Below are 113712 nucleotides of genomic sequence, written 5' to 3' on the forward strand. Positions count from 1 at the left end.
CCGGCGCTTCTACTCAGCCGCGGGCGGCAACCGGCAAGCGCCGGCAAGCGAAACCCTGCGCACGCCAGTCACTCGGCCGCGGGCCGGTGGGGGCCGCCCGCGCAGTTCCCCGCGCCCCTGACGGGGCACTCCGGCCGGCGCTTCTACTCAGCCGCGGGCGGCAACCGGCAAGCGCCGGCAAGCGAAACCCTGCGCACGCCAGTCACTCGGCCGCGGGCCGGTGGGGGCCGATCGCGCAGTTCCCCGCGCCCCTGACAGGGCGCTCCGGCCGGCGCTTCTACTCAGCCGCGGGCAGTCGTGCCGCTGGGGCGGCACGGGTGGGCGCGGGCGGCAACCGGCAAGCGCCGGTGAGTGAAACCCCCGCCGCCCGCTAGTCCGCCGTCAGCACGAAGGATGCCTGGGCCTTGGCGTACCCCGGGGCCGTCGCCTCCAGGAGGTACGTGCCTGTGCCGGCCGAGCCCGCCGCAGGCGTTGCGCACTGGGCGGCGCTCGGCTTGCGGTCCCACTTCAGGGTGTAGGTGATGCTGCTCCCCGACGGCACCCGGTACCACCGGCCGGCCGCGGACTTCGGGCAGTCCGCCGAGGACCAGTAGGTGTCGTCCGCACTGGCCTGCGTGATGGTCAGCACCGCGTTCTTCGGCCCGAGGTCGATCTTGCAGTCACTGGACGACGTGTTCTTCGCGGTGAGCTCGAAGGTCGGCGTCTGCTCCGGCGAGTACGAGTTGTGCAGGCTCCGCAGGGTCAACGACACCGACCCGGCGGTGCAGTTGGGCAGCGTGGAAGTCCCGGGCAGCGAGGCGACCGTACCGCCGGAACCCGACGTCACGTCGTCCCCCGAGCCGGACGAGGAACCCGACGAGCCCGAGGAACCGCCCGAACCGGTCGAGCCGCCCGACGTGTCGCCGCCCGTGGCGCCCGAACTCCCGTCGCCGGAACCGGAGCTCGAACCCGAACTCGAACCGGAACCGCCTCCCGAACCGCTCCCGCTCGCCCCGTCCCGGCCGCCGGGTGCCTGGCTGATCGCCGGCCCACTTCCGGACGGCCCCGGCGTGATCGTGGACACGGGATTCTTGCCGTCCGACCCGTCGGCGTTCTTCTTGCCGCCCCCGCCGTTCGACGTCACGATCCACGCGATCAGCAGTGCCAGGACGACGAGCGCCGACAGCATGAAGACCCTCCGTCGCCAGTAGATGGAGGAGGGAAGCGGCCCGACCGGATTGCGCAGAGATCCCACGGCCCAAACTGTACGAGAGATCCGTGCAGTTCCTCGCCCCACCCGCCGCCCAAACCTCAACTTTTCCGGATCATCATTCCGGCAACTCCCGTCGGCACGGCCGCTCTTCGCCGCGAGCGGCGTCAACCGCGACCACGCCCCGCCCCCGCCGCGGACCACGTCCACCCCACCCGTCCCCGGACGTGGCAGGATCGGAAGGGCCATGACTGAGAAGCTTCACACCCCTGTGATCGCCTGGTTCGACACCCACGCCCGTGACCTCCCCTGGCGCCGCCCGGAGGCGGGCCCGTGGGGTGTGATGGTCAGCGAGTTCATGCTGCAGCAGACGCCGGTCAGCCGCGTGCTGCCCGTGTACGAGCAGTGGCTGGCCCGCTGGCCGCGCCCCGCCGACCTCGCCGCCGAGGCGCCCGGCGAGGCGGTCCGCGCCTGGGGCCGGCTCGGCTACCCGCGCCGGGCCCTGCGGCTGCACGGCGCCGCCGTCGCCATAACGGAACGGCACGACGGGGACGTACCGACGGATCACGCGCAGCTGCTCGCGCTGCCGGGCATCGGCGAGTACACCGCCGCGGCCGTGGCGTCGTTCGCGTACGGGCAGCGGCACGCCGTGCTCGACACCAATGTGCGGCGGGTGTTCGCACGGGCGGTGACCGGTGTGCAGTACCCGCCGAACGCCACCACCGCCGCCGAGCGCAAGCTCGCCCGCGAGCTGCTGCCCCCGGACGACAGGACCGCCGCCCGCTGGGCCGCCGCCTCGATGGAGCTGGGCGCGCTGGTCTGCACGGCGAAGAACGAGACGTGCCAGCGGTGTCCGATCGCCGGGGAGTGCGCCTGGCGGCTGGCCGGCAAGCCGGAGCACGAGGGGCCGCCCCGGCGCGGGCAGACGTACGCCGGCACCGACCGGCAGGTGCGCGGCAAGCTGCTCGCCGTCCTGCGGGAGGCGCACGCCCCGGTGCCGCAGACGGCGCTCGACCGGGTGTGGCACGAGCCGGTGCAGCGGGCCCGCGCACTGGACGGGCTGGTCTCGGACGGCCTGGTGGAGCCGCTCGCGGGCGGCCTGTACCGGCTTCCGCTGGGCTGACGTACAGCCACATCACAGGAGACGGGGCTCTGTTACGACACCGACCCCGCGGCAAATCAGCACATAGCCGGGCATAAACCTGTGCCCGCTTACCCCGTACCTACTTCCGTTACACAACCGACGGACAGCCGATTGCTACCCGCAGGCTGCTCCGCACAGCCCCGTGACAACGGGTCCGTAGCTTCGTTTCTGTGCCCGCCAGGACCGCGGGACGGCAGGGACTCAGGCACAGGGCCGGGGAAAACGGGGATCGGGAGGCGGTTGATCATGGCGCAGGGCGAGGTGCTCGAATTCGAGGAGTACGTCCGCACTCGGCAGGACGCGCTGCTGCGCAGCGCCCGCCGGCTGGTCCCGGACCCGACGGACGCCCAGGACCTGCTGCAGACCGCGCTGGTCCGGACGTACGGCCGCTGGGAGACCATCGAGGACAAGAAGCTCGCCGACGCCTACCTGCGCCGGGTCATGATCAACACGCGGACCGAGTGGTGGCGGGCCCGGAAGCTGGAGGAGGTCCCGACCGAGCAGCTGCCCGACGCGCGCGTGGAGGACTCCACCGAGCAGCACGCGGACCGCGCTCTCCTCATGGACATCATGAAGGTGCTGGCTCCGAAGCAGCGCAGTGTCGTGGTGCTGCGACACTGGGAGCAGATGTCCACGGAGGAGACGGCCGCCGCCCTCGGCATGTCGGCCGGAACGGTCAAGAGCACGCTGCACCGGGCGCTCGCCCGGCTCCGCGAGGAGCTGGAGTCACGCGACCTCGACGCACGCGCGCTGGAGCGTGAGGAGCGGGAGCGTTGCGCGGCCTGACCGGCACGGGGTCCAGCAGAGGCCCGGCGAGTGCACAGGCGGTGATCACGGCGGCGGCCGTGCTCGCCGCCCTCGCCCTTTTCGCCGCGGCCTGCGGCACCGGCGGCACCGGAGCCCGTGACGAGGGACCGGCGCACGCCGGCTCGGTCGCGCCCGCCCCGGCGGCCAAGGCCCCCTCGCCCAACCCGTCGCAGACGTACGAGAAGGTCGACGCGGTCGCCCTGGTGAAGGCCGACCCGGCTGTCTCGGCCACGGTGAAGCGGGACCTGAAACCGTGCTCGGGCGACGAGTACCCCGTCGACGTGACGTACGGCGAGCTGACCGGCGGCCCGGTCGAGGACATTGTCGTCAATGTCCTGACCTGCGGGGACGCGGTCGGGGTCGGGGCGTACGTGTACCGCAGGGAGAGCGGCGCGTACAAGAACGTCTTCAAGGCCGAGGAGTCCCCGGTCTACGCGGAGATAGACCGCGGCGACCTGAGCGTGACCAAGCAGGTGTACGAGAAGGGCGACCCGGTGTCGAGCCCTTCCGGCGAGAACGTGATCACCTACAGCTGGTCCGCGGGACGCTTCGTCCAGGAGGACTTCCACCACACCGACTACGGGAACGCGGCCGGCAGCGGCGACGACGGCGCCACGCCGGTGCCCTCCCCAGCCAACTGAACCCACTACCGAGAGAACCGGGATGGCAGACCAGACCCACGTCCTCTTCGTCGAGGACGACGACGTCATCCGCGAGGCCACCCAGCTCGCCCTGGAGCGGGACGGCTTCGCGGTCACCGCCATGCCCGACGGCCTGTCGGGACTGGAGGCCTTCCGCGCCGACCGGCCCGACATCGCCCTGCTGGACGTGATGGTCCCGGGCCTGGACGGGGTGAGCCTGTGCCGGCGCATCCGCGACGAGTCGACCGTCCCGGTGATCATGCTGTCGGCGCGGGCCGACTCGATCGACGTGGTGCTGGGCCTGGAGGCGGGCGCCGACGACTACGTCACCAAGCCGTTCGACGGGGCCGTCCTGGTCGCCCGGATCCGGGCGGTGCTGCGCCGCTTCGGGCACGCGAGCGGCGGCGAGAAGCCGCACGAGGACGCGGCGGAGGTGACGGGTGGCATGCTCACCTTCGGCGACCTGGAGATCGACACCGAGGGCATGGAGGTGCGCCGGGCCGGGCAGCCGGTCGCGCTGACGCCCACCGAGATGCGGCTGCTCCTGGAGTTCTCCTCGGCGCCGGGGACCGTGCTCTCCCGCGACAAGCTGCTCGAACGCGTCTGGGACTACGGCTGGGGCGGGGACACCCGCGTCGTCGACGTCCATGTGCAGCGGCTGCGGACCAAGATCGGCCAGGACCGCATCGAGACGGTCCGCGGTTTCGGCTACAAGTTGAAGGCCTGAGCGAGGCGGTCATGCGGGGGTTCTCCAACCGGTACCGGGGTCCGGGACTGCGCACCGGACTCAGATGGAAGCTGAGCGCGGCGATCGCCCTGGTCGGCGCGCTGGTCGCGATCGCGCTGAGCCTGGTGGTGCACAACGCCGCCCGGGTCTCGATGCTGGACAACGCGCGCGAGCTGGCCAACGAGCGGCTGCAGATCGGCCAGCGAAACTACGAGCTGTACGGGAGGGCGAACTTCCCGGACGTGAAGGTCGACGACCCCCGGCTGCCGCCGGCCCTGCGCGAGCGGGTCGACGCGGGCCGCCGGGCGACCGACGTCATCGACCACGGCAGCGGCGCGCCCGACATCTGGGCCGCGGTGCAGGCCAAGGACGGGCGGGTGCTGTCCCTGCACAGCACCTTCGCGAACCGCAGCAGCAATGTGCTGAAGGACCTCGACCAGGCCCTGGTCATCGGCTCCATCGCGGTCGTCCTCGGCGGCAGCGCGCTCGGCGTGCTGATCGGCGGGCAGCTCTCGGTCCGGCTGCGCAAGGCGGCGGCCGCGGCCAACCAGGTCGCCCAGGGCGAGCCGGACGTACGGGTACGGGAGGCGATCGGCGGGGTCGTACGGGACGAGACCGACGACCTGGCGCGGGCCGTGGACGCCATGGCGGACGCGCTGCAGCAGCGCCTGGAGGCCGAGCGGCGGGTGACGGCCGACATCGCGCACGAGCTGCGTACACCGGTGACCGGGCTGCTCACGGCGGCCGAGCTGCTGCCGCCCGGCCGTCCGACCGAGCTGGTCCTGGACCGGGCGAAGGCGATGCGCACCCTCGTCGAGGACGTGCTGGAGGTGGCCCGCCTCGACAGCGCCTCCGAGCGGGCCGAGTTGCAGGACATCATGCTGGGCGAGTTCGTCACCCGGCGGGTGGCCGCGAAGGACCCGGCGATCGAGGTGCGGGTGGTGCACGAGTCGGAGGTCACCACCGATCCGCGCCGCCTGGAACGGGTGCTGTTCAACCTGCTCGCCAACGCGGCCCGGCACGGCAAGCCGCCCGTCGAGGTGACCGTCGAGGGCCGGGTCATCCGGGTCCGCGACCACGGCCCCGGCTTCCCCGAGAAGCTCCTCGCCGAGGGGCCGAGCCGCTTCCGCACCGGCAGCGAGGACCGGGCCGGCGAGGGCCACGGGCTGGGCCTGACCATCGCGGCGGGCCAGGCGCGCGTCCTGGGCGCCCGCCTGACCTTCCGCAACATCCGCCCCGCGGGCGCGCCCGAGCACATCCCGGCGGAGGGCGCGGTGGCCGTCCTGTGGCTCCCGGAACACGCCCCGACGGCCACCGGCAGCTACCCGATGCTGCCGGGCCCGACCCAGGCGGGAAACCGGTGAGCCGGTGAGCCGGTGAGCCGGTGAGCCGGTGAGCCGGTGAGCCGGTGAGCCGCGCAGGCTGATGGATGCCCCTGACGGGGCACTCCAGGGTGTGGCGCCTTCAGGTGTGTTCAGGTGCGGGCCACGAGGAGTTCCTCGCCGCGGGAGGGGCGCAGGCCGTCGGTGCGGCCGGTGAAGTAGCGGTCGGCGAGTTCCTCCGCCGGGACATGCCGGGTCTCCCGGAAGCCGGCCTCGCGGGCCAGGGCCGCCAGCCGCTCAGGTGCGTAGAAGCTCAGGAAGGGCGTGCCGGATGCCCGCGCGCCCCGCTGCGCCACCCGCAGCTGCTCCTGCTGGTCCGGCTCGACGTCCTCGATCGGCCGCAGGAACGTCGTGACCAGCGTCGACCCTGGGGCGAGCCGCGCGATGTGCCGGAAGGTGGCGGCGACGGCGTCCTCCGTGAGGTACATCGTGACCCCGGCGGACGCGACCACGGCCGGCCGGCGCGGATCGAAGCCGGCGGCCACCAGCTGCCCCCACCAGTCGCCCTCGAAGTCCACCGGCACCAGCGTCAGCCAGTCCGGCACCCCGTACCCGAGCTCGGTCAGCCGCCGCCGCTTCCAGGCCACGGCCCCGGCCCGGTCCGCCTCGAACACCCGCAGCCCGGCGGCCACCGCGTCGGCGGCCCGGCGCTGCGCGAAGGTGTCGAGCCCGGCACCGAGAACGAGGTACTGGTCCACCCCGCGCCCGGCCTGGGCCACCACCAGGTCCTCGACGAACCGGGCCCGGGCCACGATGGACGCCCGGGTCCGCCGGGTGGCCTCGACGTCCATGTCCGGCCGGGCCCGCCAGCCGTCCGCGGTGTCCGCGGCGCCCGCGTCCGGTTCGGCGAGCCGCAGCCCGACCTCGTCCTCGATGACGTACGGCGGCGCGTCGGCGCGCAGGTGCAGCGCCCGCCACAGGGCGGTGCGGACGGCGGTGTGGTCGGGCCCGGTCTCCGTCGGCACGCTCAGAACTCCTTGGTGAAGTCGAGCTCTTCGCTGCGCTCGGTCAGCGAGTACCAGTTGCCGTTGTCGTCGCGGAAGATCGCCTCGGTGCCGTACGGCCGTTCTTTGGGCTCCTGGACGAACTCGACGCCCCGCGCGCTGAAGGTCTCGTAGTCGCCGCGGCAGTCGTTCGTACGGAACGCGCCGGCCCCCATGACCCCCTTGGCGACCAGCTTGCGCAGCGCCTCGGCGGACTCCGGGTCGAGGCCCGGTCCGTCCAGGCGCATCAGGGCGAGTTCGACACCGGGCTGGTCCTTGGCGCCGACGGTGATCCACCGCATGTCGCCCATCGCGATGTCGTCGCGCACCTCGAAGCCGAGCTTCTCGGTGAAGAAGGCCTTGGTGCGCTCCTGGTCGAAGGTCCACACGGTGGTGATGGCCAGGCCCTGGATCATGGGACCGCTCTCCTGCCTGCCCGGCTTCGGCCGCCGGACGGTCGTTGTTCCTGTCCGTCACCGTAGGCAGCCGGGTCCGGGCCGCGCTTCTCGGAAGTTGCGCTTCTGCCCGGGAACCCGCCGGCCCAGAGCATGGCGTAGCAGCCGGGGATGAGGGAGGCACCGCGGCCGACGTGCTCGGTCCGGTACTCGGTGGGGCTGAGCCCGGTGCGGGCCTTGAACCTCGCCGAGAAGGTGCCGAGGCTGCTGAAGCCGACCAGGTGGCAGATCTCGGTGACGGTGAGGTCCGCGCTGCGGAGCATCTCCTCGGCCCGCTCGATCCTGCGGTGCGTCAGGTACTGGCCGGGGGTCTCGCCGTACGCCGCCTTGAAGGCGCGCAGGAAGTGGTACCGCGAGTACCCGGCGTGCGCGGCGACCGCATCGAGGTCCAGGGCCGGGTCGGCCCAGTCCCGGTCCATCGCGTCCTTGGCGAGGCGTAGCTGCCGCAACTTGTCCACGGGGCCAATGCTAGGAAACCAGCCCGTCCGGGGGTGCCCCCTCTGGGGGAGATCGAGGACGAGGCCGGAGGCCGATGATGCGGGGGCCTGGGGGCGGCAGCCCCCAGAACCACCCGCATCCAGTCTCAGACGGCCTCGACCACCGGCATCGGCGCCGCCTCGTCCGCTGTCTGCGGCCCGCCCCGCAGCGGGACCTCCTTCACGAAGACCGCGGCCACCAGCACCAGGACGGCGATGACGGCACCGAGCAGGAAGGCCGAGTGGGTACCGGCCGACACCGCGTGCTGGTACGCCTCGCGCGCCGCCGCCGGCAGCTTGGCCAGGCTCTTCGCGTCCAGCTGCGCCGACTGCTCGGTGATCTTGGAGCCGAGCGAGCCGGCCCGCTCGGCCATGACGTCCTTGACCCGGTCGTTGAAGATCGCGCCCATGATGGCGACGCCGAAGGACGAGCCGAGCGTACGGAACAGGGTGGTGGACGAGGACGCGACGCCCATGTCCTTCATCTCCACGCTGTTCTGCGCGACCAGCATGGTGATCTGCATCAGGCAGCCCATGCCGAGGCCGACGACGGCCATGTACACGCCGGAGATGAACCGGGTGGTGTCCGTGTCCATGGTGGACAGCAGGTACAGGCCGATGGCGAGCAGCACTCCGCCCGCGAGGGGGAAGATCTTGTAGCGGCCGGTGCTGGTGGTGACCCGGCCGGCGACCATCGAGGTCACCAGCATCGCGCCGAGCATCGGGAGCAGCAGCAGACCGGAGTTGGTCGCGGACGCGCCCTGCACGGACTGCTGGTACAGCGGCAGGAACAGCGTGGCGCCGAACATCACGAAGCCGACGATGAAGCCGATGATCGACATCAGGGTGAAGTTGCGGCTGCGGAAGATGTGCAGCGGCAGGACCGGCTCGGCGGCCTTGCTCTGCCAGAAGACGAACCCGACCAGCGCGACGACGCCGATGGCGATCAGTTCCATGATCCGCGCGGACGTCCAGGCGTACTGGGAGCCGCCCCAGGTGGTGACCAGCACGATCGAGGTGATGCCGAGGGTCAGCAGAGCGGCGCCGAGATAGTCGATGCGCGTCTTGTTCCGCTTCTTCGGCAGGTGCAGTACGGCGCTGATGGCGGCCAGCGCGACCACGCCGAGCGGCAGGTTGATGTAGAAGGCCCAGCGCCAGCCCCAGTTGTCGGTGATGGTGCCGCCGACCAGCGGGCCGCCGATCATGGCGAGCGCCATGACGCCGGCCATCATGCCCTGGTACTTGCCCCGCTCGCGGGGCGGCACGAGGTCGCCGATGATCGCCATGACGCCGACCATCAGGCCGCCGGCGCCGAGGCCCTGGACGGCCCGGAACCCGATCAGCTGGCCCATGTCCTGGGCCATGCCGCTGAGCGCGGAGCCGATCAGGAAGATGACTATGGAGGTCATGAAGGCGCCCTTGCGCCCGTACATGTCACCGAGCTTGCCCCAGAGCGGGGTGGCCGCGGCGGTGGCGAGGGTGTAGGCGGTCACGACCCACGACAGGTGCTCGAGACCGCCCAGTTCGCCCACGATCGTCGGCATCGCCGTGCCCACGATCATGTTGTCGAGCATCGCGAGCATCATCGCGACCATGAGCGCGAGCATCACGACCCGTACGCTCTTCGGCTCTTTCTCCGGTGGCGCGACCGCTTCCGGTGCCCCCGGTATCTGCTGGCCGGTCTCGGCCGCCTGGGTGTCCGCCATCTCTCCCACTCCCCCTGGCGACAGCTACTTACTTGTCGCCCGGCTAGTTCAGTACACTCGGAAGTTAGACCCGTTGCTAGCCGGGCGTCAAGTAAGTTTACTAGCCGGGCGGCAAGCAAGTTTTCGCGGGAGTGCGAGGAGTAAGAGGATGAGCGTCACCATGGACGGCACCAAGCAGCAGCGCCGCGGGAACACCCGCCAGCGCATCCAGGACGTGGCGCTCGAACTCTTCGCCGAGCAGGGGTACGAGAAGACCTCTCTGCGGGAGATCGCCGAGCACCTCGACGTGACCAAGGCGGCCCTGTACTACCACTTCAAGACCAAGGAAGAGATCCTGGTCAGCGTCTTCGAGGACCTGACGCGGCCGATCGAGGACCTGATCGACTGGGGCAAGGGCCAGCCGCACACCCTGGAGACGAAGCAGGAGATCATACGGCGCTACCACCGGGCGCTGAGCGACGCCGAGCCGCTGTTCCGGTTCATGCAGGAGAACCAGGCGACGGTCCGGGAGCTGCGGATCGGCGACACCTTCAAGGACCGGATGCGCGGCCTGCGGAACATCATCATCGACCCGGACGCGGCCCTGACCGACCAGGTCCGCTGCATCAGCGCGCTCTTCACGTTGCACGCCGGCATGTTCGTGATGCAGGACGTCGAGGGCGACCCCCGGAAGAAGCGCGAGGCCGTCCTGGAGGTCGCCGTGGACCTGGTGACCCAGGCCCACCGGGGTTCACACCCGTCCTGACGAGTCCGGCGGGTCAGACGATGAGGCCCTTGGCGCGCAGGAAGGCGACGGGGTCGACCGCGGAGCCGTAGTTCGGGGTCGTACGGATCTCGAAGTGCAGGTGCGGCCCGGAGGAGTTGCCGGTGTTTCCGGAGCGGGCTATGTGCTGACCGGTCTTGACGATCTGGCCGACCCTGACGTCGATCCGGGACAGGTGCGCGTACTGCGAGTACTGGCCGTTGCCGTGCTTGACGACGATGGCGTTGCCGTACGCGGGACCGTCACCGGCGCCGTTGCCGCCGGCCTTGACGACGGTGCCGCCGTGCGCCGCGACGACCTCGGTGCCGCTCGGCACCGCGAAGTCCTGCCCGCTGTGCCGAGCGGTCCACATGCCGCCGGCCTGGTTGAAGGTCGCGGAGAGCGTGTACTTCTTCACCGGGTCGACCCAGGCGGCGGCACTGGAGGTGGCGGCCGCCGCGACCCCCGAGCCCACCACGGCCGTGACCCCGACACCGGCAGCCAGAACGGCGGCCCGCTTGCGGAGCGAGGACGTACGGGGGGAACGGAGAGCGGCGCGCAGGGACATCGGAACCTCGTGGAGTAGACGACAGGGACCCCTTCCGGGCGCCAGCCCACAGGGGCGGCCACCGGACGGGGCATCCCTTGGTAACCCGAAGCCCGAAAACCGCTCAAGCCGCCCTTCTACGACGCTTCCTAGTAACCCATCCCAAAATTGACCATTTCTTGACACGCGCCATGCCGACAGGGCAAACCCGCCCCGACGCGGGGCCCCGCCCGGAGCGCGGAAAAGAAGGCCTCTTTCGCCCCGGGGGAGCGAATCCACTATCTCCGCTAGTAACAGACATTTCACCCGTGCGGTATGTCACCCGCAGCCGCTCGAACGGCATGTACCGATGTGACGCACACCTCTAGCGCCCTACCGGCCAGTAACCCTACGGTTCCCCACGCGCCACCTGCCCCACTCATCATGCCCCTGACACCACTGGCCATGACGTGAGCCATGACGTGAGAGGACACCCCGCCCCGATGACCACAGGCACCTGGATCCGCCGCACATCCGTCACCGCCGTCTCCGTGGCCGCGCTCGCCGGGATGGCCGCGCCGGCCCAGGCCGCGACGGAGAGCAGCTCCGCCACGGTCGACTACGCCACCTGGCAGCAGGACTGCCAGTCCGTCATGGACCAGGCCCTGCCCTACCTGAAGCAGCGCATCGCCGCCGCCCAGCCGGGCGAGAAGCAGGCGATCGTCTTCGACATCGACAACACCACGCTGGAGACCGACTTCGGCTTCAGCTACCCCCAGCCGGCCAACAAGCCGGTCCTGAACGTCGCCAAGTACGCCCAGGAGCACGGCGTCTCGCTGTTCTTCGTCACGGCCCGCCCCGGCATCATCTACCTGCCGACCGAGTACAACCTCGAACACGACGGCTACCAGGTCTCCGGCCTCTACGTCCGCGGCTTCCTCGACCTCTTCAAGGACGTCGCCGCCTACAAGACCGCCCAGCGCGTCGACATCGAGAACAAGGGCTACGACATCATCGCGAACATCGGCAACAGCGCCACCGACCTCTCGGGCGGCCACGCCGACAAAACGTTCAAGCTGCCCGACTACAACGGCCAGTTGTCGTAGGTCGCCGATAGGCTCCATCCGCTGACGGGACTCACGGGGGTGGCGGATGGAGCCGACGGTACTGGGCGGGAAGCTGGCGTCGAGCCTGATGGGCCCGCTGCTGAAGAAGCTCTTCGTGGCGGACGGCCCGGGCGCGGGGCTGGTGGACAGGCCGGTGCGGCTGAAGAGCCTGGTGTCCTTCCGCGGCGAGAAGCGCGCCCTGGTCGAGAAGGACGTGCACAAGCTCGCCGAGCACCTGGTCCGGCAGGCGGTCGACTCACCCGGCGAGCCGCCCTTCGCGGCCAGGGAACAGATCGCGGTCGCCGACGCGCTGGCCCGCAGACTGCTCGCCCTCGGCGATCTCGACATGGACGACGTCCAGGCCGTACGGCTGGGCCACGTCGATCTGGCCGCGCGGCTGCAGTCCGCGGCGTCCGCGCCCGACGGCCTCTCCTCGGACGCCTGCTACTTCCTCGACTCCGCGACGGAGTGGGCCTGCCTCCAGATCCTGGAGTTCTTCACCCGCCGCTCCACCTTTGTCGCCCGCACCCTCGTGGAACAGACCCGCTCCCAGGCCGAACTGATCGCCAAGATCGACGAGCTGATCAGCCGCGTCCCGCGCCCCGACGCCCGCGACACCGCCTTCGAGCACCAGTACCGCTCCCATGTCGCCGAGCACCACAACCACATCACCATCTACGGCATCGACCTGCGCGACTCCCCGGACCGCTGGCCCCTTGAAGTGGCCTACCTGAGCCTGGAGGCGACGGCCGCCGAGAAGCCCGGCGACCGGCCGGAGGCCGACCACCTGACGCCCGTCACCCTCCAGCTGCCGGCCGAGGAGGCCATGCGCGGCCATGGCCGCGTGCTGCTGCGCGGTGATGCGGGTTCCGGCAAGACCACCCTGGTCCAGTGGCTCGCGGTGACCACCGCGCGCACCGGCGAGCGCATCCCGTACGTCCTCCCGCTGCGCACCCTGATCCGCGCGGGCGCACTGCCCGCCCCGGCCGCCTTCCTGACCGCCGTCAGCTGCCCGTTCACGCCCCCCGACGGCTGGACGGAACGCGTCCTGACGGCCGGCCGGGCCCTGGTGCTGGTGACGGCCTGGACGAGATCCCGGCGGCCGAGCGCCACCGCACCCGCGACTGGCTGCTCTCCCTGATCCGCGCGTTCCCGGGCAACCGCTGGATGCTGACCTCCCGCCCCACCGCCGTACGCCCCGAGTGGCTCGCCGCCGAGGGCTTCCGCGAACTGACGCTGGCCCCCATGCGCCGCGCGGACGTGACGACCTTCCTGGAGCGCTGGCACACGGCGGCCCAGGCCCCGCAGTTCAAGGGCCCCCTCCTCGATTCCCTCCGCACCAAACGCGACCTGGCCCGCCTCGCCACCAACCCCCTGATGTGCGGCCTGATCTGCGCCCTGCACCGGGAGCGCCGCGGCTTTCTCCCCACCGGCCGCAAGGAGTTGTACGACGCCGCCCTCGCGATGCTGCTGGCCCGCCGGGACCGGGAGCGGGGCATGGGAGCGGTGGACGAGGTCGAGCTGAGCGAGGAGGTCCAGCTGGAGCTGCTGCAACGCCTGGCCTACGCGCTGGTGCTGAGCGGCCGCACCGAGATGGACGTCGAGACGGCCGAGGGGATCGTGGAGCGCTGCCTGCCGGCGCTCGCGCTCAGCTCGGACGCACCGACCGTCCTGCGCACCCTCCTGCTGCGCAGCGGCCTGGTCCGCCAACCGGCCGACGGGGTCATGGACTTCGTCCACCGCACCTTCCAGGACTACCTGGGCGCACGGTACGCGGTGGAGGAGGGCCATCTGGACGTCCTCGCGAGCCACGCGGCCGACACCCAGTGGGAGGACGTGATCCGCATGGCGGTGGCCCACGCCCGGCCCCGCGAACGAGCCTCGCTGCTTCGGCGTTTGCTGACCCACGACACCCCTCGGCTGGCCCTGCTGGCACTGGCCTGCCTGGAGCACGCCACGGCGTTGGATCCGGGGGTGCGGGCGGAGGTGGAGCAGCGGGCGGCGGCCCTGATTCCGCCGCGTACGAGCGAGGACGCGAAGCTGCTGGCGGAGGCGGGCCCGCTGGTGCTGGAGCTGCTGCCGGGGCCGGAAGGGCTGACCGACGCGGAGGCACTGGGGGTGACGGTGACGGCTTCGCTGCTGGGCGGGGAGGAACCGACGGGAGCCCTGGGGGTGCTGCGGAGGTTCCGCGAGCATCCTGACCTGGATGTGCGACGACAGCTGGTCGGCACCTGGGGACGCTTCGAGGCCTCGGAGTACGCGAAAGAGGTGCTGGATCACCTGGATCGCAAGCAGCTCGGCCTCACCTGCGAGTCCGCCGAACAGCGAGCGGAACTGGCGCGGATGCGGCCCTGGCCCTACCTGGACTTTCGCGGTGAGCAATCGGTCGAAGAGATCTACGCCGCCATACCCGCGCCCGAGACGGTGACCATCCTCGACGTGCAGGACAACTCCCTGCTCACCGATTTGAGTGCGCTTGTGCGGTTCAGTTCCCTCGCAAGCCTGAGGCTGACCGATTGCGAGGCCGCGCACGGCCTGGACGGGCTCGCCGAGCTTCGCCTCCTCCAGCTCAGCTGCAACGGCATCGCGGATCTCACAGGTCTCGGAGCGTTGCACTCGCTCAGATACGTCTACGTGGATCAGGAAATACCCGCCGAACGTCTCACGGACATCCTGCCCGTCGATGCTCCCCTGGAAGTCCTCTTCCTGGGAGCGAACTCCACGAACCGGAGCGGCCTTCGAGGGCTGCAGCAGTGGCCGACTCTCCGCCGACTCAGCTTCAGCCGACTCGGTGCCGGGCTGACGGCGGACGACTGGCGGGCCGTCGCGGAACTCCCCCGACTGACCGACCTCTACATCAACAGGTCGGTCCTCAGGAATTTCCCGGAATCCTTCGAGGCCATGCCCGAGTTGCCGGGCATCACCTCAATCAGAGTCTCCCCCCTGTCCGGCGGCGAGGACCTCTCCGTCCTGGCCTCCCGGTTGCCGGGACTTCGCCAGGTGGACCTGCGCGGCACCGCCAGCCATCTGACCGCGGACCACTACGCGGCCCTCTTCCCGAACGCCACCGTCACCATGGACCACGTCTGAGCAACGCGAAGGGGCCGGTGCTCCGAAAAGCACCGGCCCCTCACTCGGCGTACCCCCGAAGGGCTACGCCTCCTTGCTCAGGTTCGGTCCGGCGCCGCCGGCCGCCTGCTCGATCGGCGGGACGTCGGGCAGGGCCGACTTCTCCTCGCCGCGGAAGGTGAAGGTCTTGGTTTCGCCCTCGCCCTCCGTGTCGACGACCACGATGTGACCGGGGCGCAGCTCGCCGAAGAGGATCTTCTCCGAGAGCGTGTCCTCGATCTCGCGCTGGATCGTGCGACGCAGCGGACGCGCGCCCAGCACCGGGTCGTAGCCCTTCTTGGACAGCAGCTCCTTGGCGGACTGGGAGAGCTCGATGCCCATGTCCCGGTCCTTGAGGCGCTCGTCCACCTTGCCGACCATAAGGTCGACGATCCGCAGGATGTCCTCCTGCGTGAGCTGCGGGAAGACGACCACGTCGTCGACGCGGTTGAGGAACTCGGGCCGGAAGTGCTGCTTGAGCTCGTCCTGGACCTTGTTCTTCATGCGCTCGTAGTTGGTCTTCGTGTCACCCGAGGCCGCGAAGCCCAGGTTGAAGCCCTTGGAGATGTCCCGGGTGCCGAGGTTGGTCGTCATGATGATGACCGTGTTCTTGAAGTCCACGACCCGGCCCTGGGAGTCGGTCAGGCGACCGTCCTCCAGGATCTGCAGCAGGCTGTTGAAGATGTCCGGGTGGGCCTTCTCCACCTCGTCGAAGAGGACGACGGAGAACGGCTTGCGGCGGACCTTCTCGGTCAGCTGGCCGCCCTCTTCGTAGCCCACGTAGCCGGGGGGCGAACCGAAGAGACGCGACACCGTGTGCTTCTCGCTGAACTCCGACATGTCGAGGGAGATCAGCGCGTCCTCGTCACCGAAGAGGAACTCGGCGAGGGCCTTGGACAGCTCGGTCTTACCGACACCGGACGGGCCGGCGAAGATGAACGAGCCACCGGGGCGCTTCGGGTCCTTCAGACCGGCACGCGTACGGCGGATCGCCTTCGACAGCGCCTTGACGGCGTCGACCTGGCCGATGACCCGCTTGTGGAGCTCGTCCTCCATGCGCAGCAGACGCGAGGACTCCTCCTCGGTCAGCTTGAAGACCGGGATGCCGGTGGCCGTGGCGAGGACCTCGGCGATCAGCTCGCCGTCGACCTCGGCGACGACGTCCATGTCGCCGGCCTTCCACTCCTTCTCCCGCTTGGCCTTGGCGGCCAGGAGCTGCTTCTCCTTGTCGCGGAGGGAGGCGGCCTTCTCGAAGTCCTGCGAGTCGATCGCGGACTCCTTGTCCCGGCGGACGGCGGCGATCTTCTCGTCGAACTCGCGCAGGTCCGGCGGAGCGGTCATCCGGCGGATGCGCATCCGGGAGCCGGCCTCGTCGATCAGGTCGATCGCCTTGTCCGGCAGGAAGCGGTCCGAGATGTACCGGTCGGCCAGGGTGGCGGCCTGGACCAGCGCCTCGTCCGTGATGGAGACCCGGTGGTGGGCCTCGTACCGGTCACGCAGACCCTTGAGGATCTCGATCGTGTGCGGCAGGGACGGCTCGGCGACCTGGATGGGCTGGAAGCGGCGCTCCAGGGCCGCGTCCTTCTCCAGGTGCTTGCGGTACTCGTCCAGGGTGGTGGCACCGATGGTCTGCAGCTCACCGCGGGCCAGCATCGGCTTCAGGATCGAAGCCGCGTCGATGGCGCCCTCGGCGGCACCCGCACCGACCAGCGTGTGCAGCTCGTCGATGAACAGGATGATGTCGCCGCGGGTGCGGATCTCCTTGAGCACCTTCTTCAGGCGCTCCTCGAAGTCACCGCGGTAGCGGGAGCCGGCGACCAGGGCGCCGAGGTCCAGGGTGTAGAGGTGCTTGTCCTTGAGGGTCTCGGGCACCTCGCCCTTGACGATGGCCTGGGCGAGGCCCTCGACGACGGCGGTCTTGCCGACGCCGGGCTCACCGATCAGGACCGGGTTGTTCTTGGTACGGCGGGACAGCACCTGCATGACCCGCTCGATCTCCTTCTCGCGCCCGATGACCGGGTCGAGCTTGGACTCACGAGCGGCCTGGGTGAGGTTCCGGCCGAACTGGTCGAGGACCAGGGACGTCGAGGGGGTGCCCTCGGCAGGGCCGCCGGCGGTGGCGGTCTCCTTGCCCTGGTAGCCGGAGAGCAGCTGGATGACCTGCTGCCGCACCCGGTTGAGATCAGCGCCCAGCTTGACCAGGACCTGGGCGGCGACGCCCTCGCCCTCACGGATCAGGCCGAGCAGGATGTGCTCCGTGCCGATGTAGTTGTGACCCAGCTGAAGGGCCTCGCGGAGCGACAGCTCCAGGACCTTCTTGGCACGGGGGGTGAAGGGGATGTGCCCGGACGGGGCCTGCTGGCCCTGGCCGATGATCTCCTCCACCTGCTGGCGGACCGCCTCGAGCGAAATCCCGAGGCTCTCAAGGGCCTTGGCGGCGACACCCTCACCCTCGTGGATCAGGCCCAGGAGGATGTGCTCGGTGCCGATGTAGTTGTGGTTGAGCATCCGGGCTTCTTCCTGAGCCAGGACGACAACCCGCCGCGCGCGGTCGGTGAACCTCTCGAACATCGTTAATCGCTCCTCAGAGCGGTCAGGCAGTGGGGGGAACTTCCCCTCTCTGTCCTTCCGCAGCTTAGTCCCGCAAGCGGGGACCGCTCATTCCAACTGCCGACACCGTCGATGGCCTCCTGACCCCGAACGCCGACATCTGCTCCAACCCGATGGTGCGAGACGATGTTCCCGCAGGCCAGGCAGTTACCCTTTCCGCCAGTACGCCGATGGCGAACGTGAGACGCCCTCGCCTGCGTGTCGCCCCCTCCCACTAGGGATGTCTTACCCGCAGCTACTGACAGTCCATGCCGTGGACCCCCGGTCCCTCCGCTACGGGCGAACAACCTTGCGTCTCTCCGGACCCCCGCACGCCCCGTTTCCCGGAACTGTGCGCAGCCACACGCGCACCCAGCGTAACCCTGATGGTGTCGGGGCGGTTTCAGTCGGTATGGCTGGCACAGCACCTCTGGCCGCTTCAACGGTCCCTCACCCCCGTCGTCCGTTCGATTCCGCTTCCGGTTCCGAGTGCGGCGCCGGTTCCGGTCCGGGCGGCGTCCGGCACTGGTACGAGAACGATCTGGGGTGGGCAACGGTGCCCGGTGCGCCCGGAGAGCCGCCAAGGCTGGTCACGGGCGTGCGCTTCGACGTGCTGGAGGTGCCGGCGCGGGCGGGTGCACGGGCGCTCAGGCACCTGGTGCCGGGCTCTCCGGTGGCCCTTCAGGGCGACCGGATGCGGCTGCTGGTGGCAGCGGGCAGTGCGGAGGAGCTGCCGGGGCTGCTGGCCTGGCTGGAGTGGGGCGCACCGGCCCTCGATCTCGATCTGCGGGCGCTGGGCGCCGGGAGCGCGATGGACGCACCGGTACGGCCCGGGCCGGCGGTCACCGGGATCCGGCCGCCTTCCGGATCCGCCGGGGCCCCGGCCGGGCCCGTGCAGGGGGCCGCCGTCTGGCTGCGGCCCCCCGAGTCCGGGTGCGAGGTCGAGGCCTCGCTGCCGACGCTGTCGGCCATGGGGGGCGTCGGAGGCGCCCCCGATCTCGTACGACTGGTGGACACGGTGGCCACGGAGTGCCACCGCGTCCGGCTGCGGCGCGTGGGCCGCGGGCCGGAGGACAGTCAGGCGTTCGCGTCCTCGTAGGCCTGGCGAATCGTCGCCGGAACACGGCCGCGGTCGTTGACGTCGTAACCGTTCTCCTTGGCCCACGCGCGAATCTGCGCGGTGTCCTGGCTGCCGCCGGAAGCCGCACGGGCCTTTCCGCGTCCGCCCGAGGCACGGCCACCGGTACGTCGGCCACCCTTGACATAGGGGTCGAGAAGGCCGCGCAGCTTGTCCGCATTGGCGGTCGTGAGGTCGATCTCGTACGTCTTGCCGTCCAACGCGAACGTCACGGTCTCGTCCGCCTCGCCGCCGTCGAGGTCGTCGACAAGAAGGACCTGAACCTTCTGTGCCACCGGATTTCCTTTCATCGATAACTTCAGGGCCGGGGTCGCGGCGCCCGCCGTTTCGCCGCCCCCTGTTATATGCAGTACTGCAGTACGTCGGAAAGCAAACCGCTTTTGCGGGAAAAACACAAACCCCTGGGAGAGGCCGAGGGGCCCGCTCCCACCCGGAAACATGCGCGTTTCGGACATAGGGCACCGGGGCAAGGGGGGATGCCCGGAATAGCAGGCCGATCTCCGGCCGATCTCCGGCCGATCTCCGGCCATCTCTGCCTCGATGGCCCTTGTACGCCGCGATCCCCGTGGATCCCTCTCGATGCCTCTCGGCGATCACAGATGCAGAAGCATCCGACTGTTGCCCAAGGTGTTCGGTTTCACTCGTTCGAGTCCGAGGAACTCCGCGACACCCTCGTCATAGGAACGCAGCAGCTCCGCGTAGACATCGGTGTCCACGGGTGTCTCACCGATCTCCACGAAGCCGTGCTTCCCGAAGAACTCGACTTCGAAGGTCAGACAGAAAACGCGCCGAACACCAAGCCAACGTGCGGTCTCCAGCAACTTCTCCAGCAACTGATGACCGACACCGGCGCCCTTGAGGCCCCGGTTCACCGCGAGAGTGCGCACTTCCGCGAGGTCTTCCCACATCACGTGGAGTGCGCCGCAGCCGACCACCTCGGCGTTGTCGTCGCGTTCCGCGACCCAGAACTCCTGGATGTCCTCGTAAAGCGTCACCGTGGCTTTGTCGAGCAGGATGCGGTCGCGAACGTACACGTCGAGCAGGCGGCGCACGGCCGGGACATCGCTGGTCCGGGCCCGCCGGACGGTGATGGCTTTTGCGGTGACTTCGGGGCGCGTCGCTGACATGAGCGGACGCTATCGCCCGCCGGCGTCCGCCACCGAGCCGGGGTTCTCCTCTTGCGGAGCCGCCCGGTCTTCCCTCTCGCTATCCGGACCCTGCACGATGCGTACCGCGTCCCGCAGGGCCCGCCGCTGTTCGTCGCTCATCATCCCGAAGAAGGCGACGAGTGCGGCGGCCGGGTTGTCACTCTGCGACCAGGCGTCGTTCATCAGGGCGGCGGCGTAGGCGGCCCGGGTGGAGACGGCCTCATATCGATAGGCGCGCCCTTCGGCCTCCCGCCGGACCCAGCCCTTCTGATGGAGATTGTCCAGGACGGTCATCACCGTGGTGTATGCGATGGACCGTTCCCGCTGAAGGTCTTCCAGGACTTCTCGAACGGTCACCGGGCGGTTCCACTTCCACACCCGCGTCATGACCGCGTCTTCGAGTTCTCCCAATGGGCGAGGCACAGCTCAGAACAATAGTGGGAGATCTCACCAATGGCATGCCGGACGTGCACTTTCATCAACAAAGGCGAACAAAAAGGGCGTACGGCCCGGAAAGTGGGGCACGCCGCGGCGGGCGCGGCCCGGCCCTCAGACTCCGTCGGTCTTGGTGACGGCGGCCTGGCGGGCGTTCTCCGCGAAGGCCGCGTCGACGGCGGCGTCCTCCTTGGCCTTGGCGGCCCCGCCCTGGGTCTTCACGATCACCCGGACCAGACCGATGAAGAAGACGGCCATGACGACCGGAGGTACAAGCGCGGAGACGTAGTCCATGGGTCCAGGGTAGCCACGGAGTACCGTGCGAAAGGGGCGGGGTGGGCGAACCACTCCGCAACCCCCCGCCAGCTGCCGTTTTCTCAGCCCGCGGCGAGTTGCCGCGGGGGCCCGGCGGGCGGCGTGGCGGGCCGGCGCCGCGGAAAGACCTCGCCCGGCGTGGGAATGGGCCGCTTCGGCACGGCGGGCTCGGGCGGCGCGGGCCGCTCCGCGGGCTTCTCCTTGGGCTTCTTCTCCGGCTCCTTGGCCACTCCGCCCGGCAGGGCCGTCAGCCGGGCCCTGGAGACCGGAACGGCCGGTGCCGGTACCTTCCGGGCACCCTGGGCGAGCCGGGCCCGCACATCGCGCTCGGCGAGGTCCTGGCAGCGGCCGAGCAGAGCGGCGGCACCAGCGTTCCCCCGCAGCGCCCGCAGCGCGGCGAGGTCGTCCGGGGTGGGCCGGTGCCCGGCCCCCAGCGCCTCCTCCAGGAGGGCGAGATAACCGACGACGGTCCCCGGCAGGGCGGCGCGGTACCGGGCCAGATCGGCCACCAGGAAGGCCCGCAGCCGGGCCCCCTCGCCGATCGCCTCGTCGAGCGACTCGGCGAGCCGATGACAGTCCTTGACGTCCTCGGCGGAGACGGGACCGGGGTGAAGGGCGAGGGCGAGAGCACGGCGGAGCACACGCAGCTCCTCCGCACCGAACGCCATGCCGCCGCGGGATCCGTATGGCGTGGGCATGGACCGAAGATACGCGTAAATCAGACAAACTCGACATAGCGACCGGGTGTGGCGCGACAGGGCCACCCACCTGGACGGTGCTCATCCACATCTCAGCCCGCCCGGCGCTCATCTCAGCTCCGGCGCTTGTCTCAGCCCGTCCGGCGTTTGAGGACGACCACCAGCCCGCACCCCCACCAGCCCGTCCGGCGTTTGAGGACGAGGCCGTTCAGGCCGAAGCGGGGGTCCGGGGGGGGCGGCAGCCCCCGAAACCGGGCGGCCGCAACCGGGGGGCGAAGGGGACCCACCCCCTGAAGGGACGGGACGGGCAGGGGCGGCGGGGGCGAAAGACCCCACGCCGCCCCCACCGACCGCTCACATCCGCGACACGTTCCGCTCGTACACCAGCCGCAACCCCACCAGCGTCAGCCACGGCTCATGCTCGTCGATCACCGACGACTCCCCCAGCACCATCGGCGCCAGCCCACCCGTCGCGATCACCGTCACATCGTCCGGATCATCCGCCAGCTCCCGCGCCATCCGCCCGACCACCCCGTCGACCTGCCCGGCGAACCCGTACACGATGCCCGCCTGCATGGCCTCCACCGTGTTCTTCCCGATCACGCTCCGCGGCCGGGCCACCTCGATCTTCCGCAGCTGCGCCCCCTTGACGCCCAGCGCCTCCACGGAGATCTCGATACCGGGCGCGATCACACCCCCGACGTACTCGCCGCGCGCGGACACCGCGTCGAAGGTCGTCGCCGTCCCGAAGTCGACGACGATCGCCGGCCCACCGAACAGCTCGACGGCGGCGACCGCGTTGATGATCCGGTCCGCGCCGACCTCCTTGGGGTTGTCGGTGAGGATCGGCACCCCGGTCTTCACCCCGGGCTCCACCAGCACCGCCGGCACATCGCCGTAGTACCGCCGCGTGACCTCGCGCAGCTCGTGCAGCACGCTCGGCACGGTCGCGCAGATCGAGATCCCGTCGATGCCGTCGCCCAGCTCGTCGCCGAGCAGCGGGTGCATGCCCATCAGGCCCTGGAGGAGCACCGCCAGCTCGTCCGCGGTACGGCGCGCGTCCGTGGAGATGCGCCAGTGCTCGACGATGTCCTCGCCGTCGAAGAGCCCGAGGACGGTGTGTGTGTTGCCGACGTCGATCGTGAGGAGCATGGGGTCACTCCGCCTCGCGCAGGTCCAGGCCGATGTCCAGGATCGGCGAGGAGTGGGTGAGGGCGCCGACGGCCAGGAAGTCCACGCCCGTCTCGGCGTACGCGCGCGCGTTGTCCAGCGTGAGCCGCCCGGACGCCTCCAGGAGCGCGCGCCCGTCGACGATCGCGACGGCCTCCTCGCACTCCATCGGCGTGAAGTTGTCCAGCAGGATCAGGTCGGCGCCCGCGTCGACGACCTCGCGCAGCTGGTGCAGGGTGTCGACCTCGACCTCGATCGCCAGCTCCGGGAACGCCTCCCCCACCGCCTTGAAGGCCGGGCCGACGCCGCCGGCGGCGACCACGTGGTTGTCCTTGACCAGGGCCGCGTCGGAGAGCGACATGCGGTGGTTGACGCCGCCGCCGCTGCGCACCGCGAACTTCTCCAGCGACCGGAGCCCCGGTGTGGTCTTCCGGGTGTCACGCACGCGTGCCTGCGTGCCGTCCAGGGCGTCCGCCCACGCGCGCGTGACGGTCGCGATGCCGGACAGCCGGCACAGGATGTTCAGCGCGCTGCGCTCGGCGGTGAGCAGGTCGCGGGTGCGGGTGGTGATCGACAGCAGCGGCTGGCCGGCCTCGACCCGGTCGCCGTCCTCGACATGCCGCTCGACCTCGAACTCGTCGGTGCAGACCACGGAGACGACGGCCTCGGCCACCCTGAGGCCCGCCACGACACCGGCCTCGCGCGCGACGAAGTCGCCGGTCGCCACCGCCTCCTCGGGGATCGTCGCGACGGTCGTCACGTCCAGGCCGCCCGCCAGATCCTCCTGGATGGCGACGTTCGCGATGTCCTCGACCTCGATGGGGTCGAGCCCGGCGGCGGCCAGCAGTTCGGCGAGCGCGGGGTCGAGCCCGCACTCCAGGTACTCCTCGTCGCCCTCGGCGCCACAGGCACAGCCGTCGCCGCAGCCGCCGCCGTCGGCAAGGGGAAGGTCGTTGGTGCTCACGTCTGTCACTGCTCCTGGTGTGGCTGGTGCGGCCGGGTAGGGGGGAAGTCTGCGGTGTCGGTGGTGCCGACGGCCAGCGTCCGGTCCGGATTCAGCCGTACGACGATGTGGCGCCCCCATCGGGCGTCGTCGCGGTCGGCGTGGTCCTCGCGCCAGTGGCAGCCGCGGGTCTCCTCGCGGCGGCGGGCCGCCTCGACGAGCACGCGCGCGACGCACAGGAGGTTGGTGGCCTCCCAGGTGTCGACGCCGGGCTCGGCGGTCTTGCCGTTCTCGTCCAGGGCGTCACGGGCGTCCGTGTGCAGCCGCTGGAGCTGTGCGGCGGCCCTGGCCAGGGACTCCTCGGAGCGCAGCACGCCGGCGCCCTCGGTCATGATCCGCTGGATCGCGAAGCGGGCCTCGGGAGCGAGCAGCGGGTGCGCGGGCTTCTCGGGGTGCGGGACCGGTGCGGGCACGCGCGCGTGCAGGCCGTTGTCCGCGCGGGCCGCCGTGATGTCGGCGGCGATGCGCTCGGCGTAGACGAGGCCTTCGAGGAGGGAGTTGGAGGCGAGCCGGTTCGCGCCGTGCACGCCGGTGCACGCGACCTCGCCGCACGCGTAGAGCCCGGGAACGGTCGTGCGCCCCTGCGCGTCGGTTCGCACGCCCCCGGAGGCGTAGTGAGCGGCGGGCGCTATCGGAATGGGCTCGGTGACCGGGTCGATGCCGTTGGCCCGGCAGGCGGCCAGGATGGTCGGGAAGCGGTGCTCCCACATGTCGGCGCCGAAGTGCCGGGCGTCGAGGTACATGTGCTCGGCGCCCTTCGCCAGCATCCGGCGCAGGATGCCCTTGGCGACGATGTCCCGGGGTGCCAGTTCGGCGAGCTCGTGCTGCCCCACCATGAAGCGCACGCCGTCGGCGTCGACCAGGTGGGCGCCCTCGCCGCGCACCGCCTCGGAGACCAGCGGCTGCTGGCCCTCCGCTTCGGGGCCGAGGAAGAGCACGGTCGGGTGGAACTGCACGAATTCGAGGTCGCTGACCTCCGCGCCGGCCCGCAACGCCAGCGCCACGCCGTCGCCGGTCGACACCGACGGGTTGGTGGTCGCGGAGAACACCTGGCCCATGCCGCCGGTGGCGAGGACCACCGCGGGGGCGTGCACGGCGCCCACGCCGTCGTGCTGGCCCTCGCCCATGACGTGCAGGGTGACGCCGGCCGTACGGCCCTCGGCGTCGGTCAGCAGGTCGAGGACCAGGGCGTTCTCGAAGGTGCGCAGCCCACGCGCGCGTACCGCCTCCACCAGGGCCCGGGAGACCTCGGCGCCGGTGGCGTCGCCGCCCGCGTGCGCGATCCGGCGGCGGTGGTGGCCGCCCTCGCGGGTGAGGTCCAGGCCGCCCTCGGAGGACTCGTCGAAGATGGCGCCGGTGTCGATGAGCCGCCGTACCGCGTCCGGGCCCTCGGTGACGAGGAGCCGTACGGCGTCCTCGTCGCAGAGGCCGGCGCCGGCCACCAGGGTGTCCGCGAGGTGCTGTTCGGGGGTGTCGCCCTCGCCGAGGGCCGCTGCGATGCCGCCCTGCGCCCAGCGGGTGGAGCCGTCGTCCAGGCGGGCCTTGGTGACGACGACCGTGGTGAGGCCGGCGGCCTGGCAGCGCAGGGCCGCGGTCAGGCCGGCCACCCCGGACCCGACGACCACCACGTCCGCCGAGATGCTCCACCCGGGGGCGGGCGCGTGCAGTCGTATGCCGGTGCTGGTGCCTGTGCTGCTGGTGCCTGTGCTGGTCACGAGGCGGCTCCGAGGGTTCCGAAGGTGAGCGGAAGGTTGTCGATCAGCCGGGTCGTCCCGACCCGGGCGGCGACGGCGAGGACGGCCTCTCCGGTGAAGTCGTCGTCGATCTCGGTGAAGTCGGACGGATCGACCAGGGCGAGGTAGTCCAGTTCGAGCGGCGGGTCGTAGTGCACGGCCTCGTCCAGGACCTGGCGGGCGGCCGCGCGGACCGCCGCGGCGGCGTTCGGCACGGCCTTGGCGACGGCGTGCGCGTCGGCGGCCGCGCGGGACTCGCCTATGGCGCTGAGCGCCTCGGCACGCGCCCGCGTGGACGGCACCTCCAGCGCCCGCGCGCGCAGCGCCTCCTGTGCCGCGTGCCGGTCACGGCCGGCGAAGAGCGCGCGGGACAGCGTGAGCGCCGTGCGCCGGTCGTCGGCCGACAGGTAGCGGTTGCGGCTGGACAGCGCGAGCCCGTCGGCCTCGCGCACGGTCGGTACGCCGACGATCTCGATGCCGAAGTTCAGGTCGCGCACCATGCGCCGGATCACGGCCAGCTGCTGGGCGTCCTTCTGCCCGAACAGGGCCGCGTCGGGCCGGGTGAGGTGGAGCAGCTTGGCGACGACGGTGAGGACGCCGTCGAAGTGCCCGGGGCGGGAGGCGCCCTCCAGGCGCGTGCCCATGGGACCGGCGGTGACCCGCACCTGGGGCTGCCCGCCCGGGTAGACCTCGTCGACGGAGGGGGCGAACACCACGTCCGCTCCGGCCTGTTCGGCGATCTTCAGGTCGGCGTCCAGGGTGCGCGGGTAGCGGTCGAGGTCCTCGCCGGCACCGAACTGGAGCGGGTTGACGAAGACCGTGACGACGACCTCGCCGTCCGGGCCGGCGATCTCGCGCGCGGCCCGGATCAGGGTGGCGTGGCCCTCGTGCAGGGCGCCCATGGTCATCACGACGGCGCGGCGGCCGTGCCGCACGCGCGCGTGCAGTTCGTCGGCGGTGCGCAGCAGCGCGGTGCTCATCGGGGGTTCCCCTCGGTGCCGTCGGTACCGGTCGTGCCGTTGCCGCCGTCGGCGCCGTCGGCACTGTGGGCGAGGACGCCGAGCAGGTCCTCGGCGAGCTCGGGCTTCAGCAGGCCGTGCGCGAGCGCGCGGTCGGCCGTCGCGCGGGCCATCGCCAGGTAGCCGTCGACGGCCTGCGGGGCGTGCCTGCGCAACTCCGCGACGTGGGCGGCGACGGTGCCCGCGTCCCCGCGCGCGACCGGCCCGGTCAGCGCCGCGTCACCGGATCGCAGGGCGTTGTCCAGGGCCGCGCCGAGCAGCGGGCCGAGCATCCGGTCGGGGGCCTCCACGCCTGCGGTGCGCAGCAGCTCCATGGCCTGGGCGACCAGGGTGACCAGGTGGTTGGCGCCGAGGGCGAGGGCCGCGTGGTAGAGCGGGCGGTTCTCCTCGAAGATCCACTCCGGTTCGCCGCCCATCTCGATGACCAGGGCCTCGGCGGCCAGCCGCAGCTCCTCGGGCGCGGTCACCCCGAACGAGCAGCCCGCCAGCCGCTGCACGTCCACCGGCGTCCCGGTGAAGGTCATCGCCGGGTGCAGGGCCAGCGGCAGCGCGCCCGCGCGCAGGGCCGGGTCCAGGACCTTCGCGCCGTACCGCCCGGAGGTGTGCACGAGCAGCTGGCCGGGGCGTACGGCACCGGTCTCGGCGAGGCCGGACACCAGGCCGGGCAGGGCGTCGTCAGGGACGGTCAGCAGGACCAGTTCGGCGCGCTGGAGGACCTCGGCGGGGGGTACCAGCGGGACGTCGGGCAACATCGCCTCGGCACGCCGGCGGGAGGCGTCGGAGACCCCGGAGACGGCCACCGGGCGGTGCCCGGCGAGCTGCAGGGACGCGGCCAGCGCGGGGCCCACCCGGCCGGCGCCGACCACGCCGACGGTGAGCCGCGCGGGGCGGTCACTGGGGTCTGGCTGTTGGACTGTACTCACGCGAGGGTGGCCTTCCCGTTCCAGTCCGCTCTGGGTACCGGACGATTTCTCGTCATGTTAACGCTATCCGGTCCTGGGCCGATCGGTCGTCCACAGGCTGTGGGTGACGGGTCACACCGGCGGTACGGAAAAATGACAGGCCCCCGGTCGACGTGCCACGGCATCATCCACGGCATGAGTGATACGGCCACGGCCCAGGACGAGCAGCCGAAGGAACCCCTGTCGGCGGAGGACCGGATGCGGGAGCGGCGCTCCGCCGCCTACCGGGGGGCCACGCGCATCCTCGCGCGCATGGGCATGCGGGCTTCGCTCCGCGAACGGCTCGCGCGGCTCCAGGAGGCGGCCCCCGCGGTGTACGACCTGGACGAACCGTCGGACGTCTACGGCAACGGCGTCGTCGAGGCCCTGGAGCGGCGCGTGGCGACCGTGCTGGGCACGGAGGCCGCCGCGTTCTTCCCGACCGGCACGATGGCCCAGCAGGTCGCCCTGCGCTGCTGGGCGGCCCGCACCGGCAGTCCCACGGTCGCCGTGCACGCCCTCGCCCACCCCGAAGTGCACGAGCGCAACGCCTTCCGCGAGGTGGCCGGCCTGCGCACCGTGCGCGTCACCGGCGAGCCCCGGCTCCCCACCGCCCAGGAGATACGCGACTTCCCGGAGCCCTTCGGGGCGCTGATGCTGGAGCTGCCCCTCAGGGACGCCGGATTCGTCCTGCCTTCCTGGGAGGAGCTCACGGAGGTGGTGGAGGCGGCGCGCGAGCGCGACGCGGTGGTGCACTTCGATGGCGCGCGCCTGTGGGAGTCCACCGTCCACTTCGGGCGCCCCCTGCCCGAGATCGCGGACCTGGCGGACAGCGTCTACGTGTCGTTCTACAAGTCCCTCGAAGGTTTCGGCGGCGCCGCGCTGGCCGGCCCGAAGCCCCTGGTCGAGGAGGCGAAGACCTGGCGCCACCGCTACGGCGGGATGGTCTTCCAGCAGTTCCCGACCGCCCTGTCGGCCCTGGCCGGCCTGGACCGCGAGCTGCCCCGGCTCCCGGACTACGTCCGCCACGCGCGCGTGGTCGCCGCGGCCCTGCGGGACGGCTTCACCGAGGCGGGCGTCCCCTGGTCCCGCATCCACCCCGAGGAGCCGCACACCCACCAGTTCCAGGTCTGGCTGCCCTACGCCCCCGACGCGCTGGTGGAGGCGGCGGTACGCCAGGCCGAGGAGACCGGCACCTACCTCTTCTCCGGCTTCTGGGACCCGAAGGGCCCGGGCCTGTCGACGACCGAGGTCACGGTGACGGCCGAGGGCCTGAAGTGGACACCGGAGGACGTGAAGGCGGCGGTCGCGGACTTTGTGGGGCGGCTGCCTGGAACGCCGTGAGCTGAAGCGCCCCTTCGGGGGCGCTGCCCGGCCGGCGTCAGCCGTGTCCGCCGCCCGCCCGCACCAGCCCGGTCTCGTAGGCCAGCACGACCACCTGCACGCGGTCACGGAGCCCGAGCTTGGTCAGGATGCGGCCCACATGGGTCTTCACGGTCGCCTCGGACAGCACCAGCCGGCTCGCGATCTCGCCGTTCGACAGGCCCTGCGCGACCAGCACCATCACCTCGCGCTCGCGCTCGGTGAGCCGCTCCAGTTCCTGGTGCCGGGGCTCCTTGCCGACGGAGGGCAGCATCGGCGCGAAACGGTCGAGGAGGCGCCGGGTGGTGGAGGGCGCGACGACGGCGTCGCCACTGTGCACGGAACGGATGGCGGCCAGCAGCTCGCCCGGGGGCACGTCCTTGAGCATGAAGCCGGAGGCGCCCGCCTTCAGCCCCGAGAAGGCGTACTCGTCGAGGTCGAAGGTGGTCAGGATGAGCACCTTCGGCGCGTCGGGCTGCTCGCAGATGCGGCGGGTGGCCTCCACGCCGTCCAGCTTGGGCATGCGCACATCCATCAGGACGACGTCCACTGCGGTGGACTTCAGCACCTGGAGGGCCTCGACGCCGTCGCCCGCCTCCGCGACGACCTCCATGTCCGGCTGGGCCGCGAGCACCATCCGGAACCCGGTGCGCAGCAGCACCTGGTCGTCGACGAGCATCACGCGGATCGTCATCGGGTCCTCTTCCGTTTCTTGTTCGGCCGCTCGGCCTGGGGGCGTGACAGGTGTCAACCGGGGGCGTGCGTATGCGTCAATGCGCTGGTTTGAGCGGCAGCAGGGCGCTGATGCGGAATCCTCCGCCCGGGCGGGGGCCCGCGTCGAGGGTGCCGCCCACCATGCCGACGCGTTCGCGCATGCCGATCAGGCCGTGCCCCTGGCCGTCGACGCCGCCCTCCTCGTACATCTCGTGCGGAGCGCCCTTGCCGTCGTCCTCGACCAGCAGGCCGAGTCCGTCGTCGAAGTAGACCAGCCGCACGCTGGCGCCCGCGTTGGGGCCGCCGTGCTTGCGGGTGTTGGTGAGCGCCTCCTGCACGATCCGGTACGCCGTGAGCTCGACGCCGCTGGGCAGCGGGCGCGGGGTGCCCTCGACCTTGAAGTCGACGGGCAGGCCGGAGGTGCGGCACTGCTCGATGAGGTCGTCGATCTGCTCGACGTCGGGCTGCGGGACGTACTCGCCGACCTCCTTGTGCTCGCCGGTGCGCAGCACGCCCAGCAGGCGGCGCATCTCGGCGAGGGCCTGGCGGCCGGTGGAGGAGATCGTCTCCAGGGCCTTCTTCGCCTGGTCGGGGGCGGCGTCGAGGACGTAGGCGGCGCCGTCGGCCTGGACCACCATGACCGACACGTTGTGCGCGACCACGTCGTGCAGCTCGCGCGCGATCCGGGCGCGCTCGGCGGCGACTGCGACCTTGGCCTGCGCCTCGCGCTCCTTCTCCAGCCGGGCCGCGCGCTCCTCCAGCTGCGCGAAGTAGGCACGGCGGGTGCGCATGGAGTCGCCGAGCACCCAGGCGAGCACGAACGGCACCGTCTGGAACAGCACGATCGCGACGTGCCCCGGCAAGCTCGCCTCCCGCTGCGGCCACCGGATCTCCGCCAGGGGCGCGGCGCACAGCCCGGCGTAGAGGCCGAACCGGGACGCCCAGCGCGCGCCGACGGCGGCGTTCGTGCAGACGATCACCAGCATGGCGAAGTTGGCGACCGTCGTCTCCACGTCCAGCACCAGCTGGGCCAGGCCGGTGGCCGCGGCCAGCACCAGCATCGGCTCCGGGAAACGGCGGCGCAGCGCGAAGACGACGCACATCACGACGGACACGGCCAGCATGGCGGCCCTGGATCCATGGTGCTGCTGAGCCTCCCCGAGCTTCCAGGTGCTCGCGCCGGAGAGCCCGAGCAGGACGACGGCCCAGAAGCTGTCGACCCATGTCGGGTGCCTGCGGAGGAAGTCATAGAGGCGCTGCACGTAACCCAGAGTAGGGAAGCGTGATAGGTGCAGGGGTCAACCGGAGGGCCGATCCCTGTTCCGCACGTGTACTCCGCAAGGTGGAGAAGGTGATCACCTGTACGCCTAGTCTGGCCCGGTGACGGATGAGGCGACGCGAGAGACGGCCGACGACGCCCGGGGCTGGCGTGCGGCCACCGAGGCGGCCCTGTACGGCCCCGGCGGCTTCTACCGCCGCCCGGAGGGCCCGGCCGGGCACTTCCGTACGTCGGTGCACGCCTCGCCGCTGTTCGCCGAGGCCGTGGCCGAACTGCTGTGCCGGGTCGACGAGGCCCTGGGCCGCCCCGAGGCGCTGGACTTCGTGGACATGGGCGCCGGCCGGGGCGAACTGGTCACCGGCGTGCTCGCGGCCCTGCCCGCGGAGGTGGCGGCACGCACGCGTGCGTACGCCGTCGAACTCGCCGACCGCCCGTCGGGCCTGCCCGACCGGATCACCTGGCTGACCGAGCTCCCGCGCACGGTCCGGGGCCTGCTCTTCGCCAACGAATGGCTGGACAACGTGCCGGTCGAGGTGGCCGAGGTGGACCCGGCCGGGGTGCCCCGCCTGGTGCACGTCCGGCGGGACGGCACCGAACTGCTCGGCGAGCGGGTGTCGGGCGCGGACGCTCAGTGGCTCGCGCGGTGGTGGCCGCTGGGCGCCGAGCCGGGACTGCGCGCGGAGATCGGGCTGCCCCGGGACCGGGCGTGGGCGTCCGCCGTCACCAGCCTCCAGCGGGGGCTCGCGGTGGCCGTGGACTACGCGCACACCGTGGCCACGCGCCCCCCGTTCGGGACCCTCACCGGCTTCCGCGAGGGCCGTGCGACGGCACCCGTGCCGGACGGGGGGTGTGACATCACGGCGCATGTGGCGCTGGACGCGTGCACGGCGCTCGACCCGGCGCTCAGGCTGCCCGAGGCGCTCCTGTGCACGCAGCGCGACGCCCTGCGCGCCCTCGGCCTGGTCGGCGCACGCCCGCCGCTCACGCTCGCCTCCACGAACCCCGCCGGTTACGTGCGCGCCCTCGCGACCGCGGGCGAGGCCGCCGAGCTCACCGCTCCCGGCGGCCTCGGCGACTTCCTCTGGCTGCTCCAGCCGGTGGGCATCGAGGACGCGCTGCTCTGAGCGCTCCGCTGGAAGGGCCGCGACCTGCCGCGATCTGCCGTACGCCGACCGCGGCACCATCGTGGCTGGTCGCGCCCACGCGGCGGCAGCCGCATGTCCGACAAGGCCCCGCGCCCCTTACGGGGCGCTGTTTGCCCCTACTTGTCGATGTCCCCCACCACGAAGAACAGCGACCCCAGGATCGCGACCATGTCCGCCACCAGCGTGCCCGGCAGCAGTTCGGTCAGGGCCTGGATGTTGTTGTACGACGCCGAGCGCAACTTCAGCCGGTACGGGGTCTTCTCGCCCTTGCTGACGAGGTAGTAGCCGTTGATGCCGAGGGGGTTCTCGGTCCAGGCGTACGTGTGGCCCTCGGGCGCCTTGAGGACCTTGGGGAGCCGCTGGTTGATCGGTCCCGGCGGCAGGTCTGCGAGCCGGTCCAGGCAGGCGTCGGCCAGGTCCAGGGCGTTGTGCGTCTGCTCCAGGAGGCACTCGAAGCGGGCCAGGCAGTCGCCCTCGGTGCGGGTCACCACCGTGAGGGTGTCCTGGAGCTCGCCGTAGGCCAGGTAGGGCTCGTCGCGGCGCAGGTCGAAGTCGACGCCCGAGGCGCGCGCGATGGGCCCGCTCACGCCGTAGGCGTGCACGGCCTCCGCCGCGAGGACGCCCACGCCCCGGGTACGGCCGCGGAAGATCTCGTTGCCGAGGACCAGGTCGTCGAAGACGTCCGTGCGGGAGCGCACGGCGGCCACGGCCGCACGCGCGCGTGCGGTCCAGCCGGCCGGCAGGTCCTCCTTGAGGCCGCCGACGCGGTTGAACATGTAGTGCATGCGCCCGCCGGAGACCTCCTCCATGACGTTCTGGAGCTCCTCGCGCTCGCGGAACGCGTAGAAGACCGGGGTGATGCCGCCCAGCTCCAGCGGATAGGAGCCGAGGAACATCAGGTGGTTGAGGACCCGGTTCAGCTCGGCGAGCAGGGTGCGGGTCCACACCGCGCGGACGGGCACCTCCATGCCGAGCATGCGCTCGACGGCGAGGACCACGCCCAGCTCGTTGGAGAAGGCCGACAGCCAGTCGTGGCGGTTGGCGAGCATGATGATCTGCCGGTAGTCGCGGGCCTCGAAGAGCTTCTCCGCGCCCCGGTGCATGTAGCCGATCACCGGCTCCGCCGAGACGATCCGCTCGCCGTCCAGCACCAGCCGCAGCCGCAGCACGCCGTGCGTGGAGGGGTGCTGGGGGCCGATGTTGAGCACCATGTCGGTGCTCTCCGCGGCGCCGCCGATCCCGACCGTGGTCTCCGTCGTAGGCGTCATGGATCCAGTCTCCCCTACGTACGCTGGCCCCATGGAGACGGGGAGCGCCGCCGGCGCCGAGACCACGGGGACCGAGCCGGTGTGGACGGGGCTGCCGCCCGGCCTGCTGCGGATGCGCCGGCTGCTGCTGGTGGTGTGGCTGGGGCTGCTCGCCCTGGCCCTGGGACTGCTGCCGGGCCTGCTCGCGGGCCCGGTGTGGGCGGCCTTCGCGCTGCTGCCGCTGGCCGCGCTGGCCTGGGGCTGGGCGCTGCTGGGCCGCAACTGGCGCTCCTGGCGGTACGCCGAGCGCGCCGACGACCTGCTGATCACCCGCGGGGTGCTGTGGCGCGAGGAGACCGTGGTGCCGTACGGGCGGATGCAGCTGGTGGAGGTGACCTCGGGGCCCGTGGAGCGGCACTTCGGGCTCGCCACCGTGCAGCTGCACACCGCGGCCGCGGCCACCGACGCGACGATCCCCGGGCTCGACCCGGCCGAGGCGGAACGGCTGCGCGACCGGCTCACCGAGCTCGGCGAGGCCCGATCGGCGGGGCTGTGACGGCGCCGGGCGTCGAGGGCGCCATAGGCGCGGGCAGGACCGTGGGTGAGCGGCGGCTGCACCCGGTGACGCCGTTCCGGCGGGCGTGGGCGCCGGTCGCGGTGCTCACGGGCTGGGCGGTGCACGACCCCAACCAGGCGCAGGAACAGCTGACGAAGCTGACCACGACCATGGTCCTGGGCGGGCTCGCCGCCCTGGTCACGGCGGGTGCCCTGTACGGCTTCCTCACCTGGTGGTTCACCTACTTCTCGGTGACCGACAGCGAACTGCGCATACGCACCGGCCTGTTGTTCCGGCGCACCGCGCACATCCGGCTGGAGCGGATCCAGGCCGTGGACGTCACCCAGCCGCTCCTCGCGCGCGTGGCGGGCGTTGCCAAGCTGCGGATAGACGTCGTCGGCACCGACAAGAAGGACGAACTCGCCTTCCTCGGCCAGGGCGAGGCGCGTGCGCTGCGCGCGGAACTGCTCGCGCGCGCCGCCGGGTTCGCACCGGACACGGCGCACGAGGTCGGCGAGGCTCCGGCGCACGAGCTGATGCGGGTGCCCCCGGCGAAGCTCGCGCTCTCGATCGTGCTGACGGGCGCCACCTGGGGCTCCCTGGCCGCCGCCCTGGTGGCCCCGCCGTTCCTCTGGCTGGCCACCCACAGCGTGTGGACGGTGCTCGCGACCGCCGTGCCGCTGCTCGGCGCGGCGGCCACGACCAGCGTGGGGCGGTTCGTCGGGGAGTACGACTGGACGGTCGGGGAGTCCCCGGACGGGCTGCGCATCGACCACGGTCTCCTCGACCGCACCCACGAGACCGTGCCGCCGGGACGGGTGCAGACCGTGCGGATCGTGGAGCCGCTGATGTGGCGGCCGCTGCGCTGGGTGCGGGTCGAGCTGGACGTGGCGGGTTCGGCGAACTCGGTGCTGGTCCCGGTCGCACCGCGCGCGGTCGCCGAGTCGGTCGTCGCGCGCGTGCTGCCCGGTGTGACCGTGCCCGGTGAGCTGCCGCGGCCGCCGGGGCGGGCCCGGTGGTGCGTGCCGATGTGGTGGCGCGGGTACGGGCTCGCGGTCACGGACGCGGTGTTCGCGGCGCGCCACGGGCTGCTGCGCCGGAAGCTGTCGCTCGTCCCGCACGCCAAGGTCCAGAGCGTACGGCTGACCCAGGGGCCCTGGGAGCGGCTGTGGCGGCTCGCGGACGTTCATGTGGACACGGGGGCCGACAAGACCGTCACGGCCCGGCTGCGGGCGGCGGATGAGGCCGAGGTGCTGCTACGGGAACAGGCCGAGCGCTCCCGCACGGGACGCCGGGCGGCGCGCCCTGACCGCTGGATGACCTGACGGCCGGCTCGGCCGGTGGCCGGGTGCGGCGCCGTCGTGGCCGGTCGCGCAGTTCCCCGCGCCCCTGAAGGGGCGCTCACCGCGCCGACCTGCTTTTAGGGGCGCGGGGAACTGCGCGATCAGCCCCCACGCACCCGCACCCGGCCACCGGCCGTCCGTCCCCGGCTCGGAACCGCCGCGTGTTCAGGACGCGGCGCTGCGCAGGCCCCCGAGGTTGATCTGCTCCGTCTCGTCGTGCGCGGTCAGGTCGATGACCTGGCCGACGCCGCGCGCCTGCGCGTCCGCGGGCTTGAACTCGGCCTCGGACTCGGCCTTGTGGAGCGCGAGCGCCTCCTGGCCGACGACGTCCGCGAGGTCCTCGTTGTGCATGGCCTCCAGGCCGCCCGCCGGCGTGCCCTTCTGGGTGCCGAAGAAGTCGAAGCCGCCGGTGACCAGCGGGCGCGGGATCGGCGCGGCCGGCAGGACCGCCACCGCGGTGGGCACCGTGAAGTGGCCCGAGGGCTGCACGGAGCGGGCGGACGGTGCCGTCGCGGGGTGGGCGTCCTGGTCCGCCGGCGCCGGGGTGGTGTCCTCCGCCTCCGGGCCGGCCGTGGTGGCGGCGGCCGCGCGGGCGTGCCCGTCGGCCGCCTCGGGCTGCCCCTGCGCCTCGTCCTCCGGCGCGGTCTCGCCCGTCGGGGCGGCCTCGGGCTCGGCGGCCGTCTCCGTCGCTCCCGCCGCCTCGGTGCCCGCGTCGGTCTCGCCCTTCGGGGCGTCCTTCTCGTCGAACCGGGCCAATGCCACCTTGGCCCGCAGGAACAGCTTGGAACCCTCCGGCGAGAAGATCGCGGGAGCCGTCTCCTCGACCGTCAGCTCCTCGGCGACCGCCACGGACTCCTCCGCCTCTTCCGCGCTGCGGGCGGGCGGCAGCGCGTTCGACGGCGCGGTGGCCTCGATCTCCAGCAGGCGGCGGCCCTCCAGGGCGCTCGCGCGCTCGGTCTCGGCCGTGGCATAGCGGCGCAGCAGGGACGCGTGCTCGTTGCGCAGTCCCGCCAGCTCCGACCGCTTCGCGCGCAGCCGCTGCTCCAGCTTGGCGCGCAGCTCCCGCGACTCCTCCAGGTCGGTCTCCAGCTCGGCGATCCGCTCCTCGTGGCGCCACTCGTCGCTCGCACGCGCGCGTGACAGGTCGGCCACCTGCTTGCCCGCCTCGCTGTCCCAGCGCCGCATGACGGCGGCGCCGACGGCGGCGGTGGCCGCGGCTATCGCGGCCAGGGTGCGCAGCACCGTCGGTTGGGAGAACAACCAGGGGCCCAGGGCGCAGACGAGGGAGACACCGGCGATCGCCGAGGGAGGCAACAGCCTGTGCAAGGGCGGGGAATGACGGTGACGTCCACGTGGCATGGCCAGAAACTTACCGCGCGTAGGCGAATCGTGGTGCCCCGGGCCGTAAAAACACAGCGACAACGAAGCCTTCACGCAGTATCGGCGGGGCCGGGACTCAGCGGTCGCTCAATCTGCCGCTGATCCACTGGAGGGTCGCAGGGATCTCGCGGCGCCAGGTGTTGAAGTTGTGGCCGCCGCTGTCGAGGATGATCGACGAGATCCGGGTCAGCTTGGTGGCCTCCACGCTCCTGATGAATTTCAGTGTGGCCTTGTAGTTGGTTTCTCCGACTTTGCTGCTGGTGACCAGCAGGGAAGTGTCCGGGGCGGGCTCGTGCTTCAGGAACCACCAGAGGTCGGCGCGGTTCTCGAGGTTCCGGTCGCCCTGGAAGAGGTCGCCGGTCGTGGCGTCGAGGGGCGCCTTGTACGACGGGGAGAGCCCGGCACCGGCCCCGTACACGCCGGGGTGGTGCACCGCGAGCTTGAGTGCGCAGTACCCGCCCGTCGAGTCGCCGACGATGCCCCAGCCGCCCTGCTTCACGGCGACCCGGTAGTGCGCGCGCACGGCGTCGGGCAGGTCCCTGGCGAAGAAGGTCTCGGTCTGCGGGCCGTGCGGGACGTCCACGCACTCGGTGTCCCTGGGCGGTGCCACCGTGGGCCGCAGCATCACCAGGATCGTCGGCCGCATCTTCCCGTCCCGGACCAGGTGCTGCACCGTACGCGGGTAGTGCAACTTGTCGACCAGCGCCCGCGCGGTGCCGGGATAGCCGCTGAGGACGACCACCACCGGGAACGTCCGCGTGCGGTACCGCGGCTGGAAGTACTCCGGCGGCAGGTACACGTACGCGGGCGAGGTGATGTGGGTGGTCCGGCCGACTATGCCGACCTGCTGGATCTGACCGGCCGTCGTCGGCAGCGAGCCGCCCATGCCGTGCACCTCCGACGTGGACAACACCTGGACCGGCCCGGACGCGTGGTTGACGACGACGCCCTGGTCGGTTTCCGTGCCGAGCAGGTCGGCCCAGCTCGCGTAGAAACCGAAGGCCTGGTTGACCGCTATCCCGACGCACGCGAAGAGCGCCAACTGGGTGGCCAGCAGAAGACCGACGCGGCCGCTGACGGCCCGCCAGTTCCGGCGGCCCAGCCGGGGCCACAGCCACACCGTGCCTACGAACAGCAGTACGGCGAACAAGATCGCCAATGCCAGCAATTTATTGCTCGTGAGACCCATGAGGTGCTTCCTGCCTGCGCTTTCCCCCGTGACCACCGCCGCTTTCAGCGAGGCTTGCCCCGGGCTTTCCCTGGCCTTTGAACCGGCTTTCCGGTGGGGAGTGAACCTCTCCCCCCGAGACACCGTCCTAGAGGGCGCAATGTCGCCGGATGCCCGAATCGGGCCCGGATTCAAGGTCTCTCGCAGAACTACGGGATGCGATGTCTGTCAGGATAGATGGGGAAATGTCGGGCGAGGTTCCGAGCCGATCACGCCGGGCGCGGCGCATAGTCCGCGGCCCGCGCCCTGAGGCCGTCCCCGCTCTGGTGGGCAGGGCGTGCGCGGTCGTCGGCGTCCTGGACATTGCCGCGGGTGTGTTCCCGCGCTTCCGTCACAGCCGTATGCACGCCATGGCCGAGGTGCTGCCGGGCTCGCTCGGCCCGTTCGCCGCCGCGCTCTCGCTCAGCGTCGGCGTGCTGTTGCTGCTGCTCGCGCACGGGCTCAAGCGGCGCAAGCGACGGGCCTGGCGGGCCGCGGTCGCGCTGCTGCCGGCCGGTGCGGTCTCGCAGTTCGTGTACCGGCACTCGGTCATCGGCGTGCTGATCTCCCTGGCGCTGTTCGTGCCGCTCGTGATCCACCGCGACGAGTTCAAGGCGCTGCCCGACCCGCGCAGCAGGTGGCGCGCGCTCGCCAACTTCGTCCTGATGAGCGCCGGTTCGCTCGCGCTCGGCCTGGTCATCGTCAGCGCCCACCCCAAGCGCACGATCGGCGACCCCAGCCTGGCCGACCGCATCACCCACGTCCTGTACGGCCTGTTCGGTTTCGAGGGCCCCGTCGACTACGAGGGCTCCACCTCCTGGACGGTCGCCTTCTCCCTCGGCGCCCTCGGTCTGATCACCGCGGTCACCACCATCTACCTCGCCTTCCGCCCCGAACACCCCGCCGCACACCTCACCGAGGAGGACGAGACCCAGCTGCGCGCCCTCCTCGAGAAGCACGGCGCCCGCGACTCCCTCGGCCACTTCGCGCTCCGCCGTGACAAGGCGGTCGTCTTCTCGCCCAGCGGCAAGGCGGCGGTCACCTACCGCGTCGTCTCCGGCGTGATGCTCGCCAGCGGCGACCCCATCGGCGACGTCGAGGCCTGGCCCGGCGCCATCGAACGCTTCATGGACGAGGCCAAGGCCCACTCCTGGACCCCCGCCGTCATGGGCTGCTCGGAGACGGGCGGCGAGGTGTGGACCCGCGAGACCGGCCTGGACGCCCTCGAACTGGGCGACGAGGCGGTGGTGGACGTGGCGGATTTCTCGCTCGCCGGACGCGCGATGCGCAACGTGCGCCAGATGGTCAAGCGCATCGAGCGGGCCGGCTACGAAACCCGGGTACGGCGTGTCCGTGACGTCGGCGAGGCCGAACTCGACCGCATCCGCCGCGCGGCCGAGGACTGGCGCGGCACCGACACCGAGCGCGGTTTCTCGATGGCACTCGGCCGCATCGGCGACCCCGCCGACGGCGACTGCCTGATCGCCACCGCCCACAGAATCGAAGGGGCGGCGCGATGGGGGTCCCCCCAGGCTTTCGGCTCTGGGGGAGCCTCGGGTAGGGCGGCGGTGGGAGACGGGTGGGCCGACGAGACCCCCGGCCAGTACGGCGACCTCAAAGCGATCCTGCACTTCGTGCCCTGGGGCACCGACGGCGTCTCCCTCGACCTGATGCGCCGCGACCGCTCCGCCGACCCCGGGATGAACGAACTGCTCATCGTGGCCGCCCTCCAGGCGGCCCCGAAGCTGGGGATCACCAGGATCTCGCTGAACTTCGCGATGTTCCGTTCGGCGCTCGCCCGCGGCGAGAAGATCGGCGCCGGGCCGGTGCTGCGCGCCTGGCGCGGGCTGCTGGTGTTCCTCTCCCGCTGGTTCCAGATCGAGTCGCTGTACAGGTTCAACGCGAAGTTCCAGCCCCGCTGGGAGCCGCGCTTCGTGGTCTACCGGGCCTCCGGCGACCTCCCGCGCATCGGGCTCGCCGCCATGCAGGCCGAGGGCTTCGTCAGCCTCGCCCTGCCACTGCCGCGCTTCCTGCGCCGCCAGACCCCCGCCCCCCGCCCGTGCGCCCACAGCCTCGCCGAACAGGGCGTACGAGCGGCCTGACCCGATGACCGGCCCGAGCGAACGCCCCTCCCCCTCCGGGCCCGGGGGCGCCGCTCGGGCCACGGGGCTGCCCACGGGGCCCTGGGCCTACGCTGAACGTATGAGCAACCACAGCGGACGTGGCCAGGTGACAGGGCTTCCGGCATGGGACCGGTGCGCGGTCATGGGCGTCGTGAACGTCACCCCCGACTCCTTCTCCGACGGCGGCCGCTGGTTCGACACGACGGCCGCCGTCAAGCACGGCCTCGACCTCGGCGCCCAGGGCGCCGACCTGGTCGACGTCGGCGGCGAGTCCACCCGCCCGGGCGCCACCCGCGTCGACGAGGACGAGGAACTGCGCCGCGTCATCCCTGTCGTCCGCGGCCTCGCCTCCGAAGGCGTCGTCGTCTCCGTCGACACCGTGCGCGCCTCCGTCGCCCGGCAGGCCCTCGCCGCCGGCGCCGCCCTCGTCAACGACGTCAGCGGCGGCCTCGCCGACCCCGACATGATCCCCGTCGTCGCCGACTCCGGCGCCCCCTTCGTCGTCATGCACTGGCGCGGCTTCCTGGAGGGCGGCAACGTCAAGGGCGTGTACGCCGACGTCGTCGGCGAGGTCCTCGACGAACTGCACGCGCGCGTGGACGCCGTCCTGGCCGGCGGCATCTCCCCCGACCGGATCGTCGTCGACCCCGGCCTCGGATTCTCCAAGAACTCCGAGCACGACCTGACCCTGCTCGCCCACCTCGACCGGCTGCACGCCCTGGGCCGCCCGCTGCTCGTCGCCGCCTCCCGCAAGCGGTTCCTCGGCCGGGTCCTGGCCGGACCCGAAGGAGCGCCCCCGCCGGCCCGGGAACGCGACGCCGCGACGGCCGCCGTCTCCGCACTCGCCGCGCACGCCGGCGCATGGGCGGTGCGCGTGCACGAGGTACGCGCCACGGCGGACGCGGTACGGGTCGCACGCGCAATAGAAGGAGCGCGCACCGGAACGGACGCGCCGGGCGAAGGAGCCCGGTGAGCGCCCCCCATACCGACGTCGAGCAGGTCGAGGCCGCCAACACCGCCTTCTACGAGGCACTGGAGAACGGCGACTTCGAGACCGTCTCCTCCCTCTGGCTCACCCCCGCCGACCTGGGCGTCGACGAGGAATACCACGACCCCGCCGACAGCGGCGTGATCTCCTGCGTGCACCCGGGCTGGCCGGTACTGACCGGCCGCGGCGAGGTCCTGCGGTCGTACGCGCTGATCATGGCGAACACCGACTACATCCAGTTCTTCCTCACCGACGTGCACGTCTCCGTCACCGGCGACACCGCCCTGGCGACCTGCACGGAGAACATCCTCAGCGGCGGCCCGGCCCCCGAGGGCAGCCAGGAACTCGGCCCGCTGGTCGGACAGCTGGTCGTCGCCACGAACGTGTTCCGACGCACCCGGGACGGCTGGAAGCTCTGGTCCCACCACGCCTCCCCGGTGCTCTCCGAGACCGACGAGGACGAGGAGGACGAAACGCCCTCCTGAGCCCGGGACACCCCCTGGCGGCCCAAGAAGTGGCTGGAATCACGAACTCGCGAGTAGGTACTGCCACCGGCCCATGAGCCGCCGGGTTCTCCGGGGAAAACACCCGATGAACCCTGCCGCGCTCCGGCGAACCCCACGCCCCGCACCCCGGCTCTGTCGGTGCCCGCAGGTAGATTCGTGTGAGGCCGGTCCATCGCCCGCACGCGATGCCGCCCGACCGCCACACCGACGATTGCAGGAGTGATTCGCGTGGATCGTGTCGCGCTGCGCGGCCTCAGGGCCCGCGGGCACCACGGTGTCTTCCCCAAGGAGCGCGAGGAAGGCCAGACCTTCATCGTGGACCTCTCCCTTGGCCTGGACACCCGTCCGGCGGCGGCCGACGACGACCTGACGAAGACCGTGCACTACGGCATCGTGGCCGAGGAGGTCGTCGCCGTGGTCGAGGGGGAGCCGGTGAACCTGATCGAGACGCTCGCCGAGCGGATCGCCCAGGTCTGCCTCAAACACGAGGGGGTAAGAGAGGTCGAGGTCCAGGTCCACAAGCCGGACGCGCCCATCACCGTCCCCTTCGACGACGTCACCGTCACCATCACCCGGAGCCGAGTATGACCGCATCCTCCCTGCGGGGTCCGAGCGACCCGACCGTCCAGCCGGTGCCCGCCTCCGTCGTCGAGCAGGTCGACGCCGCCGACACCACCCTGTCCAACCCCAAACGAGCCGTGGTCGCCCTCGGCTCCAACCTCGGCAACCGCCTGGAGACCCTGCAGGGCGCCATCGACGCCCTGGAGGACACCCCGGGCGTCCGCATCAAGGCCGTGTCGCCGGTCTACGAGACGGAGCCGTGGGGCGTCGCGCCCGGCAGCCAGCCGACGTACTACAACGCGATCGTGGTGCTGAAGACCACCCTCCCGCCGTCCTCCCTGCTGGAGCGGGCACACGCGGTCGAGGAGGCCTTCAACCGGGTGCGGGACGAGCACTGGGGCCCGCGCACCCTCGACGTCGACATCGTCGCCTACGCCGACGTCGTCTCCGACGACCCGCAGCTCACCCTCCCCCACCCGCGCGCCCACGAGCGCGCCTTCGTGCTCGCGCCCTGGTACGACATCGACCCGGAGGCCCTGCTGCCCGGCCGCGGCACGGTCGCGGACCTCCTGGCGGCCGTCACCCGGCACGGTGTGGAAGCGCGGGGGGACCTGGAACTCCGACTGCCCGAGTAGTCGTTAAGGTCGAGACGACCACATCGCTGCGGGGGAGCTGAAGGAAAACAGTGAAAGAGCTGCGGATCAGGGTGCTGGCCGGCGTCTTCGTCGTGGCCGGAGTGCTGTCCTGGGCGGCCGCCCGCCTCTGGAACGCGGTGGGGACGCTGCCCAGCGTGCCGGTGGCCGCCCCGATCGTCCTCGCCCTGATCGCCGTGGTCCTGCTCTCCACCGCACTCTCGCTGCGCGCCCGCCTCAAGGCCCAGCGCGAGCGCCGCCCCGGCGCCAAGGGAGTCGACCCCCTGATGGCGGCCCGCGCGGTCGTCTTCGGCCAGGCGAGCGCCCTCGTCGCCGCCCTCGTCGCCGGCATGTACGGCGGCACCGGCGTCTTCCTCCTGGAACTCCTCGACCTCCCCACCCGCCGCGACCAGGCCCTCTACGCGGCCTTCTCGGTCGTCGCCGGCATCGGCGTGATAGCGGCGGCCATCTTCCTGGAACGGGTGTGCAAGCTCCCGGAGGACGACGACAACGACCACAGCGGGGCCGAGCCGGTGGCGTGACCCCGGGCGGGCGTCAGCGGGCCAGTATCAGGCTCATCGCCTCGGCGCGGGTCGTGGCGTCCCTGAGCTGACCGCGGACCGCCGACGTCGTCGTCTTGGCACCCGGCTTGCGGATTCCGCGCACCGACATGCACATGTGCTCTGCTTCGACGACGACGATCACACCCCGGGCCTCCAGAATCCGCATGAGGGAGTCCGCGATCTGCGTGGTGAGCCTCTCCTGCACCTGAAGACGGCGTGCGAACACCTCCACCAGGCGCGCCAGCTTCGACAGACCCGTGATCTTGCCGGTCTCCGCAGGGATGTAGCCGACATGGGCCACGCCGTGAAACGGCAGCATGTGGTGCTCGCACAGACTGACGATTTCGATGTCCTTCACCAGGACCATCTCGTCATGCCCGAGGTCGAACGTCGTCGTCAGGACCTCCTCGGGCGACTGCTGATTCCCCGCCAGAAGCTCGCGATACGCCCGCGCCACCCGCGCCGGAGTCTCCCGCAGGCCCTCGCGGTCCGGGTCCTCGCCGACCGCGATCAGAAGTTCGCGTACGGCGTTCTCGGCGCGCTTCTCGTCGAACTCGCCGATGGTGCCTTCGCCGTCCAGGGTCACGGGGTCGGTCATCTGGGATGCCTCGTTCCTCGGGGGTGGGCGCATGTGGATCACGCGCCTCATGTACAGGCATTACGGAAATGCCGCGCCCCCCAGGCTAGATCCTGGGGGGCGCGGCATCCATTCCGAGCCAGGTGAGGCCGGTGTGAGTCAGCTCTCGGGGCGGTCCTCGGGAGCCTTCTCGACCGCGGGGGCGGATTCGGCCGCCGTGGCCTTGGCGGTGCTGATCGCCGCGGTGGCGCCGTTGGTCCCGTTGGTCAGTGCGAGCTCCTTCGGGGAGAGCACCGGCGGGCGGGTGGACGGCGTACGGCGGGAGGATCCGGTCCAGGCGGGCCGGGCCGGGCGCTTGACGATGGCGGAGAAGATCTCGGCGATCTCCTCCTTGCCCAGGGTCTCCTTCTCCAGGAGCTGGAGAACGAGGTTGTCGAGGACGTCGCGGTTCTCGACCAGGATCTCCCAGGCCTCGTTATGAGCATTCTCGATGAGTTTCTTTACTTCCTCGTCCACCAGGGCGGCGACCTCTTCCGAGTAGTCGCGCTGGTGGGACATCTCACGGCCGAGGAAGGGCTCGGTGTTGTCGCCGCCGAACTTGATCGCGCCGAGACGCTCGGTCATGCCGTACTGCGTGACCATCGCGCGGGCGGTGGCCGTGGCCTTCTCGATGTCGTTCGCGGCGCCGGTGGTCGGGTCGTGGAAGACCAGTTCCTCGGCCGCGCGGCCGCCCAGCATGTAGGCGAGCTGGTCGAGCATCTCGTTGCGCGTGGTCGAGTACTTGTCCTCGTCCGGCAGGACCATCGTGTAGCCGAGGGCGCGGCCGCGGGACAGGATCGTGATCTTGTGGACCGGGTCGGAGTTCGGGGAGGCCGCCGCGACCAGGGCGTGGCCGCCCTCGTGGTACGCGGTGATCTTCTTCTCCTTGTCCGACATGATCCGGGTCCGCTTCTGCGGGCCCGCGACCACACGGTCGATCGCCTCGTCGAGCATCTGGTTGTCGATGAGCTTGCGGTCGCTGCGGGCCGTGAGCAGGGCCGCCTCGTTCAGCACGTTCGACAGGTCCGCGCCGGTGAAGCCCGGCGTGCGGCGGGCGACCGCCGCGAGGTCGACGTCCGGCGCGACCGGCTTGCCCTTCTGGTGGACCTTGAGGATCTCCAGACGGCCCTGCAGGTCCGGCGGGTCGACCGCGATCTGGCGGTCGAAGCGGCCGGGGCGCAGCAGCGCCGGGTCGAGGATGTCGGGCCGGTTCGTCGCGGCGATGAGGATCACGCCGCCCTTGACGTCGAAGCCGTCCATCTCGACGAGCAGCTGGTTCAGCGTCTGCTCGCGCTCGTCGTGACCGCCGCCGAGGCCGGCGCCGCGGTGGCGGCCGACCGCGTCGATCTCGTCGACGAAGACGATCGCCGGGGCGTTCGCCTTGGCCTGCTCGAAGAGGTCACGGACTCGGGAGGCACCGACACCGACGAACATCTCGACGAAGTCGGAACCGGAGATCGAGTAGAAGGGGACGCCCGCCTCGCCGGCGACGGCGCGCGCGAGCAGCGTCTTGCCGGTGCCGGGGCGGCCGTAGAGGAGCACGCCCTTGGGGATCTTGGCGCCGACGGCCTGGAACTTGGCCGGCTCCTGCAGGAACTCCTTGATCTCGTGGAGTTCCTCGACGGCCTCGTCGCAGCCCGCGACGTCCGCGAAGGTCGTCTTCGGGGTGTCCTTGGTGATGAGCTTCGCCTTGGACTTGCCGAAGTTCATGACCCGGGAGCCGCCGCCCTGCATCTGGTTCATCAGGAACAGGAAGACGACCACGATGAGGACGAAGGGCAGCAGGGAGAGCAGGACGCTGACGAAGGCGTTCTGCTTGGTCGGCGCGACGGTGTAGCCGTCGGTGATCTGCTTGTCCTGGTACTTGGTCTGCAGCGTGTTGGCGAGGGCCACGCCTTGGTCGCCGATGTAGCTCGCCTGGATCTTCGAGCTGCCGTCGACCTTCTCGCCGTTCTTGAGCGTGACCTTGATGGTCTGCTCGTCACCGGTGGTCAGCTTGGCCGATTCCACCTTGTTGTCATTGATCGCCGCCACGACCTGGCCGGTGTCCACCGTCTTGTAGCCGCCGGACGAGCCGACGACCTGCATCAACACGACCACGGCAAGGACGGCCAGCACGATCCACATGACCGGCCCACGGAAGTATCGCTTCACGTCCATCCATACGGAGCGGTGTCGCCCCGTCCCTCCTGCCATAGTGAGTTTGATAAGACAGTTCTTCTGACGGTACCCCAGCATTGTGGCCCGAAGCCGCACGAAGCTGCGCGGACCACTGGTGAAACCCGTCTCTGCATGCTCCAACGGCGCGAAACCCGCTGGGGTTCCCGATCGTCTTACGTAAGTGGACCCTGCGGCGTATCAGCCGGGGTTCAGCCGCCGTAGACGTGAGGCGCGAGCGTACCCACGAACGGGAGATTGCGGTACTTCTCCGCGTAGTCGAGGCCGTAGCCGACGACGAACTCGTTGGGGATGTCGAAGCCGACCCACTCGACGTCGATGGCGACCTTGGCCGCGTCCGGCTTGCGCAGCAGGGTGCAGATCTTCAGGGTCTCGGGCTCGCGGGAGCCGAGGTTGTTGATCAGCCAGGACAGGGTCAGGCCCGAGTCGATGATGTCCTCGACGATCAGGACGTGCCGGCCCTTGATGTCGGTGTCGAGGTCCTTGAGGATCCGCACCACACCGGAGGACTGGGTGCCCGCGCCGTACGAGGACACGGCCATCCAGTCCATCGTGACGGGGGTGGACAGCGCCCGGGCGAGGTCCGCCATGACCATCACGGCGCCCTTGAGGACGCCGACGATGAGCAGGTCCTTGCCCGCGTACTCCGCGTCGATCTTCGCGGCCAGCTCGGCCAGCTTCGCGTCGATCTCTTCCTTGGTGATGAGCACCTGCTGGAGGTCGGCACCCATGTCTTTCGCGTCCACCCGCATCACTTTCGGTCGGTCGTCCCACCGGCCTACCCGGCCTTTCGGAGGAGCGCCGAGGAGCTCTCCGTGAGGTCGGGATTCAGCCTTGCCGAATCACCAGTCTGCCACCCTGGCGCTGGGCGACGACCTTGCCGGGGAGATTGATGGCCCCCTGGCCTCGCCAGCCGGTGATGAGGCGGTCGACTTCCTCGATGTGCCGGGCGAACAGGGAGCCGGCCGGTGCGCCCGCCTGGATGGCCGCGCGGCGCAGGATCCGGCGGCGCACCGCGGGGGGCAGGGCGTAGAGCTTGGCGCACTCCAGCAGGCCCGCGGCGTCCCGTACGGAGGCCTCGGCCTGGCTGGCCCAGGTGTCGAGGGCGTCGGCGTCGTCCCGGGAGAGCTGGGCGGTGCGGGCGAGCGCCTCGACGACGCCCTTGCCGAGGGCCTTCTCCAGGGCGGGCAGGCCCTCGTGGCGGAGCCGGGAGCGGGTGTAGGCCGGGTCCGCGTTGTGAGGATCGTCCCAGACGGGCAGGGACTGGACCATGCAGGCCTTGCGGGCGGTCTGCCGGTCCAGCTGGAGGAACGGGCGGCGGTAACGGCCGCCGGCCCCCGAGACCGCGGCCATTCCGGACAGGGAGCGGATGCCGGAGCCGCGGGCGAGGCCGAGCAGGACGGTTTCGGCCTGGTCGTCCCTGGTGTGGCCGAGCAGGATCGCGGCGCCGCCGTGCCGTTCGAGCGCGGCGTCCAGGGCGGCGTAGCGGGCGTCCCGGGCGGCGGCTTCGGGTCCGCCGTCGCGGCCGACGGCCACAGTGATGGACTCGACCGGATCGAGGCCGAGTTCGCGCAGCCGCAGGACGACCTCCTCGGCGCGCAGGTCGGAGCCGGGCTGCAGGCCGTGGTCGACGGTGATGCCGCCCGCGCGGATGCCGAGCTTGGGGGCCTCGAAGGCGAGGGCGGAGGCGAGTGCCATGGAGTCGGCGCCGCCGGAGCACGCGACGAGGACGAGCGGGGAGGGGGGCCGCTCGTTCGGTGTCTGCTCCGGGATCTCCGGGGCCTCGGGGAGGCCGCCGGCATGGCGCGCGAGGCGCACGCCGATGCGCCCACCGGCGCGCTCGCCGGCGGTGCGGGCGTGGCGGCTGTCGTCGGTGAGGATGTCGTGGAGGACGCGGCGAACCGCCAGGCGTATCGCCGCGACCGCAGGATGGGGACCCATGTCCGGTTCCCTTCATGAAGTTGTCGGGGGGTGAACCCGAGATCGGTCACTCAGAGTGTGTAGATGGTGACAGAAACGGGCCGTTCCCCGAGCATCGCACGCCTACCCATCGCTCACGGTCCCTCGGACGGGTGATTGGAGGGGCGTTCGCCTGCCGTCGGCCGGTTTCCGTTCACCACACATCCGTCGGTTCACGACTCGGCCTTGCGGTGCACCCGCGCGACCCAGTCCGCCGGTTTGGCGATCTCCGCCTTGGTCGGCAGGGTGTTCGGGGAGGTCCACACCCGGTTGAAGCCGTCCATGCCGACCTGCTCGACGACGGCCCGCACGAACCGTTCGCCGTCCCGGTACTGACGGAGTTTGGCGTCCAGACCGAGCAGCTTGCGCAGGGTCATGTCGAGCCGGGAGGCGCCCTTGGCGCGCCGCTGCTGGAACTTCTCGCGGATCTCGGCGACGGTCGGCACCACCGCGGGTCCGACGCCGTCCATGACGAAGTCGGCGTGGCCCTCCAGGAGGGACATGACGGCGGTGAGCCGACCGAGGATCTCGCGCTGGGCCGGGGTCTGCACGAGTTCGACGAACGACCGTCCGCCGTCGTCCTCCTCGGCCTCGGGGCGGCTCCCGGCGAGGGACTGGGCGGCGTCCCGGATGCGTTCGAGGACGGTCATCGGGTCGACGTCCGTCTCCGACAGGAACGACTGGATCTCGCCCTCCAGATGGGCGCGCAGCCAGGGCACCGCCGTGAACTGGGTGCGGTGCGTCTCCTCGTGCAGGCACACCCACAGGCGGAAGTCGTGGGGCCGGACGTCGAGTTCGCGCTCCACGTGGACGATGTTCGGGGCGACGAGCAGCAGCCGGCCGCCGCCGTTCTCGTCCGCCGGGAGGTCCCGGGAGGAGGGGGCGAAGGTCTCGTACTGGCCGAGGACCCGGGACGACAGGAACGACAGCAGCATGCCGAGTTCCACGCCGGTGACCTTGCCGCCGACCGCGCCGAGGACCGAGCCGCCGGGAGTGCCCGCGCGCCGTTCCTGCATCTTCTCGAGCAGCGGCTTGAGGAGTTCACGGAAACCGGCGACGTTCGCCTTCACCCAGCCGGGCCTGTCCACCACCAGAACGGGGGTGTCGTGAATGTCGTCGGTCCCCATACGAGTGAAGCCCCGGACGTGTTCCTCCGAGGCCTTCGCGTGCCGCCGCAGTTCCGCGACGATGCCCCGGGCCTCGTCGCGGCTCACCTCGGGCCCCGGCCGCACGAGCCGGGTCGCGGTCGCCACCGCGAGATTCCAGTCGACCATCCCAGAAGAAGCAGCGCCACCGATGCTCGTCATGCGTCAACCGTACGTTAGCGCTACCGCTTGGGGCAGGCCGTGGCGGTTGGTGAGGTTGGCGTGACTTGTGTGGTGGGGTCGGGTTGGGGGCTTGCGTGGGCAGGGGGCGGTTGGTCACAGGCCCGCCAAGGCCGTTGCCGTCCTGTCCAGGGCCGCCTGGGCCGCCGGCGGGTTGGTCGTGTTCGAGGTGAGGAAGGCGAAGGCCAGGAGGCGGCCGTCCTTGTCGACGACCGTGCCCGCGAGGGTGTTGACCCCGGTGAGGGTGCCGGTCTTGGCGCGTACGACGCCGGCTGCGCCGTCCGTGTAGCGGCCGGCGAGGGTGCCCGTGAAGTGGGCGACGGGGAGGCCGGTGAGGACCGCGCGCAGGCCCGGCCGGTCCACGTCGGCGGCCTTGACGAGGAGGGCGGTGAGGAGGTTCGCCGTCACCCGGTCGTCTCGGTTCAGGCCGCTGCCGTCGTGGAAGGAGGCTCCCGCCATCGGCAGGCCCAGCTTGGTCAGCTGGGCGTCGATCGCGGCCGCTCCCCCGTCGAAACTGGCCACCTTGCCGCTCGCGAGCGCCGTCTGGCGGGCGAGTGCCTCGGCGATGTCGTTGTCGCTGTTGGTCAGCATGCGTTCGACGATCGAGGAGAGCGGCGGCGAGGAGACGGTGGCGAGGGTCTCGGCCCGGCTGCTCGCCTTGGAGGTGCCGGGCGACGAGGTCTTGATGCCGGCGTCCGCCAGGAAGCCCGCGAACTTCCGTGCCGCGTCGGCCGCCGGGTCGCCCACCCGGAGCGCGGGTCCCTCGGTGGAGTCGTTGGTGCGGCCCTCGTCGGCCGTCAGGGGGCTCACGCGCGCGAGGTTGTCGTTGACGCCGATGGAGTGCAGGTCGGGGCCGGAGTAGAGCGTGGTGTCGTACGACAGCGTGATCTGTCCGATGCCCCGCGCGGTCAGCGATTTCGCCGTCTCGGTGGCGAGGGTGCGCAGGCTGGCCCAGCCGGCCGCGTCCTTGCGGGCGGTCAGGGTGGGGTCGCCGCCGCCGATCAGGACGACCTCCCGGGTGCCGGGTTCGAGGGCCACGCGCGTGGTGATGCGGTGGTCGGGGCCGAGGGCGGAGAGGGCGGCGACGGCGGTGGCGATCTTCGTGGTGGAGGCGGGGGTCATGGCGGTGTCGGCGCCGGAGCCGTACAGGCGGCTGCCGGTGGCCACGTCGACGACGACGGCGGCACGGGTGCTGCCGAGCGCCGGGGCCTTCAGGAGGGGCCCCAGGAGGTTCGTGACGGCCGTTCCGAAGATGCCGACGGACTTTCCGGCGGGCGCCGACTTCACGGTGTTGGTGGCACCGTCCAGCCCCGTCAGGACGGGCCCGGCGCTGGGTGCGGGGCTGGGCCTGCCGTCGGCTGTGACGGAGTCCGCACCGGAGCCGTGATCTGTGCCACCCGTCCGCTCCAGGGCGGCGGCCCGGTCCCGCTCGGCCGTACGCTGGCCGTCGGCGTCCCAGGGGCCCGCCGCGGTCACCGCACCGGCGGCCAGCGCGAGCCCGGCCGTGGCGGCGCCCGCGGTGTACTGCCAGGTCCTGAGGGTCCGGGACCGAGGTCGAGGGGGGCGGACCAGGGTGGCCAGCCGGGGTCCCGTCGCGCGCGTGACGCGTGCGAGCCACGGTCCGACTGCCCGCCGCAACCGCGCGACCTGCGGTTTCGTGGCGTTCACCAGGTGCACCAGCCGCGGTCGTAGGGCGCCCACGAGCTTCCGCACACGCGGTTTCGCGGACTGCCAAGGCCTCAGCTCTGGCACGACCACCAGCCCCTTTCGCGATCACACACCTGCGTGGGGGACACTTAACCATCAGAACTATGTGTTGATCATGGAGGAGCCACCGGTGGAGTTCGACGTCACGATCGAGATCCCGAAGGGTTCGCGGAACAAGTACGAGGTGGACCACGAGACCGGTCGGATCCGCCTCGACCGTCGTCTCTTCACCTCGACCGCCTACCCGACCGACTACGGCTTCGTCGAGAACACCCTCGGCGAGGACGGCGACCCGCTGGACGCGCTGGTCATCCTGGACGAGCCGACCTTCCCGGGCTGCCTGATCAAGTGCCGCGCCATCGGCATGTTCCGGATGACGGACGAGGCCGGCGGCGACGACAAGCTGCTGTGCGTCCCGGCGACCGACCCGCGCGTGGAGCACCTGCGCGACATCCACCACGTGTCGGAGTTCGACCGCCTGGAGATCCAGCACTTCTTCGAGGTCTACAAGGACCTGGAGCCCGGCAAGTCCGTCGAGGGCGCCAACTGGGTCGGCCGCACCGACGCCGAGGCGGAGATCGAGCGGTCGTACAAGCGCTTCAAGGAGACCGGCGGTCACTGAGACCACCCCGGTGTGCCAGCACCGGGAAACGGGCCGCACGCACGCGTGCGGCCCGTTTTTCGTGTCTGCGTGATCTCCCTCACGGCTGGTTTTCGTGTCCGCTGTGTGGTCACGCGCATACTGAGGCTGTCGTGAAGGTGTCGTTCAGGGAGCGTTACGACGGTGACGGAGGCGGAGGACCGCAAGCCCAGGTCGGACGAGGCGCGGTACGACCCGGAACTCACGTCCGAGTTCGCCGTCCCCCGGGGCATCGAGGTCCCTGAGAGCGGTGGCGGTGAGCCGGAGACGACGTCCGAGTTCGCGGTGCCGGAGGGACTCGCGGCACCGCAGCCGGCGGGTGCCGGGCCGGAGGGGTCGGCGTTCAGCCCGCCGAGCACCTACAGCGCCCAGGACGCCCCGCCCGTCTTCACGCCCGCCTCCGGGTTCCCGGCCGTCAGCCTCGTCAAGGACGCGCCCTGGCAGGACCGGATGCGCACGATGCTGCGCATGCCGGTGGCGGAGCGGCCGGCCGTGGAGCCGGTGCAGAAGGCCGAGGAGGGCGCTCCCGCCGTCCCGCGCGTGCTCGACCTGACCCTGCGCATCGGGGAGTTGCTGCTGGCCGGCGGGGAGGGCGCGGAGGACGTGGAGGCCGCGATGTTCGCGGTCTGCCGGTCGTACGGGCTCGACCGGTGCGAGCCGGGCGTCACCTTCACGCTGCTGGCGATCTCGTACCAGCCCTCGCTCGTCGACGACCCCGTGACCGCCTCCCGGACGGTGCGGCGGCGCGGGACCGACTACACGCGCCTGTCCGCCGTCTTCCGCCTCGTGGACGACCTCACCGACCCCGAGACCCATGTCTCCCTGGAGGAGGCCTACCGGCGGCTCGCGGAGATCCGCCGCAACCGGCACCCGTACCCCGGCTGGGCGCTGACCGCCGCGAGCGGGCTGCTCGCCGGGGCCGCCTCCGTGCTGGTCGGCGGTGACCTGCTGGTGTTCGTGGCGGCGGCGATCGGCGCGATGCTCGGCGACCGGCTGGCGTGGCTGTGCGCGGGGCGGGGGCTGCCGGAGTTCTACCAGTTCATGATCGCCGCGATGCCGCCGGCCGCGATCGGGGTCGCCTTCTCGCTCGCCCACGTCGACGTCGCGGCGTCCGCCGTCGTCACCGGTGGACTCTTCGCGCTGCTGCCCGGGCGGGCCCTCGTGGCGGGCGTCCAGGACGGGCTCACCGGTTTCTACATCACCGCCTCCGCGCGGCTGCTGGAGGTCATGTACTTCTTCGTCGGCATCGTCATCGGGGTGCTGACGGTCCTGTACTTCGGCGTGAAGCTGGGCGGCCGGCTCAACCCCGACGCGGCGCTGATCACCTCGGAGCGGCCGCTGCTGCAGATCGCCGCCTCGATGGTGCTGTCGCTGACCTTCGCCGTCCTGCTCCAGCAGGAACGATCCACCGTGCTGGCCGTCACCCTCAACGGAGGTGTGGCGTGGTGCGTCTACGGTGCGATGCGCTACGCCGGGGGGATCTCGCCGGTCGCCTCCACGGCGGTGGCGGCCGGGCTGGTGGGGCTGTTCGGGCAGCTGCTGTCGCGGTACCGGTTCGCGTCCGCGCTGCCGTACACGACGGCGGCGATCGGGCCGCTGCTGCCGGGGTCGGCGACCTACTTCGGGCTGCTGTCGATGGCTCAGAACGAGGTCGACAAGGGGCTGGTGTCGCTGGCCAAGGCGGCGTCGCTCGCGATGGCCATCGCCATCGGGGTCAATCTGGGGTCGGAGATCTCCCGGCTGACCCTGCGGGTGGGGTCGGCCGGGAAGCGTCGGGCCGCGAAGCGGACCAGGGGGTTCTGAGCGCCCACCGGGGTGGGGGTTCAGGTGCGACGACGACTGCGGGTGCGTCGTGGCTGGTCGCGCAGTTCCTCCCCCAGCCTTCGGCCGGGGGTACCCCCAGCGCCCCTCAGGGGCGGTACTGCTGCTCCTCGTTGTACGGGTACTGCTGCTGGCCGTAGCCGCCCTGGTCGTAGTACGGCTGCTGCTGGCCGTATTGCTGCTGGGGCTGAGGCTGGGACGGCTGACCGTACTGCTGCTGGGGCTGAGGCTGGGACGGCTGACCGTACTGCTGCTGGGGCTGAGGCTGGGACGGCTGGCCGTACTGCTGCTGGGTGTACGTCGGCTCGATCCTGCGGAGCTGGGTCGTCGCGTCGTCCATCACCGGGGGTGCCGGGTGCTGCGGAACCGGCACCGGCTGCGGCTGCTGTGCCGCCGCCTTCTTGTCCTTCGCACGGGCCCGCAGGAACTCGATGATGATCGGGACGACCGAGATCAGGACGATCAGGATCAGGATCGCCTCGATGTTGTTCTTGACGACGTCGATCTTGCCGAGCCAGGAGCCGAGCAGGGTGACGCCGGCGCCCCACAGGACGCCGCCGATGACGTTGAAGGTGAGGAACGAGCGGTAGGCCATGCCGCTGACGCCGGCGATGATCGGCGTGAACGTGCGGATCACCGGCACGAAGCGGGCCAGGATCAGGGACTTCGGGCCGTGCTTCTCGAAGAACTCGTGCGCCTTCGCCACGTTCTCCTGCTTGAAGAGGCGGGAGTCCGGGCGGTTGAAGAGCGTCGGGCCGACCTTCTTGCCGAACATGTAGCCCGCCTGGTCGCCGAGGATCGCGGCGAGGCAGATCAGGCCTATGGCGCCCCACAGCGGGAAGTCCAGCTGGTTCGAGGTGATCAGCAGGCCGCAGGTGAAGAGGAGGGAGTCGCCCGGGAGGAAGAAGCCGATCAGGAGGCCGGACTCGGCGAAGACCACCAGGAGCAGGCCCCAGATGCCGAACGAGTCGAGAAGTTGGTTCGGATCCAGCCAGCTCGGGCCGAGGGCGAGCGTCATCACGGTTCCGGGCTCCTGAAGGGGGAAGGCACGTCGGGTTCCTTGTGCGGGCGCACAAAGCTATCAACGTAATGTGTCCGCCCCAGGTTCCACCGGTGGAACCTGGATGGACTGTGCCCGGCCTGGGGAATGGCTGTGGACATGGGTATCGAAGAGTACGGCGGCGGTCAGGGACCGCAGGCCGATGTGCTGGTCGTCACCACGAACGACATCCCCGGATACCGGGTGCGGGAGGTCGTCGGCGAGGTCTTCGGGCTGACCGTGCGCTCCCGGCACCTGGGCAGTCAGATCGGCGCGGGTCTGAAGTCGATGATCGGCGGCGAGCTGAAGGGGCTGACGAAAACGCTCGTCCAGACCCGCAACCAGGCCATGGAACGGCTGATCGAGCAGGCACGCGCGCGTGGGGCCAACGCAGTGCTGGCCTTCCGGTTCGACGTGACCGAGGCGGCGGACGCGGGGACCGAGGTCTGCGCGTACGGCACCGCCGTCGTCATCGACAGGGAGTAGGTCCGGATCGACAGGGAGCAGGTCCGGACCCGGGTCACGCGGTGTGCCGGGCCGCGTTCGCCTCGATCGCCTCCTTGAGGTGTTCGGCCAGGCCCGGGGCCATCGCGTCGTAGAAGGCCTTGAAGCGCTCGTCGGAGACGTACATCGCGGCGAGGCAGCGGTGCATCTCGTGCGGGCAGTCGTAGAACCAGGCCGAGATGTGCCGCCGGTGTTCCTCCGCCATGTCCATGGCCCGCTCGCCGGCCGGCGGCTCGGCGGCGGTCACCAGGGCGGCGTAACGCTCGCTCCAGTCGTCGACCTCGTCCTTCATGCGCTGCCAGTCTGCCTTGGTGTAGCGGGCCGCGCGGCGCTGGGACTCGGCGTAGGCCTCGGTGCCGCCCCAGCGCTGCTCGGCCTCCTCGGCGTACTGCTCGGGGTCCTTGTCGCCGAAGACCTCGAAGCGTTCCTCGGGGGTGAGGTTGATGCCCATCCTGCGTGCCTCCATGGCGTGCTCCACGGCCGCGGCCATCCTCTGCAGCTTCTCGATCCGGGCGGTCAGCAGTTCGTGCCGGCGGCGCAGGTGTGCGCGCGGGTCCGCGTCCGGGTCGTCGAGCAGGGCCGCGACCTCGTCGAGCGGGAAGCCGAGCTCCCGGTAGAACAGGATCTTCTGGAGCCGGTCGAGGTCGGCGTCGCCGTAACGCCGGTGCCCCGCGGTGCTGCGCTCGCCCGGCACCAGCAGGCCGATCTCGTCGTAGTGGTGCAGGGTGCGCACGGTGACGCCGGCGAACCCGGCGGCCTGTCCTACGGAGTAGTTCACTTCCGCTCCTTTCCGTGCTCCACCCTGGGGCCTCACGTCACGTGAGGTGCAAGCCCGTTCCGCACGGAGACCTTCGGACGCCTTTCGCCGCACAGTTCGGGATGTTGTGTCGGTTTTGCCCGCTTATCGTGAGCCCGTGGCCCAGGACACCGCGCAGCAGGCGCTCCCCATCCCGCCCTCGGCCCCCGCGCGCGCCCTGCTGCCGCTGATCCTGCCCGCCCTCGTCGTCGGGGTCGGCAGCAGCCTGCTGTTCCTGCTGGTGAGCTCGCTGGCCGAACGGCTGCAGCACGTGCTGTGGAACAACCTTCCGGACGCCCTGGGCGTCGGACGGTACTCGGTGCTGTGGATGCTGGTGATGCTGACGGCCACCGGGATCGCGGTGGGGCTGGTGGTGTGGAAGGTGCCCGGGCACGCGGGGCCCGATCCGGCCACCCTGGGCCTGGAGGCGGTGGCGCTGCCGCCCGTGGTGCTGCCGGGGCTGACGCTGGCGACCGTGCTGATGCTGGCGGGCGGCCCGAGCCTCGGCCCGGAGAGCCCCCTCATCGCCGTCAACGTCGGGCTCGCACTGTGGCTCGGGCGGCTCGCGATGCCCCGGCTGCCGGGCTCGCTGTGGCCCGCGCTGGCCGACGCGGCCACGCTCGGCGCGCTGTTCGGGACACCGGTGGCGGCGGCCCTCGTGATCTCCGAGGCGCTGGCCGGGAAGCCGCTGAAAGGGGCGCTGTGGGACAACCTCTTCGGGCCGCTGATGGCCGCGGGGGCGGGCGCGATGACGACCGCGCTGGTGGCCCACCCGACCCTGGACCTCGGACTGCCCGCACTCGGCCACCCGCGCTGGCCCGACCTGGTGGCGGCCCTGGTGATCGCCCCCGCGGCCGCACTGCTGGGCATGTGCGCCGTCTACGCCTTCCCGTACGTCCACGGCGCCTTCCGGCGCCTCGGACACCCCATGGTGGCCCTTCCGGTCGGCGGCCTGGTACTGGGCCTGCTGGGCGCGCTGGGCGGCCATCTGACGCTCTTCAAGGGGCTGGACGAGGTCGCGGAGCTCGCGAAGGATCCGGCGGGCTGGTCGGCGGGCCAGTACGCCGTGATGACGGTCGTCAAACTGGCCGCGCTGACGGTGGCCTCCGCCTGCGGTTTCCGCGGTGGCCGGATCTTTCCGTCGGTGTTCATCGGCGCGGCCTTCGGGCTGTGCGCCCACGCCCTGGTGCCCGCGGTCCAGCCCTCGGTGGGCGTGGCGGCGGGGGTACTGGGCATGCTGTTGGCGATCACCCGGCAGGGCTGGGTGAGCCTGTTCACGGCCGCGGTGCTCGTGGCGTCGACGAGCATCCTCGCGCTGCTGTGCATCGCGTCGCTGCCCGCGTGGCTGCTCGTGACCGGGCGGCCGAGAATGCAGTTGCGGGCGGACGGTACGGCCCTGCGCTGATCCTTGTGAATTCCCTCGCGTCGTCCACATCGCACACATCGCCTATATCGTTCGCGTCGCCCAGGAGGCACTCCTCATGCCGCTGCACAAAGGTCCCCAGAAGCACCAAGAGCGACCCATGTCCGTCAACCCGTTCTTCGGCGAGGCGAACCCGGTCGCCGGCATGGCCGAGGCCCCGCCCACGCACCGGCTGCCGGACGGCCCGCTGCCGCCCTCGACCGCCTACCAACTGGTGCACGACGAGCTGATGCTGGACGGCAACGCCCGGCTGAATCTGGCCACTTTCGTCACCACCTGGATGGAGCCCCAGGCCGGGATCCTGATGGCGGAGTGCGACGACAAGAACATGATCGACAAGGACGAGTACCCGCGCACCGCCGAGCTGGAGCGGCGCTGTGTGGCCATGCTCGCCGACCTGTGGAACGCGCCGGATCCGGCGAACACCATCGGCTGTTCGACGACCGGCTCCAGCGAGGCCTGCATGCTGGCCGGGATGGCGCTCAAGCGGCGCTGGATGAAGCGCAACACCGACCGCTATCCGGGCACCGCCCGCCCGAACCTGATCATGGGCATCAACGTCCAGGTCTGCTGGGAGAAGTTCTGCAACTTCTGGGAGGTCGAGCCCCGGTTCGTGCCCATGGACGGCGACCGCTACCACCTGGACCCGCAGGCCGCCGCCGACCTCTGCGACGAGAACACCATCGGGGTCGTCGCCATCCTCGGCTCCACCTTCGACGGGTCCTACGAGCCGGTCGCCGACCTCTGCGCGGCCCTGGACGCCCTCCAGGAGCGCACCGGGGTCGACGTCCCGGTCCACGTGGACGGCGCGTCCGGCGGAATGGTCGCGCCCTTCCTGGACGAGGACCTGGTGTGGGACTTCCGGCTCCCGCGTGTGGCCTCGATCAACACCTCGGGGCACAAGTACGGGCTGGTGTACCCGGGCGTCGGCTGGGCGCTGTGGCGGGACAGGGAGGCACTGCCCGAGGAACTGGTCTTCCGGGTCAACTACCTGGGCGGCGACATGCCCACCTTCGCCCTGAACTTCTCCCGCCCCGGCGCCCAGGTGGTCGCGCAGTACTACACGTTCCTGCGCCTGGGCCGGGACGGCTACCGCGCGGTGCAGCAGGCGTCCCGGGACGTGGCGACCGAGCTCGCCGAACGCATCGAGGCGCTCGGCGACTTCCGGCTCCTCACCCGGGGCGACGAGCTGCCCGTGTTCGCCTTCACCACCGCCGACCACGTGACCGCGTACGACGTCTTCGACGTGTCACGGCGGCTGCGTGAGAACGGCTGGCTGGTGCCCGCCTACACCTTCCCGGCGAACCGGGAGGACCTGTCGGTGCTGCGGGTGGTGTGCCGAAACGGCTTCTCGAAGGACCTGGCGGACCTGTTCGTCGAGGACCTGTCCCGGCTGCTGCCCGGACTGCGCCGGCAGCCGCATCCGCTGACCCACGACAAGGACGCGGCCACCAGCTTCCATCACTGAGCGCTCCGCTGGGAGCGCCGCGATGTGGCGCCTGCCGCCTGCCGTCTGCCCTCTGCAGCGCCGTCGTGGCCGGTCGCGCAGTTCCCCGCGCCCCTTTCGGGGCGCGGGGCGCTCAAGGAGCTAGGAGCCCTGTTCCAGCGCCACGAGTTCGAAGGCGGTCTTCCCGTCCAGCGACTCGCGGACGATGTCGGCGTGGCCCGCGTGCCGGGCGGTCTCGCGGATGAGGTGGAGGCAGACCCAACGCATGGAGACCCGGCCCTCCGGCGGGAACCAGGGCTGCGGCGGGAGCGGGAAGGTGTCGTCGAGGCTGGGGACGGAGCGGATGAACTTCTCCGTCTCGGCGGCGACCTGCTCCCAGTGGGCGAGCTGGGAGGCCACCGTCTCGTCCCTGACCAGCTGGAAGGTCTCGTGCCAGTTCGACTGGTCGCGCTGGATCGCCGGCGGCTCCTGCCTGGCCCGCGCGATCCAGCTCTGCTCGACCTCGGCGCAGTGCTTGAGCAGGCCCGCCAGGGACAGCTCGCTCGCGCTCGGCCTGCTCGCGGCCTGCTCGTCGGTCAGGCCGAGCAGGGCCCGGCGGATGCCGCCGCGCTGCTCCTCGATGAAGGAGAGCAGTGCTCCGCGCTCGTCGCCCTGTGCTTCCGCGGGAACGTGAGTGACCATGTCCGGCCGCCTTTCCTCGGTCTGTGCTGCCCTGACCTGACCGAAGCTACGGGCCCTCTAGGACAGCTCGCGTCCTAAAGGGCCCGGGTGGCCGAACTCCCTCGGCTAGAACGGGAAGCCGCTCCGGCCGTGCTGTACCGAGATCCACTTCAGGGTGGTGAAGGACTCCACGGTCGTCTCGCCGTTCAGGCGGCCGATCCCGGAGTGCTTCTCGCCGCCGAAGGGGACGACGGGCTCGTCGTGGACGGTGCCGTCGTTGACGTGGAACATCCCGGTGTCGATCTGCTTGGCGAAGGCCACGCCCCGCTCGACGTTCCCGGTGTGGACCGCGCCGCTGAGGCCGTAGGGGGTGTCGTTGACGAGGCGTACGGCCTCCTCCTCGCCGTCGAACGGGATGAGGAAGGCGACCGGGCCGAAGACCTCCTGGCGGAGCAGGTCGGAGTCGGCGGGGACGCCGGTGAGGACCGAGGGCTCGACCAGGTTGTCGGTGGTCGTGCCGCGCAGCAGGGCGGTGGCGCCCTCGGCGACGGCCTGCTCGACGGTGGACGAAATCGACTCCGCCTGCTGGGAGTTGATCAGCGGGCCGATCACGGTCTCCGGGTCGCTCGGGTCGCCGGCCTTGAGGGTCCGCACCTTGGCGACGAACTTCTCGGTGAACTCGTCCGCGATCGAGCGGTCGACCAGGACGCGGTTGGCGGCCATGCAGACCTGGCCCTGGTGGACGTACCGGCTGAAGACCGCGGCGTCGACCGCGTAGTCGATGTCGGCGTCGTCGAGGACCACGATCGCGCTGTTGCCGCCCAGTTCGAGCACCGAGCGCTTGAAGAGCGAGGCGCAGACGGTGGCCACGTGCCGGCCGACCTTGTCGGAGCCTGTGAAGGAGATGACCTTCGGGATCGGGTGCTCGATGAAGGCGTCGCCGATCTCCGCGATGTCGGTGACGACGACGTTGAGCAGGCCGCCGGGCAGGCCCGCGTCCTCGAAGATCTTCGCGACCAGGGTGCCGCCGACGATCGGGGTGTTCTGGTGCGGCTTGAGGACCACCCCGTTGCCGAGCGCGAGCGCCGGGGCGACCGACTTGATCGAGAGCAGGAAGGGGAAGTTGAAGGGGCTGATCACGCCCACCACACCGACCGGCACCCGGTAGAGGCGGTTCTCCTTGCCGTCCACCGGGGAGGGCAGGATTCTGCCCTCGGGGCGCAACGCCCACTGGATCGACTCGCGCAGGAACTCCTTGGCGAGGTGCAGCTCGAAGGCGGCCTTCAGATGCGTGCCGCCGAGCTCGGCGATGATCGCCTCGGTGATCTCCGCGTCGCGCTCCTCGATGAGGCGCAGGGCCTTCTCGAAGACGGCGCGGCGGGCATAGGGATTGGTGGCGGCCCACTGCTTCTGGGCGCGCGCGGCGGCCTGGTAGGCCTGATCTATCTCCTCGACCGCGGCTATGGTGATCGACGCGAGCTTCTCACCGTCGTACGGGTTGAAGTCGATGATGTCCCAGGAACCGGTCCCCGGGCGCCACTCACCGTCGATGTACTGCTGGGCCAGGTCGGTGAAATAGGACGACATGTGATCCCTCGATCCCCTGCTGCGACGGCAGTCGACGCGGACACCCGGTCCGCATCCACATCACGGTCTGATCACGCGTCATCGTACTTGCGTCACACGACAGTTGGGGCATCAGTTCGATGATCTAGGGGAATCCCCCGGGGCATCGACATGTCTACGACAGCTGGAGCAGCCCGCGCAGCAGGTCCCGGCTCTCGTCCGGTCCCGGGCTGTCCTGCTGGAGCTCCTTGAGCGCCTGCTCGTACTGGGCGACGTCCTCGCGCTTGTCGAGGTAGAGCGCGCTGGTGAGCTGCTCCAGGTACACCACGTCGGACAGGTCCGACTCGGGGAAGCTCAGGATGGTGAACGAACCGCCCTCCCCGGAGTGCCCGCCGAAGCTGAACGGCATGATCTGCAACCGTACGTTGGGCCGCTCGGAGATCTCGACGAGGTGCTGGAGCTGGCCGCGCATCACCTCGCGGTCGCCATAGGGACGGCGCAGGGCGGCCTCGTCCAGGACGATGTGGAAGTCGGGTGCGTTCTCGGCCACCAGGTACTTCTGCCGCTCCAGGCGCAGCGTGACGCGCCGTTCGATGTCGGCCTCGCCGGCCCCCTTCATGCCGCGCCGCACCACTGCGCGCGCGTACTCCTCGGTCTGCAGCAGGCCGTGGATGAACTGCACCTCGTAGGCGCGGATCAGGTGCGCCGCGCCCTCCAGACCGACATAGGTGGGGAACCAGGTCGGCAGGACGTCGGAGTAACTGTGCCACCAGCCGGCCACGTTGGCCTCCCGGGCGAGAGAGAGCAGCTGTTCACGCTCGGCCTCGTCGGTGATGCCGTACAGCGTCAGCAGGTCTTCCACGTCCCTGGTCTTGAAGCTCACCCGGCCCAGCTCCATGCGACTGATCTTCGACTCCGAGGCGCGGATCGAGTACCCCGCGGCCTCCCGCGTGATCCCCCGGGCCTCGCGCAGCCGCCTGAGTTGCGAGCCGAGCAGCATTCGCCGCACCACCGATCCGGGCTCTCCCGCGCTCACGTTCGCCAGCCTCCCCAACCGTCTTCAGGGCCCGCAGTCTGCCACTAAAACACTTCGAGCAGTACTCGTCCGGTTACGGAAACGGCAAGCGGCCAAAGTTTAAGCACAGGAACTTGCAAGCAGGTAGTAAGCCAAGGGCGGCAAGTTGGCGGAAAAAATGGCCAACAAGCGGTACGGGAGGGTCCAATTCGGTCGCGTGCACGTGCATCTGCCCTTGCATCTGCTCTGCGCATCCGAAACCATGGTCCCGCGCCACCGCTGCATCGCAACGACCGCGAATTCCCGGGAGTGCCTCGCATGGGGACGAATGGATCGACCATGCTCAAGCCATTACGGCAGGGCCTTCCGCCGCTTGATCCCGCGGCCGCGTCCAACGCCGCCTCCTGTGCCCTGCCCGCCCGCTACGAAGCGGTGCGCGAGGCCCGCCGGTTCACCCGGAGAACGCTCGGCCAGTGGGACGTCGGCGACCGCTTCGACGACATCTGCCTCGTCGTGTCGGAGCTCGTCACCAACGCCCTGCGGCACGCGGTGCCCGGTGAGACCGACTACCTCGTCGCACCCCAGGGGCCGGCGGTGCGGCTGCACCTGATGCGGTGGACCGGACGGCTGGTGTGCGCGGTGCGCGATCCCAGCCACGAGACGCCCGTCCCGCGCGACTCGGACGACTTCTCGGCGGAGTCGGGCCGCGGGCTGTTCCTGGTCGACTCGTTCAGCGACGGCTGGGGCTGGCACCCGCTGGCGGGCGCCCTCAGCGGCAAGGTCGTGTGGGCGCTGTTCCGGCTGCAGGCCGCCGAGTGACGGACCCGGCGTCTTCGGACGCCGGGTTTCTACGCGCGTTACCCGGGCGTTGTGCACCGAACGCACCGGGTTGCCCCGGATGCGGCCGCCGTCAGCTCGTGATCAGGTGGTCGAACTCGCCGTCCTTGACGCCGAGGAGCATCGCCTCGATCTCGGCCCGCGTGTAGACGAGCGCCGGCCCGTCCGGGAAGCGCGAGTTGCGGACCGCCACCTCGCCGCCCGGCAGCCGGGCGAACTCCACGCAGGAACCCTGCGAGTTGCTGTGCCTGCTCTTCTGCCAGGCCACTCCGTCCAGCTGCGTGGCAGCCATGCCGTTGTACACGTCAAACCCCCCGTACACGCCGTCAACGTCGAGGTCCACAGGTCGCTCCCCGGTGGTGCACTAACTGGCTGATGTGACCATTGATGCAGCGGTCAACTGACCCGGATCATAACCTTGTTCACGTGCAGATGCATGAGCAGATGCACGTGCACGCGGGGTGTTCCTGCGGTTACAGCTTTGACGTCCGCTTTACTCAACCCGTTCCAGCGTCTGCCCCAGACTCCGCAGGACATGCGACCGCCAGCCCCCGTCCATGATCACGCGCCGTGATCTGCGCGGGATCGCCCGGATCGAATCCTTCATGCACAAAGAAAAGACGCTTACTTCGGCCCTGGTGTTCCATCGCTCGTGTGACGGTCCGGTGAGCGAGATTGGCCGGATCCGGATCGCACCTCCGGAGGGACGGCATCCGCTGCCTGTCGTAGGCGAGAACCTGCAGGTCGACGACGCCGAGCGAGAACCGGCACGTACGGCTCCGGCTGAGCGCGCGCGCCGTGAAGACCGTCGGCACGGTCGGAGTGGAGGCGGCCGTGGCACGCATCGCGCGCGGGGCGTGAAGGTCTGACGGGGGCGAAGCACCGAAATGGCGAAGAAGAGCAAGATCGCGAAGAACGAGCGGCGGCAGGCGGTCGTCGCGCGGTACGCCGCCCGCAGGGCCGAGCTGAAGGAGATCCTCCCGGCCGTCCTCGACCGGGGCGGAGCGCCTGGCCGCCGGGCGTGAGCTGCGCGGGCAGCCGCGCGACGCGAGCGCCACGCGCGTGCGCAACCGCGACCGGGTGGACGGCCGCCCGCGCGATTGCTTCCGTACGTTCGGCCTGTCCCGGCTGAATCTGCGGGACCAGGCCCACAGCGGATACCTACCTGGCATGCGCCAGTCCTCCTGGTGAGTGCTGGTAGCTTGCGGCTGTCGTCCGGCGGCCGGGCGGCCGACCCCTAGAGCTCGGGAGCGTTGCGGTGACCACGGCTACGGCGAGTACGGCTACGACGCGTATGGAGACGGCGGCGGTTTCGGTCACGCCCACGGCTGTGGGGCACGGTGCATCGGCCGCGCGGAAGGCTCTGCGGGTCGTGGCCGCCGCCGCGGGGCTGGCGGGCGCGCTCGCGCTGACCGCGTGCAGCGGCGGCGGGTCCGGCAGCGGATCCTCGGCCACCCCGTCGGGCACGTCGTCCGCCGGCGCCGCCGCCACGGCCGGCTCGGAGGGCTCCACGGCCTCCTCCGACGCGCTGCAGGGCAGCTGGATCACCACGAGCGGCGGCAAGATCGTCGCCCTGGTCGTCACCGGCAAGCAGGCCGGGCTCTTCGAGACCGGTGGGGCCGTGTGCAGCGGGACCGCCGGCGAGGAGGCCGGGATGCGGATGATCCATCTCACCTGCACGGACGGCAGCAAGGACCGGGTCACCGGAATGGTGGACTCGGTCAGCAAGAGCGGCATGAAGGTCACCTGGTCCGGAAAATCGGGCGAGGAGACCTACACCAGGGCCGAGGGCGGCAAGCTGCCGTCGGGGCTGCCGACCGCGAGCCTTGGGCAGTAGGGCCGCGTCCGACCGCCGTGCGGCGTTCCCGACGGCCTGGGCGGGGCGGCGGGAACACGCCGTGCGACCTCCGGAAGCGGGGGCGGGCGCGCGGGGCCCGGGCCGGGGCGTGATGATGCTGGGACACCGTCACAACCTCGATGGGGATCTGCACATGCGCGCCATTCCGCTCACCGTCACCGCCGTCGCCGCGGCCCTCGCCCTGACCGCCTGCAATGACGGCGGCTCGGGCTCCAGCGGCAAGAACAGCTCGGCCTGCGAGATCGGCAAGGTCTCGGTCCAGGTCGGCTCCGCGAGCGTGGCGCCGGCCGCGGGGGACACCGGCGAGGTGCCGGTCTCCCTCACCAACCAGAGCGCGCCATGCACGCTGGACGGCTTCGCCGGCGTCACGCTGAAGGCGGGCGGTACGTCGGCGACGGTCGGCGCGCAGTCGGGTGCGAAGAGCCAGAAGCTCAAGCTCGCCAAGGGCGACTCCGCGACGTTCTCGATCAGCTATGTGCGCGGCAAGGACGGCGACCAGGCGAGCCTCGCGGCCACCTCGGTGACGGTGTCCCTGCCGGGGAGCGACGCGACGGAGAGCTTCCCGTGGAAGTACGGGGCGGTGGCGGGCAACGGGACGGCGGACAAGCCGAATGCCTCGGTGGGGGCGTTCCAGCAGGCGGGGGACTGATTCGGGGGCGGTGCGGTCGCCTTTCGGCCGACCCCCGGTGGGGGGTCTCGCGCAGTTCCCCGCGCCCCTGAGAGGGGCGGTTCAGCGCCGTGGATCCGTGCCGCACCGTGGGGGTTCTCGCGCAGTTCCCCGCGCCCCTGAGAGGGGCGGTTCAGCGCCGTGGATCCGTGCCGCACCGTGGGGGTTCTCGCGCAGTCTCCCGCGCCCCTGGCGGGGCCCACCGCGCCGTGGATACGGGCCGCGACGTTCGGGGTTCTCGCGCAGTTCCCCGCGCCCCTGGCGGGGCCGACCGCGCCGTGGATACGGGTCGCGGCGTCGGGGTTCTCGTGCAGTTCCGCGCGTCTCTGACAGGGTGTGTTGCGGTTCAGGGGAGTGGGGTGTGTGAGGTGACGTGGGCCTGGTCGGCTGCTTTTGTGCCCTCAGTCCAGCCTGCCTCGTCGGTCACTCCGCGCAGGCGGGTCGTCGTGGTCTCCGGGAACATCTGCTCCATGCGGTCGGTCACGGCCAGCTCTCTCGTGGCCAGGACCGGGAGCAGGTCCCGGGGCGACCCGGTCTCGGCCACGGCCGACCGGGCCGCAGCTCGGAGGCGGTCGCCGACCCGGTGGGCGTAGGCCGCCAGGAAGGACTGGCGGAAGGTCTTCGTGCGCTTGCGGCCGCCCGCCCGCTGCGCCGCCTCCGCCTTCGTCATCGCGTGCGTGGCCTGCACCAGCAGCGAGGTGTGGAGCAGGTCGACCACCTCCAGGTCCGCCTCGAAGCCGACGACCGTGGAGAAGGCCAGCGGCTCGTTCCACACCGCGCGGCAGTGGTTGGCCGTGGCGACTGCGTCCAGCAGCACCGCCTTGGCCTGTTCGTACGGCGGCTCGACACCGATCCGGCAGGCACCCGGCGCGTCCGGCGCGGGCGCCCCCGCGGCGAGCAGCGCCTCGTCCACGCTGTGCCGGGCCATCAGCTCCTGTGCCTTCGCGCTGAGCGCCTCCGCCTCCTCCGGAAAGCCGGTCGCCTCGGCCTTGGCGAGCAGCGCGCGGATCCGGCCGAGCATGCGGGCGGACTCCGGGCGGTGCGCGGTCGCGGCGGGCCGGGGCTCGTCGAGGGGCTCCAGGGCGGGCAGCCGCACCAGCAGGCGGTAGAGCTCCAGGACGGCGGTGGCGTGCGAGAAACGGTCGCCCATGCGTGCGTGGCCGTCCGCCTGCGGCAGCGCGTCGAGCTGCGCCCGCCAGCGGGGGCCCCGCGGCCGGTCGTCCGGCGCCTGCGCCCGGATCAGCCCGGCGGCGAGCCGGACGTGCGGGTCGTCCAGCTCGCGGCGCACCAGTCGTACGACGTCGGCGGGCTGCCAGCCGCGCCGCCAGGCCGCCGCGACGAACTCCCGGCCCCGGTGCGCGAGTTCCGCGTCGGCGCCGGAGTCGGCCGCGAGGAGGGACGCGCCCGTGTCGAGGCCGGAGTCGGTGTCGTCGTACAGGGCGCTCTGGAAAGCTCGGTCGACGGTGCTGGGCTGGCTGCTGGTCACGTGTCGATCGTGCCACGCGGCGCCGACAGCGGTCGCCGGCCGTCCACACCCTGTGGACAACGCCCCGGCCCCCGGCCACGGGACTCACCCGGCGGGCGAAGTGTCAACCAACGGTTGACAGGCATGGAGTGTCAACCTACGGTTGACACATGGCTACCGACCCGAACATCACGGCATCCGTACGCCTCGACGACCTCATCGCGGCGATCAAGAAGGTGCACCCCGAACCCCTCGACCAGCTCCAGGACGCGGTGATCGCCGCCGACCACCTGGGCGACGTGGCCGACCACCTGATCGGCCACTTCGTCGACCAGGCCCGACGCTCTGGCGCGTCCTGGACCGACATCGGCAAGAGCATGGGCGTGACCCGGCAGGCGGCCCAGAAGCGCTTCGTGCCGAAGGAGTCCGCCGCCCTCGACCCCGGCCAGGGCTTCGACCGCTACACCCCCCGCGCGCGGAACGTGGTGATGGCGGCCCACAACGAGGCACTCGCGGCCCGCAACCCCGAGGGCCGCCCCGAGCACCTGGTCCTCGGCCTGCTGGCCGAACCGGACGGCATCGCGGCGAAGGCGATCCTCGCGCAGGGCGTCCTGCTCGACACCGTGCGCCAGACGGCGACGGCCGCACTGCCGCCGGCCTCGGACGACGTCCCCGACCTCGTCCCCTACGGCCCGGAGGCCAAGAAGGCCCTCGAACTCACCTTCCGCGAGGCCCTCCGCCTCGGCCACAACTACATCGGCACCGAACACCTGCTGCTGGCCCTCCTGGAACACGAGAACGGCGCCGGCGTCCTCAGCGAACTGGGCATCACCAAGCCGGCGACCGAGGAGTACATCGCCAAGGCGCTCGGGCTGCTGCTGGAACAGAAGCAGGCCGCGGCGGACGAGCCGAAGGGGGGCGAGGCGGGCTGAACGCCTCTCCCAGCGCTGAAACCGCAGGTCAGGGCGATTGTCAGTGGCGGGTGCCACACTCGCAGCATGACCGACCGGTGGGCTCTCGCTCCGACCGAGGACGGTGGCGTGGACGTCGCCCCCCTCGGTCCGGACGGGCTGCCCGCCGGGCCGGTGCGGCGGGAGCCCGATCTCGCCGGGGCGGTCAGGGGCCGCCCGGAGGTAACGCGCTGGGTGTGGCGGTCGACCGCCGAGGTCTACCCGCGTCTGCTCGCCACGGGGGTGCGAGTGGAGCGGTGCTACGACATCGAGGACGCCGAGACACTTCTGCTGGGCCACGAGGGACGGTCCGGCGAGCCGCACTCGGCCGCCGCCGCCCTGGCCCGCCTCCGCGGCGGCCCCGTACCCCCCGACCCGCCGCAGCGCGCGGCCGAACCGGGCGCGCAGTCCCCGCTGTTCGAGCCACAGGGCACCACCCGCCTGACGCTCGACGAGCTCCTCGCGGTCTACGCCGAGCAGCAGCGCCGGCACGACCGGGCCGAACACCCGGACCGGATGCGGCTGCTGACCGCCGCCGAGTCGGCGGGGATGCTGATCGCCGCCGAGATGAACCGCGCGGGCGTGCCCTGGAGCGCCGAGGTCCACCGCGAGGTGCTGCGCGAACTGCTCGGCGAGCGGTACGCGGGCGGTGGCGAGCCGCGCCGGCTGGCCGAGCTGGCCGACGAGGTGTCGGCCGCGTTCGGCAGGCGGGTGCGCCCGGATCTGCCCGCCGATGTGATCAAGGCCTTCGCCCAGGCCGGGATCAAGGTGAGGTCCACCCGCCGCTGGGAGCTCTCGGGCATCGATCATCCGGCCGTGAAACCACTCCTCGAATACAAGAAGCTGTACCGGATCTGGGTGGCGCACGGCTGGACGTGGCTCCAGGACTGGGTGCGCGACGGCCGCTTCCGGCCCGAGTTCCACGCGGGCGGTACGGTCACCGGGCGCTGGGTGACCAACGGCGGGGGCGCCCTGCAGATCCCCAAGGTGATCCGGCGGGCCGCGGTCGCCGACCGCGGCTGGCGGCTGGTCGTGGCCGACGCCGACCAGATGGAACCGCGCGTGCTGGCGGCGATCTCCCGCGACCCCGGGCTGATGGAGGTCGCCGGGCGGGAGACCGACCTCTACCAGTCCGTCTCCGACCGCGCCTTCTCCGGCGACCGCGCGCAGGCCAAGCTGGCCGTCCTCGGCGCGGTCTACGGCCAGACCTCGGGCGACGGGCTGAAGAACCTGGCCGCGCTCAGACGCCGTTTCCCCAAGGCGGTGGCCTACGTCGACGAGGCGGCGCGGGCGGGTGAGGAGGGCCGGCTGGTGCGCACCTGGCTGGGCCGGACCTGCCCGCCGGCGAGCGGCGCGGGCGACGGCACCGAGGAGGCGGGGATGCCCCAGGAGGAGCCGGAGGAGCAGGCCGCCGAGGGCTGGGTGCCGGGCTACGCCTCCACCAACTCCCGGGCCAGAGGCCGCTTCGCGCGCAACTTCGTGGTCCAGGGCAGCGCCGCCGACTGGGCCCTGCTGATGCTCGCGGCGCTGCGCCGGACCTGCGCGGACCTGGCGGCCGAGCTGGTCTTCTTCCAGCACGACGAGGTGATCGTGCACTGCCCCGAGGAGGAGACCGAGACGGTCGTGGCGGCGATCCGGGACGCGGCCGACCTGGCCGGACGGCTGACGTTCGGGCAGACACCGGTGCGGTTCCCGTTCACGACGGCGGTGGTGGAGTGCTATGCCGACGCGAAGTGACCGGTCTGGTCAGCCGCCGGGCGCCAACAGGTCGCGCAGCTCCGCGAGGACGTCGGACTCGTCCGTGCCGTCCAGAGCGGTGAGGGCCGCGCGCCAGGCGTCGTACGCCTCGTCGGTGCGCCCCTGCCCGCGCAGGAGCAGACCGAGTTGGTGGCGGGCGAGACCGCCGCTGTAGCGGTCGGCGCGGGCGTCGGCGCGGCGCAGGAGTTCGGCGCACTCGTGATGGGCGCGGTCGGTCCGGCCGAGGGCGCGCAGCGCGCGGACCAGACCGAGCCGGGTCTGGGACTCGCCGTGCCAGTCGCCGTGGCCGCCGAGGATGCGCAGGCTCTCCCCGAAGTGCGCGGCGGCGGCCGCCGGTTCACCGAGGCGGAGCTGGGCGTAGCCGATGTTGCAGTGCGCCGAGTGCTGCAGGATCACGGCGCCGATCGCGTCCCCGATCGCGAGGGAGCGCCGGTGCTGCTCGATGGCGGCGCGCGGGTCGGTGTGCTCGTAGAGGTTGCCGAGATGGCTGTGGGTGACGGCCTCGCCGTAGGGGTCGTTCAGCTGCCGGGAGTAGTCCAGGCTCTGCCGCAGCGCCTCGCCCGACTCGTCGTACCGGCCGAGCCCCTCCAGCAGCAGCCCCCGGTTGTTCAGGCCGCGCCGGATCCAGGACACCATGCCCAGCCGTCGCCACAGGGCCAGTGCCCCGTCGGTCAGGGCGAGGGCCTCCCGCTGGCGGCCGGTGAGGAAGCGCAGGCCGGCGAGGTCGCCCAGGGCGTAGGCCTCGGCGGGCTCGTCACCGAGACGCCGGGCGACGGCCAGGGCGGCGGTGCCGAGCACCTCCATCTCGGCGACCCGGCCGCTGCGCAGGACGTAGGGGTAGAGCAGCCGGACGAGCGTGGAGAGACAGGCGCTGATCCGCGCGTCGGCACTGTCGGCGTACCGCTCCACCAGGGCGACGATGTTCTCCAGCTCCATGTCGCCCCAGGCGAAGGCGTGCTCGGCACACTCGAAGGGCGGCAGGGCGGCGGCGTACGGCTGGTGCTCGGGTGGCTGCGCGGTGGTGGGCCGGCGGCGGTCGGCCTGGTCGCGCCCTGGTTCGAGGATCGCGAGGAGGGCGTGATCGGCGACGGCGGCGAACCAGCGCAGGGCGGCGAGCGCGGCCTCGGTGCGGTCGGTACGGTCGGTGCCGTCGGCCCCCTCGGCCAGCTCGCGGGCGAAGTCCCGTACCAGGTCGTGCGGGGTGTAGCGGCCGTACGCGGTCTCCTCCAGCAGGGCGACGTCGACCAGGCGGTCCAGGGCGGCCTCGGCGCGGCGCTCGTCGGTGCCGGTGAGCCGGGCGATCAGAGGGGCGCCATAGGTGGGCAGGTCGAGGGCGCCGAGGTGGCGCAGGACGAGGGCGGCGTCGCGGTCGGGGGCGCGGTCGGAGCCGGCGAGGGCGTCATGGGCCACGGCGAGGGAGCGCCGGACGCTGAGGTCGTCGTATTCGAGGTGGTGCAACCTGTCCTCGGTGGCGGCCAGTTGACCGGCCAGCACCTCGGGGGTGAGCGCGCGGCGCGCGGCCAGCCGGGCGGCCACGACGCGCAGGGCGAGCGGGAGCCGTCCGGTGAGGCCGACGAGCGGGTGACCGGCGTCGATCTCCGCACGCCCGCTGACCGCACGCAGCAGCGCCGCGCTGTCCTCACCGGTCAGCGGCCCGAGCGGGAAGCGGCGGGCACCGTCGAGCGCGGCGAGCGGCGAACGGCTGGTGACGATCACCGCGCACCCGGGGCCGCCGGGGAGCAGCGGCCGCACCTGGGCGGCGTTCGCGGCGTCGTCGAGGAGCAGCAGGGTGCGGGTCGGCGCGAGCAGGGAGCGCAGCAACGCGGCGGCCGCGTCCGGGTGTTCGGGGATGTGCCGGGGGTCGGCGCCGAGGTCCCGCAGCAGCGCGGCGAGCGCCTGGCCGGGGGCGAGCGGGGGCATGCCGGGGGTGGCGCCGTGCAGGTTGACGTAGAGCTGGCCGTCGGGGAAACGTTCCCGCAGCTGATGCGCCACGTGCAGCGCGAGCGCGCTCTTGCCTACGCCCGCCATCCCGCTGAGGACGACGAGGGCGGGGGCGGCCGTGGCCTCGACTTCGCCTTCGGCCCTTACGTTCCCGTCGGCGGCTGCGGGCGGACAGGTGAGGGCGCGGGTCAGTTCTGCGCGGGTGGCGGTGCGCCCCGTGAAGTGGGCTGGAGGAGGGGGAAGTTGGGCGGGGCGGAGAAAGAGGGAGTCGTCGCGCCCAGAACCTGGGTCAAGGGGCTGGTCGGGATCAGCGCCCTCGGCTTTCTGCCGACGGTCGGGTGACGCGCCCCTCAGGGGCGCGGGGAACTGCGCGACCTGCCCCCACGCACCCGCATCCGCCCCACGACCCGAGGCACCCTCTCCCGGCACGCCCTCGTCCGACGCACCCTCGGGCGCGAGCGCCTCCCCCACCGCGCCGCTCCCCCGCAGCACCTCCACATGGGCGCGGCGCACCGCCGGGCCGGGCTCGACGCCGAGTTCCTCTCGCAGGCGGTTGCGCAGGTCACGGTGGACGGCGAGGGCCTCTGCCTGCCGGCCGCCGCGGTGGAGGGCGAGCATCAGCTGGCGGTGATAGGCCTCGCGGAGCGGGTACTCCGCGACGAGCGCGGCCAACTCCGGTACAACGCCGCCCAGCCGGGGTCCGCCGAGGGCGAGCTCCGCGTCGTAGCGCCACTCCAGGAGCAGCAGCCGGGCCTCCTCCAGGCGCTGCACGAATGCGAAGCCGCCGAGTTCGGCGGGGAGACCGCCGAGCGGGCTGCCACGCCAGAGCGCGAGCGCGTCGCCGCAGGCGCGCAGCACCGGCGCCCACTCCCGCCGCCCGTGCGCCGCGCGCGCCTGGGCCACCCGGGCGTCGAACACGTCGACGTCCAGCTCCCCTTCGTCGACACGGAGCAGGTACCCGGGCGGTACGGCCCGCAGCCGCTCCGGGGCGTCGAGGAGCCGGCGCAGCCGAGTGACGTGGTTGTGCAACGAGGCGCGCGCCGACACCGGGGGCGCCCCGCCCCACAGTGCCTCCGTCAGTGACTCGACGGAGACGACCCGCCCGGCCTCCAGGAGCAGCGCGGCGAGCAGTGCCCGCACCTTGGGGCTGCCGATGGGGCGCACGTCGGCAGCCTCGTAGAGAACCGGAGGTCCCAGCAGTCCGAACCGCAGCTCGTACCGCCGCATCACTCCACCCCTCGCCTCCCCGCACGGCGGAGGTGCCCGCCGGCCCTGGATCCTGGGTCCTGGCGGAATCGCATCCCGTAGGGGATGAGTTCCCGCCACCTTCTCGGTGCCGGTCGGAGCCGGAATCCGCTGGGTTTCCGGCCTGTTCCCGGAGTCGTACGACGGCTTCGCGCCAACCGGTTCGCGACCTCCAGGAGAACCGCTGGCCACATGTTAGCGATCCGTTGGCGAGCCCTGATGTGATCTTCGTATCGGACCGGGTCCGACGGCGCACGCGTGGATCGCGTGACTCGGGGGAGTGCCGCCGCAGGCCTGGGTCCGGGGACGCGAGAGGGTTCCGGTCGTCGGAGGTGAACGACCGGGGCCCTCGTCCCGTCTCCCGAGCGGATCACACGCTCCCCCGCCCCTCAGACGACGGGCGGACGCCCGAGCCGCGTGAGCCGCCAGACCGTGCGCCAGCGCATCGGGCGGCGCTCCCCGGCCGGCTCGCGAAACCCCTCGGCGAAGCCCGCGAACCAGGCCCGCAGGCCGCCCGTCGAACGGGTGCGCAGGAGCGTGATGAGTATCCAGACGCCGAGGTGGACCGGGATGAGCGGCAGGGGCAGCCGACGACGGGTCAGCCAGACGCGGTTGCGGGCGGTGACCCGGAAGTAGACGGCGTGCCGGGCGGGCGAGGTGCGGGGGTGCTGGAGCAGCAGTTCGGGCGCGTAGAGGATCCGCCAGCCGGCGTCGGCGGCCCGCCAGGCGAGGTCGGTCTCCTCGTGCGCGAAGAAGAACTCGGCGGGCCAGTCACCGGTCTCGGCGAGCATGGCCATCCGCAGGGCGTGCCCGCCACCGAGGAACCCGGTGACGTACCCCCCGCGCATGGGGTCGGCGTTGCCGACGCGCGGCACGTGCCGCCGCTGGGTCACGCCGCGCTCGTCCGCGATACGGAAGCCGACGATGCCGAGGCGGGGGTCGGCGGCGAACAGATCCCGTACCTGCCGGAACACCTCGACGTCGACGAGCAGGCCGTCGTCGTCCAGTTCGACGACGACGTCCACGTCGCCGAACGCGCGCAGGGCGGCCAGGGCGACGTTGCGGCCGCCGGGGCAGCCGAGGTTGTCCTCGAGGTCGACGGTGGTGACCTCGCCGGGCAGGTCGAGACGGCGGGCGAACTCGGGCAGCCGACAGCCGTTGCCGACGATCACGATCCGGGCGGGGGCGAGGTCCTGCTTGGCGACGGACCTGAGCAGGGCGTCGACCTCGTCGGGACGGTTCCCCATGGTCACCACGGCGACCCCCAGCCTCGGCTCCGCCACGCCCCTCACCCCATCCGGCCGACGGCGGTGCTCGCGTCCTGACCGAGCGACACTCGCCGTTCACCACGATGTTGCCTCAGGTGTGGCCGTAGTCCTGGCTTCGGTTTAGTTTGCAGGCCTTTTACGGTGTTTTTCCCTGGGCGGGACGAACCCCGGCTCCAGCGCCCCGCCGGGACGGCCCGTCACCGATGCGGCGAACGAACGCCCCGCGACCAGAGACGAACGAGAAAACCCCAGACCGGAGAAGTTCCGACCTGGGGTTCCGATGGAGCCGCTTTCGGGATTCGAACCCGAGACCTACGCATTACGAGAGCATGCATGATCGTCTCGGGTGGTGCTGGTCTATGCCATGGGCTCTCATTTCCCCTGTTCAGAAGCGTGTGGCCGAGATGTGCGTGCCACCCGGTCCATCCCGTGCCACCCCATCCGCTCACGCAGCGCTCACGCAGATCCTTGTGGCGCGCTGCAAGCTGAGGTGCCTGTGGTGGGACGGAGGCCCGTCCCACCACAGGGCATCTCTCATGCGGTGAACGTCACGTGGCGCCAGACGTCCGTCTGCTCGAAGGTGACATTGGTACCCAGGGCCTCGAAGTGTTTGCGCCCACACTTGATCTTTCCCAGCTCTTCCGGTCGGAGAAGGCTCTCCTGCTGGGTGCCCTTGGTCTCTATCACCAGGTAGAGGCGTTGCTCACCGTCGGGAAGGCGACGCACGATAGCCCAGTCCGGATTGTATGTGCCGAGCGGAGTGGGGACTTTGAACCAGGACGGGAGCTTGGCGTACACCTCGACGTCGCTCGCCGACTCCAGATCCTCGACGAACTTCCGCTCGGTCTCGGAGTCGTAGCGAACTTCCTCGTAGACACTCTTCGCCGCAGGGGTCAGGTTCTTGCCGAGATAGCCGTGCAGCTCCTCGGTAAGGAAGAGCTCCTGGGCGTAGACGTCGCTCTCCCCAAGCTTGACGTACTTGATCCCGTCGACAAGCGCCGCACGCCGAGCCTCCGTGATCTTCTCGGCGGCGAGGGACACAAACTCCTGCGGGTTGCGCTGGAAATCCCGGAAGCGGCCACTCTCAGAAAGGATCCGATGGATGGTGCGTCGGGTCAGCTTGGTCTGCTCAGCCAGTTCGCCGAGGATATCTGGCAGCGGGATGTCTCCCTGGTCGACCAGCTGCGGGGCCGAGGTCGCCGCAGCGCCGGTTTCGATGCCACGCTCGCTTATGGCCAAGGTCGTTGATGTCCACACCATGCGAGCAGGCAGAATCTGACGGGCCTCCTTTAGAGCCCCCGCTGCGTCCGCGATCAGCTTCTCCGTGTCGAAGTCCACCCGGTAGGTGGTCCTCTGCTTGATGCGGTTCCACAGTTCGTGGAACTGCGGGTTCTCGAAGACCTGCTTACGGACCTTGACCGTGCGTCGTTCATCCCGGTCGTTGATTGTGACGCCCTTGGCGCGCTGCTGGAGCCGTTCCACCACTGCAGTCTCCAGGCCGACGAACTCTTCAGGCAGCGTGAACGTGTCTTCTGCGAGAGCCTGTTGGAGCAGCTGCGCGTCGATCTTGCCGTTGCTCTGGATGTAGCCGGCCTCCTGCAAAGCAGCGAAGAGCCGCTGCGAGCCCTCGCTGCCCAGGCGCTTTCCTTCACCGTCGGGAAGGAGGAGGCTGGAGAACTGATGCGGCTCGATTCGACCGAAACTGACCTTGGCGTCCTGCTCGTACTCGGTCTGTAGAGAGGTGGCGAACTGCTCCAGGCTCTCAGTCGCAACGACCGTAAGGGTGTTTACGTCGAAGCCGTGGAGCCGCTGACCCTCCTGATTCACAGCGAGACGTAGACCACGACCGATGGTCTGCCGACGCTGCCGCTCGGTGCCCATCTCACGCAGGCTGCAAATCTGGAAGACGTTCGGATTGTCCCAGCCCTCTCGAAGTGCCGAGTGGGAAAAGATGAACTTCACCGGCTCGTCAAGGCTGAGCAGGCGCTCCTTGTCGCGCATGATCAGGTCATACGCGCGCTCGGCGTCCGCACCGTCCTGGGCCGCTCCCTCCTTGATGTCCTTGGGCTTGCCCTTGGCATCGCGAGCGAAATAGCCCTCGTGGACGGCGCTCGGCTCGGAGTCGAGATCCACCCCGCCGAAGAGGGTCGAGTAGCGGGGGTTGCGCTGGAGCCGCGCATACTCCTCTTCGAAGATCTTCGCGTACTCGCCCGGGACCGGAACGCCATCCGAATCCTCGGCGCGGTAGCGGTCCACCCGGTCGATGAAGAACAAGCTCAGCACCTTGATGTCCCTGGAGCGAAGCTCCAGTTCCCGATCAAGGTGCACCCGGATGGTCTTGTTGATCAGATGCCGTGCCCGCTCGAGCACCGGGATATCGCCGTAAGCCTCGCCTTCCCTGAGGTACTCGTCGATTCCGCCGCCATGGATCTGGATGAACCCCGGCTCACTCCTGCCACGGTTCTTCGTGACGTCGCCGACCAACAGGCCCTCGTAAACACGGTTGTCGGTGATCGCCCCAAGGTCACTTCCGGGGTTGACTCTCTGTGTCTGGCGCACGACGCGCCCGGACCTCATCACGTCGACTTCCACGGTCGCCGTGTAGTCGTCCTTGCGCGTACTGACCTTCTCAAGGCGGATGTAGGGTCGGCCGTGCGCGTGCTCCACGGTACCGCCGGCCACCTCGATCTGCTTGACCAATCCCGCCTGGTAGGCGTCAATGGCGTCCAACTTGTAGACCATGTTGAACACGTCGACATGCGTCGCCGAGTAGCGCAGGCTGAACAGCGGGGCCATCGTGCGCAGCGCCTGCCGACCCCGGCCCTGGGGACCGCCGTCCACGCTCTGCGGCTCGTCCACGATGAGGATCGGCCGCACCTGCTTGATCAGTTCGATCGGCGCCTCGCCACCGGTCCGCTCACTGGGCTGATAGATCTTCGCGGTCGCCTGCTTGTTGATCGCGGCGGCCGTCACGATCATCAGCTCGATGCTGGAGCTATAAGCGAAGTTCCTCACCTGGCCCAGCTGCGCCGAGTCGTAGGGGAAGTAGTGCAGTGGGGTGCCGTCGTAGAGGGCCTTGAAGTGGTCCTCCATGATCTGCAGCGACTTGTAGACGCCCTCCCTGATCGCCACGGACGGCACGACAACGATGAACTTCGTGAAGCCGTAACGCTTGTTCAGCTCGTAGACCGTGCGCAGGTAGACATACGTCTTGCCGGTGCCGGTCTCCATCTCGATCGTGAAGTTCAGGTCGCGCTCGTCCGCCAGATCAGACAGCGGGGAGAGCGGCAGACCGTTACGCTCCTGGACCTCGTTCAGGTTCGCGTGCACCTGATCAGGAAGAATTCGCAGCCGGTTCCCGACGCCGGCCGCGGGCGTGAACAGGTCGTCGTTGTCTCCGCTGACAGTGAACAGGCTGTGTCCGCTCTCCTGTCCGTGGAATAGATCGCACACCGCATCCACGGCCGCCTTCTGATGCGGCAGCTCGGAATCGAAATGAAGCTTGGGCCTTTTCATCTTGACGTCCCCTCGGCTCACAGGCTCTTCACGACGAAGGGGGACTCGTGCTGTTCGAGGATCGCCACGAGGTTCGCCTTGGCAATGTCGTCGTCGAAGGCTGCGTCCTTAAGGAAGACAGTCACGTCCGCCTCAGGTTGCAGCTCGTCACGCCAAGAAATGATGCCCTTGGCAATCTCCTCTGAATTACCTGTATTAATTGAACCGGCGGGGGGAAGGCAAGCGAAGAGCAGGCCCCCGCCAGTCGCGAATACCTGGGCGCCGGCAAACACGCGCGATTCCACGGACGAAGCGAGATCGAGTCCTTGACTCAGCAGCAGCTCGAAAAGCACGTCCCATTCCGCACGGTCTTCACGGATGTTATCGATCTGCTCGAACGCTTGCTGCTCAAAATCTTGCCGGGAGGTATCCCAACGAACAATATTTCCTGCACCCAGCGAGAATGACCGAAAACCGGTGTCCGCCGTACTCGAAGTGCTGGCGGCCGCTTGAGAGGACGACCGCAAACGAGCACGCGTGATATCCGCAATCGTGGGGAAGTCACCGAAACCCGTCGGCTCCGGAAGCTGGGCAAGAATAAAGCGGCGGTCTCCGGCACCCTCAGAGTTGGACTTCAGTACCGCCTCACCCGTCGATCCAGATCCCGCAAAGAAATCCATGACAATATCTCCGGGATTGCTACCGATGCGGATCAGTAGACGCAGGAGATCCACAGGCTTGGGCGTATCAAAGATGGACTTTCTCCCAAATAGCACCTCCAATTCTCGGGCAGCATGCTGATTAAATGGCATGTCCGGGAGGATCGAAGGGGTTGTCATGCCATCTTTAGCCTCAGAGCGATACAGTTTCCGCATAGGGGTGGTGGCTGTGCCATTAACACCCCAATAAAGTCGCCCATCAGCCTGCAGTCGCTCCATTTCTTCCTGCGAATGGCGCCAACAAGTGCCTTCGCGAGGGTAGACCACCTCTCCCGTATGCGGGTTAGTTAGGCCATAGTGGAGTGAAGCAACGTCGCGCCCCCCTTTGGCGTTAGCCGTCGTGTCAATTTTACGGAAGGCGCCTCGCGGATCCGGGCCACCCGGCTCACGAAAAACCTGGTACTGCGCATCTGCCTTGGCCGTGCGCGGCATGAGATTGAAACGCTCTTCGGCTAGTGTTCGTGTTGAATTAGGCGCCAACGCCTTCCCATACACCAGGATATGATCGTGCACGGAGCCAACAGTTCGATCGTTGGGGGCCCCATCACGCTTCCGCCAGATCAGGTCGATGACAAAGCAATCACCACCGAAGATCTCATCGCACATAAGGCGAAGGTTGGCCACCTCGGTGGAATCGATAAAGATGAAAATTGCGCCGTCTTCGCTTAGGAGCTGTCGAGCGAGGAAGAGGCGGGGATACATCATGTCCAGCCAGGCGCTGTGGTAACGCCCAGAGGTCTCGGAGTTGCTGCTCAGCCGTGTTCCATCTGCGCCAGTCTGGCCTGTGAGCTCAAGGTAGTTCTGGACGCTGTCCTGGAAGCTATCCGGGTAGATGAAATCCTTGCCGGTGTTGTATGGCGGGTCAATGACGATGAGCTTGACCTGGTTTGCATAGCTCTTTTGCAGGAGCTTCAGGACCTCAAGATTATCGCCCTCGATCATGACATTCTGGGTGCTGTCCCAGCTCAACGATTCATCCGGGCGCGGCAAGAGGGTCGCTGTGCTCGGCTTGAGGGCAATGCGGCGGGCATTGCGCTTGCCGAACCAGGTCAGCCCGAACTTCTCGTCGCCGTCATCGGCGGCGTCGCCAAGCAGCTCGCGCAGCGCTTCAAAGTCAACCTTGCCCTCTGTGAAGGCAGACGGGAAGATCTTCCGGAGCTGTTCGAGGTTCTCCGCCACGAGGTCCTTGGAGTGGGTCTCCGGGTCCCCCGGCTCAACCGTGTGCATCGTCACCCTGATCGTCCCCTGCTTCACTACGGCACCGTCCGGCTCACCCGGTGCCCTCTTCTTGACCGTGCTCTTCGTACCTGCTGCGTTACTACGCCAGACGCAACTTATCGTGCGCCGCTGACAAAGCGATCCTCTTCACCTTGATCTGATCCTGTAGCTCGATCCTGCGAGGGATCTGCTTCTCTTTCTTGATCTGGGCGACCAGCTTGTTGATCTCTGCCTCGAGTCGGCTGCTCTCCGTCAGGGCAGTCAGCTGGGTCTGTGACGCATCCAAGGTGCCCGCGAGCGCAAACTCTCCGATCGTCGCAGCGACACGCAAGGCAACCGTGGAGGCCAGCCAACCCTCGTAGACCGTGCTGAGGTCGCTGCGCGGTTGTCGGTCGAGCGGCAGCGCGCTCAGGAAAGCATCGCCCACCGGCGCGGGGACGTCTCCGACGGAAGCGGTCACAGGCGGACTGTCCAATGCGACCTCATCGTTCCGCGCGTGTGACATGCGCTTGAGGGCAACCGAGACACGGGGCCCGGACTCCTGTTCGCTAACGAGCAGGATCGGGTATGGCACGGCTCGATGGAGGAGTTCTTCCAGGCGAGTGAGCTTGGTTCCGGTCCGGGCCCGCAGAGTCATGACGTGGAGTTCGGGAATGCGCCGACTGCCGTCCGGGGCCGTGTAGGCAGGGATTCCCACGGCATCAGGGCGTATCGCGGCGGCCCAGCGCAGGGTGTCGATGCCATCCTGCAGCAACCGCCGATCAGCGGCGCTGAAGTCGGAGTGCGCCTGCAACTGAGTCTTGGGCACCCGGACATCCACGGCGCAGTCGGCAGGCAGCCGAAGCGCGTCGACCACGTCGTCCGGAGTCATCGCTGGGCTTCTTGGTCGTCGTGTGTAGCGCGTCCGACAGGTTCGGCGTCGACCTGGGGCAAAACGGCGAGAAAGGCGAGTACTTCGAAGTCATTGGTCCCGGCGAAGCCTCCTGCCGCGGCGGCCTGGGTGCCATCCAGGCTGAACAGGCTAGCGACCGCGCGCTCTTCCTCCTTGCCAGTGATGGAGCGTACAGCGGCGGCAAGGGCCTTGCGGGCTGCCCCCATGTCGGCGCCGCGCCGGGTCCGGGCGTCGAACAGCGCGGTGAGCCCCGGGTCAACCCGGCCCTGCTCGGCACTGACCCTGCGCACCCGGTCGAGGATGCGCTTGGTCTGGGTATGGCTGAGCTGCACCACCCCCTCCTCCCCGACGTGGATGAGGTAGTGAGGGGCAAGTGGGTCGCCGGCCTGCACGGCCCGATCGGCCGCCTGGCCTTCGGCACGTAGGCAGAAGATCAGTCCGGGTGGGACGTCGCCATCGGTGTCCGCGACCGCGTGAACTCCGAGTGGCTCCGCATCCAGCTCGCCGGGGTGTCGCTTGGCGTAATCGGCGAGGTCGATGCGCAGATCGGTGAGGGTGAGGTCAGCGATGGACACGCCGGTCGACAGGTCCTCAAGGTCGAGGACGGAGTCCTGGAGCTTGAGGAGTTGTGCGCGCCGGTATTCGAGATCGTTCATCGGGTCGCCGGCGCTGGTCTCGATGACGTTCTCTTCGCCGGTGGCGGAGATGTCGAGGAGCACCATGCGGCCCGTGACTCGCTGCTCGAGGCCGATGTATTCCTCCAGGTCCATCTGCGGCCAGAAGTTGACGAGCTGGATCCGAGTGCTGCGCGAACCGAGGCGGTCGATGCGGCCGAAGCGCTGAATGATGCGCACCGGGTTCCAGTGGATGTCGTAGTTCGCGAGCCAGTCGCAGTCCTGCAGGTTCTGGCCCTCGGAGATACAGTCCGTGGCAATGAGCAGGTCGAGCTCGCCTTCTCCAGCCAGGTCGTCCGGGCGTTGCTTCGAGCGTGGGGAGAACGCAGAAAGAATGGCGGGAAGATCGCGGCGCAGCTTGAGCGTGGTGCGGTTGTTCCCGGATCCTGTCACCAAGCCAGCCTCGACGCCGAGTTCGACCCGCGCCCATTCGGCGAGCTCTTCATACAGATAGGCGGCGGTGTCCGCGAAAGCAGTGAAGACGATGGCCTTGCGATTGCCCGGGTTGACGGGGTTGCGAACCTTATCCGCGATTAGCCGCTTAAGGTGGCTTAGTTTCGCGTCACGCTCCGGTATCACCTGCTTGGCCCGGTACAGCATCGCGGAGAGGCGCTCATGGTCCTCTAGGAGGTCCTGGCGCCAGCGGATCAGATCCATGTCCGCGATGAGAACCCTGATCTTGCCACCACCGATCGCCAGCTCGTCCGAGCGCAGGTCGTCGCGCTCCTCCTCGTCGAGAGAGTCGGGGCGGTAGTAGGTCTCGTGGCGGTCGATCGCACCCAGGTGCGCGTCGATGCGCTCCAGCTGCCGGCTCACCGTCAACCGGAAGGAGTGGACGGAACTCTCCAGCCGCTTGAGGATGTTCACCCTCATCAGGTTGACCAGGCTCTGCTCTCGGTCGGCCTGCTGGAAACTACCCTTGCCGCTCTTCAGGCGGGTGGCGTACTTGTCGGCGTACTCAGCCCGCTTGTCCGGTCGCAGGTAGTGCATGGGCGAGTAAGCGGCCAGATTGAGCTTGCGGATCTGGTCGTTGAGTTCTCCGATGGCGCCGAAGTCGCCCTGTGTGTCGATATCCGACTTCACGTTGAGCGGCGCGAGGCGCTGGGGGAAGGATCCAGTCTCGGCAGTGCCGTAGTACTTCTCGATGTGCTTGCGCGAGCGGGCGATGGTCAGCATGTCGAGCAGCGTGAAATAGTCGAAACCCAGCATGTCCACGAGCAGGGCTGGGGTACGCCCCTCTGGGCCAAGTTCCTGCCACCGATTGAACTGGCGCTGCGCGACGCGGACGGTCTCGGCGATGCTGGCGATACCGTACGGCGCCAAGGCCGTGTCGTCGTTCTCGGTAGCGAAGGCGATCTGGTTGCGCAGGTCCGCAAGCCGGTTGTTGACCGGGGTGGCCGAGAGCATCAGGATGCGGGTCTTCACGCCCTCCTGAATGATCTGGCGCATCAGGCGGTCATAGCGAGTCTCGCCGTTCTGCTTCGGAGAGTTGGCGTTGCGGAAGTTATGCGACTCATCGATGACCACTAGGTCGTAGTTACCCCAGTTGACGTGCCCGAGGTCGATGTCGCCCGATCTGCCGGACTCACGGGACAGATCGGTGTGGTTGAGCACGTCGTAGTTGAAGCGGTCTGCAGCGAGAATGTTTCGGCGGTCGTTCGCCGTGTACATCGTCCAGTTGTCTCGCAGCCGCTTCGGGCAGAGCACTAGTACCCGGTCATTGCGCAGCTCGTGGTACTTGATCACGGCGAGCGCCTCGAAGGTTTTCCCCAGGCCGACGCTGTCCGCGATGATGCAGCCGCCGTAGCGATTCAGCTTGTCGATCGCACCGATGACGCCGTCCCGCTGGAACTTGTACAGCTTTCCCCACACCACGGTGTCGTGGATGCCGGTCTTCGCATCGATGACCGTGTCCTCGTCCAGCTCCCCGCCAGCAGCGCTAAACAGATGGTGGAGCATGAGGTGGTAAATGCGCTCCGGGTCGCGATAGCGCCCGAGGGCACGCATCTGCTCCAGGAGCGGGCCTGCTTCAAGAGAAGCGGGCGTGCTCTCCCACATCGCCTCGAAGAGTGCAGGAGCGAGAGCGGCCGCCTCGCTCTCGTTGTCGGAGCGCAGGATCGACGTGTACGGATTACCAGGGGCCAGGCCGAGGCCGGCACGATCGAAGCCGAAAGAGCCCTGGGCTAGCGAAATCACTTCCCCCGAGGCCGCTCGGGCAACCAGAACACCCTGGGGAATAGCATGAAACGCCGCATGTCGCACCTCGGCCCGCCGAGCCAGCCACTCGGCGCACGACGCGGCAAGGTAGCGGCTCGACAGGCGGTTGCGGGCAGCGCGATCATGCTCGCCGCCCAGTAGGTGCAGATCGGCGCCTACACTCGGTAGCAGAAGTCGAGCCTGTTCCAGCTTGGCCAGCTCGTCGCGGAGCTCTTCGAACGCGTATACCGAGAAGGTCGACGAGGCGAGGTCCAATGCACCGCCCGGTTGCAGACTCGGCCGCACCGCATCGATCAATCGGTCGCCACCCCGGTTGCTCACGACCTTCAATGCATTCCCCCTCCGGGACACCGGTCCGACAAAACGAACTCGATGGCGCAAAGCCTAGTGCAGGCCGCTGACGCGGTGCCTGTTAAGCCTTGTGACGATCTCCGCGGCTGCCAGCTCCGTCGACATCGGCGCAACCGGCGGGATCTTCGTCCGACGTCGGCTGAGCGATGTGATCGCCATACGGGTGCGGTCGGAGGCCGAGGTGCAGAGCTTGATCCTCGCGCCTTAGGGTGCGGGATGTGCAGCACCCTCTGGTTCTCTTCGACCTCGACAACACCCTCGTGGACCGGCGGGGAACGCTCGCCGGCTGGGCCACAGAGTTCACTGCTCAGCACGGCCTGGAGGACGAAGATCAGGCGAACGTCCTAGACATGGTGGCCGAGCGAGCCTATCCGTCCACTTTTGAGACGATCCGCACCCGCTACCGACTGCCCGTGTCGACTGCGGAGTTGTGGCACACGTACTGCACCGACATCGCGGCCTCGGTGTCGTGCCAGGCCGGGGTCCTCGACGGCTTGGACGAGTTGCGTGCGGCTGGCTGGCGAGTGGGGGTGGCGACGAACGGTGCGGCGGACATCCAGCGCGCCAAGCTGCGGGCCACCGGTATCTCCGAACGCGTGGACGGCGTCTTCGTCTCCGAGGAGGCTGACGCGCGCAAGCCGCAGACCCGGCACTTCGCCCTGGCGGCGGCCCGCTGCGGCACCGTGCTGGGCGACGGTGGCTGGATGGTCGGGGACAACCCGGTCAACGACATCGGCGGCGGACGCTCCGCAGGACTGCGCACCATTTGGATCGGCAACGGCCGTTCCTGGCCGCCGGACGATCCCAGGCCGGACCACGTGGTGCCGCATGCACGCGCCGCCATCGACCTGCTGCTTTTGCACTCCCTCGACCACACAAGGACCGCGGCATGACGAGCACCATTGGGCTGTTGCACCCCGGCAGTATGGGATCCGCCTTCGGCGCCCAGCTGCGCGCGAGAGGCCACATCGTGCTGTGGTGCCCCGACGGACGCAGCGACACAACCCGCCGCCGGGCCGAGCGCGCGGGCCTCGAAGCTGCGGCGCTGCCCGAGCTTGTCTCCCGCTCCGATGTGCTGCTCTCTCTATGCCCTCCCGCCGCAGCGGAGGAGACCGCCGGCCAGGTAGCCGAGCTCGGCATGTCCGAAGCGGGCACGATCTATGTCGATGCGAACGCCGTCTCGCCGTCGCGCGTGGTGAACATCGCCGACCGCCTGGCCCCGATGCCGGTCATGGATGCCGCGGTGGTCGGATCGCCTCCGGTGGGCGGCAAGTCGCCGACCCTCTACCTTTCCGGCGCCGTCGAGCAGGCCGACCGGATCGCCGAACTTTTCGCCGGCACCGATGTGCGGACCCACATCCTGGGCGACATCATCGGTAAAGCCTCCGCACTCAAGCTCGCGTACTCCAGCTACCAGAAGGTCTCCCGGGTTCTGGCTGCCGTGGCCTACGGGGCGGCGGACACGTACGGGGTGGCGGACGAACTACTGGTGATCGCGGCCAAGCGCACCCGCAGCTACCTTGTGGAGACCGACTACATCCCCAAGACCGCCGCCCGCGCCTGGCGTTGGGGCCCAGAGCTTGAGGATGCGGCGGCCCTTCTCGCCGACGCCGGGCTGCCGGACTCCCTTATGCACGCGGCTGCCGCGACGCTTGCCCGGTGGGACGGGAACAGAGACGAGCGGCTGGATATCGCTGAGGCCCTGGAAGCTCTGCGTCTTGAGCGGGACCCGGACAACCCGAGTTGAGCAGGTCGCATCCGCTGGGGCGCTGACGTCCTGGCGTCAGGAGCGAGGTGGCGTGGTGCGGACGATGTCGTCGATCCTCTGTGCGGTTTCATGGGGTGCCGTGGCGTCCGTGTCCACGCGCAGTTCCCACTGGGCCCGTGGGTGAGCCGCAAGGTCGGCCTGAGTGGCGTCCCAAGCGGCCAGCCGGGCCGCCGTGTCGGTGTCCCCGCGCTGTGGTGAGCGTCGAGCGGTGGTCTCCTTGGAGCACCACAGCAGAACGCGCACCCAGCGCGCCGGGTAAAGAGCGGTTACCTGCTTTATCCCCGCCAGCTGGCCGAGGTGGACGACTGGGGTCTTGCCGCCCTCCATGGCCTGGTCGAGGCTGGGGCGGTCGACGACGTAGATGTTGCCGTACCGGTCGTTGCGGTAGATGACATCGCCGCGTGCCTCCAGGGCGGCCAACTGTTCCGGTGTGCCCATCCGGTAGCCCTGGGTCTTCCCTGTCCCGATCTTCAGCCGGGTGAACGGCACGTACCGCGCGTCGAGTTCGGTGAGCGCCGCCGTGATCGTGTCCTTGCCCGCCGCCGGCGGCCCGTACAGCAGGATGCCTTGCCTCACTGGAACACCGTCCCGAAGACCTGGCGCACCTGGTCCGTGAGCGATATCGCGGAGCCGAGCCGGTTGTCGACAACCAAGTGCGGCACGACGGGCCGCAGCTCAAGATCGATCCCGGCAGCGTACGTGTCCCAGTGCTGGAGTTTCCAGCTGTCGCGGGCGGCGGACCGGAAGCTGATGTACTCGTGCATCGTGTCGAGGTCGCACTGAATCCAGACGACAGCGACGGTGACGCCACGCGCTTCGCAGCGGTTGATCAGGCGCCGCATCCACCGAGGGTCTGTGGTCTCGGCGATGAAGGGCGCGGAGAGGACGGTGCTGATCGCGCAGTCGACGTTCGCGTACGCGGTCTCCAGCAGGCACTGGTACTCCAGCGGGCGGACCTTCTCCCGGTAGAGGTCGGTGTGCCGGTCGTTGGGCTCGCTGCCCATCTCGACGAGGAGGCGCTCGACGAGCGGGCGCGTGATCGGGTCCTTGTCGAGGACGGGCCATCCAGTGAGTTGCGATACGAAGCGGGCGAATTCCGACTTCCCGCTGCCCGCGTAGCCGCCGACCATCATCAGCGTCGGCCGGTTCGGATCACCGCCGGTGTGACGCCGCTTCCAAGCATCGAGGATCCGCTGTTGGACGCCCAGGCCGTCGGCGTCCTCCGCGCTCGGTGCCAGCTGGTGCAACGCCCGTTCCACGGCCAGGACATGGGCGCCGTTCTGCGGTTCGCTCGACGCGGTGAATTTGAGCTTCGTGGCCTCGTCGGGCAAAGCGTTGCGGAAGCCGAGCTCGGGCTCGGTCGCGCGGTACAGCAGGCAGTACGCGCGACGGTAGTGCGGTCCGGGATAGACCTCACCCTGCTCGTGCTGCCACAGAGTCTGAAAGTTGGCGGCTGGCACCGTGAGCCCCGCGGCCCGGGCCACCTCACGCACCTGTTCGCCCGCGCCTTCGAGCGTCAGGCCGTGAGCTTCGCGTTGTTGTCTCAGCTTGTCTGGGCGCCACCCCGGACGACTCTTACCCACCGCGCCTACCGCCTGCCCATGCCTGGTCATGATCCGGAGCCTAAGTCTGCCTGTCATGAACCCGTGTGTAAGCGGATGTTGAAAAGTCAGATCGCCCGGCCATGAGCTGCTGATGAGCAGCTTCAGGAACGGCTTGTGATACTCCGCACAGCTCCGAGCCGCTGTCATGGTCACACCGACGCGGTCGTCCCAGTACCCGCCTCGGTCTCCACTATTCGTCCGAGATCGAAGGGGGCTCCGCGGTGGCTGTCGATGTTGCTGTCCTGCTGCTCCTCGGCATCGTGATCGTCTTCTTGTGCCGCGGAGGTGGGCTCAAAGCGGGTCACGCCGTTGTGTGCTCGGTTTTCGGTCTGTATCTCGCCGGGACCCACACCGTCGGCCCGTTCGTGAAGGACGTCACGGCGTCGGTCGCCGGCTTGCTGTCAGGGCTACGGCTGTGAGCGCGTCGACGGCATCACCGGGCCCTGGCGACCCAGCGTGGCCTCGACCTGGTGACAGTCAAGTCCTCCTTCCTCATCTGTCGGACGCCCGAGAAGGCGTCATCTGGCCGCAGCCCAGCCAGCCGGAGAGTTCGGTTCTGCACGAGATCACCGATCTACCGATGGAGCCTCACCATGCGCTATCCGCCGACGAGCACCTCCATGTCGACGAGTCTGTCCGCGCCCGCCCCACATCCAGTGGGCGACGTACTGCTTGGCCCTTCACCGCAGCGGAGTTCTGCTGTTCCGGCTCCACACCCGACCGCAGTGATACTCGATCTATTCGGCACGCTCGTCGCAGCCCCGACTGTGGTCGAGCGGAGGGCTGCCGCAGCCCAGTTCGCTGCGATCCTGCGCGTATCCCCGGCGGTCGCCGAGTCGGTGCTGTCCGACAGTTGGCAGGCGAGGCACGACGGGCAGATGGCGTCCACCACCGAGGTGGCGGTTCACCTCGTCGCCCGCTGCGACGCCTCTGCGGCCTGTGTGGATGAGTTGGAAGCGCTCCTGGCCCGGCTCGCCCATGTCCGTCTCCAGGCCGATGCCTCTCTCCTCCGGGCGCTGGAGCAGCTTCGGCGCGGTGGCGCCAGACTGGCCGTCCTCAGCGACGCGTCCCCGGACATCGCCGAAGCGTGGAGCGCAAGCGACCTCGCGCCACACTTCGACGCTGTCGTGTTCAGCTGCCGGGCGGGTGCGGTGAAGCCCGACCGTCTGCTCTTCCGCGCGGTCCTCCGAGACCTCGGTGTTGCCCCGCAGCAGGCCCTCTACTGCGGCGATGGCGGCGGTGACGAGCTTGCCGGCGCAGAGCGGGCCGGCATGCGTGCCGTGCGCGTGGAGCGTCGAGGCGGGCCGAGTGGCCTCGCGTTCGGCGAGACCGCTTGGCCCGGCAGGGCGATACCCGACGTGGAAGCTCTCCCCACCTTGCTGGACAGATGGGGGAAGCGATGACCGGCCCGTACGCGTGGGCAGTTGAGAACGGAGTCCTCTGCCGACTCCCCGCTCCGGTCGCCATGTCCTCGGCACGCGACACGACGCTCGTCGAGACACGCTTCTCAGGATTGTGCGGAAGCGACGTCGCGAAGCTCAATCACCCTTGGCAAGGACAGTTGCCGGAACCGTGGTACCCCGGGCACGAGATCGTCGGTGTCGACACGGAGACGGGTGACTGGGTCGCAATCGACCCGCTGGTCTCCTGCCGCTCGTGCCACTACTGCGACCGCGGCCATGTCCACCTCTGCCCACGGCTCCAGCGCATCGGGTGGGATCTTCCCGGAGGTCTCGCCGGCTGCGTACGGGCGCCCCGCGACAACATCGTCCCGCTTCGCCACCTGCACGATGCCGCGCACGGAGTCCTCGCCGATCCGATGGCGGTGGCCCTGCACGGAGTCCGCTGCGGGCTACATGTGCCCATGGGGCGGCTCGGCATCATCGGGGGCGGCGTCCTTGCGGTGTGCACGGCCATCTGCGCGGCAGAGGCGGGGTGGGACGTGCACATGCTGGTCAGGGAGCCCTCACGGTCGCATCAACTGCGCTACGTTCTCGACCGGCACATCATTCTCCACTCTGCCGAGCTGCCGACGTGCGACGCCGTCGTGGACGCCGCGTCTGGTCACAGCGACGCCCCCATACGCCACGCGTTGAAGGCTATTCGTGACGGGGGAACGGTTCTCGTCCAGAACGCCTACGCGCCCCGCGTCGTTCTCTCGGTCCCCCTACGGGATGTCTTCCGTCGCTCGATCACCCTGCGCGGCTCCTTCTCGTACTGCCGCGCGGACGGCCACGACGACTTTCGAGACGCCATCGACGTGATCGCCAAGGGCGGCGACTGGGCCGCCCTCATGACCCGAGACCGATTTCCCCTCGGCGAACTGCCGCAGGGACTGGCGGCCCTGAACGACGAAGCCCGCCATCGCCCCTTCAAGGTCCTGCTCACATCCGACACGTGACGGAAGGAGCCCACGCCATGGCGGTCACAACGCCATTGCTGGCCCACAAGATCAACTCACCGGCCGACATTCCACCCCAGGACGTCCACGACGGGATCACGCGCATCCTCGCCTTACCGGAGGGCCACACGCGCGACGTGATGCTGGGAAGCGTCCTGACGGGACTGCTCCTGCGGGGGCCACGGCTGGAGGAGGTCGAGGCCGCTGTCCAGGCCGCGACCGCCCTGGACCGAAGCGGCTGGGACTTCCATCAGCCGCCGGAAGGCGTGCGGTTCGTCGGCTACACAGGCAGTGGGAAGAAGACCTTCAAGACGATCAACCTCAGTACTGCCGCCGCGCTGGTGGCGGCCACCGGGGGAGCACACGTCGCGAAGCTCGGATCGCGCAGTGCGTCGTCGAAGACCGGGTCCCGCGACTTCATCGACCTCGTGGGCGCGACGAGCGACACGGTGCCGCACCAGGAGATGGTCGACATCACGGCGGAGACCGGCTTCGGGTTCTTCTCCATCGAGAACCGCGTGCCCGAGTTCGACCGTCGCTACGGCGGCAGGTTCCAGGCCGTGCACGCCCTCAGTCTGGCGTTCCCCGCCCTCCTCAGCCCGGTCACCTGCCCCGCCTACGTGTACGGCCTCTCGCACCCCGCGGTCGGCGCTTCCGCCCGGCTGCTCTCCAGACTCGGCCTGCCCGACGTGACGGTCATCAACTCCAGCCTTGGCAAGGCGGTCCAGGTCGACGAACTGATCCCCGGAAGCACCGTGCGGGCCTGCCGCATCAACGCCGGCGACGAGGACCTGACCTTCAATGACGAGGTGCGCAAGGGCGCGTCCTCGATGCCGCAGGACCTGATGTCCGTCACCCAGCACGAGGACCCTCGGGAGAACGTCGCCGCCGCGATACGCGTACTGGCAGGCCATGACACCAGTCAGGCGCGGAACGCGGTCGCTCTCAACGCGGCTTTGCTCATGGTGATGTCCGAGGCGGTGCCCACCGTCCAATCCGGCATCGACAGGGCACTCACCATCATCGACGCCGGCGCGGGTCTGGACACGTTGCAGCAGTTCGTACGCCTCTCCGGCGGTGCCCCGGACAAGCTCCGCTCGCTCCTTCGGCCCGTCTCCCCGACAGCCCTCCTGGTCAGCCCTGGCAACAAGGAGAAGGCCCCATGCTGACGCACGACGAACTCGCGATCGTTCACCTGGTCCTCAACACCGACTGCAACGCCTGGGACCTGGCACCGACCAGCGCCTCACCGGGTGTGTGCCGGTTCTGCTACCGGGAGCGCAACAGGGTCAAGACTGACCCGGACACCGTCCGGAGGGTCATCGACCAGGTCCGCGCCGAGTCCGAAGCCCACCGGGTCGTGTTCACCGGTGGCGACCCCGTGATGCCCTACGACAACCACCTGGAGGTCGCCCTCCGGCACGCGCAGGAAGCCAGCTTCGAAACCAATCTCCACACCAACGGGCTGCTCCTGAGCGACCGTTACGCGGGGGTGCGCGACCACGTGACCCTCTACTCCCTGGCCATCGACGGTCCGGAGGCGGACTCGGCCGACTGGTTCCGCGGGCAGGGCTACTTCGAACGGTTCCGGTCCAACGTCGAGTTCCTCGTCTCCGACCGGCGCCGACTCGCCTTCAACACGTTCACCACGGCCGCGTCCGTGCGGGAGCTGCCGCGCCTCGCGGAGTTCGTCACCAGCATCGCTGACCGCACGGAGGTCGAATACTGGCTGATCTCCCAGTACAGGCCCATCGGCCGTGCCAGCGCGGGCAAGGCGGAGCTCTACGGCTTCGAGCGGGATGACTTCGTCCGGGCCGTGGACGGGGTGCGCGACGCCGTCGCCCCGGTGGAGATCTTCGCCCAGCCCACGCGGGCGCCCGAGGACCCGTACCCGTTCCGCGTCTGGGTCCTCGCCGACGGAACGGTCACCGCGGACCTCGGCAGCGTCGCCGCACCTCGCAACGCCGTGATCGGGGACCTGCTGGCCGACGGCTTCGAGCCGCTGGTCCGCCGGGCCTTCGCCCTACGAGAGCAGCCTCAGTTGGAGGGGATCGCATGAAGTTCGACACCGCGTACTACGAGAGCGTCATCGACCAGCACCAGTACGAGCACCTTGGCCTCGGCACCATCGACTTCGCCCTCGCGGGGATGAGCCCCGGCGACCTGCACACGAAGTGGGTGTGCCACACCGGTGCGCGGGAGTTCGCGGACGCCGTCTCTGGGGGTCGGCCGGCGATCGTCACCACTGGCGTCGGGCTCGGCGGCCCGCCGCACGCCGGCACCCTCTTCCAGCTGCTGCGCGCGGTCAAGCTCCAGCAGTGCGGACTCGACGTGCAGATCGTGCTCGGCGACCTCGACTCCTACAACGCGCGTCGCACACCGCTGGACGCGGTGCGCCGCTTGGCCGACCAGTACGAGGAGTTCGCGCTTGGGCTCGGCTTCGACCCGGGGCGCGGAGTACTGCGTCGGCAGGAGGGTGAGACCGATGTCATGGCCACCGCGTTCCTGCTCTCCCGCCATCTGGACGACGACGACTTCCACTGGGCCGAGGAGGACCTTGCCGGGCTCTACCGCAACCACGGCGTCTTCGACCACCTCAACTACGGCATGAAGCAGGCCACGTTGCTGATGGCCGCTGACTTCGTGCACTTGCTTCGCGAAGGACGGCACGTGCTGGTGTCCCTGGGCGTCGACGAGCACAAGTACGTCGCCCTCGCCCGGCGCGGGGCGGAACGCTGGGGTCTGCCCGCAGACCGGCTGGCCGGCATCTACACCAAGATGATCCCGGGCCTCGGGGGCCTGCCGAAGATGAGTAAGAGCATCCCCGGCTCCGGAATCGACGGCTCCATGCCCGCCGAGGACATCAGGGCCCTGCTGGCGGCGGACACCGACTCGGCACCCTCCGACGACGGGTCGGCCCTGCTCCAGATGTACGCGTGTCTGCCCGAGGTCGGCCAGGCGGAGTACGACCGCGCCTCCGCCGCGCGACGCGCCGGAGACCGGGAGTGGCGTGTGATCCGAGAGGCGCTCGTCGAACGGCTGATCACGCTGTTCTCCTGCTGGCCGAAGTAGCAGACGCCCCTCCGAGGGAGCGCCGAACCCGCGGCCGTAGCAGGCCGTGTGCCCTCTGCCGCACCACACACCCGAGCAAGCAAGGAGTCTGACTGTGCACGCGGACACCACGACCACATCACAGCCCCTGACCGGCCCCGACGCCCCGCAGCCCCCGGCCCTCTCCGAGTCCTCGCAGCCGATAGGCGGCCCCGAGACCTTCTTCATTCGCCGCGGCTATCGCAGCCGGAGCGAGGTCGAGTACTTCCTTGACGAGACGGACGACACCGTCACCTGGCAGCCCGACGTGTACCCCTACGCCGCCGAACGGGCCAAGGAGCTCGGCCGTGACGTCGTGATCGACATCGGCTGCGGGCAGGCGGGCAAGTTGGCCTCGCTCGCCGTCGCGCACCCCGACTGGACTTTCGTCGGCGTGGACTTCGGGGACAACCTGCGCTGGTGCCACGACAACCACCCTTTCGGACAGTGGGTGGAGGCGGACCTCGAATCAGCAGAGCGGCTGCCGCTCGACCCGGACCTCGTTCGCCGGTCGGTGGTGATCTGCTCCGACGTGATCGAGCACCTGGTGGACCCGGCCCCGGCCCTGTCCCTCATCCTGGCCCTGCTGCGGGAGGGCAGCGCCGCTGCCGTCCTGTCGACACCGGCCCGTGAGTGCCGCAGCGGCTACGACACCCCTGGACCGCCGCGCAACCCCAGCCATGTGCGGGAGTGGGCAAGCGACGAGTTCCAGGCGCTGCTGCGGGAATCCGGATTCGAGATCCACTACGCGGGCCTCACCCGAAGCGACGACGCCTCCAACGGTCTGTCCACCCAGCTGCTCCTCGTCGGTGTGGGAGCGACGGAGGTGGGAGAGCAGTGACGGCGGTTCCCCGGTCCAGGGGCCTGCGTGTCGTTCACCTGCCGGCTCGTACCCCGTACGCGTGGAAGCTCCAGAGCCCTGACTTCCACATCCTGAACGGGACGGAGATTCCCACGGGCGAGACTGTGCCAGAGGCGGTCAGCGCCGCATGGCTCCTCGAACACGGCCCTCTCACGTGGCTCGACGTCCTGCACCTGCACCACATCGACTTCGAGGACATCGCCACCCTGGAGCGCCTGCTGGACGCGTGCCTGGGCTACGGGGTCAACGTGGTCTTCACCGCCCATGACACCCGGCCCATGGTCGGCAACGCCGAAGGCTTCGTCGAGCGGCTGCGGCTGCTCCGATCTGCAGAGGTCAGCTGGGTCTGTCTCACTGAGGGATCCGTCACGAGGCTGACGGAGGTCCTCGGCGAGCGGGTCCCTGCAACGGTCATCCCCCACGGATACGTCGCTGCCCCGGAGTCGCTGGCTGACCTGGAGCGCGAGGCGAGGGGCCCGGGGACCAGGTACCTCATGTTCGGTGCCTCCCGGGCCAGCCGGGACCAGTTGTCCACCATGGCCAACTGGAGCCTGGGGATCACGGATCCCCGCAGCACGCTCCACGTCCTCCTGCGCGCGTTCAGCCCTGCGGACTTCGCTGACGCCGGCCGCGCCCCGCTGCTTCTGGAGACGGCCCGGCACGATCCGCGTATCCGCCTCACCATGCGCCCGTATCCCACGGACGACGAAGTGGTCAGAGCCGGGCTGGCTTCGGACTCCCTGCTGCTGCCGTACCTCTGGGGGAGTCACTCCGGGCAGCTGGAACTGGCCTTCGACCTGAACCTGCTTCCGGTCTGCTCCCTCACAGGGCACTTGCCCGAGCAGTACGAGCGGCACAAGGGATTCGTCGAGGAACCCGAATGGTTCGATTGGTCGCAGGGGCATCCCAACCTCTTCGGAGAGAAGTTCCTGACCGCGCTGGAGAACGCGGCAGCACGGCTCGGCTCCAGGCCCCGCCGCCTCGACCGCGAGTTCCTCGACTACAGGACCCAGGAACACAGGACGATCCTCGACGACTACGCCCGCGTGTACGGGGGTGACCGGTGAGCGCCATTCCGCGTATTTCGTGCGTGATCCTGTGCCACAACTACGGCCGATATCTCGACCAGGCCATAACAAGCTGTCTGGAACAGGAGCCTGGAAACTTCGTCCTTCACGAAATCATCGTCATCGACGACGGATCCAACGACGAAACTGAGGAGGTATGCCGTCGTCACGAAAAGAACGTCAAGGCCATCCGGAGAAGCCAGCAAGGTTTCGGCCAAACCTTGACCGACGCCTTTCTCCTCAGCACAGGCAACTGGGTGGCTCCGCTCGACGCCGATGACTGGTTCCACCCATCGAAGCTCCGTACGTGCGCCGAGGCGATGACGGGTGAAACGCTGTTCATCGAGCACTGGGAAAACGTCGTCGACTCAAACGGAAACCCCAAGCTGAAAGATCCGCACCCGGGCGGAAACACAAGCACGTTGGTGGTCCATCGCGAGGCCGCTCTCAGCCTCCTTCCGGTGAGCAACGAGATCTTCTTCCACTCGCTGCGGGAGGCCGGCCGCGGCGCCGTCCTCCAGGACCCGTTGACCTTCTATCGGGTCCACTCACACAGCATGACCGACCGAAGTACGCCCGGCCTGTCGCAGGATTATCGGGCCGAGGTGTGTCTGGGACTCTCGGATCGGCTCCGCATGATGGATAGGAACCCTCCCGCCTGGGCGACGACTCGCCAGCTCAGGAGGATCTCCCAGCATTTCCGCGTACTCGCTTCCGGGCACAGAGTGGAATCCGCCCTGCAGCGAAAGAAGCACCTCCCCGCCATGATCTTCCTTCCGGGGATGCTCATCGCCACGCTCCGAGCCCGAGACCCAATAGCCCCGTGGCTCCGCTCCCTCTCCAGTGCGATCGTGGGCCGGCCGCTGGTACAGCTCTCGACGCCCCAGGGAGAGCGGGCTGAACCGTGATCATTTCGGTGATGCGAGGGGGGTGGCGATGATAAAATCGCCGCTTCCAATCCCTACTGGTCAGGCCAGTTGTCCGACCCAGGAGCGTATAAGCGCCATGAGCCGTTTGAGCGAGTCTGTCACCCGTGTCATGCACATCCTCGATGGGGCGGACCTGGGCGCGGACTATACGGCCGCGCAGCTGCTCAGCGAGACAACGGCACGGCGCTCCCTGGACCTCTCCGACCTCTCCCCCGAGGAGCAGGCCGCACTGGTCGAGGGGCGGGCGAACCACCTGATCCCCTCGGCCTCGGTGCTCGCCGAGAAGATCGCGGCCGCGCAGGCCGCCGGACGCCCGTTCGTCGTCAAGTACGGCATCGACCCGACCTCGCCCGACGTCCACCTCGGCCACGCGGTACCGATCATCATCGCTAGCCGGTTCCAGCGGATGGGCCACCACGTCGTCTTCATCATCGGTGACGTGACGGCCAAGATCGGTGACCCGTCGGGACGGTCCTCGGACCGACCGCCGCTCACCGACGAGGACATCGCCCGCAACCTGAGCGGCTACCAGCAGCAGGTCACGCCGTTCATCGACTTCGAGCGTGCCGACCTGCGCTTCAACGGCGAGTGGCTGAACAAGGTCACCCTGCCGGAGCTCGTCGGGGTTCTTGCCCGGGTGCCGGTCTCCATGTCGCTCCAGCGCGAGGACTTCCGCACCCGGCTCGCCGATGGCCATGGGCTGTCCGTCGCCGAGTTCGTCTACTCCGTCGTCATGGCCTGGGACTCCGTGGCCATCGACGCCGATGTCGAACTCGGCGGAGTGGACCAGCTGCTGAACCTCCAGATGTGCCGCAAGGTCATGGAGATCTCGGAGCAGGACCCCGAGGTCGTCATCACCACTCCTCTCATCGAGGGCACTGACGGCACGGGCACCAAGATGAGCAAGAGCAAGGGCAACTACGTGGGCCTGACGGCGTCGCCTGATGACGTCTACGGCCGGCTGATGTCCATCCCCGACCACCTGACCGAGCCGTACCTCCAGCTGCTCACCGAGTGGACGGACGACGAGATCCGCGTGGTCACCAAGCGCCTGGAGGAGGGGACCGCGCACCCTATGGCGATCAAGCGCATCCTCGCCGGCGAGGTGGTGGCCGCCCTCCACGGCCTGGACGCTGCTGCCGCCGCTCGCGCGGAGTTCACGGCGCGCTTCTCCAAGCGCTCTTTCGCGGACACCCAGAACCTCCCCGTCATCTCCCTGAAGGACCACGGCCAGGACACACTCGGGGCGCTGATCAGCCGCACGCTGGACTTCGCTCCCAGCATCTCCGCCGTGCGCCGTGTGGCTCAGCAGAAGGGTCTTCGTCTGATCCTTGAGGCGGACGGAGAGCAGGCACCTACGCCGCTCACCGAGACGTCCGTGCAGCAGACGCTCGGTGAGGTCGTGAGCGAGGTTGGGGCACTCGAAGGTGCCGAGCTGTACCTGAAGGTCGGCCGTAAGGTCGCCCGCATCGACGTCTGAGATCAGGCGCGGCGCCGACTCACCAGCGTGAGTCGGCGCCGTTCTGTTTGCGCTCGATGCGACCCGCCAGCCGCGCGATCCTGGAGAGGCGCTGATGGCGGGCGATGCCGTGGAGGAGTGTTGCTTTCGGAGGTGTGGGCGGCCAGGGCACACCCGGAGAGACGGTGTGCTGTTATGCAAGACCGTCTGGTGCTGAAAGCTCCTGGTCGTTGCAACGACGTGCTTGGCATCGATTCTTCAGACGTTATCCCAGCTCGCTGGGACGATTTATTCATCCCGTTTGCTACGGCTGGTGCCAAAGGAGCGTCGCATTCGGTTCCAAATCCGGCGCCACCAAGACGCTTGTCCCGCCAGAGGTTGAGGGATGGCCTCGATGTGCGCGGCGCGGTCGCGGGAGCTAGCGACTCGAGTGGCTGCCGCTGAGATTCGCGGCAACCAGTCGATACGGTCGCTGCGGACGTAGTAGTGCGACCTACACCGCTGTTGTCCGTTTCCAACGGACGGTCGCAGGGACACGGTGCCATCGAAGGTCAGGGTCCAGTCGTTCGGTCCGAATGGTGTGACGACCTTCGCACCACATCCGCACGCGCACAGATGGACTGCGGTTTCGAACTGCATCGAGATGTACAGCTTACCCGGCTCGGGTTCGGCCGGGATGTGCTCGATGAACACCGGCATCAAGGATCGAGCTTTCACGCGGCGGCCTCCGACCCGTCCCCAGCATCAGCGCTGGCCGGGACCGGCTCGGCGCCCAGTCCGATGCCCTCGTCTTGGTTGGTAGAGGTGCCGTAGCGGTTGTAGAGATCATTCGAGCCGACCGCATACACGGTGTGCAGCTCGTTCTCGGTGTCAGCATAAAAACCGAGGTACTTCTTATACCGGAAGATTGCCAAGTTCGCAGTGGAGGAGTTCAGCTCGGCTACCTGCAAGTTGGTGTCGTACTCGGCGCCCTCCCCGGCGAAGTACGAGATGAGCCCATCTCGCTCAATATGCTCCACGCGACCCGGAAGAGACGTCGTGATGCGAATTTGCCCGTCGATGCATTCGGCGTCCTTGCTGACCCCGACACCAGTATCGATGAATGGGATACCGTTGACGGTCAGCGCCTCGATGATGGCCTTTTTGTCCGGGCCCGTGTCCATCGCAAGGAACACAAAATCGGCGTCGAGGAGTTCGCCGACGTTTTCAGAGGTGACGTTCACCGGGTGAGCCTCGATGTGACGACGCATCTGCGAATACATCCGTGTGAAGTACTCGACCTTCTTCAGGCCCTCCTGTAGGTCCGCAAGGCTCGCGGCACCGGGGGCCCGGAAGGCGTTATGCGTGCGGAGGACGTCGCCGTCGTAGAGATGAAGCGCGTGTATCGGGGTCTTGGCGAGCAGGTCGAGCAGGTATGCGCCAGTACCCCCGAGACCGACGATCACAACCTTCTTCAGCGCGAGGCGCGCGTTGACCTCGGTGATGCCAGCCCTGCTGGAGAACGTGTCGAGGTAGCGGAACACACCATCGTCTTCGTCGGTCTCGACAGGCTTGAAGGTCAGCGGGGTCGCCTCGGGGTCGATGGCCTGGGCTGGCCCGATGACCATCGCGGCGTACTGGGTGACCTTTTCGTAATAATCTGGATAGCCGCCCGCGGGTTTCTGGGAGAAGCCGCAGCTCGCGGTGAGCTCCGGGCTGGCAGACCACTTCTGAACGCCATCGTTTACGAGCCCGTCGATGGGCTCGCCATTCTTATTGCGGGGTACGCCGCCAACGAAACACATAACGTGGCTACTCGGAGCCGTCGCGGTGTCGCCGCTCAGATCCAGCGGGCAGATGAAGGATCCCCACTGAACCTGGGCGGCATCGTCCACGAACGGAATGTCGTCGATTACGAGGAACCCGTTGACGACGCGGACGGAGTACCCGTCTTGCACCAGACGGGCCAGGTCGGCGCTACTACGAACGAGTCGTGAGCCGGACATGGAAGTACGTGCCCTTCTTCTTGACCTTCACGGACTCGCCGGCGACCAGGATGCCGTCCCCGCCATGGGGTGCAATGGCGTTCTTGTAGGTGACGGTGAACATCGCCTGCGGGTCGTGGCCGGGGTACGCGAGCTGCCCAAGTTCGTCATAGGTCACGGTGTCGTGATCGAGGGTGACCATTGTGCCGTTGATGATCACTTCGAACCCTTTATCCCTCTTGTCATGCTCCTGCTCGTCACTGGGTGCAGTCATGACAGTCCCCTTCCATGGCGCCCTCCGCTGATCGACGGGCTCGGATGCGAGTGTAGCATCAACATCATCACCCCATGGGTGATGGGGTAGATGCGAGGTTGGCGGCCCAGAAATTCGGTGATGCCTGTAGAATCCGCGCCAAGTAGGTAGAAGCGTCATCAGCCGATGGGTGATGGAGAACACGCACGTGGACCGGGAGTACATGGATGAGGAGTTGCATCGCCTCGCTACGGACCCCGGATTCCGGCCGCAAGGTTGGAGCGCCCGGGAGGTCTCGGACTTTCGCGTCCTCGTTCAGTGCGCGCGTGCAGCTCGGCTCGACGCCGACCTGCGGAACTCGCGCATGTTGCGCATCCACCCCGGTGACACCCATGACCTGAACAAGGCGCGGGCGAAGTTGAGTTCAGGCCGCGTTATCAACTTGACGTTCAAGAGCACAGAGAGCCACAGTGCCGTGATCTTCGAGCTATTGACTCCAGAGATGGAAGCCTCGCGATGAGCACCCCTCCACACGACCCGCTGCCGATCGCCCAGGTGCCGGTTGGCGAACTCCTCGGGAGGGAGCTCGAGGCCAGGGACTGGTCTCAGGCTGATTTCGCTGCGGTTCTGGATCGCCCGACTCAGTTCGTCTCCGAGATCGTCACCGGCAAAAAGGAGATCACCAGGGAGTCGGCGGCGCAGATCGGCGCGGCCCTTGGTCATACAGCTGAGTACTGGCTCAACCTTCAGGACCAGTACCTACTCGCCGAGCAGTTCAAGAATGAGAACGCCCAGGTCAAGCTGGACGAGGTGCGTCGGCGCGCCCGCCTAAACGACAAAGGGCCAATTCAGCTACTGAAGAGGCGCGGCTTTCTCACCGGCGCTACCTTGGATGCCCTCGAGGCCGAGGTGAAGGAACTTTTCGAGCTGGATTCCCTTGATGACGAGCCCGGATTCGCAGCGGCTGCTAGACGAGCCAACCGTAGCGAAGATATCAGCTCGCTGCAGCGAGCATGGGTCGCGTGTATCAGAAGGGAAGCGCGTAAGCTTCCGCCTCAGGAGAGATACTGCGCGAAACGTCTGAGGGAGCTTGCAGGCACCCTTTCGCGCACACTCAAGTCGGCCGCTGACTTCGAGGACCTGCCTGACCTTTTTAGTGCAGTTGGCGTGCGTCTGGTATATGTCGAATCGCTTCCGGGTGCCAAGATTGACGGGTGCTCGATGCTGGTCGACGGATATCCAGTCATTGGCTTGTCTGGTCGCGGCAAAAGACTCGACAAGATCCTATTTACTCTTTTGCATGAGATTGCGCATATCTTGCTTGATCACGTCGACGCTGAACACCTCATCGTCGAGGGTCTCGATGAGACTCAAGGCAATGAAACGAAATGGGAGAAGGACGCAGACACGGAGGCCGCAGAGTGGGTTTTCCCGCACGGCATTCCTGACGTCCCAGATCGTATCGGTGCGCGTTGGGTCAATCAGGTGGCCGTTGAGCTTGGCGTGGCGCGCATCGTTATCGTCGGTCACCTGCAGCACCGCGGTCACCTTGACTGGCGGACGACACTGGCGAAGAACGCTCCTTCGGTAAACGATGCTCTGGCATCGTGGGATTAGCTATCTGGCGGGCGGCCAGCTGGCCGATCAGGCGGGAGACCGTCGGGTCGGAGGCCACCAACCCGAACACGGCTGGCTCCGCCCGCAGCATGCCCACATCGACGAGGCAGCTCCGCCCAGAGCGACCGCGAGGGCGACCGACCAGGAGGACCTTCCCCGGGTTGTGGACGGCCCGATGCCCGGATCCAGGCAGACGCCATTGAGTCTTTTCCAACCTCACGTCTGTGCTGGTCAGGAACCTGTTGACGGCTGAACGCAACGGTCCGGGCCGCAGTCATGACCCGCGGAGCTGTAGTCAGGCACGTGCCCCAGACGCTCCGCCAGGCATAGGCAATGGCGCTCACAGTCAGGTTGGGAAAGGCTCATTGAACCGATGCGGTGATGCAGGCCAGTGTCGGAAAGGCACGCTGAACAGCGGGTCAGCTGGTTTCTGCCGCCTCCGCCATGAGGCGGGCCCGCTTCTCGGCACGCGGTTCGGCTTTCCAGTCGGGCAGGAACGCCGACAGACCTGGGTCGCTTTCGATCTTCTGTTGGGTGGACCGCATGCCTTCGTCGATGAGCGCGTCCCACTTCTCTGTGGCGAACTCGACGCGGCAGGGCAAGTCCTTGATGATCTTCTCGTCCAGGGTCAGGTAGTTCGACGCACGTCCCCTGCCGCCACGGGCCGTAGGCACGTACGCGTCGGCGCCGGCTTGGTCGGGAAGCAGGGAGATGAGGACCGCGTCCCCGTCCTCGGCGATCCTTCGGGCCACCCTGTTGGCTGCCGAGATCTCTGCCTTGGAGGGATCCCTTTCCAGCATCTCGATCAGGGTGCTGCGGATGCTCACCGTCTTCCGGCTGGCCAGCTCAGTCTGCAGGGCCTGGCGGAAGGTCTGCGTCATCGACGTCATAGCGGCGATTGTTGCGAATGGCCGTCCCGAGGCCGCGCGCTTGAGGGCAGCACTCGGTGCGTGTTCCCCCGTACGGCAGATACACACGGGGCGTGGTCCCAGCGTGCTCACCCCTCACGACTAGGTTTGCTGTCACAAACGACGAAACGGCTGGGTTCGCTGTCGCACGCGTCGCTTGAATGACAAAGGGAGAGAAAGTTCGCCGGGGGCAGACAGGAAAGATCCCGCAAGCACTCGCGTGCTGCTGCAAATCATGCCAACGTACAACGCCCCGACGAAATCCTTCCCCCCGATCCCACGGAGGCGCCCCTGCACCCGCACCACCCCACCGATCCCTCCCGTCCCGACTCGCCGGACCCGGTGTACTGGGTCACCCCGCGCCATCTGGCGGGTGACGACGGGGCCCTCGCCGAACGGATCGGGGACACCCTGGCTGGCCTCGGCTGGCGCATGTGGCCTACTTCCCGCCACACCCTGCTGTATGTGAGCCCAGATGAGCTGCGCGGTGCCGAATGGACCCTCGCGGCCTACCCGTTCGAACTGGGCGGCCTCCCGGTTGCCTGGCAGCTGAGCGCCCGCCCGGATGCCACCTCCGTGGTGCCTGCGTGGAACGCGTACTTCACGGCCGGCGTCCCGTACGAAGCGCTCGCCGATCTCCTCGTGGCGATCGACACCCGCGAGGCGCCCGACGTCGGCTCCGAGGCGCCGGGGACGGTCCTCAACGCACTGAGTGCCCAAGGCTGGTTCCGCGACGTGGACCACCCCCGCACCACCGCCACGGACCCCGGATTCTCCTGCAGCGTCTCCTTAGAGATGCTGCCGCCACTCATCCAGGACGCCGACCCGCGCCCCGACCTGGTGGGCTGGCAGGCATGGGCGGAACCCGTCGTCAGCGCCCCCTATTTGTGGTGTGCCAGCTTCAGCACCAGCGTCCCCCATGAGCTCGTGGCGGCATTCGCCTCCTCGCTCGCCTCACCGGTCCCGGTGCCCCGCCGAACCGTCCCTGCGAGCGCCGAAGGGCGGCTCACCGTCCTCCGCCGCAACTGACAGCGCCCGCCCAGAGGAGCCGCTGTCGTAAACGGCTCGTCGCCGATCTCCCGAGTGGCAGCAAGTCAGACGAGGCGCGCCACCGCGCCCGCCAGATGACAGAGAAGGAGTGTGCCTTGCTCTTGTTCCGACGCGCTCGCGCGGACCGCGCGTTCCGTGAAGCCCAGCGTGCGGGCCACGCGCTGCTCCTGCGGCTGCAGGCCACGCAGCCGTGGCCCAACTTCCCCGAGCCGACCTCACAAGCCCCCACCGCAGGAGAAGGGGTTGTGCCCGACTTCCTGCCGCCGGAGCTGCGGGTGCCGTCGTGCCAGGAGGTGGCCGGGGTGATGATGCGCTGGCTGCAGCCGCTCGTCGTCGACGGCGAGGTCCGTACGTGCCCCGAGTGCGGCGCGTACCGGGACTGGATCGTCTTCTGCACGCGGGACGACTCGATATGGCTGCGCTGCCGGGCGGGCCACGAGACGAAGGAGCCCGGCCTGGATGCGGTCTGGTTCAACCGCCACTCCGGTCCCGTCGACCAGTTCCACTCCACTCTCGAAGAGGGCCTGCGCCACCTCGGCCATTGACCTCCCGAAACCCCCACTCCCCTTCGCACCGCCGGCGCCCGGAGGGCCGGCCTGGTCAGACCGTCCGCTCCGCAGGCCACAACAGGCCAAAAAGGGGTTTCCGATGCGCCTTCACGCCACGACCGTCCTCAGCCTCAGCGCCCTCGCTATCTTGGCCCTGGCGGGCTGTTCCGACGGCAGCGCCGCCGCTTCCGGTCCGATGTCCTCCCCGACCGTCCCGGTGCACCCGGACGGCGAGAGTGCCCCGGCGCTCGCCTCACTGTCCTCGACCGCGCTGGCCAAGCTCCTCTTGAACGAGAGCGACCTCGGCGGGGGCTACACCCGCACGCCACAGCGCCCCGCGGCGCACGACGACGTGGCTGTGGTGGGCTGCCCGGCCATGGAGAAACTCGGCGGCGACACCGCGACCGGCACAAGCCTCGCCTTCCCCCGCAAGGCGAAGGCGTCCTTCACCTACGCCGGCGGCAGCAACTCCGATCTGTCCGAGGAGCTGTACAGCGACACCGCGGCGAAGCTGTCCAAGGGCATTGGAGAGATCTTCGATGCGATGGTCTCCTGCCCCACGTACCAGGTGGTGTCGGGCAACACCGTCGTCACGGTGGGCACGCAGGTGACGCCCGCCCCCGACCTGGGTAACGAGCATTGGAGCCAGCTGCTCACCTACTCGATCGGTGAACAGCGAAGCGTCGTCAAGCAGACGGCGATCCGAATCGGCAACGTCCTGGTGCTCGTGTCGGGCGCGCCGGGACTTGTGGACGCCAACCTGGAGAAGGCGCTCGACAAGGCGCAGGCAGCCTTGTGACCTCCCTGTCGGCGTCGTTCGGCGCCGGCGCGCATGACTTTGTCGCCATGTTCGCCGATTCCCTCAGTTCCATTGCACGGGTGCTGCGCCGGGTGCTGTCGGAGGGCACATTCGACCGGCTCCTGGGCGCTCCAGCAGTTCCAGGGCCTCCCACGCGGTGAAGCCGGGCCTCCCAGTTGGGGGAGCCCGGCTTCGTGCTGCGGTGCCTTGTTCTGGCGTCTCCCAACGCGTCACCGCACGCAGCTGAGATCGAGATCAGCGCCGTCGTGCCTGTGACGGCTGCGGGGCCGGGGCGGCTGCTGCCGTGTGCTCTGGAGCGTCGGGGCGCCGTGCTGCGCTGTCGGCCCAGGCTGGGCTGTGGGCTTGTGCTGCGCGGGCTTGTGCGCTGGGTGCCGACCTTTCGCTGAGGCGTTGAATGCGCCAGGCCAGGACTCGTGCGGGGCGGCGCGCGTCGTTCAGGGCGCGCTGGTCGGTGACCTGCTGGAGGAGCTGTTCCGGGTCGTGTCCTGCTGCTTCTGCCTCGGCGAGGGCGGTGGTGAGAGCCGCGAAAGCGGGGTCTTCGATGATCTGCTCCGCGTGCTCGGGCACGACTTGGCGTAGGCGGCGGATCTGCCGTTCCACGGCCTGCTGGGGTGGCTGGCGCTGCGCGAGGGCGGCCAGGGGTGCGGTTGCGGCTTGGTCGTAGGCGGCCTGGAGGTGGAGCAGGGTCTGGTGGGCGGCGGCGACCTGCTGGTCGTGGTGGCGGAGCTGGTGCCAGCGGGCAGCGGCAACAACTACGAGGATCGCCGCGTCCAGGAACATCGCCAGGACGGCGCCGTCCTTGGGGGCGGGCTCGCGGACCATCGCGCGTACTGCGCCGCGCAGGGCGCGGGCGTGGTGGTGTTCGGCCCGGATGCGAGAGCGGGTGGCGCGCTCGAACGCTGTTGCTGCCTCTCGGAGTTGGGGCCGCAAGGTCTGGGGTGCGAGGAGGGGGAGGGCGTCGAGTGCCTCGCCGAAGGCGGCGAGGTGGGCCTGGGAGGCTTCGTCGTCTGTCTGGTCGAGGTGGTGGGGTATGCGTTCGGTGGCGGCGGTGGCCTGGTGCCAGGGGTTGGGCCTGCGCCGACCTGACTTCCCAGCGGGCTGTGGGTCGATGCTCTCCAGGCGCTTTTGGATCTTGGGGAAGGAAAGGTCCGGGGCGAGTTTGGAGCCGGAGAACCAGACGGGCTCGTTGTCGGCGGTGGTGGTGTCTTCGCTGGCGACCTTGTAGCCGCGCACGTCACCCGCGGGGAAGTAGATGATCTCGACGAGTACGCCGTCGATGTGGCTGAGCAGGTGGACGAACTCCTCCAAGCTGGTGGCGGCGGCTACGGCGGTGCGCACGGTGGCGCGCAGCCGTTCTCGGGCGGGCTTGTCCTGGCCGGCGCGGCGGGCCTTCTCCTGCTCGGCGCGGGTGGTCCGCTTCGCAGCGGTGCGGTCACCGCGTACGACTTGCAGCAGGCCGTATTCCTTCTCGATGGCGGCGAGTTCACGGTCTGCGGTGTGGTAGTCGTTCCAATGGCGTGCAGTGCGCAGATCCGCCCGGACCTTGGTGGCGGCGATGTGGATGTGGTCGGGGGCGTGGCGGACGGCGACCCAGCGGCATCCGTCCGGATCGCCTTCCGGTGCTATGCCGGTGGCCGCCACGACGCGGCGGGCGATGTCGGCCCACTCCTCGTCGCTGAGGATGCGGTCACTCTCGGCGGCGCGGATCGAGCAGTGCCACACGTGCTGTTCGGGCGCGCGGCCGAGCCTCCGGGCCTGCTTGACGTGCAGGTCCAGATCGGCCACGAGGAGCTTCCTGGTGGCGTCGAAGTCGTCGGCGCGGCCGGGGTCGGGGGCGAAGCCGTCCCATGAGGCGACCAGATGGGGGTCGGTGTGGTCCTTGGCCTTCTTCGTGTCGAACAGGTACCGGATCAGCCCGGCGGTTTCCTTGCCGCTGCGGATCTTCGCGATCATCGGGCGGCCTTCTTGGTGACGGCCTGGTTCGCAGCTGCCGCGATGTGGCGGACGGTGGCGCCGACCGCGGTCAGGGTGCATTCGGCCTGGGCCAGGACGGCGGTATCCCCAGGCTGTGGATGGCCGCCAGAGTTCAGCTTCTTGGCGATCTGGTTGATGTTGTGGCCGATCCTCGCGACCTCGCCACGCAGAGCGGTCAGCTCGTCGATGTAGTCGTCGAGCGGGGTGCGCTGGCCGGGCAGGCCGAGGTCGCCCTGAACATGGGCCATGACGACAGCGCCGACGTAGTGGGCGCCGGCGATGTTCAGTGACCGCGCCATGGCGCGGATCTCGGTCTTCTCGTCGATGCTGTAGCGGGCGTCGACACGCTCCTTGCGCTGGCCGTTCGGGTCGGGCTTGCGGCGTCGGGCGACACGGTGCAGTGCAGCGGCTTCGGCAGCACGCGGCAGCTGCACAGCGGCGGCAGTGTCGGCGGTCTGTTCCTCCTCGGGTGCCCCCTGGCGCCCGAGGTCCTCCGCCACCCCCGGGGCGGAGACTTCCCCGTTGCGGCCGTCCTTGGACGGTCCAGCGGGATACCTTGCTGGCGTTGTGGCTGGGGTGGTGGTCATCTCCTGCTGGTGCGATGGGGGTTCGTGGTGCTGATTGCGCATGAGGTGGTTCTCCATGGGGTGTTGATGGCCAGTCAGTGACCGGTCGAGCTCGTCCCATACCTGTCAGGGCAAGGACGGATGGAGCGGCGGTGTCGGGTTGACTCGTTGCTGCGGTCGCTCGTCCCCGCGGACCTGCGCGGGGACGAGCGATGCGAGCTGCGCCGGAGCGATGGGAGCGCGGGGCTCAGGGAGCGCCAGCGGGAGTCATGCCGAGGTCGTCCCGCCGCTGAGAGGCGGCCTCATCGAGTTCGGCTTGCAGGACGTCCTTGAGCTTTTCCGCGTCGGCCCTGCCGATCGGGAGGCCCTTGCCGCGGATCGTCGCTTCGATGTGGCGGCGCGAGGCACGGTCTCCGCGTCCCAGTGGCGCGGTACGGGCAATCGCGAGGTACTCGTCGGACACAGCGCTGGGCTTCTGGTCTTCCGGCTCGGCGGAAGGCTGCGAGGTTTCCGTCATAGTGGCGGCGCCCTGCGCCACCTCGGCAGAGCCCCGAGCCACGTCGGCCTGACCGTCCGCCACGTCGAGACCGGCTGGCTGCGGGAGACCGTTGTGGCGTTCGGTGGCGTCGGGTGGGTCGGCGACGAGCTGGTGGATCTGCCTCATCAAGACGCCGAAGGCCAGCAGCGCGGCTGTCGGGGGAACCGCGGCGACCACGTAGTCGAGGAGAGGCACGGCGCTGGCGTTGCCCGTGCCGTTGACCCCGGCCACGTTGAGGGCGATGGAACCGATCGATCCGGTGGCGGTGAGGGCGATGGCCCAGCCGTCGGCGGCGCGGCGCAGACCCGCGCGGAGCATGAGGAGTTCACCCGCGACGATGAAGGCGTCCAGGGTCGCGGGCCAGGCCCACTGGCGGACTGGGGAGTTCTTGAGGCCGTGCTGTCCGGCGACCTCTGCGAGATGCGCGTACGACAGCCAGAATCCGCCGACGGTGAGCGCCACGATGACAACGCCCGCCGCGACGAGCGCGTACCGCTCAGCGGCCTGCTTGCTCGTCATCGGCCGTCCTTCGCCAGGGCGATGGTCCCGGTGGGTGGGTGTGGAGAGGGTGGTCAAGCGGGGTTCTCCTGGGGTTGTGGCGTGGTCCGTCTTTGCCGTCCCGGCCGTTGCAAGCGCAGGTCAGGGCCGGTACGGCAGGGGGGTCGGTGTTCCGTCTTGGCGGCGTCGGCGCGTCCTGGGGGCACGTACGGGCGGCGGGTGCTGCGGTTCGGTGGCTGCGGACGGTTCGCATCCGTCTTGCCGTCCCGGCCGCATGTGCTGTGACCTGCGGTGATACGGCGGGGACGTCCGGGACGGCACAAGACGGATGTGGGCGGCGTCCCGGCGGGCAGCAACGTCGGTCATGATCGTGTTGCCGTCCTGGCCCCGGTTGCCGTCTTGCCTGCATGCCATTTGACCTGCGGGATTACGGCAGGGACGGCAAGGACGGCAACCGGGGACTGGGTGGGTCTCAGCCCTCGCTGCGCGCGGGGCCGGTGTCGACTGGGTGGACGGTCGGGCAGTAGCGCCGCCATGCGTCGAGGAACTTGTTGCGTGTGTAGCCCTTGCGCTGGGTGCCGTCGGCGAGGCGGACGTTGCCGGGCCTGATGTCGAAGGCGCGCAGCAGCGAGCCGAGCTCACGCGGGCCCAGTCCCTTGCGACCCCACTCCGCCCACGGGCCTTCCAGGTCTTGGCGCAGGTGGTGCAGGAGTTCGTCCGTGGAGAGGCTGTCGACCTCCCGCTGGGCTACGAAGACCCGGCGGATGTCGGCCAGGATCCGCGCTGAGCTGGGGTGGTCCTCCTCGGCCTCCGCTTCGGCCCTGACCATCTGCGCGCACGCCGCGCGGGCGAGGCGTGGCCAGGGGCCGGCGGCGAGATCGGCGACGATCACGAGGGGTTCCCAGGTGTCGGCGGCACGGTCCTCCACCGGCATTACCGGTTCCATGTCGGCGGCCTCGTCCAGCAGCGGCCGTGTCCATGCGGCGATGCGGTCGCGCAGGTCGTGCAGGGCCGGGGTGTCGCGGCGGGAGCGGAAGGGCTTGACGCTCTCGCCCTCGGCCCGGCGGCGCATCCGAATCACCACCGACCGGTCCATGATCGTGTCCGGGAGGTCACCGATGCCCGCGAGCGCTGCCATGGCGAAGGTGGCGAACCGGTGCGGGGTGTGGTCGTTGCCTACGACGCGGGTGACGTACCGGTTGCGCTGGTGGCCGGCGTTGAGCAGGCCGCGCATCTCCTCGTTCTTCTCCGCCTGCTTCGGCGTGCCGAAGATGGTGTCCGCCTCGTCCACCAGCAGGGTGGGCGGTTCGTCGGTGATGGAGCGGAAGATGGCCGCGGGCGTGGTGTTGATGGTGAGCATCGGCTCGTGGACCGTCTCGGTCAGCACGTCCAGGAGCCGTGACTTGCCGCACCGCTTCGCCGGCCCGACCACCGCCAGGCGCGGTGCGTGCTGCCACGCGGGCTGCAAGTGCGTCGCCGCCACCCACAGCGTGACCGCGTGTAGCGCCTGCTGGGAGGGCAGGATCACGAACTGGGCTATCTGGGAACGCAGTTCACTCAGCAGCTCGGAGCCGTACGTCGGCTCGGGTTCCGGCACCGCCTCCTCGGCGGGCTGATCCACCGGAACCGTATCCGGTGCCCCGCCGTCGGCCGCCGGGGCGGCTTCGGGCGCGTGGCCGGGCCGGCCAGGCACGGCGACCGTCGGCCATACCGCTTTGCCGGGTGCGGAATAGGGCTCGGGTGTCGTAGGTTGCACAGGGCAGCTCCTTATCCGGTGACGTCGGGCATGCAGGCCCGACTCACGCAGGTCGTTCGTTGGAATGCGGGCAGTGGAGTGTGCGGAGCCTCCGGCGTTGGCGCGCCGGGGGCTTTCTCGCTTCCCTGACCGGGGCGAGGGAACACGGACAGTACGTCCACGCCCCGACACAGTCCAGCGTTTCTGTGTCAGCTCAGCGCAGAAGCGTCTGCTATGGGCTCGGGCGGTCATGCGGCCAGGCCGAGCAGGTTCAACAGGTCGGCGGTCACGACGCGGTACGCCTTGCCCAGCCGCAGGACCTTGCAGGGGTACTGGCCCCGCTTGGCCAGCTCGTAACCCTTGCTCCGCCCCAATCCGAGCGCCCGGTTGCCGGTGTCCAGGTCAACGGCGGCAGGCAGGGCCAGCAGCTCCGCCCGCGTCATACCCTTGGGCTGCTCCGCAGTCTCGTTGTCGCGCATCCAGTGCTCCGTTCATGAGTGAGCCCTCGGCGAACGCGGCATCACGTCCGGCTCCAGGCGATCACTAACCATCATCGGGAAGCTAATGTGTCTCCATGACACAACGCGGTTTTGATCCTGGAGATGACGAGGACGACGTCCCGGAGTGGGTGGATCAGGTGATGGCCACGGTGGCCGCCGAGGTCCGCAGACGAAGGAAGGAGCTGCGCATGAGCGCCCAGGACCTGGCCGACCGCTGCGAGGAGATCGGCCATCCGATCCCGCGCAACGTGATCGCCAACATGGAATCCGGCCGCCGCGCCAGCCTGCCCCTGGTCGACGTCCTTGTCCTCGCCGAAGCCCTGCGGACCTACCCGATCTGCCTGCTCTACCCCGTCGGCTACGTCGACCGAGTCCAGCGCCTTCCCCTGCAGCACTCCGATCCGACCTGGGACGCCATGCGCTGGTTCACCGGCGACAGCGAGGACTTCGGCATGGAAGACGACATGCTCCGCTCCTTCCGCGCCCACGTCAGCCACCAGCGCGCCGCCCTGGCCGCTCTGAAGAGCGAGAAGCACGAGCGCTGGAAGGCCGAGACGGCGCCCAACCAGGCCGAACGCGAGGAAGCCGTACTCGCCCAAGCCGACTACGCCGAAAGGTTGTTGGAAGCCAAGTACCGGCTCCGCAGCGCCCGCGCCTTCATCCGTGAAGACGGCGGCACACCACCGCACCTGCCACCAGAACTCGCCGACGTCGACCCACCCGTCGACGACACCACAGAGGAGAACGATCTTTGAAGGGTTCCACCCACCGCCGCTGCTACTGCCGCGACCCCCACACCGGGAAGCCGCTCGGTAAGCAGTGCCCTAAGCTCTCCAGCCGCAAGCACGGCTCGTACTCCATTCGCCAGGAACTCCCGCCCCGCGAAGACGGCACCCGCCGCTCCTTCAGCCGCGCCGGCTACGACTCCCTCAAGGCGGCCCAGGCCGACCTCGACCACATACGTGCGCTGCTCGGCCTCGCCGACACCGACGACCCCGAGGGCATGGCGCTGATCGCCGCCATGCTGGAGGAGGTCGGCGATGAGAAGTCGCCGCTGCCCGATGTCGAGGAGACCCGGCGGCGCCTGAAGTCCGGTCAGGACCTGATCGGCCGTCTGACCGTCAGCGAGTGGCTCGACCGGTGGCTCGACGGCAAGCGCATCCGCAAGTCGGGGCTCACCCGCTACGAGACCGATATCCGGTTCCATTTGAAGCCCCGGATCGGCCACCACCGTCTCGACCGCCTGCGCGTGAGCCATCTCAGCGAGATGTTCACGGCCATAGCCGACGGTAATGCCGAGATCCTGGAGCAGAACGCCCAGCGCCGGGCCGCGGTGGAGGAGTTGGCCACCGTGCCGTGGAAGGGCGCGGGCAACCGTGCCCGCCGCAAGGTGATGAAGACGGCGATCGATGCCATGCCGCCGTTCCGGCGGGTGACCGGTCCGGCTACCCGGCTGCGTATCAAGGCGACGCTGCGGTCTGCGTTGAACGACGCGATCGGCCAGCAGATCCTCACCTTCAACCCGGCGGCGCACGTCGAGCTCGATCCTGTGCGCAAGCCGAAGGCTCTGGTGTGGACGGACGCTCGGGTCGCCAGGTGGGAGCAGACGGGTGAGAAGCCCTCGCCCGTGATGGTCTGGACGCCCGAACAGACAGGCGCGTTCCTCGACTTCCTCGCGGAGGACCGGCTGTACGCGATGTGGCACCTGATCGCCTTCCGCGGCCTGCGGCGGGGCGAGGCATGCGCGCAACCCTGGTCGGAGACCAACCTCGATAACCACTCGCTGACCGTCTCCGCCCAGCTCGTCCAGGACGGGTGGGAGGTCGAGACCTCCGAGCCCAAGACGGACAGCGGCTTTCGCGTTGTCGCGCTCGACGACGACACCGTCAGCGTCCTGAAGCGGCACCGCGAACAGCAGGACGCGGACCGCGAGGAGTGGGGATCAGCCTGGGTCGAGACCGGCATGGTCTTCACCCAGGAAGACGGCTCCTGGCTCCACCCCGGGAAGCTGACCGACCTCTTCGAGCGCCTCGTCGCCGCCTCCGGCCTCCCGCCGATCCGGCTGCACGACCTCCGGCACGGTGCCGCCACGCTCATGCTCGCCGCCGGCATCGACGTGAAGATCGTGTCGGACACGCTCGGGCACAGCGACACCCGCATCACGCGGGACATTTACCAGAGCGTCCTGCCGCAGGTCGGCAAGAACGCGGCCGAGGCCACCGCCAAGCTGGTCCCGCTCCAGCGGAAGACCGAGGCGGAGGAGGCCCGTAAGGCCGCCAAGAAGGCCAAGGACAAGGCGAAAGCCGAGGCCAGGGCCAAGAAGAAGGGCAGGCGGAAGAAGCCCAAGAAGTAGGGCACCGGACCGCTCCGCTCACGCATCGCTCACGCAAGCCATCTCGCGGCACCCCGGCCCTGTGACGCGTCATGCCCCGAGCAACACAAAAGGCCAGGTCACGGGCTATGTGACCTGGCCTTTGCCGGAGCCGCTTTCGGGATTCGAACCCGAGACCTACGCATTACGAGTGCGTTGCTCTGGCCATCTGAGCTAAAGCGGCGCGTCGCCCGCACTATGGTGCGATCAGCGACGTCGGTAAGTCTACACAGTTTCCGGGGGTGCTCCGTACACGCCCCGGAGCGGGGGCTCCGGGGCCGGCCGCAGGGGCTATGAGCAGCGTTTTCCCTTCGCCGGTGGGGTGCCGTCGAGGAGGTAGGTGTCGATCGCGGAGTCGATGCAGGTGCTGCCCCGGCCGTAGGCGGTGTGGCCGTCGCCGACGTAGGTGAGGAGGCGGCCCGAGGAGAGCTGGCCGGCCAGGGACCGGGCCCAGGGGTACGGGGTCGCCGGGTCGCGGGTGGTGCCGACCACCACGATGGGGGCGGCGCCCTTCGCCGCGATCCGGTGCGGCTCCCCGGTCGCCCCTACCGGCCAGTACGCGCAGTTCAGCGACGCCCACGCCAGGTTCGGGCCGAACACCGGGGACGCCTTCTCGAACTCGGGCAGCGCCTTCTCGACCCCCTCGGGGCCGGTGAAGGCGGGCGGCAGGTCCAGGCAGTTCACCGCGGCGTTGGCGAACATCAGGTTCGAGTAGCGGCCGTCGGAGTCCCGCTCGTAGTAGCTGTCGGAGAGGGCGAGCAGGCCCGCGCCGTCGTTGTCCTTCATCGCCGTGTGCAGGGCGTCGCGCAGTTGCTCCCACTCGGCCTGGTCGTACATCGCCGCGATCACGCCGGTGGTCGCGAGGGACTCGGTCAGCTTCCGGCCGTCGGGGTCACCGGTCGGGACGGGGTGCGCGTCCAGCTTCCGGAAGAAGGTCCCGAGGTTGTCGGCGATCTGCGCCGGCGTGCTGCCCTTGGCGCCGAGCGGGCAGTCGGTGCGCTTCGCGCAGTCCCTGGCGAAGGACTGGAACGCCGTCTCGAACCCCGCCGTCTGCTGGAGGTTCAGCTCGCGCGCGGACAGGGACGGGTTCATCGCGCCGTCCAGGACCATCCGGCCGACCCGTGACGGGAACAGGCCGGCATAGGTCGCGCCGAGGAAGGTGCCGTACGACGCCCCCACGTAGTTCAGCTTCTGGTCGCCGAGCACCGCCCGCAGGATGTCCATGTCCCGCGCCGAGTCGACGGTGGAGACATGGCGCAGCAGCTGCGCCGAATGCTTGCCGCAGGCCTCCGCGAACGTCTTGAACTCCGCGACCAGCCGGTCCGTCTCCTTCTGGTCGTCGGGGGTCATGTCGGTCTCGGTGAACGTGTCCATCTGCGGCCCGTCCAGGCACTCGACGGGCTCGCTGCGGGCGACTCCGCGCGGGTCCACGGCGACCATGTCGTAGCGCGCCCGCACCTCGGCGGGGTAGCCGATGCCCGCGTACTGCTGGAGGTAGTCCACCGCCGAGCCGCCCGGCCCACCCGGGTTGACCAGCAGCGATCCGAGTGGCTTCGCCTTGCCGGTCGCCTTCTTGCGGGCGACCGCCAGCCGGACGTCACCCGCGCCGGGCTCGGCGTAGTCCAGCGGGGCCTTCATCGTCGCGCACTGGAAACCCGGGACACCGCACTCGCGCCAGGTGAGCTTCTGGTCGTAGTACGGCGCCAGCGCGGACGGCGTCGAGCGGGGCAGCGCGGCCAGCTGGGCGGTGCCGTCCGACGTGGACGCCGACGTCGCCGTCGACGCGCTCCCCGCGGAGGAGCACGCGGAGGCGAGCAGCGCGGCGGCCGAGAGCAGGGCGGCAGCCATCGTCCGGGTGTGAGCCCGGGGTCGAATGGGGGTCCGGCGGGTGATTCGCCTGATGTGCATCAATCGAGCGTAACGCCGGAAAATGATCTCCGTGCCGTGCGCGACGACTGTGGCTCGTACGGGTGACCCCGGTCAACGCCACGCACCCCGGGGCCCCGGATGCCGTCGCTCAGCCCGCTCTGAGCGCCATCGTCATCGCCTCCACCGCCAGCAGCGGCGCCACGTTCCGGTCGAGGGCCTCCCGGCAGGCGGCGACCGCCTCGATCCGGCGCAGCGTGGCCTCGGGCGAGCCACCGCGGGCCAG

Annotated in this window: 101 protein-coding genes, 1 tRNA gene and 4 pseudogenes (1 of these 106 running past the window's edge); 50 read left to right on the forward strand and 56 right to left on the reverse strand. The window is 69.7% G+C overall.

From position 1 onward, the window contains the following. Positions 1 to 370: 370 nt before the first annotated feature. Complete coding sequence (locus ACFY6U_RS43725) at positions 371 to 1234, reverse strand: hypothetical protein (RefSeq protein ID WP_390047523.1); 864 nt, start codon at positions 1232 to 1234, stop codon at positions 371 to 373. 202 nt (positions 1235 to 1436) lie between these two features. Here ACFY6U_RS43725 and ACFY6U_RS43730 point away from each other — a divergent pair, with 202 nt between their 5' ends. The 5 genes from ACFY6U_RS43730 to cseC all read left to right on the forward strand — a co-directional run bounded on the left by ACFY6U_RS43730 (position 1437) and on the right by cseC (position 5872). After that, complete coding sequence (locus tag ACFY6U_RS43730; protein WP_390047525.1) at positions 1437 to 2312, forward strand: A/G-specific adenine glycosylase; 876 nt, start codon at positions 1437 to 1439, stop codon at positions 2310 to 2312. A gap of 267 nt (positions 2313 to 2579) precedes the next feature. Continuing rightward, positions 2580 to 3119 (forward strand): SigE family RNA polymerase sigma factor, encoded by a 540-nt coding sequence (locus ACFY6U_RS43735; RefSeq protein ID WP_390047527.1) that lies wholly within the window; start codon positions 2580 to 2582, stop codon positions 3117 to 3119. Further along, positions 3107 to 3781: a hypothetical protein gene (locus ACFY6U_RS43740; protein WP_390047529.1), complete on the forward strand. Its 675-nt coding sequence runs from the start codon at positions 3107 to 3109 to the stop codon at positions 3779 to 3781. The genes ACFY6U_RS43735 and ACFY6U_RS43740 overlap by 13 nt, the downstream gene beginning before the upstream one ends. Positions 3782 to 3803: 22 nt before the next feature. Next, the gene (gene cseB, locus ACFY6U_RS43745) at positions 3804 to 4508 is read left to right on the forward strand and encodes a two-component system response regulator CseB (protein ID WP_351714158.1); all 705 of its coding nucleotides are present in this window, start codon (positions 3804 to 3806) and stop codon (positions 4506 to 4508) included. Between the two features lie 11 nt (positions 4509 to 4519). Next, positions 4520 to 5872, forward strand: a complete 1353-nt coding sequence (gene cseC, locus ACFY6U_RS43750) for a two-component system sensor histidine kinase CseC (protein WP_390047531.1) — start codon at positions 4520 to 4522, stop codon at positions 5870 to 5872. A 110-nt stretch (positions 5873 to 5982) separates the two neighbouring features. Here cseC and ACFY6U_RS43755 read toward each other — a convergent pair whose 3' ends face one another. From ACFY6U_RS43755 to ACFY6U_RS43770, 4 genes are all read right to left on the reverse strand, one after another. After that, positions 5983 to 6855, reverse strand: a complete 873-nt coding sequence (locus ACFY6U_RS43755) for a class I SAM-dependent methyltransferase (protein ID WP_390047533.1) — start codon at positions 6853 to 6855, stop codon at positions 5983 to 5985. Positions 6856 to 6857: 2 nt separating this feature from the next. After that, positions 6858 to 7289, reverse strand: coding sequence for a VOC family protein (locus ACFY6U_RS43760; protein WP_390047535.1), 432 nt, complete (start codon positions 7287 to 7289; stop codon positions 6858 to 6860). Then, positions 7286 to 7747 carry a helix-turn-helix transcriptional regulator gene (locus ACFY6U_RS43765; RefSeq protein WP_390047805.1) on the reverse strand — a complete coding sequence of 154 codons (462 nt, stop codon included), beginning with the start codon at positions 7745 to 7747 and terminating at the stop codon, positions 7286 to 7288. The genes ACFY6U_RS43760 and ACFY6U_RS43765 overlap by 4 nt, the downstream gene beginning before the upstream one ends. Positions 7748 to 7911: 164 nt before the next feature. Then, positions 7912 to 9510: an MDR family MFS transporter gene (locus ACFY6U_RS43770; protein ID WP_390047537.1), complete on the reverse strand. Its 1599-nt coding sequence runs from the start codon at positions 9508 to 9510 to the stop codon at positions 7912 to 7914. A 148-nt stretch (positions 9511 to 9658) separates the two neighbouring features. Between ACFY6U_RS43770 and ACFY6U_RS43775 the strand changes: the two genes are divergently transcribed. After that, positions 9659 to 10255, forward strand: a complete 597-nt coding sequence (locus ACFY6U_RS43775; RefSeq protein WP_390047539.1) for a TetR/AcrR family transcriptional regulator — start codon at positions 9659 to 9661, stop codon at positions 10253 to 10255. A gap of 13 nt (positions 10256 to 10268) precedes the next feature. Here ACFY6U_RS43775 and ACFY6U_RS43780 read toward each other — a convergent pair whose 3' ends face one another. Next, on the reverse strand, positions 10269 to 10820 hold the full coding sequence (locus ACFY6U_RS43780) for a M23 family metallopeptidase (protein ID WP_390047541.1): 552 nt from the start codon (positions 10818 to 10820) through the stop codon (positions 10269 to 10271). Between the two features lie 461 nt (positions 10821 to 11281). Here ACFY6U_RS43780 and ACFY6U_RS43785 point away from each other — a divergent pair, with 461 nt between their 5' ends. Together ACFY6U_RS43785 and ACFY6U_RS43790 are read left to right on the forward strand one after the other, a co-directional pair. Beyond that, a complete protein-coding gene (locus ACFY6U_RS43785) occupies positions 11282 to 11884 on the forward strand; it encodes an HAD family acid phosphatase (RefSeq protein ID WP_390047543.1) in 603 nt (200 codons plus the stop codon). Between the two features lie 46 nt (positions 11885 to 11930). Next, positions 11931 to 14974 (forward strand): annotated as a pseudogene (locus ACFY6U_RS43790) (NACHT domain-containing protein). Positions 14975 to 15037: 63 nt separating this feature from the next. Here ACFY6U_RS43790 and ACFY6U_RS43795 read toward each other — a convergent pair. Beyond that, positions 15038 to 17563 carry an ATP-dependent Clp protease ATP-binding subunit gene (locus ACFY6U_RS43795; RefSeq protein ID WP_351317762.1) on the reverse strand — a complete coding sequence of 842 codons (2526 nt, stop codon included), beginning with the start codon at positions 17561 to 17563 and terminating at the stop codon, positions 15038 to 15040. Between the two features lie 430 nt (positions 17564 to 17993). Between ACFY6U_RS43795 and ACFY6U_RS43800 the strand changes: the two genes are divergently transcribed. Next, positions 17994 to 18680 carry an SCO3374 family protein gene (locus ACFY6U_RS43800; RefSeq protein WP_390047545.1) on the forward strand — a complete coding sequence of 229 codons (687 nt, stop codon included), beginning with the start codon at positions 17994 to 17996 and terminating at the stop codon, positions 18678 to 18680. Here the strand turns inward: ACFY6U_RS43800 and ACFY6U_RS43805 are convergent. From ACFY6U_RS43805 to ACFY6U_RS43850, 10 genes are all read right to left on the reverse strand, one after another. Further along, on the reverse strand, positions 18659 to 18994 hold the full coding sequence (locus ACFY6U_RS43805; RefSeq protein WP_093500012.1) for an Lsr2 family protein: 336 nt from the start codon (positions 18992 to 18994) through the stop codon (positions 18659 to 18661). The two genes, ACFY6U_RS43800 and ACFY6U_RS43805, sit on opposite strands and share 22 nt — an antisense overlap. A 318-nt stretch (positions 18995 to 19312) precedes the next feature. After that, on the reverse strand, positions 19313 to 19846 hold the full coding sequence (locus tag ACFY6U_RS43810; RefSeq protein ID WP_294009416.1) for an amino-acid N-acetyltransferase: 534 nt from the start codon (positions 19844 to 19846) through the stop codon (positions 19313 to 19315). Between the two features lie 9 nt (positions 19847 to 19855). Then, positions 19856 to 20278 carry a BlaI/MecI/CopY family transcriptional regulator gene (locus ACFY6U_RS43815; protein ID WP_390047807.1) on the reverse strand — a complete coding sequence of 141 codons (423 nt, stop codon included), beginning with the start codon at positions 20276 to 20278 and terminating at the stop codon, positions 19856 to 19858. 138 nt (positions 20279 to 20416) lie between these two features. Then, a complete protein-coding gene (locus ACFY6U_RS43820) occupies positions 20417 to 20596 on the reverse strand; it encodes a hypothetical protein (RefSeq protein ID WP_390047548.1) in 180 nt (59 codons plus the stop codon). 83 nt (positions 20597 to 20679) lie between these two features. Continuing rightward, positions 20680 to 21285: a hypothetical protein gene (locus ACFY6U_RS43825; protein WP_390047809.1), complete on the reverse strand. Its 606-nt coding sequence runs from the start codon at positions 21283 to 21285 to the stop codon at positions 20680 to 20682. Between the two features lie 384 nt (positions 21286 to 21669). Then, positions 21670 to 22467, reverse strand: a complete 798-nt coding sequence (locus ACFY6U_RS43830) for a type III pantothenate kinase (RefSeq protein ID WP_390047550.1) — start codon at positions 22465 to 22467, stop codon at positions 21670 to 21672. Positions 22468 to 22471: 4 nt separating this feature from the next. Then, entirely contained in the window at positions 22472 to 23449 is a 978-nt protein-coding gene (gene nadC / locus ACFY6U_RS43835) for a carboxylating nicotinate-nucleotide diphosphorylase (RefSeq protein ID WP_390047552.1), read from the reverse strand. Positions 23450 to 23454: 5 nt separating this feature from the next. After that, entirely contained in the window at positions 23455 to 25203 is a 1749-nt protein-coding gene (locus ACFY6U_RS43840) for an L-aspartate oxidase (protein WP_390047554.1), read from the reverse strand. Further along, positions 25200 to 26201 (reverse strand): pantoate--beta-alanine ligase, encoded by a 1002-nt coding sequence (panC, locus tag ACFY6U_RS43845; RefSeq protein WP_390047556.1) that lies wholly within the window; start codon positions 26199 to 26201, stop codon positions 25200 to 25202. The genes ACFY6U_RS43840 and panC overlap by 4 nt, the downstream gene beginning before the upstream one ends. After that, positions 26198 to 27163 (reverse strand): Rossmann-like and DUF2520 domain-containing protein, encoded by a 966-nt coding sequence (locus ACFY6U_RS43850; protein ID WP_390047558.1) that lies wholly within the window; start codon positions 27161 to 27163, stop codon positions 26198 to 26200. The genes panC and ACFY6U_RS43850 overlap by 4 nt, the downstream gene beginning before the upstream one ends. Before the next feature lie 174 nt (positions 27164 to 27337). On the opposite strand from ACFY6U_RS43850, the gene ACFY6U_RS43855 reads away from it, so the two are divergent. After that, positions 27338 to 28525: a threonine aldolase family protein gene (locus ACFY6U_RS43855; RefSeq protein WP_390047560.1), complete on the forward strand. Its 1188-nt coding sequence runs from the start codon at positions 27338 to 27340 to the stop codon at positions 28523 to 28525. Positions 28526 to 28562: 37 nt separating this feature from the next. Here ACFY6U_RS43855 and ACFY6U_RS43860 read toward each other — a convergent pair whose 3' ends face one another. Together ACFY6U_RS43860 and ACFY6U_RS43865 are read right to left on the reverse strand one after the other, a co-directional pair. Next, positions 28563 to 29237, reverse strand: coding sequence for a response regulator transcription factor (locus ACFY6U_RS43860; RefSeq protein ID WP_351501695.1), 675 nt, complete (start codon positions 29235 to 29237; stop codon positions 28563 to 28565). A 76-nt stretch (positions 29238 to 29313) separates the two neighbouring features. Further along, positions 29314 to 30519 (reverse strand): sensor histidine kinase, encoded by a 1206-nt coding sequence (locus ACFY6U_RS43865; protein ID WP_390047562.1) that lies wholly within the window; start codon positions 30517 to 30519, stop codon positions 29314 to 29316. A 118-nt stretch (positions 30520 to 30637) separates the two neighbouring features. Between ACFY6U_RS43865 and ACFY6U_RS43870 the strand changes: the two genes are divergently transcribed. Further along, positions 30638 to 31660, forward strand: a complete 1023-nt coding sequence (locus ACFY6U_RS43870) for an SAM-dependent methyltransferase (RefSeq protein WP_390047564.1) — start codon at positions 30638 to 30640, stop codon at positions 31658 to 31660. A 137-nt stretch (positions 31661 to 31797) separates the two neighbouring features. Here ACFY6U_RS43870 and ACFY6U_RS43875 read toward each other — a convergent pair whose 3' ends face one another. Further along, complete coding sequence (locus ACFY6U_RS43875; RefSeq protein ID WP_390047566.1) at positions 31798 to 32949, reverse strand: NADH-quinone oxidoreductase subunit D; 1152 nt, start codon at positions 32947 to 32949, stop codon at positions 31798 to 31800. 31 nt (positions 32950 to 32980) lie between these two features. On the opposite strand from ACFY6U_RS43875, the gene ACFY6U_RS43880 reads away from it, so the two are divergent. Beyond that, positions 32981 to 33484 carry a PH domain-containing protein gene (locus ACFY6U_RS43880; protein WP_351501687.1) on the forward strand — a complete coding sequence of 168 codons (504 nt, stop codon included), beginning with the start codon at positions 32981 to 32983 and terminating at the stop codon, positions 33482 to 33484. Continuing rightward, positions 33481 to 34809, forward strand: a complete 1329-nt coding sequence (locus ACFY6U_RS43885; RefSeq protein ID WP_390047568.1) for a PH domain-containing protein — start codon at positions 33481 to 33483, stop codon at positions 34807 to 34809. The genes ACFY6U_RS43880 and ACFY6U_RS43885 overlap by 4 nt, the downstream gene beginning before the upstream one ends. Positions 34810 to 34992: 183 nt before the next feature. Here the strand turns inward: ACFY6U_RS43885 and ACFY6U_RS43890 are convergent, their stop codons facing one another. Next, the gene (locus ACFY6U_RS43890) at positions 34993 to 36186 is read right to left on the reverse strand and encodes a hypothetical protein (protein WP_390047570.1); all 1194 of its coding nucleotides are present in this window, start codon (positions 36184 to 36186) and stop codon (positions 34993 to 34995) included. A 97-nt stretch (positions 36187 to 36283) separates the two neighbouring features. Beyond that, the gene (locus ACFY6U_RS43895) at positions 36284 to 37396 is read right to left on the reverse strand and encodes an alpha/beta hydrolase (protein WP_390047572.1); all 1113 of its coding nucleotides are present in this window, start codon (positions 37394 to 37396) and stop codon (positions 36284 to 36286) included. Between the two features lie 224 nt (positions 37397 to 37620). Here ACFY6U_RS43895 and ACFY6U_RS43900 point away from each other — a divergent pair, with 224 nt between their 5' ends. The 6 genes from ACFY6U_RS43900 to ACFY6U_RS43925 all read left to right on the forward strand — a co-directional run bounded on the left by ACFY6U_RS43900 (position 37621) and on the right by ACFY6U_RS43925 (position 42766). Then, on the forward strand, positions 37621 to 39516 hold the full coding sequence (locus ACFY6U_RS43900; RefSeq protein WP_390047574.1) for a phosphatidylglycerol lysyltransferase domain-containing protein: 1896 nt from the start codon (positions 37621 to 37623) through the stop codon (positions 39514 to 39516). Positions 39517 to 39616: 100 nt separating this feature from the next. Continuing rightward, positions 39617 to 40510 (forward strand): dihydropteroate synthase, encoded by an 894-nt coding sequence (gene folP, locus ACFY6U_RS43905; protein WP_390047576.1) that lies wholly within the window; start codon positions 39617 to 39619, stop codon positions 40508 to 40510. Next, entirely contained in the window at positions 40507 to 41010 is a 504-nt protein-coding gene (locus tag ACFY6U_RS43910; RefSeq protein ID WP_390047578.1) for a nuclear transport factor 2 family protein, read from the forward strand. Before folP ends, ACFY6U_RS43910 begins: the two co-directional genes overlap by 4 nt. A gap of 249 nt (positions 41011 to 41259) precedes the next feature. Further along, positions 41260 to 41619, forward strand: a complete 360-nt coding sequence (gene folB, locus ACFY6U_RS43915; RefSeq protein ID WP_351499954.1) for a dihydroneopterin aldolase — start codon at positions 41260 to 41262, stop codon at positions 41617 to 41619. After that, a complete protein-coding gene (gene folK, locus ACFY6U_RS43920) occupies positions 41616 to 42227 on the forward strand; it encodes a 2-amino-4-hydroxy-6-hydroxymethyldihydropteridine diphosphokinase (protein WP_390047580.1) in 612 nt (203 codons plus the stop codon). The genes folB and folK overlap by 4 nt, the downstream gene beginning before the upstream one ends. A 50-nt stretch (positions 42228 to 42277) precedes the next feature. Beyond that, the gene (locus ACFY6U_RS43925) at positions 42278 to 42766 is read left to right on the forward strand and encodes a DUF3180 domain-containing protein (protein ID WP_294009458.1); all 489 of its coding nucleotides are present in this window, start codon (positions 42278 to 42280) and stop codon (positions 42764 to 42766) included. 13 nt (positions 42767 to 42779) lie between these two features. Here ACFY6U_RS43925 and folE read toward each other — a convergent pair whose 3' ends face one another. From folE to dacB, 6 genes are all read right to left on the reverse strand, one after another. Beyond that, positions 42780 to 43385, reverse strand: a complete 606-nt coding sequence (gene folE / locus ACFY6U_RS43930) for a GTP cyclohydrolase I FolE (protein WP_351499950.1) — start codon at positions 43383 to 43385, stop codon at positions 42780 to 42782. A 138-nt stretch (positions 43386 to 43523) separates the two neighbouring features. Then, complete coding sequence (ftsH, locus tag ACFY6U_RS43935; protein ID WP_390047582.1) at positions 43524 to 45563, reverse strand: ATP-dependent zinc metalloprotease FtsH; 2040 nt, start codon at positions 45561 to 45563, stop codon at positions 43524 to 43526. A 209-nt stretch (positions 45564 to 45772) separates the two neighbouring features. Then, a complete protein-coding gene (gene hpt / locus ACFY6U_RS43940) occupies positions 45773 to 46333 on the reverse strand; it encodes a hypoxanthine phosphoribosyltransferase (protein WP_093500061.1) in 561 nt (186 codons plus the stop codon). A gap of 76 nt (positions 46334 to 46409) precedes the next feature. After that, a complete protein-coding gene (tilS, locus tag ACFY6U_RS43945; RefSeq protein WP_390047584.1) occupies positions 46410 to 47522 on the reverse strand; it encodes a tRNA lysidine(34) synthetase TilS in 1113 nt (370 codons plus the stop codon). 191 nt (positions 47523 to 47713) lie between these two features. Further along, positions 47714 to 48847 (reverse strand): zinc-dependent metalloprotease, encoded by a 1134-nt coding sequence (locus ACFY6U_RS43950; RefSeq protein WP_351499944.1) that lies wholly within the window; start codon positions 48845 to 48847, stop codon positions 47714 to 47716. Positions 48848 to 48961: 114 nt separating this feature from the next. Next, a complete protein-coding gene (dacB, locus tag ACFY6U_RS43955; protein ID WP_390047586.1) occupies positions 48962 to 50623 on the reverse strand; it encodes a D-alanyl-D-alanine carboxypeptidase/D-alanyl-D-alanine-endopeptidase in 1662 nt (553 codons plus the stop codon). A gap of 79 nt (positions 50624 to 50702) precedes the next feature. On the opposite strand from dacB, the gene ACFY6U_RS43960 reads away from it, so the two are divergent. Together ACFY6U_RS43960 and ACFY6U_RS43965 are read left to right on the forward strand one after the other, a co-directional pair. Beyond that, positions 50703 to 51194, forward strand: a complete 492-nt coding sequence (locus ACFY6U_RS43960; protein ID WP_018547987.1) for an inorganic diphosphatase — start codon at positions 50703 to 50705, stop codon at positions 51192 to 51194. Between the two features lie 162 nt (positions 51195 to 51356). Next, a complete protein-coding gene (locus ACFY6U_RS43965; RefSeq protein ID WP_390047588.1) occupies positions 51357 to 53015 on the forward strand; it encodes a threonine/serine exporter family protein in 1659 nt (552 codons plus the stop codon). 106 nt (positions 53016 to 53121) lie between these two features. Here the strand turns inward: ACFY6U_RS43965 and ACFY6U_RS43970 are convergent, their stop codons facing one another. Continuing rightward, positions 53122 to 54054: a DedA family protein gene (locus ACFY6U_RS43970; protein WP_390047590.1), complete on the reverse strand. Its 933-nt coding sequence runs from the start codon at positions 54052 to 54054 to the stop codon at positions 53122 to 53124. Positions 54055 to 54192: 138 nt separating this feature from the next. Between ACFY6U_RS43970 and ACFY6U_RS43975 the strand changes: the two genes are divergently transcribed. After that, on the forward strand, positions 54193 to 54558 hold the full coding sequence (locus tag ACFY6U_RS43975; RefSeq protein ID WP_351499936.1) for a YbjQ family protein: 366 nt from the start codon (positions 54193 to 54195) through the stop codon (positions 54556 to 54558). Positions 54559 to 54592: 34 nt separating this feature from the next. Here the strand turns inward: ACFY6U_RS43975 and ACFY6U_RS43980 are convergent, their stop codons facing one another. Continuing rightward, positions 54593 to 55354 carry a MerR family transcriptional regulator gene (locus tag ACFY6U_RS43980; protein ID WP_390047592.1) on the reverse strand — a complete coding sequence of 254 codons (762 nt, stop codon included), beginning with the start codon at positions 55352 to 55354 and terminating at the stop codon, positions 54593 to 54595. 136 nt (positions 55355 to 55490) lie between these two features. On the opposite strand from ACFY6U_RS43980, the gene ACFY6U_RS43985 reads away from it, so the two are divergent. Together ACFY6U_RS43985 and ACFY6U_RS43990 are read left to right on the forward strand one after the other, a co-directional pair. Beyond that, the gene (locus ACFY6U_RS43985) at positions 55491 to 56777 is read left to right on the forward strand and encodes an ion channel protein (protein ID WP_390047594.1); all 1287 of its coding nucleotides are present in this window, start codon (positions 55491 to 55493) and stop codon (positions 56775 to 56777) included. A 76-nt stretch (positions 56778 to 56853) separates the two neighbouring features. Continuing rightward, entirely contained in the window at positions 56854 to 58263 is a 1410-nt protein-coding gene (locus tag ACFY6U_RS43990) for a glutamate decarboxylase (protein ID WP_390047596.1), read from the forward strand. Between the two features lie 120 nt (positions 58264 to 58383). On the opposite strand, the gene ACFY6U_RS43995 is transcribed toward ACFY6U_RS43990, so the two are convergent. From ACFY6U_RS43995 to ACFY6U_RS44005, 3 genes are all read right to left on the reverse strand, one after another. After that, positions 58384 to 58923 carry a DinB family protein gene (locus tag ACFY6U_RS43995; RefSeq protein WP_390047598.1) on the reverse strand — a complete coding sequence of 180 codons (540 nt, stop codon included), beginning with the start codon at positions 58921 to 58923 and terminating at the stop codon, positions 58384 to 58386. Between the two features lie 105 nt (positions 58924 to 59028). Next, the gene (locus ACFY6U_RS44000; RefSeq protein WP_390047599.1) at positions 59029 to 60489 is read right to left on the reverse strand and encodes an aldehyde dehydrogenase family protein; all 1461 of its coding nucleotides are present in this window, start codon (positions 60487 to 60489) and stop codon (positions 59029 to 59031) included. A gap of 154 nt (positions 60490 to 60643) precedes the next feature. Next, entirely contained in the window at positions 60644 to 61468 is an 825-nt protein-coding gene (locus tag ACFY6U_RS44005) for a helix-turn-helix transcriptional regulator (protein WP_351499958.1), read from the reverse strand. Between the two features lie 354 nt (positions 61469 to 61822). Between ACFY6U_RS44005 and ACFY6U_RS44010 the strand changes: the two genes are divergently transcribed. Beyond that, positions 61823 to 62302, forward strand: coding sequence for an ATP-binding protein (locus tag ACFY6U_RS44010; protein WP_390047600.1), 480 nt, complete (start codon positions 61823 to 61825; stop codon positions 62300 to 62302). Positions 62303 to 62393: 91 nt separating this feature from the next. Here the strand turns inward: ACFY6U_RS44010 and ACFY6U_RS44015 are convergent, their stop codons facing one another. Beyond that, positions 62394 to 62663: a DUF397 domain-containing protein gene (locus tag ACFY6U_RS44015; RefSeq protein ID WP_390047601.1), complete on the reverse strand. Its 270-nt coding sequence runs from the start codon at positions 62661 to 62663 to the stop codon at positions 62394 to 62396. Between the two features lie 410 nt (positions 62664 to 63073). On the opposite strand from ACFY6U_RS44015, the pseudogene ACFY6U_RS44020 reads away from it, so the two are divergent. The 4 genes and pseudogenes from ACFY6U_RS44020 to ACFY6U_RS44035 form a co-directional block, all read left to right on the forward strand. After that, a pseudogene (locus ACFY6U_RS44020) lies at positions 63074 to 63181 on the forward strand (50S ribosomal protein L28); the annotation flags it as partial. Positions 63182 to 63207: 26 nt separating this feature from the next. Then, a pseudogene (rpsN, locus tag ACFY6U_RS44025) lies at positions 63208 to 63511 on the forward strand (30S ribosomal protein S14). A 172-nt stretch (positions 63512 to 63683) separates the two neighbouring features. After that, entirely contained in the window at positions 63684 to 64157 is a 474-nt protein-coding gene (locus ACFY6U_RS44030; RefSeq protein WP_390047810.1) for a hypothetical protein, read from the forward strand. A gap of 154 nt (positions 64158 to 64311) precedes the next feature. After that, positions 64312 to 64827 carry a DUF4232 domain-containing protein gene (locus tag ACFY6U_RS44035; RefSeq protein WP_390047603.1) on the forward strand — a complete coding sequence of 172 codons (516 nt, stop codon included), beginning with the start codon at positions 64312 to 64314 and terminating at the stop codon, positions 64825 to 64827. A gap of 364 nt (positions 64828 to 65191) precedes the next feature. On the opposite strand, the gene ACFY6U_RS44040 is transcribed toward ACFY6U_RS44035, so the two are convergent. Beyond that, positions 65192 to 66331 carry a DUF2786 domain-containing protein gene (locus tag ACFY6U_RS44040; protein ID WP_390047605.1) on the reverse strand — a complete coding sequence of 380 codons (1140 nt, stop codon included), beginning with the start codon at positions 66329 to 66331 and terminating at the stop codon, positions 65192 to 65194. Between the two features lie 149 nt (positions 66332 to 66480). On the opposite strand from ACFY6U_RS44040, the gene ACFY6U_RS44045 reads away from it, so the two are divergent. Both ACFY6U_RS44045 and ACFY6U_RS44050 read left to right on the forward strand, forming a co-directional pair. Continuing rightward, positions 66481 to 67242: a Clp protease N-terminal domain-containing protein gene (locus ACFY6U_RS44045; RefSeq protein WP_390047607.1), complete on the forward strand. Its 762-nt coding sequence runs from the start codon at positions 66481 to 66483 to the stop codon at positions 67240 to 67242. Positions 67243 to 67308: 66 nt separating this feature from the next. Then, a complete protein-coding gene (locus tag ACFY6U_RS44050; protein WP_390047609.1) occupies positions 67309 to 68997 on the forward strand; it encodes a bifunctional 3'-5' exonuclease/DNA polymerase in 1689 nt (562 codons plus the stop codon). A 9-nt stretch (positions 68998 to 69006) separates the two neighbouring features. Here ACFY6U_RS44050 and ACFY6U_RS44055 read toward each other — a convergent pair whose 3' ends face one another. From ACFY6U_RS44055 to ACFY6U_RS44080, 6 genes are all read right to left on the reverse strand, one after another. After that, on the reverse strand, positions 69007 to 72186 hold the full coding sequence (locus ACFY6U_RS44055) for a BTAD domain-containing putative transcriptional regulator (RefSeq protein ID WP_390047611.1): 3180 nt from the start codon (positions 72184 to 72186) through the stop codon (positions 69007 to 69009). A 407-nt stretch (positions 72187 to 72593) separates the two neighbouring features. Beyond that, on the reverse strand, positions 72594 to 73487 hold the full coding sequence (locus ACFY6U_RS44060) for a glycosyltransferase family 2 protein (protein WP_390047613.1): 894 nt from the start codon (positions 73485 to 73487) through the stop codon (positions 72594 to 72596). Positions 73488 to 74006: 519 nt separating this feature from the next. Next, positions 74007 to 76988, reverse strand: coding sequence for a type III restriction-modification system endonuclease (locus tag ACFY6U_RS44065; protein ID WP_390047615.1), 2982 nt, complete (start codon positions 76986 to 76988; stop codon positions 74007 to 74009). A 17-nt stretch (positions 76989 to 77005) separates the two neighbouring features. Continuing rightward, a complete protein-coding gene (locus tag ACFY6U_RS44070) occupies positions 77006 to 78865 on the reverse strand; it encodes a site-specific DNA-methyltransferase (RefSeq protein ID WP_390047616.1) in 1860 nt (619 codons plus the stop codon). Between the two features lie 139 nt (positions 78866 to 79004). Beyond that, positions 79005 to 79775: a DUF4391 domain-containing protein gene (locus ACFY6U_RS44075; protein ID WP_390047618.1), complete on the reverse strand. Its 771-nt coding sequence runs from the start codon at positions 79773 to 79775 to the stop codon at positions 79005 to 79007. Continuing rightward, positions 79772 to 83008 carry a helicase-related protein gene (locus tag ACFY6U_RS44080; protein WP_390047619.1) on the reverse strand — a complete coding sequence of 1079 codons (3237 nt, stop codon included), beginning with the start codon at positions 83006 to 83008 and terminating at the stop codon, positions 79772 to 79774. The genes ACFY6U_RS44075 and ACFY6U_RS44080 overlap by 4 nt, the downstream gene beginning before the upstream one ends. Positions 83009 to 83256: 248 nt before the next feature. Between ACFY6U_RS44080 and ACFY6U_RS44085 the strand changes: the two genes are divergently transcribed. Both ACFY6U_RS44085 and ACFY6U_RS44090 read left to right on the forward strand, forming a co-directional pair. Then, on the forward strand, positions 83257 to 83931 hold the full coding sequence (locus tag ACFY6U_RS44085) for an HAD family hydrolase (RefSeq protein ID WP_390047620.1): 675 nt from the start codon (positions 83257 to 83259) through the stop codon (positions 83929 to 83931). Then, positions 83928 to 84785, forward strand: a complete 858-nt coding sequence (locus ACFY6U_RS44090) for a DUF1932 domain-containing protein (RefSeq protein ID WP_390047622.1) — start codon at positions 83928 to 83930, stop codon at positions 84783 to 84785. The genes ACFY6U_RS44085 and ACFY6U_RS44090 overlap by 4 nt, the downstream gene beginning before the upstream one ends. A gap of 36 nt (positions 84786 to 84821) precedes the next feature. Here ACFY6U_RS44090 and ACFY6U_RS44095 read toward each other — a convergent pair whose 3' ends face one another. Together ACFY6U_RS44095 and ACFY6U_RS44100 are read right to left on the reverse strand one after the other, a co-directional pair. Next, positions 84822 to 85382, reverse strand: coding sequence for a guanylate kinase (locus tag ACFY6U_RS44095; RefSeq protein WP_390047623.1), 561 nt, complete (start codon positions 85380 to 85382; stop codon positions 84822 to 84824). After that, positions 85379 to 86419: an AAA family ATPase gene (locus tag ACFY6U_RS44100; protein ID WP_390047812.1), complete on the reverse strand. Its 1041-nt coding sequence runs from the start codon at positions 86417 to 86419 to the stop codon at positions 85379 to 85381. The genes ACFY6U_RS44095 and ACFY6U_RS44100 overlap by 4 nt, the downstream gene beginning before the upstream one ends. A 212-nt stretch (positions 86420 to 86631) precedes the next feature. Here ACFY6U_RS44100 and ACFY6U_RS44105 point away from each other — a divergent pair, with 212 nt between their 5' ends. The 10 genes from ACFY6U_RS44105 (at position 86632) to tyrS (ending at position 96239) form a co-directional block, all read left to right on the forward strand. After that, positions 86632 to 86829: a hypothetical protein gene (locus ACFY6U_RS44105; protein ID WP_109916195.1), complete on the forward strand. Its 198-nt coding sequence runs from the start codon at positions 86632 to 86634 to the stop codon at positions 86827 to 86829. 306 nt (positions 86830 to 87135) lie between these two features. Then, on the forward strand, positions 87136 to 87813 hold the full coding sequence (locus ACFY6U_RS44110; protein WP_390047625.1) for an HAD family hydrolase: 678 nt from the start codon (positions 87136 to 87138) through the stop codon (positions 87811 to 87813). Then, on the forward strand, positions 87810 to 88811 hold the full coding sequence (locus ACFY6U_RS44115; RefSeq protein WP_390047627.1) for an alcohol dehydrogenase catalytic domain-containing protein: 1002 nt from the start codon (positions 87810 to 87812) through the stop codon (positions 88809 to 88811). The genes ACFY6U_RS44110 and ACFY6U_RS44115 overlap by 4 nt, the downstream gene beginning before the upstream one ends. Positions 88812 to 88828: 17 nt before the next feature. After that, entirely contained in the window at positions 88829 to 89980 is a 1152-nt protein-coding gene (locus ACFY6U_RS44120) for a hypothetical protein (RefSeq protein WP_390047629.1), read from the forward strand. Further along, positions 89974 to 90870 (forward strand): radical SAM protein, encoded by an 897-nt coding sequence (locus ACFY6U_RS44125; RefSeq protein ID WP_390047631.1) that lies wholly within the window; start codon positions 89974 to 89976, stop codon positions 90868 to 90870. Before ACFY6U_RS44120 ends, ACFY6U_RS44125 begins: the two co-directional genes overlap by 7 nt. Then, entirely contained in the window at positions 90867 to 91883 is a 1017-nt protein-coding gene (locus ACFY6U_RS44130) for a hypothetical protein (RefSeq protein ID WP_390047633.1), read from the forward strand. The genes ACFY6U_RS44125 and ACFY6U_RS44130 overlap by 4 nt, the downstream gene beginning before the upstream one ends. Positions 91884 to 91977: 94 nt before the next feature. Beyond that, positions 91978 to 92742, forward strand: coding sequence for a class I SAM-dependent methyltransferase (locus ACFY6U_RS44135; RefSeq protein WP_390047635.1), 765 nt, complete (start codon positions 91978 to 91980; stop codon positions 92740 to 92742). A gap of 125 nt (positions 92743 to 92867) precedes the next feature. Next, the gene (locus ACFY6U_RS44140) at positions 92868 to 93830 is read left to right on the forward strand and encodes a hypothetical protein (RefSeq protein ID WP_390047637.1); all 963 of its coding nucleotides are present in this window, start codon (positions 92868 to 92870) and stop codon (positions 93828 to 93830) included. Continuing rightward, positions 93827 to 94738, forward strand: a complete 912-nt coding sequence (locus tag ACFY6U_RS44145) for a glycosyltransferase family 2 protein (RefSeq protein WP_390047639.1) — start codon at positions 93827 to 93829, stop codon at positions 94736 to 94738. Before ACFY6U_RS44140 ends, ACFY6U_RS44145 begins: the two co-directional genes overlap by 4 nt. Positions 94739 to 94835: 97 nt before the next feature. Then, on the forward strand, positions 94836 to 96239 hold the full coding sequence (gene tyrS, locus ACFY6U_RS44150) for a tyrosine--tRNA ligase (protein ID WP_390047641.1): 1404 nt from the start codon (positions 94836 to 94838) through the stop codon (positions 96237 to 96239). A gap of 267 nt (positions 96240 to 96506) precedes the next feature. Here the strand turns inward: tyrS and ACFY6U_RS44155 are convergent, their stop codons facing one another. From ACFY6U_RS44155 to ACFY6U_RS44165, 3 genes are read right to left on the reverse strand one after another with little or no spacing between them, the layout of a single operon-like run. After that, entirely contained in the window at positions 96507 to 96917 is a 411-nt protein-coding gene (locus tag ACFY6U_RS44155) for a DUF6527 family protein (protein ID WP_390047813.1), read from the reverse strand. Between the two features lie 14 nt (positions 96918 to 96931). Then, positions 96932 to 98203 (reverse strand): ThiF family adenylyltransferase, encoded by a 1272-nt coding sequence (locus ACFY6U_RS44160; protein ID WP_215068675.1) that lies wholly within the window; start codon positions 98201 to 98203, stop codon positions 96932 to 96934. Then, positions 98178 to 98456, reverse strand: coding sequence for a multiubiquitin domain-containing protein (locus ACFY6U_RS44165; protein WP_390047643.1), 279 nt, complete (start codon positions 98454 to 98456; stop codon positions 98178 to 98180). Before ACFY6U_RS44165 ends, ACFY6U_RS44160 begins: the two co-directional genes overlap by 26 nt. A 187-nt stretch (positions 98457 to 98643) precedes the next feature. On the opposite strand from ACFY6U_RS44165, the gene ACFY6U_RS44170 reads away from it, so the two are divergent. Further along, positions 98644 to 98955: a hypothetical protein gene (locus tag ACFY6U_RS44170; RefSeq protein WP_390047645.1), complete on the forward strand. Its 312-nt coding sequence runs from the start codon at positions 98644 to 98646 to the stop codon at positions 98953 to 98955. Next, positions 98952 to 100052, forward strand: coding sequence for a hypothetical protein (locus ACFY6U_RS44175; protein ID WP_390047647.1), 1101 nt, complete (start codon positions 98952 to 98954; stop codon positions 100050 to 100052). Before ACFY6U_RS44170 ends, ACFY6U_RS44175 begins: the two co-directional genes overlap by 4 nt. 10 nt (positions 100053 to 100062) lie before the next feature. Here ACFY6U_RS44175 and ACFY6U_RS44180 read toward each other — a convergent pair. Further along, positions 100063 to 100227: pseudogene (locus tag ACFY6U_RS44180) on the reverse strand (IS1380 family transposase); the annotation flags it as partial. Positions 100228 to 100471: 244 nt separating this feature from the next. Then, positions 100472 to 100942 carry a hypothetical protein gene (locus ACFY6U_RS44185; protein ID WP_390047649.1) on the reverse strand — a complete coding sequence of 157 codons (471 nt, stop codon included), beginning with the start codon at positions 100940 to 100942 and terminating at the stop codon, positions 100472 to 100474. 360 nt (positions 100943 to 101302) lie between these two features. Here ACFY6U_RS44185 and ACFY6U_RS44190 point away from each other — a divergent pair, with 360 nt between their 5' ends. From ACFY6U_RS44190 to ACFY6U_RS44200, 3 genes are all read left to right on the forward strand, one after another. Next, entirely contained in the window at positions 101303 to 101989 is a 687-nt protein-coding gene (locus ACFY6U_RS44190) for a DUF317 domain-containing protein (RefSeq protein WP_390047651.1), read from the forward strand. A 266-nt stretch (positions 101990 to 102255) separates the two neighbouring features. Then, positions 102256 to 102555: a hypothetical protein gene (locus tag ACFY6U_RS44195; protein ID WP_390047653.1), complete on the forward strand. Its 300-nt coding sequence runs from the start codon at positions 102256 to 102258 to the stop codon at positions 102553 to 102555. Positions 102556 to 102658: 103 nt separating this feature from the next. Continuing rightward, complete coding sequence (locus ACFY6U_RS44200) at positions 102659 to 103357, forward strand: hypothetical protein (RefSeq protein ID WP_390047654.1); 699 nt, start codon at positions 102659 to 102661, stop codon at positions 103355 to 103357. A gap of 255 nt (positions 103358 to 103612) precedes the next feature. Here ACFY6U_RS44200 and ACFY6U_RS44205 read toward each other — a convergent pair whose 3' ends face one another. The 5 genes from ACFY6U_RS44205 to ACFY6U_RS44225 form a co-directional block, all read right to left on the reverse strand. Beyond that, complete coding sequence (locus ACFY6U_RS44205) at positions 103613 to 105331, reverse strand: relaxase/mobilization nuclease domain-containing protein (protein WP_390047656.1); 1719 nt, start codon at positions 105329 to 105331, stop codon at positions 103613 to 103615. Next, positions 105328 to 105981: a MobC family plasmid mobilization relaxosome protein gene (locus ACFY6U_RS44210; RefSeq protein ID WP_390047815.1), complete on the reverse strand. Its 654-nt coding sequence runs from the start codon at positions 105979 to 105981 to the stop codon at positions 105328 to 105330. Before ACFY6U_RS44210 ends, ACFY6U_RS44205 begins: the two co-directional genes overlap by 4 nt. A 184-nt stretch (positions 105982 to 106165) precedes the next feature. After that, positions 106166 to 107032, reverse strand: coding sequence for a DUF2637 domain-containing protein (locus ACFY6U_RS44215; protein ID WP_390047658.1), 867 nt, complete (start codon positions 107030 to 107032; stop codon positions 106166 to 106168). Between the two features lie 394 nt (positions 107033 to 107426). Continuing rightward, positions 107427 to 108710 carry a DUF3631 domain-containing protein gene (locus ACFY6U_RS44220; RefSeq protein WP_390047660.1) on the reverse strand — a complete coding sequence of 428 codons (1284 nt, stop codon included), beginning with the start codon at positions 108708 to 108710 and terminating at the stop codon, positions 107427 to 107429. A gap of 227 nt (positions 108711 to 108937) precedes the next feature. Further along, complete coding sequence (locus ACFY6U_RS44225; RefSeq protein ID WP_101399825.1) at positions 108938 to 109168, reverse strand: hypothetical protein; 231 nt, start codon at positions 109166 to 109168, stop codon at positions 108938 to 108940. A 95-nt stretch (positions 109169 to 109263) separates the two neighbouring features. Here ACFY6U_RS44225 and ACFY6U_RS44230 point away from each other — a divergent pair, with 95 nt between their 5' ends. Continuing rightward, on the forward strand, positions 109264 to 109944 hold the full coding sequence (locus tag ACFY6U_RS44230) for a helix-turn-helix domain-containing protein (protein ID WP_390047662.1): 681 nt from the start codon (positions 109264 to 109266) through the stop codon (positions 109942 to 109944). Next, on the forward strand, positions 109941 to 111542 hold the full coding sequence (locus ACFY6U_RS44235) for a tyrosine-type recombinase/integrase (RefSeq protein WP_390047664.1): 1602 nt from the start codon (positions 109941 to 109943) through the stop codon (positions 111540 to 111542). Before ACFY6U_RS44230 ends, ACFY6U_RS44235 begins: the two co-directional genes overlap by 4 nt. Positions 111543 to 111670: 128 nt before the next feature. Here the strand turns inward: ACFY6U_RS44235 and ACFY6U_RS44240 are convergent. From ACFY6U_RS44240 to ACFY6U_RS44250, 3 genes are all read right to left on the reverse strand, one after another. Further along, positions 111671 to 111744 (reverse strand) — tRNA-Thr (locus ACFY6U_RS44240). 107 nt (positions 111745 to 111851) lie between these two features. Next, positions 111852 to 113468, reverse strand: a complete 1617-nt coding sequence (locus ACFY6U_RS44245) for an alpha/beta hydrolase (RefSeq protein ID WP_390047666.1) — start codon at positions 113466 to 113468, stop codon at positions 111852 to 111854. A gap of 109 nt (positions 113469 to 113577) precedes the next feature. Further along, on the reverse strand, positions 113578 to 113712 hold the 3' portion of the coding sequence (locus ACFY6U_RS44250; RefSeq protein ID WP_390047668.1) for a DNA polymerase III subunit delta'. The gene runs 1071 nt beyond the window's last position; 135 of the gene's 1206 nt are visible here — the last part of the coding sequence; its start codon lies off the right edge, out of view; the stop codon is at positions 113578 to 113580.

Origin of the sequence: Streptomyces sp. NPDC013157 (assembly GCF_042899865.1) — a bacterium.
In the GTDB taxonomy this organism is placed as follows: Bacteria; Actinomycetota; Actinomycetes; order Streptomycetales; family Streptomycetaceae; genus Streptomyces.

What these genes read in the sequence shown, in the direction of transcription:
- ACFY6U_RS43800 (WP_390047545.1), top strand. Translation starts at nt 17,994, where the DNA reads ATGGCTGGCACAGCACCTCTGGCCGCTTCAACGGTCCCTCACCCCCGT.
- ACFY6U_RS43950 (WP_351499944.1), bottom strand. Translation starts at nt 48,847, where the DNA reads ATGACGAGCATCGGTGGCGCTGCTTCTTCTGGGATGGTCGACTGGAAT.
- ACFY6U_RS44000 (WP_390047599.1), bottom strand. Translation starts at nt 60,489, where the DNA reads ATGTCGTCCTATTTCACCGACCTGGCCCAGCAGTACATCGACGGTGAG.
- cseC (WP_390047531.1), top strand. Translation starts at nt 4,520, where the DNA reads ATGCGGGGGTTCTCCAACCGGTACCGGGGTCCGGGACTGCGCACCGGA.
- ACFY6U_RS44230 (WP_390047662.1), top strand. Translation starts at nt 109,264, where the DNA reads ATGACACAACGCGGTTTTGATCCTGGAGATGACGAGGACGACGTCCCG.
- ACFY6U_RS44205 (WP_390047656.1), bottom strand. Translation starts at nt 105,331, where the DNA reads ATGATCGCGAAGATCCGCAGCGGCAAGGAAACCGCCGGGCTGATCCGG.
- ACFY6U_RS44200 (WP_390047654.1), top strand. Translation starts at nt 102,659, where the DNA reads ATGCGCCTTCACGCCACGACCGTCCTCAGCCTCAGCGCCCTCGCTATC.
- ACFY6U_RS44100 (WP_390047812.1), bottom strand. Translation starts at nt 86,419, where the DNA reads ATGACCAGGCATGGGCAGGCGGTAGGCGCGGTGGGTAAGAGTCGTCCG.
- ACFY6U_RS43825 (WP_390047809.1), bottom strand. Translation starts at nt 21,285, where the DNA reads ATGGCGTTCGGTGCGGAGGAGCTGCGTGTGCTCCGCCGTGCTCTCGCC.
- ACFY6U_RS43830 (WP_390047550.1), bottom strand. Translation starts at nt 22,467, where the DNA reads ATGCTCCTCACGATCGACGTCGGCAACACACACACCGTCCTCGGGCTC.
- ACFY6U_RS44185 (WP_390047649.1), bottom strand. Translation starts at nt 100,942, where the DNA reads ATGACGTCGATGACGCAGACCTTCCGCCAGGCCCTGCAGACTGAGCTG.
- ACFY6U_RS43900 (WP_390047574.1), top strand. Translation starts at nt 37,621, where the DNA reads ATGTCGGGCGAGGTTCCGAGCCGATCACGCCGGGCGCGGCGCATAGTC.
- ACFY6U_RS43775 (WP_390047539.1), top strand. Translation starts at nt 9,659, where the DNA reads ATGAGCGTCACCATGGACGGCACCAAGCAGCAGCGCCGCGGGAACACC.
- folK (WP_390047580.1), top strand. Translation starts at nt 41,616, where the DNA reads ATGACCGCATCCTCCCTGCGGGGTCCGAGCGACCCGACCGTCCAGCCG.
- ACFY6U_RS44055 (WP_390047611.1), bottom strand. Translation starts at nt 72,186, where the DNA reads ATGCGGCGGTACGAGCTGCGGTTCGGACTGCTGGGACCTCCGGTTCTC.
- ACFY6U_RS44075 (WP_390047618.1), bottom strand. Translation starts at nt 79,775, where the DNA reads ATGACTCCGGACGACGTGGTCGACGCGCTTCGGCTGCCTGCCGACTGC.
- ACFY6U_RS44050 (WP_390047609.1), top strand. Translation starts at nt 67,309, where the DNA reads ATGACCGACCGGTGGGCTCTCGCTCCGACCGAGGACGGTGGCGTGGAC.
- ACFY6U_RS43785 (WP_390047543.1), top strand. Translation starts at nt 11,282, where the DNA reads ATGACCACAGGCACCTGGATCCGCCGCACATCCGTCACCGCCGTCTCC.
- ACFY6U_RS43765 (WP_390047805.1), bottom strand. Translation starts at nt 7,747, where the DNA reads ATGGACCGGGACTGGGCCGACCCGGCCCTGGACCTCGATGCGGTCGCC.
- folE (WP_351499950.1), bottom strand. Translation starts at nt 43,385, where the DNA reads ATGACCGACCCCGTGACCCTGGACGGCGAAGGCACCATCGGCGAGTTC.
- ACFY6U_RS44210 (WP_390047815.1), bottom strand. Translation starts at nt 105,981, where the DNA reads ATGCGCAATCAGCACCACGAACCCCCATCGCACCAGCAGGAGATGACC.
- ACFY6U_RS44125 (WP_390047631.1), top strand. Translation starts at nt 89,974, where the DNA reads ATGCTGACGCACGACGAACTCGCGATCGTTCACCTGGTCCTCAACACC.
- ACFY6U_RS43730 (WP_390047525.1), top strand. Translation starts at nt 1,437, where the DNA reads ATGACTGAGAAGCTTCACACCCCTGTGATCGCCTGGTTCGACACCCAC.
- ACFY6U_RS44120 (WP_390047629.1), top strand. Translation starts at nt 88,829, where the DNA reads ATGGCGGTCACAACGCCATTGCTGGCCCACAAGATCAACTCACCGGCC.
- tyrS (WP_390047641.1), top strand. Translation starts at nt 94,836, where the DNA reads ATGAGCCGTTTGAGCGAGTCTGTCACCCGTGTCATGCACATCCTCGAT.
- folP (WP_390047576.1), top strand. Translation starts at nt 39,617, where the DNA reads ATGAGCAACCACAGCGGACGTGGCCAGGTGACAGGGCTTCCGGCATGG.
- ACFY6U_RS44245 (WP_390047666.1), bottom strand. Translation starts at nt 113,468, where the DNA reads ATGCACATCAGGCGAATCACCCGCCGGACCCCCATTCGACCCCGGGCT.
- cseB (WP_351714158.1), top strand. Translation starts at nt 3,804, where the DNA reads ATGGCAGACCAGACCCACGTCCTCTTCGTCGAGGACGACGACGTCATC.
- hpt (WP_093500061.1), bottom strand. Translation starts at nt 46,333, where the DNA reads ATGCGGGTGGACGCGAAAGACATGGGTGCCGACCTCCAGCAGGTGCTC.
- ACFY6U_RS44160 (WP_215068675.1), bottom strand. Translation starts at nt 98,203, where the DNA reads ATGTCCGGCTCACGACTCGTTCGTAGTAGCGCCGACCTGGCCCGTCTG.
- ACFY6U_RS44090 (WP_390047622.1), top strand. Translation starts at nt 83,928, where the DNA reads ATGACGAGCACCATTGGGCTGTTGCACCCCGGCAGTATGGGATCCGCC.
- ACFY6U_RS43995 (WP_390047598.1), bottom strand. Translation starts at nt 58,923, where the DNA reads ATGGTCACTCACGTTCCCGCGGAAGCACAGGGCGACGAGCGCGGAGCA.
- ACFY6U_RS44010 (WP_390047600.1), top strand. Translation starts at nt 61,823, where the DNA reads ATGCTCAAGCCATTACGGCAGGGCCTTCCGCCGCTTGATCCCGCGGCC.
- ftsH (WP_390047582.1), bottom strand. Translation starts at nt 45,563, where the DNA reads ATGGACGTGAAGCGATACTTCCGTGGGCCGGTCATGTGGATCGTGCTG.
- ACFY6U_RS44045 (WP_390047607.1), top strand. Translation starts at nt 66,481, where the DNA reads ATGGCTACCGACCCGAACATCACGGCATCCGTACGCCTCGACGACCTC.
- ACFY6U_RS43975 (WP_351499936.1), top strand. Translation starts at nt 54,193, where the DNA reads ATGGGTATCGAAGAGTACGGCGGCGGTCAGGGACCGCAGGCCGATGTG.
- ACFY6U_RS43990 (WP_390047596.1), top strand. Translation starts at nt 56,854, where the DNA reads ATGCCGCTGCACAAAGGTCCCCAGAAGCACCAAGAGCGACCCATGTCC.
- ACFY6U_RS43820 (WP_390047548.1), bottom strand. Translation starts at nt 20,596, where the DNA reads ATGGACTACGTCTCCGCGCTTGTACCTCCGGTCGTCATGGCCGTCTTC.
- ACFY6U_RS43875 (WP_390047566.1), bottom strand. Translation starts at nt 32,949, where the DNA reads ATGACGCCTACGACGGAGACCACGGTCGGGATCGGCGGCGCCGCGGAG.
- ACFY6U_RS44130 (WP_390047633.1), top strand. Translation starts at nt 90,867, where the DNA reads ATGAAGTTCGACACCGCGTACTACGAGAGCGTCATCGACCAGCACCAG.
- ACFY6U_RS44065 (WP_390047615.1), bottom strand. Translation starts at nt 76,988, where the DNA reads ATGAAAAGGCCCAAGCTTCATTTCGATTCCGAGCTGCCGCATCAGAAG.
- ACFY6U_RS43895 (WP_390047572.1), bottom strand. Translation starts at nt 37,396, where the DNA reads ATGGGTCTCACGAGCAATAAATTGCTGGCATTGGCGATCTTGTTCGCC.
- ACFY6U_RS43735 (WP_390047527.1), top strand. Translation starts at nt 2,580, where the DNA reads ATGGCGCAGGGCGAGGTGCTCGAATTCGAGGAGTACGTCCGCACTCGG.
- ACFY6U_RS44005 (WP_351499958.1), bottom strand. Translation starts at nt 61,468, where the DNA reads ATGCTGCTCGGCTCGCAACTCAGGCGGCTGCGCGAGGCCCGGGGGATC.
- ACFY6U_RS43860 (WP_351501695.1), bottom strand. Translation starts at nt 29,237, where the DNA reads ATGACGATCCGCGTGATGCTCGTCGACGACCAGGTGCTGCTGCGCACC.
- ACFY6U_RS44155 (WP_390047813.1), bottom strand. Translation starts at nt 96,917, where the DNA reads ATGCCGGTGTTCATCGAGCACATCCCGGCCGAACCCGAGCCGGGTAAG.
- ACFY6U_RS44035 (WP_390047603.1), top strand. Translation starts at nt 64,312, where the DNA reads ATGCGCGCCATTCCGCTCACCGTCACCGCCGTCGCCGCGGCCCTCGCC.
- ACFY6U_RS43880 (WP_351501687.1), top strand. Translation starts at nt 32,981, where the DNA reads ATGGAGACGGGGAGCGCCGCCGGCGCCGAGACCACGGGGACCGAGCCG.
- ACFY6U_RS44115 (WP_390047627.1), top strand. Translation starts at nt 87,810, where the DNA reads ATGACCGGCCCGTACGCGTGGGCAGTTGAGAACGGAGTCCTCTGCCGA.
- tilS (WP_390047584.1), bottom strand. Translation starts at nt 47,522, where the DNA reads ATGGGTCCCCATCCTGCGGTCGCGGCGATACGCCTGGCGGTTCGCCGC.
- panC (WP_390047556.1), bottom strand. Translation starts at nt 26,201, where the DNA reads ATGAGCACCGCGCTGCTGCGCACCGCCGACGAACTGCACGCGCGCGTG.
- ACFY6U_RS43760 (WP_390047535.1), bottom strand. Translation starts at nt 7,289, where the DNA reads ATGATCCAGGGCCTGGCCATCACCACCGTGTGGACCTTCGACCAGGAG.
- ACFY6U_RS44165 (WP_390047643.1), bottom strand. Translation starts at nt 98,456, where the DNA reads ATGACTGCACCCAGTGACGAGCAGGAGCATGACAAGAGGGATAAAGGG.
- ACFY6U_RS44225 (WP_101399825.1), bottom strand. Translation starts at nt 109,168, where the DNA reads ATGCGCGACAACGAGACTGCGGAGCAGCCCAAGGGTATGACGCGGGCG.
- ACFY6U_RS43780 (WP_390047541.1), bottom strand. Translation starts at nt 10,820, where the DNA reads ATGTCCCTGCGCGCCGCTCTCCGTTCCCCCCGTACGTCCTCGCTCCGC.
- ACFY6U_RS44175 (WP_390047647.1), top strand. Translation starts at nt 98,952, where the DNA reads ATGAGCACCCCTCCACACGACCCGCTGCCGATCGCCCAGGTGCCGGTT.
- ACFY6U_RS43890 (WP_390047570.1), bottom strand. Translation starts at nt 36,186, where the DNA reads ATGCCACGTGGACGTCACCGTCATTCCCCGCCCTTGCACAGGCTGTTG.
- ACFY6U_RS43770 (WP_390047537.1), bottom strand. Translation starts at nt 9,510, where the DNA reads ATGGCGGACACCCAGGCGGCCGAGACCGGCCAGCAGATACCGGGGGCA.
- ACFY6U_RS43855 (WP_390047560.1), top strand. Translation starts at nt 27,338, where the DNA reads ATGAGTGATACGGCCACGGCCCAGGACGAGCAGCCGAAGGAACCCCTG.
- ACFY6U_RS43810 (WP_294009416.1), bottom strand. Translation starts at nt 19,846, where the DNA reads ATGTCAGCGACGCGCCCCGAAGTCACCGCAAAAGCCATCACCGTCCGG.
- ACFY6U_RS43795 (WP_351317762.1), bottom strand. Translation starts at nt 17,563, where the DNA reads ATGTTCGAGAGGTTCACCGACCGCGCGCGGCGGGTTGTCGTCCTGGCT.